At 62.8% G+C, this 91,121-nt stretch carries 81 protein-coding genes (1 of these 81 cut by a window edge); 28 read left to right on the top strand and 53 right to left on the bottom strand.

All coding sequences use genetic code 11. The features are described 5' to 3' along the window. Window positions 1–173: 173 nt before the first annotated feature. Window positions 174–656: a hypothetical protein gene (locus JL474_RS19285; RefSeq protein ID WP_203143425.1), complete on the top strand. Its 483-nt coding sequence runs from the start codon at window positions 174–176 to the stop codon at window positions 654–656. A gap of 48 nt (window positions 657–704) precedes the next feature. Here the strand turns inward: JL474_RS19285 and JL474_RS19280 are convergent, their stop codons facing one another. From JL474_RS19280 to JL474_RS19265, 4 genes are all read right to left on the bottom strand, one after another. Beyond that, the gene (locus JL474_RS19280; RefSeq protein ID WP_203143423.1) at window positions 705–1,514 is read right to left on the bottom strand and encodes a hypothetical protein; all 810 of its coding nucleotides are present in this window, start codon (window positions 1,512–1,514) and stop codon (window positions 705–707) included. 243 nt (window positions 1,515–1,757) lie between these two features. Next, entirely contained in the window at window positions 1,758–2,093 is a 336-nt protein-coding gene (locus JL474_RS19275) for a hypothetical protein (protein ID WP_203143421.1), read from the bottom strand. An 18-nt stretch (window positions 2,094–2,111) separates the two neighbouring features. Beyond that, a complete protein-coding gene (locus tag JL474_RS19270; protein WP_203143420.1) occupies window positions 2,112–2,900 on the bottom strand; it encodes a hypothetical protein in 789 nt (262 codons plus the stop codon). A 260-nt stretch (window positions 2,901–3,160) separates the two neighbouring features. Further along, entirely contained in the window at window positions 3,161–4,543 is a 1,383-nt protein-coding gene (locus JL474_RS19265) for a ribonuclease J (protein ID WP_203143418.1), read from the bottom strand. A gap of 318 nt (window positions 4,544–4,861) precedes the next feature. On the opposite strand from JL474_RS19265, the gene JL474_RS19260 reads away from it, so the two are divergent. After that, window positions 4,862–6,052 carry a CynX/NimT family MFS transporter gene (locus JL474_RS19260; RefSeq protein WP_203143416.1) on the top strand — a complete coding sequence of 397 codons (1,191 nt, stop codon included), beginning with the start codon at window positions 4,862–4,864 and terminating at the stop codon, window positions 6,050–6,052. 78 nt (window positions 6,053–6,130) lie between these two features. On the opposite strand, the gene JL474_RS19255 is transcribed toward JL474_RS19260, so the two are convergent. From JL474_RS19255 to JL474_RS19230, 6 genes are all read right to left on the bottom strand, one after another. After that, entirely contained in the window at window positions 6,131–7,066 is a 936-nt protein-coding gene (locus JL474_RS19255) for a substrate-binding domain-containing protein (RefSeq protein WP_203143414.1), read from the bottom strand. 57 nt (window positions 7,067–7,123) lie between these two features. Then, complete coding sequence (locus JL474_RS19250; protein ID WP_203143413.1) at window positions 7,124–7,903, bottom strand: ATP-binding cassette domain-containing protein; 780 nt, start codon at window positions 7,901–7,903, stop codon at window positions 7,124–7,126. Further along, on the bottom strand, window positions 7,900–8,985 hold the full coding sequence (locus JL474_RS19245) for an ABC transporter permease (RefSeq protein ID WP_203143411.1): 1,086 nt from the start codon (window positions 8,983–8,985) through the stop codon (window positions 7,900–7,902). Before JL474_RS19245 ends, JL474_RS19250 begins: the two co-directional genes overlap by 4 nt. A gap of 131 nt (window positions 8,986–9,116) precedes the next feature. Next, window positions 9,117–10,136 (bottom strand): sugar ABC transporter substrate-binding protein, encoded by a 1,020-nt coding sequence (locus JL474_RS19240; protein ID WP_203143408.1) that lies wholly within the window; start codon window positions 10,134–10,136, stop codon window positions 9,117–9,119. A 200-nt stretch (window positions 10,137–10,336) separates the two neighbouring features. Beyond that, entirely contained in the window at window positions 10,337–12,844 is a 2,508-nt protein-coding gene (locus tag JL474_RS19235; protein WP_203143406.1) for a PAS-domain containing protein, read from the bottom strand. 5 nt (window positions 12,845–12,849) lie between these two features. Next, the gene (locus JL474_RS19230; RefSeq protein ID WP_203143404.1) at window positions 12,850–13,584 is read right to left on the bottom strand and encodes a winged helix-turn-helix domain-containing protein; all 735 of its coding nucleotides are present in this window, start codon (window positions 13,582–13,584) and stop codon (window positions 12,850–12,852) included. A 223-nt stretch (window positions 13,585–13,807) separates the two neighbouring features. Between JL474_RS19230 and JL474_RS19225 the strand changes: the two genes are divergently transcribed. Next, window positions 13,808–14,782, top strand: a complete 975-nt coding sequence (locus JL474_RS19225; protein ID WP_203143401.1) for a ribonuclease Z — start codon at window positions 13,808–13,810, stop codon at window positions 14,780–14,782. Window positions 14,783–14,873: 91 nt separating this feature from the next. After that, the gene (locus JL474_RS19220; protein ID WP_203143399.1) at window positions 14,874–15,215 is read left to right on the top strand and encodes a DUF805 domain-containing protein; all 342 of its coding nucleotides are present in this window, start codon (window positions 14,874–14,876) and stop codon (window positions 15,213–15,215) included. 3 nt (window positions 15,216–15,218) lie between these two features. Here the strand turns inward: JL474_RS19220 and JL474_RS19215 are convergent, their stop codons facing one another. Beyond that, on the bottom strand, window positions 15,219–15,614 hold the full coding sequence (locus JL474_RS19215; RefSeq protein ID WP_203143397.1) for a gamma-glutamylcyclotransferase family protein: 396 nt from the start codon (window positions 15,612–15,614) through the stop codon (window positions 15,219–15,221). A gap of 68 nt (window positions 15,615–15,682) precedes the next feature. Further along, window positions 15,683–17,278, bottom strand: a complete 1,596-nt coding sequence (locus tag JL474_RS19210) for a BCCT family transporter (RefSeq protein ID WP_203143395.1) — start codon at window positions 17,276–17,278, stop codon at window positions 15,683–15,685. Between the two features lie 152 nt (window positions 17,279–17,430). Between JL474_RS19210 and JL474_RS19205 the strand changes: the two genes are divergently transcribed. The 6 genes from JL474_RS19205 to JL474_RS19180 all read left to right on the top strand — a co-directional run bounded on the left by JL474_RS19205 (window position 17,431) and on the right by JL474_RS19180 (window position 26,017). Then, the gene (locus tag JL474_RS19205; protein ID WP_203143393.1) at window positions 17,431–19,104 is read left to right on the top strand and encodes a VRR-NUC domain-containing protein; all 1,674 of its coding nucleotides are present in this window, start codon (window positions 17,431–17,433) and stop codon (window positions 19,102–19,104) included. Next, window positions 19,104–21,374, top strand: a complete 2,271-nt coding sequence (locus tag JL474_RS19200; protein ID WP_203143391.1) for an ATP-dependent DNA helicase — start codon at window positions 19,104–19,106, stop codon at window positions 21,372–21,374. Before JL474_RS19205 ends, JL474_RS19200 begins: the two co-directional genes overlap by 1 nt. Before the next feature lie 272 nt (window positions 21,375–21,646). Further along, complete coding sequence (locus tag JL474_RS19195; RefSeq protein ID WP_123635940.1) at window positions 21,647–22,627, top strand: glycosyltransferase family 2 protein; 981 nt, start codon at window positions 21,647–21,649, stop codon at window positions 22,625–22,627. Next, window positions 22,624–23,535, top strand: coding sequence for a polysaccharide pyruvyl transferase family protein (locus tag JL474_RS19190; protein ID WP_203143389.1), 912 nt, complete (start codon window positions 22,624–22,626; stop codon window positions 23,533–23,535). Before JL474_RS19195 ends, JL474_RS19190 begins: the two co-directional genes overlap by 4 nt. Next, window positions 23,532–24,818, top strand: a complete 1,287-nt coding sequence (locus JL474_RS19185; protein ID WP_123635942.1) for a lipopolysaccharide biosynthesis protein — start codon at window positions 23,532–23,534, stop codon at window positions 24,816–24,818. Before JL474_RS19190 ends, JL474_RS19185 begins: the two co-directional genes overlap by 4 nt. Then, window positions 24,815–26,017 (top strand): glycosyltransferase family 4 protein, encoded by a 1,203-nt coding sequence (locus JL474_RS19180; protein WP_203143387.1) that lies wholly within the window; start codon window positions 24,815–24,817, stop codon window positions 26,015–26,017. Before JL474_RS19185 ends, JL474_RS19180 begins: the two co-directional genes overlap by 4 nt. A 34-nt stretch (window positions 26,018–26,051) precedes the next feature. On the opposite strand, the gene JL474_RS19175 is transcribed toward JL474_RS19180, so the two are convergent. Genes JL474_RS19175 through JL474_RS19130 form a run of 10 tightly spaced genes read right to left on the bottom strand, consistent with a single transcriptional unit; the run spans window position 26,052 to window position 37,197 of the window. Further along, window positions 26,052–27,110 (bottom strand): acyltransferase family protein, encoded by a 1,059-nt coding sequence (locus tag JL474_RS19175; protein WP_203143385.1) that lies wholly within the window; start codon window positions 27,108–27,110, stop codon window positions 26,052–26,054. 22 nt (window positions 27,111–27,132) lie between these two features. Continuing rightward, window positions 27,133–28,362 (bottom strand): glycosyltransferase family 4 protein, encoded by a 1,230-nt coding sequence (locus JL474_RS19170; RefSeq protein ID WP_203143383.1) that lies wholly within the window; start codon window positions 28,360–28,362, stop codon window positions 27,133–27,135. Next, window positions 28,359–28,853 (bottom strand): glycosyltransferase, encoded by a 495-nt coding sequence (locus tag JL474_RS19165; protein WP_203143381.1) that lies wholly within the window; start codon window positions 28,851–28,853, stop codon window positions 28,359–28,361. The genes JL474_RS19170 and JL474_RS19165 overlap by 4 nt, the downstream gene beginning before the upstream one ends. Window positions 28,854–28,881: 28 nt before the next feature. Then, a complete protein-coding gene (locus JL474_RS19160; protein WP_123635947.1) occupies window positions 28,882–29,385 on the bottom strand; it encodes a glycosyltransferase family protein in 504 nt (167 codons plus the stop codon). A gap of 9 nt (window positions 29,386–29,394) precedes the next feature. Continuing rightward, the gene (locus JL474_RS19155) at window positions 29,395–30,489 is read right to left on the bottom strand and encodes a glycosyltransferase family 4 protein (protein WP_203143379.1); all 1,095 of its coding nucleotides are present in this window, start codon (window positions 30,487–30,489) and stop codon (window positions 29,395–29,397) included. Continuing rightward, window positions 30,467–31,822, bottom strand: a complete 1,356-nt coding sequence (locus JL474_RS19150; RefSeq protein WP_203143377.1) for an O-antigen ligase family protein — start codon at window positions 31,820–31,822, stop codon at window positions 30,467–30,469. The genes JL474_RS19155 and JL474_RS19150 overlap by 23 nt, the downstream gene beginning before the upstream one ends. 8 nt (window positions 31,823–31,830) lie before the next feature. Then, complete coding sequence (locus JL474_RS19145; RefSeq protein WP_203143375.1) at window positions 31,831–34,092, bottom strand: polysaccharide biosynthesis tyrosine autokinase; 2,262 nt, start codon at window positions 34,090–34,092, stop codon at window positions 31,831–31,833. 12 nt (window positions 34,093–34,104) lie between these two features. Next, complete coding sequence (locus tag JL474_RS19140; RefSeq protein WP_203143373.1) at window positions 34,105–35,241, bottom strand: polysaccharide export protein; 1,137 nt, start codon at window positions 35,239–35,241, stop codon at window positions 34,105–34,107. A 47-nt stretch (window positions 35,242–35,288) separates the two neighbouring features. Continuing rightward, complete coding sequence (locus tag JL474_RS19135; RefSeq protein ID WP_203143371.1) at window positions 35,289–35,765, bottom strand: low molecular weight protein-tyrosine-phosphatase; 477 nt, start codon at window positions 35,763–35,765, stop codon at window positions 35,289–35,291. Between the two features lie 19 nt (window positions 35,766–35,784). Then, complete coding sequence (locus JL474_RS19130) at window positions 35,785–37,197, bottom strand: undecaprenyl-phosphate glucose phosphotransferase (RefSeq protein ID WP_203143369.1); 1,413 nt, start codon at window positions 37,195–37,197, stop codon at window positions 35,785–35,787. 916 nt (window positions 37,198–38,113) lie between these two features. On the opposite strand from JL474_RS19130, the gene JL474_RS19125 reads away from it, so the two are divergent. Beyond that, a complete protein-coding gene (locus JL474_RS19125; RefSeq protein ID WP_203143367.1) occupies window positions 38,114–39,058 on the top strand; it encodes a ketopantoate reductase family protein in 945 nt (314 codons plus the stop codon). On the opposite strand, the gene JL474_RS19120 is transcribed toward JL474_RS19125, so the two are convergent. Together JL474_RS19120 and JL474_RS19115 are read right to left on the bottom strand one after the other, a co-directional pair. Next, window positions 39,050–39,613, bottom strand: coding sequence for a nucleoside 2-deoxyribosyltransferase (locus tag JL474_RS19120; protein WP_203143365.1), 564 nt, complete (start codon window positions 39,611–39,613; stop codon window positions 39,050–39,052). The genes JL474_RS19125 and JL474_RS19120 overlap by 9 nt on opposite strands. 14 nt (window positions 39,614–39,627) lie before the next feature. Then, entirely contained in the window at window positions 39,628–40,422 is a 795-nt protein-coding gene (locus JL474_RS19115; protein ID WP_203143363.1) for an SDR family oxidoreductase, read from the bottom strand. 227 nt (window positions 40,423–40,649) lie between these two features. Here JL474_RS19115 and JL474_RS19110 point away from each other — a divergent pair, with 227 nt between their 5' ends. Further along, the gene (locus JL474_RS19110) at window positions 40,650–41,195 is read left to right on the top strand and encodes a YaeQ family protein (protein ID WP_123635990.1); all 546 of its coding nucleotides are present in this window, start codon (window positions 40,650–40,652) and stop codon (window positions 41,193–41,195) included. A 16-nt stretch (window positions 41,196–41,211) separates the two neighbouring features. On the opposite strand, the gene JL474_RS19105 is transcribed toward JL474_RS19110, so the two are convergent. From JL474_RS19105 to JL474_RS19080, 6 genes are all read right to left on the bottom strand, one after another. Then, window positions 41,212–41,766 (bottom strand): META domain-containing protein, encoded by a 555-nt coding sequence (locus JL474_RS19105; RefSeq protein WP_203143361.1) that lies wholly within the window; start codon window positions 41,764–41,766, stop codon window positions 41,212–41,214. 6 nt (window positions 41,767–41,772) lie between these two features. After that, entirely contained in the window at window positions 41,773–42,054 is a 282-nt protein-coding gene (locus tag JL474_RS19100; RefSeq protein ID WP_203143359.1) for a YebG family protein, read from the bottom strand. Between the two features lie 97 nt (window positions 42,055–42,151). Further along, window positions 42,152–43,504 (bottom strand): sigma-54-dependent transcriptional regulator, encoded by a 1,353-nt coding sequence (locus JL474_RS19095; RefSeq protein WP_123635957.1) that lies wholly within the window; start codon window positions 43,502–43,504, stop codon window positions 42,152–42,154. Continuing rightward, a complete protein-coding gene (locus JL474_RS19090; RefSeq protein WP_203143357.1) occupies window positions 43,501–45,306 on the bottom strand; it encodes a sensor histidine kinase in 1,806 nt (601 codons plus the stop codon). Before JL474_RS19090 ends, JL474_RS19095 begins: the two co-directional genes overlap by 4 nt. A gap of 112 nt (window positions 45,307–45,418) precedes the next feature. Next, the gene (locus JL474_RS19085) at window positions 45,419–47,611 is read right to left on the bottom strand and encodes a TRAP transporter permease (RefSeq protein WP_203143355.1); all 2,193 of its coding nucleotides are present in this window, start codon (window positions 47,609–47,611) and stop codon (window positions 45,419–45,421) included. A 105-nt stretch (window positions 47,612–47,716) separates the two neighbouring features. Further along, window positions 47,717–48,694: a TAXI family TRAP transporter solute-binding subunit gene (locus JL474_RS19080; protein WP_203143353.1), complete on the bottom strand. Its 978-nt coding sequence runs from the start codon at window positions 48,692–48,694 to the stop codon at window positions 47,717–47,719. 914 nt (window positions 48,695–49,608) lie between these two features. Here JL474_RS19080 and JL474_RS19075 point away from each other — a divergent pair. After that, window positions 49,609–51,858, top strand: a complete 2,250-nt coding sequence (locus JL474_RS19075) for an NADP-dependent isocitrate dehydrogenase (RefSeq protein WP_203143351.1) — start codon at window positions 49,609–49,611, stop codon at window positions 51,856–51,858. Between the two features lie 77 nt (window positions 51,859–51,935). On the opposite strand, the gene JL474_RS19070 is transcribed toward JL474_RS19075, so the two are convergent. Continuing rightward, window positions 51,936–52,601, bottom strand: a complete 666-nt coding sequence (locus tag JL474_RS19070; protein WP_203143349.1) for an SDR family oxidoreductase — start codon at window positions 52,599–52,601, stop codon at window positions 51,936–51,938. 96 nt (window positions 52,602–52,697) lie between these two features. Then, window positions 52,698–53,642 (bottom strand): LysR family transcriptional regulator, encoded by a 945-nt coding sequence (locus JL474_RS19065; RefSeq protein WP_203143347.1) that lies wholly within the window; start codon window positions 53,640–53,642, stop codon window positions 52,698–52,700. Window positions 53,643–53,892: 250 nt separating this feature from the next. Here JL474_RS19065 and JL474_RS19060 point away from each other — a divergent pair, with 250 nt between their 5' ends. Together JL474_RS19060 and JL474_RS19055 are read left to right on the top strand one after the other, a co-directional pair. After that, window positions 53,893–54,114, top strand: a complete 222-nt coding sequence (locus JL474_RS19060; protein WP_203143345.1) for a DUF1127 domain-containing protein — start codon at window positions 53,893–53,895, stop codon at window positions 54,112–54,114. A 165-nt stretch (window positions 54,115–54,279) separates the two neighbouring features. After that, a complete protein-coding gene (locus tag JL474_RS19055; RefSeq protein ID WP_203143342.1) occupies window positions 54,280–55,686 on the top strand; it encodes a CHAD domain-containing protein in 1,407 nt (468 codons plus the stop codon). Here JL474_RS19055 and glcF read toward each other — a convergent pair whose 3' ends face one another. The 7 genes from glcF to dctP form a co-directional block, all read right to left on the bottom strand. Further along, complete coding sequence (gene glcF / locus JL474_RS19050; RefSeq protein ID WP_203143340.1) at window positions 55,687–56,895, bottom strand: glycolate oxidase subunit GlcF; 1,209 nt, start codon at window positions 56,893–56,895, stop codon at window positions 55,687–55,689. Window positions 56,896–56,900: 5 nt separating this feature from the next. Then, window positions 56,901–57,965, bottom strand: a complete 1,065-nt coding sequence (glcE, locus tag JL474_RS19045) for a glycolate oxidase subunit GlcE (RefSeq protein WP_203143338.1) — start codon at window positions 57,963–57,965, stop codon at window positions 56,901–56,903. Then, window positions 57,965–59,416, bottom strand: coding sequence for an FAD-linked oxidase C-terminal domain-containing protein (locus tag JL474_RS19040; protein ID WP_123635968.1), 1,452 nt, complete (start codon window positions 59,414–59,416; stop codon window positions 57,965–57,967). Before JL474_RS19040 ends, glcE begins: the two co-directional genes overlap by 1 nt. Window positions 59,417–59,487: 71 nt before the next feature. Beyond that, the gene (locus JL474_RS19035) at window positions 59,488–59,913 is read right to left on the bottom strand and encodes a GlcG/HbpS family heme-binding protein (RefSeq protein ID WP_123635969.1); all 426 of its coding nucleotides are present in this window, start codon (window positions 59,911–59,913) and stop codon (window positions 59,488–59,490) included. 86 nt (window positions 59,914–59,999) lie between these two features. After that, window positions 60,000–61,550: a TRAP transporter large permease gene (locus tag JL474_RS19030; RefSeq protein WP_203143336.1), complete on the bottom strand. Its 1,551-nt coding sequence runs from the start codon at window positions 61,548–61,550 to the stop codon at window positions 60,000–60,002. After that, on the bottom strand, window positions 61,547–62,260 hold the full coding sequence (locus JL474_RS19025) for a TRAP transporter small permease subunit (protein ID WP_123635971.1): 714 nt from the start codon (window positions 62,258–62,260) through the stop codon (window positions 61,547–61,549). Before JL474_RS19025 ends, JL474_RS19030 begins: the two co-directional genes overlap by 4 nt. Before the next feature lie 95 nt (window positions 62,261–62,355). Beyond that, the gene (gene dctP, locus JL474_RS19020; RefSeq protein WP_203143334.1) at window positions 62,356–63,474 is read right to left on the bottom strand and encodes a TRAP transporter substrate-binding protein DctP; all 1,119 of its coding nucleotides are present in this window, start codon (window positions 63,472–63,474) and stop codon (window positions 62,356–62,358) included. A 448-nt stretch (window positions 63,475–63,922) separates the two neighbouring features. Between dctP and JL474_RS19015 the strand changes: the two genes are divergently transcribed. Beyond that, complete coding sequence (locus tag JL474_RS19015) at window positions 63,923–64,885, top strand: HAD-IIA family hydrolase (RefSeq protein WP_203143332.1); 963 nt, start codon at window positions 63,923–63,925, stop codon at window positions 64,883–64,885. On the opposite strand, the gene mltF is transcribed toward JL474_RS19015, so the two are convergent. The 3 genes from mltF to JL474_RS19000 form a co-directional block, all read right to left on the bottom strand. Continuing rightward, on the bottom strand, window positions 64,882–66,282 hold the full coding sequence (gene mltF, locus JL474_RS19010; RefSeq protein ID WP_203143330.1) for a membrane-bound lytic murein transglycosylase MltF: 1,401 nt from the start codon (window positions 66,280–66,282) through the stop codon (window positions 64,882–64,884). The genes JL474_RS19015 and mltF overlap by 4 nt on opposite strands. Before the next feature lie 106 nt (window positions 66,283–66,388). Then, the gene (locus tag JL474_RS19005; RefSeq protein ID WP_236012375.1) at window positions 66,389–68,629 is read right to left on the bottom strand and encodes a tetratricopeptide repeat protein; all 2,241 of its coding nucleotides are present in this window, start codon (window positions 68,627–68,629) and stop codon (window positions 66,389–66,391) included. A gap of 199 nt (window positions 68,630–68,828) precedes the next feature. Then, complete coding sequence (locus tag JL474_RS19000; protein WP_203143328.1) at window positions 68,829–69,680, bottom strand: formate/nitrite transporter family protein; 852 nt, start codon at window positions 69,678–69,680, stop codon at window positions 68,829–68,831. A 147-nt stretch (window positions 69,681–69,827) separates the two neighbouring features. On the opposite strand from JL474_RS19000, the gene JL474_RS18995 reads away from it, so the two are divergent. Continuing rightward, complete coding sequence (locus JL474_RS18995; RefSeq protein WP_203143326.1) at window positions 69,828–70,895, top strand: transporter substrate-binding domain-containing protein; 1,068 nt, start codon at window positions 69,828–69,830, stop codon at window positions 70,893–70,895. 44 nt (window positions 70,896–70,939) lie between these two features. Further along, window positions 70,940–71,722 carry a spermidine synthase gene (locus JL474_RS18990; RefSeq protein WP_203143324.1) on the top strand — a complete coding sequence of 261 codons (783 nt, stop codon included), beginning with the start codon at window positions 70,940–70,942 and terminating at the stop codon, window positions 71,720–71,722. Here JL474_RS18990 and JL474_RS18985 read toward each other — a convergent pair. Both JL474_RS18985 and JL474_RS18980 read right to left on the bottom strand, forming a co-directional pair. Beyond that, complete coding sequence (locus tag JL474_RS18985) at window positions 71,719–72,213, bottom strand: GNAT family N-acetyltransferase (RefSeq protein ID WP_203143322.1); 495 nt, start codon at window positions 72,211–72,213, stop codon at window positions 71,719–71,721. The two genes, JL474_RS18990 and JL474_RS18985, sit on opposite strands and share 4 nt — an antisense overlap. A 30-nt stretch (window positions 72,214–72,243) precedes the next feature. Beyond that, window positions 72,244–72,738: an arsinothricin resistance N-acetyltransferase ArsN1 family B gene (locus tag JL474_RS18980; protein ID WP_203143320.1), complete on the bottom strand. Its 495-nt coding sequence runs from the start codon at window positions 72,736–72,738 to the stop codon at window positions 72,244–72,246. A 128-nt stretch (window positions 72,739–72,866) separates the two neighbouring features. Here JL474_RS18980 and JL474_RS18975 point away from each other — a divergent pair, with 128 nt between their 5' ends. Genes JL474_RS18975 through JL474_RS18960 form a run of 4 tightly spaced genes read left to right on the top strand, consistent with a single transcriptional unit; the run spans window position 72,867 to window position 75,672 of the window. Next, entirely contained in the window at window positions 72,867–73,226 is a 360-nt protein-coding gene (locus JL474_RS18975) for an ArsR/SmtB family transcription factor (RefSeq protein ID WP_203143318.1), read from the top strand. Next, window positions 73,220–73,636 carry an arsenate reductase (glutaredoxin) gene (gene arsC / locus JL474_RS18970; RefSeq protein ID WP_203143452.1) on the top strand — a complete coding sequence of 139 codons (417 nt, stop codon included), beginning with the start codon at window positions 73,220–73,222 and terminating at the stop codon, window positions 73,634–73,636. The genes JL474_RS18975 and arsC overlap by 7 nt, the downstream gene beginning before the upstream one ends. Next, window positions 73,633–74,349 carry an arsenical resistance protein ArsH gene (gene arsH / locus JL474_RS18965; protein WP_203143316.1) on the top strand — a complete coding sequence of 239 codons (717 nt, stop codon included), beginning with the start codon at window positions 73,633–73,635 and terminating at the stop codon, window positions 74,347–74,349. Before arsC ends, arsH begins: the two co-directional genes overlap by 4 nt. Before the next feature lie 12 nt (window positions 74,350–74,361). After that, window positions 74,362–75,672, top strand: coding sequence for an arsenic transporter (locus JL474_RS18960; protein WP_203143315.1), 1,311 nt, complete (start codon window positions 74,362–74,364; stop codon window positions 75,670–75,672). Here JL474_RS18960 and JL474_RS18955 read toward each other — a convergent pair. Next, window positions 75,659–76,171, bottom strand: a complete 513-nt coding sequence (locus tag JL474_RS18955) for a GNAT family N-acetyltransferase (protein ID WP_203143314.1) — start codon at window positions 76,169–76,171, stop codon at window positions 75,659–75,661. The genes JL474_RS18960 and JL474_RS18955 overlap by 14 nt on opposite strands. 143 nt (window positions 76,172–76,314) lie before the next feature. On the opposite strand from JL474_RS18955, the gene JL474_RS18950 reads away from it, so the two are divergent. The 3 genes from JL474_RS18950 to JL474_RS18940 all read left to right on the top strand — a co-directional run bounded on the left by JL474_RS18950 (window position 76,315) and on the right by JL474_RS18940 (window position 80,253). Continuing rightward, on the top strand, window positions 76,315–77,121 hold the full coding sequence (locus JL474_RS18950; RefSeq protein WP_203143313.1) for a DUF3750 domain-containing protein: 807 nt from the start codon (window positions 76,315–76,317) through the stop codon (window positions 77,119–77,121). 286 nt (window positions 77,122–77,407) lie between these two features. Further along, a complete protein-coding gene (locus JL474_RS18945; RefSeq protein ID WP_203143312.1) occupies window positions 77,408–79,444 on the top strand; it encodes a putative bifunctional diguanylate cyclase/phosphodiesterase in 2,037 nt (678 codons plus the stop codon). Window positions 79,445–79,509: 65 nt separating this feature from the next. Continuing rightward, window positions 79,510–80,253: a sulfite exporter TauE/SafE family protein gene (locus JL474_RS18940; protein WP_203143311.1), complete on the top strand. Its 744-nt coding sequence runs from the start codon at window positions 79,510–79,512 to the stop codon at window positions 80,251–80,253. A 5-nt stretch (window positions 80,254–80,258) separates the two neighbouring features. Here the strand turns inward: JL474_RS18940 and JL474_RS18935 are convergent, their stop codons facing one another. Next, entirely contained in the window at window positions 80,259–80,429 is a 171-nt protein-coding gene (locus JL474_RS18935) for a hypothetical protein (RefSeq protein ID WP_203143310.1), read from the bottom strand. Window positions 80,430–80,680: 251 nt separating this feature from the next. Between JL474_RS18935 and lhpI the strand changes: the two genes are divergently transcribed. Continuing rightward, entirely contained in the window at window positions 80,681–81,652 is a 972-nt protein-coding gene (gene lhpI, locus JL474_RS18930; RefSeq protein ID WP_203143309.1) for a bifunctional Delta(1)-pyrroline-2-carboxylate/Delta(1)-piperideine-2-carboxylate reductase, read from the top strand. A gap of 69 nt (window positions 81,653–81,721) precedes the next feature. Here the strand turns inward: lhpI and JL474_RS18925 are convergent, their stop codons facing one another. The 7 genes from JL474_RS18925 to rpiB all read right to left on the bottom strand — a co-directional run bounded on the left by JL474_RS18925 (window position 81,722) and on the right by rpiB (window position 89,244). Next, window positions 81,722–82,678: a D-ribose ABC transporter substrate-binding protein gene (locus tag JL474_RS18925; RefSeq protein WP_203143308.1), complete on the bottom strand. Its 957-nt coding sequence runs from the start codon at window positions 82,676–82,678 to the stop codon at window positions 81,722–81,724. A 57-nt stretch (window positions 82,679–82,735) separates the two neighbouring features. Next, window positions 82,736–83,902 carry an ABC transporter permease gene (locus tag JL474_RS18920; RefSeq protein ID WP_203143307.1) on the bottom strand — a complete coding sequence of 389 codons (1,167 nt, stop codon included), beginning with the start codon at window positions 83,900–83,902 and terminating at the stop codon, window positions 82,736–82,738. Window positions 83,903–84,021: 119 nt separating this feature from the next. Continuing rightward, window positions 84,022–85,569 (bottom strand): sugar ABC transporter ATP-binding protein, encoded by a 1,548-nt coding sequence (locus JL474_RS18915; protein ID WP_203143306.1) that lies wholly within the window; start codon window positions 85,567–85,569, stop codon window positions 84,022–84,024. Next, window positions 85,566–86,222, bottom strand: coding sequence for a DUF2291 family protein (locus JL474_RS18910; protein WP_203143305.1), 657 nt, complete (start codon window positions 86,220–86,222; stop codon window positions 85,566–85,568). The genes JL474_RS18915 and JL474_RS18910 overlap by 4 nt, the downstream gene beginning before the upstream one ends. Before the next feature lie 64 nt (window positions 86,223–86,286). Continuing rightward, window positions 86,287–87,399: an MDR/zinc-dependent alcohol dehydrogenase-like family protein gene (locus JL474_RS18905; protein WP_203143304.1), complete on the bottom strand. Its 1,113-nt coding sequence runs from the start codon at window positions 87,397–87,399 to the stop codon at window positions 86,287–86,289. Between the two features lie 283 nt (window positions 87,400–87,682). Next, window positions 87,683–88,663: a sugar-binding transcriptional regulator gene (locus JL474_RS18900; protein WP_203143303.1), complete on the bottom strand. Its 981-nt coding sequence runs from the start codon at window positions 88,661–88,663 to the stop codon at window positions 87,683–87,685. A gap of 95 nt (window positions 88,664–88,758) precedes the next feature. After that, window positions 88,759–89,244 (bottom strand): ribose 5-phosphate isomerase B, encoded by a 486-nt coding sequence (rpiB, locus tag JL474_RS18895; RefSeq protein ID WP_203143302.1) that lies wholly within the window; start codon window positions 89,242–89,244, stop codon window positions 88,759–88,761. 434 nt (window positions 89,245–89,678) lie between these two features. Here rpiB and JL474_RS18890 point away from each other — a divergent pair, with 434 nt between their 5' ends. Both JL474_RS18890 and dhaL read left to right on the top strand, forming a co-directional pair. Beyond that, on the top strand, window positions 89,679–90,674 hold the full coding sequence (locus tag JL474_RS18890) for a dihydroxyacetone kinase subunit DhaK (protein WP_123636239.1): 996 nt from the start codon (window positions 89,679–89,681) through the stop codon (window positions 90,672–90,674). Window positions 90,675–90,700: 26 nt separating this feature from the next. Next, window positions 90,701–91,121, top strand: the 5' portion of a protein-coding gene (gene dhaL, locus JL474_RS18885) for a dihydroxyacetone kinase subunit DhaL (protein ID WP_203143301.1). The gene runs 233 nt beyond the window's last position; 421 of the gene's 654 nt are visible here — the first part of the coding sequence; its start codon is at window positions 90,701–90,703; its stop codon lies off the right edge, out of view.

Raw genomic sequence — 91,121 nt, 5'->3', positions numbered from 1 at the left:
CGGCATTTCAGAGTCGAGCGATGCCACGGAGGAACGCGGACCCCATGAGCCACACCTCCGCCACCGGTACTAGTCTAGAACAGAACGCATCCACTGATCTGCTAAATTCAAAGGTAGACCCTGACCATGCTGCGGTTCATAAAAAGCCCCACCCACTCTGAGCAGGATCTTCCATGTCTGAACTATACGGAACCATCGTTTTTGAGGCCAAAAAGCCAGCCATCGCCGATTGCCTCACTGAATTCAGCGAAGAGACACCTGCCGAAACCGTGCAAGCTCTGCTGAATGCAGCAGGCGTATCCGTCTCAGACGAAGCCATCCCACGACTACTCGAATTGAATGACGGGGTGCTTTTCTCTGAGGACATCGACTTCGACGGGGACTATGTCGTACTAGCGCCGTTCGGCGAAGAGTGGATTGAAGTTTTGCAGCTCCTCTCGCAATCCACTTCATTGGCATTGGCGTTCTGGGGAAAGCTTCATCATGAGCATGGCGTCGACTACTACGTTGCGGTTTCCGACAGTCGGAAGATGATTACCGCCATCGATGAGGAAGATGGCGAGCTTGACGATGACGAGATTAAGGAAATCGAAAAGAAGTGGCGTGCGGCGATACCTGACAATGTACGCCGCTACCTTCCTGACGATTTCGAGTAGCGGAATCGTCGGCCAACTTTTCATTATAACTCGCCGCCGAAAGCCCTGTTAAAACTCGGAAAACTCATCAGGGTCTGACTTTTTGACGTCATCCCATAACGTCATCAAGTCAGGCGGTCCCTCAAGGGCGTCCATGCGATCTCGAATATTTTGCATGTACTGCCTGCGCTCAGCGCCTTCGTCGGCACCGTTAGTAATGTCAATCTCGTGCGCACAAATACCCAAAAACCTACGAGCCTTATTTTGAGTAATTTTCCGATTGACGTTTGGTGGGCGGTGACTAGTATCCCCTGGCCTAAATAGAATGGGGTCGACGTAATTTAGAAGGGAAAACCAGTAATCTGTCAGGTAGTACCACATGCCCCTTGGTCGGTCTTCATACTTTAACCACCTTATAGGACCAAGTCCGCAGGCGAACTGATAATTTGGATCAAGCTCTGACTGGCGATGCGTGGATTCATCTTTGATTAGAAAAGGAAGATGCCAATCGGGGCTATAGCTGTCGCCAAAAACATAACGGAAAATTCTGACCGCCTCTTCAGTTTTTACTCCGGGCACATCGTCTATCCCTCCAGAGAAAAACAACTTTAGGCTGGATACATCTTTTTCCGTCGCACCTTCAGGCATATTGTGTGTCAACACGTACTCAATCGCTTCAACATTCATATCAGGAAAAAAATTTAGACGGGCTCCTACTGGTTTCGGCTCACCTTTCGTCAATCTTCCCGTCATAAAATAAGCGTGAAGATCGCGTACCTGTTTTCTCGAAAGCTCTTCAGCCCAGCCACGCGAGTCTAGACATTGTTCCCAAAGCGCTTCACGTTTGGCGATCCATATCGGGTCGTCGGTAAAGCTCATATCCATTCTTTATTGCTCCAGATTCGAGTAGTTCAACTCCAATATTTAAAGCACGTAGCGAAATCCAATGATCGTGAAGTGCCAGGGCACGCCGGGTCAGGTCTTGCCTACTGAGCGCCAAGGGAAAGATCTGCCCCTTAGTTATAAACGATCACAGCCCCCCTATTTCCCTAACTACGATTTACTCTCTGTAAATAAACTCAAAGAAATCCAAAGTCTTCAAAAGAGAAGGACTGGAAAAGTTCAGTCACCACTCAGATCAATTACGCCACAACTGAGACTCGTTACGTTGCACGCTTTGAGAAAAGAAGACATTTCAAGGGCAAATTCCAAAGCATTCGGACCACCGACGAACTCAAGCCAGAATTTCGTTTTGCTCCGTTCAAACCCGATAACCAAAAAATATTCGGCTGGCCAACGTTCGAGCATGTCTTCCAATTTTTGCGCAGCCGACTCACCAAATGCGTCCACACGATCTTGAAACAGAGCGCCGGTTTCGCCACGCGCTAAACCTCGAGCAATCGTTTCCCACCTATCGATATCGGGCGACCGAAAGGAAACCTCTACGGAAAGGCTCACCTGCTTCCTCCCAGTTAATTAATTTCTCGCCGCATTCGCTATCGCCCGCTCGTAAAACAACTTCAAATCCGCAAGCTCACTCGCATGATCCATCATAATTTCAGTCACTCGCCGTGCAGCCGAAAAACGAACATCATCAATGCCATATCCGTTCTCCATTACTCCAAATTTTAAAATTGTTTTTATACCTGCTCGAAGAATCTTTGGTCTTACGCTCCCGTCTATGGTCTCGTCTGGCAATTCTTCTTTATCTGAAAACGGAGTTTTTTCGACAACGGAAAGAAGCGTTTCAAAATACTTGTAGTTAAATCTTAACACACCCTGCTCTACCTTCTCCTTTCCCTTCAACCATCTGGAAAATCTGTTTACTAAAATAAAAAATATTGCATTTTCTGTTAAAACAATCTTTCTAAAAGATGACTCATTATTGATGCGCAGCGGGAATTTTCTTTCGCTATCGTAAACATCTCCAAACGTCGCTTGAAAATAGTAATTTTGATCTTCTATGGAAAAAAAGTAGTCCGCCAATTGCCCGCATAAATATTGATTTAGAGTTTTAAAATCGGCATCAGAAATTGGGCCACCCACTCCTTCATCAAGAAGCTGTTGCCAACCGTCGAAACTGGGATCCGGATAGAACACAAACTTATCCACAAGACTAAAATTGCCACCCAAGTCAATTCCATCAAAGAAATACTTATGACATGAACTTATGTTTTTTCGAGTTGCACCATGGTCCTTCATCAACGCCTCTATGGCCTGCCACTGCTGCTCTCTATTGGTTTTCATGATGTATTTCTGCATCATCAATCTCCTCCCTCAACAACCACTTCCTCCAACGCGTCCTTTGCCAAATCATACCCAAGTTGAGGTAGCACTTCCCGGAGCGTTGATAATACACCCGAATCAACAACATGATGATTCATGTCAACCAAAGTGAATAGGTCAGTTTTCCACTTGCTAGTAGCCCCGTATTCAATCACCATTTCGGTATCACTCCACCCTTCTTTTAGGACACTTGAGCGCCAAGTATTGCATTCTCCTTTCTTTCAAGAATTAGGCTGGACTCAAACCACCCTCACCAACGCCCCTTTCTCCCAACCCAGCCGTCCAATCTCCGCCACCTGCCGCCGCATCCCCGGCACCGGGCGGATCATAAACAGATCCCCATTGCGCCCCAGCAGGGATTTGGGCACGCCGCAGTCCCGCGCCAGGCTGGCGTGGACGTCCATGTGTTCGGCTTCGCCGTGGACGGGGATGGCGACTTCCGGTTGCACCCACTGGTACATGGCGCGCAGTTCGTCCTGGGCCGGGTGGCCGGAGGCGTGGATGGGGAGGTCCGCGGCTTCGGCGGTGATGACGTCGACGCCCTGCTCTTTCAGGCTGGCGATCAGGGCGTCGATGGCCTCTTCGTTGCCGGGGATGGCGCGGGCGCTGAAGATGACGCGGTCGCCGGGTTCCAGCTCCACGTCGGGGTGGGTGCCCATGGCCATGCGGCGCAGGGCGGTGCGGGGTTCGCCCTGGCTGCCGGTGGCGACGGCCAGCACTTCTTCCCGGGGCAGGTAGCCCAGGTGGGCGGGGTTGATGAGGTGGTCGTCGGCGTTCCAGACGCCCGCGGCCTTGGCGGCGCCGCTCATGTTGATCAGCGACCGGCCCAGCAGGCCCATGTAACGGCCGGTGGCGCGGGCGACGTTGGCGAGGGTGTGCAGGCGGGCGATGTTGCTGCCGAAGCAGGCGACGATGACGCGGCCCGGGGCGTCCTGGGTGGCGGCCAGCAGGCCTTTTTCCAGTACGGATTCGGAGGTGGAGTGGCCGGCGACGGTGGCGTTGGTGGAGTCGCAGACCATGGCGGCCACGCCCTCGTCCGCCAGCGCTTTGAACGTGCCCGGCGTGTAGCCGTGGCCCACCAGCGGCTCGTCGTCCAGCTTCCAGTCGCCGCTGTGGAAGATGTTGCCCGCCGGGGTGCGGATCATCAGGGCGTTGGGATCGGGGATGGAATGGGTCAGGGCCAGCCATTCCACCTGGAACGGGCCGATGGTGCGGCGTTCTTCCACGTCCACCACGTGGATGGGCACCCGGTGCAGCAGGTCGAACTCTGCGAGCTTGCGGCGCAGGATTTCAGCCGTAAAGCGGCTGGTGTAGACGGGGCACTGCAACAGCGGCCACAGGTACGGCACCGCGCCCACGTGGTCCTCATGGGCGTGGGTGATGATCAGACCCGCGAGCTGGTCCCGGCGGTCGGCGATGAAGGCGGGATCGGCCATCTGCACCGGCGGTTCGCCGCGCTGGTGCACCGTGCCGTCCGCCACCACCCGCCCGGGCCGGGGAAAGGTCACCCCGCAATCCACCATCAGCCACTGACCGTCGTGGCCGTAGAGATTGAGGTTCATGCCGATTTCGCCGGTGCCGCCGAGCGGCAGGAACCAGAGGTCGTTGTGGTCGGGGGTCATGGCATCCTTGTGGTGGTTGTGGGTGAGCGGACGGTGCAAGCCTGCAGTGTAACGCAGATTCCGGGTGGTACCGCGGCCTCGACTGGCCGGTCAGTGCGGGGTGCGTTACCATCACCGTTTTGGTGCAGAGCCATTTATGGCCTCGCAAATAGCTGACTTTGTTAAGTTTATCAGCCGGTGTCCGCGCGTTTTGCGACAGCCGTTCCGATCTGCACGACGGCTGCGCCCGTATCACGGAGACGAATCCTGACCGGTCTCCACGTGCCGTGATCCCGGTGATCGCCGATCACCCGAACCCATCTGAAGCAGAAGCCTCCTATGACCGAAGCCGCTGTAAAATCCCGGGCGCCGTCCGCCGTGCTGACGCTGACCGGCATCCTGTTTGTAGCGCTCAACCTGCGCCCGGCCCTGACCAGCGTGTCGCCGGTACTGAAGCGCATCGGTGAAACGCTGGCGCTGGGCTCGTTCGGTCAGGGGATTCTCACCACGCTGCCGGTCCTGTTCCTGGGGCTGTCCGCGCCGCTGGCGCCGCGGCTGGCCCAGCGTATCGGGGTGGATCGGGCCGTGCTGGTGGCCACGGCGGTGCTGGGGGCGGTGCTGGTGCTCCGGCCCTACAGCGGCACTGTGGGTCTGTTTGCCGGTACGTTGATCGCCGGCGGCTGCATCGGGGTGATGGGCGTTCTGCTGCCGGGCGTGGTGAAGCGGGACTTTCCGTCGTCCGCCAGCATCCTGACCGGGTTCTACACGGCGGTGCTCTGCCTGGGCGCTTCGGCGGCTGCGGGGACGACGGAACCCATGCGCCTGGCCTTCGGCGACGACTGGCAGGCGGCACTGGCGATCTGGACGATCCCGGCCTGGGTGGCGGTGGTGCTCTGGTGGCTGCAGCTCGACGGCAAGCACATTCCCAAACGCCCGACCAAACCGGCCCGCTCGTTGTTCCGGGATCCGCTGGCCTGGCAGGTGACGCTCTATATGGGCCTGCAATCGTCGCTGGCCTATTCGGTGTTTGGCTGGCTGCCGACGATCCTGCAGGATCGCGGGATGTCGGCGGTGAACGCCGGGATCGGCCTGTCGCTCTCGATCATGATCCAGATCGGCTCGGCCATCGCCGCGCCCTGGATCAGCAGCCGCATGCGGGACCAGCGGGCGATGATCGCGCTGGCCGTGCTGTTCACCGGCGCCGGGCTGATGGGCTGCATCTACGCGCCGATCGGCGGCATCTGGTTCTGGGCGGTGATCCTCGGCGTCGGCCAGGGCGGGACGTTCAGCATGGCGCTGACCCTGCTGGCCGTGCGCGCCCGGGATCACGAGACCGCCGCGCGCCTGTCCGGCATGGCCCAGGGCGTCGGCTACACCATGGCGGCGGTCGGCCCGCTGGTGCTGGGATTGCTGCACGGGGCTTTTGACGACTGGCAGGTGGCCGGTGTGTTCCTGGCGGTGATTGCCCTCGCGGCACTCGGGTTCGGTCTGGCGGCGGGTCGACCGCTTTACGTGGGCGAAGCACGCTGAACACCGGTGACGGTGACTGCCGACCGACATAGGCGAGGCACCCGACCGGATCGGCTGGCCGGCGCTTCCGGCAAACGCTCAGTAACGCTGGTCGACTTCCCTGTTCGAGGCCGCCAGGGTATCCGGGTCGATCAGATGGGTGGGAATTCGGATGGTCTGTGGCGGCTCGCCGGGATGGGCCATTCGCGCCAGGCTTCGGGCCACGGCCAGTTTGGCCATTCGGGCCGGAGACTGGGCAGCCGTGGCGGCAAGGTTGGGCTGGTGCTCCCGCATCGCGCGTATGAACGCGGGCGACCCGTCGACGGAAACGATCTGGATGTCGTCACGGCCACTCAGTTCGGCCGCCTGGGCCGCCCCCAGGGCGGACGGGTCGTTGATCGCGAAGATCCCCTGCACAGCGGGCTGCTGGCTGAGCAGGAAGGTGCCCGCTTCCAGACCGCCGCCAAAGGTCCCGCCACCGTTGTATTGATCGCCCAACAGGTGGATGTCCGGGTAGTTGTTCAACACGGACCGGCAGCCGGCCACCCGTTCGGTGACGGACGACACCTGGGCGCCGTTGACGACGGCCACCTCGCCCCGGTGATTCAACCTGTCAACCAGGTACTGGCAAGCGATCTCGCCGGCCTGGACGTTGTCCGTGGTCACGGTGATGTCCGCGCCCCGGGCATCGATGTCGATGGCGGCCACCACGATGCCGGCCTTTTGGGCCAGCCGGATGTCCGGCTCGATGGCCTCGCTGTCGGCCGCGGTCAGCAGGATGATGGCCACCCGGTCATCGATGAACTGTCGGATCTGCCGGCGCTGGCGCTTCAGGTCATAGGCACTGGACACCACGGTCATCGCCACGGGCCGGCCGGACTGGGCCTCAGCCTCTGCCTGAATGGCCTCGGCCAGGCTGTAGAAGAAGGCATTGCCCAGGTCCGCCACGCTGACACCGATGCGCAGCCGGTCGTCGGCCGAGGCGGTCAGCGTGATCATCAGGCCCAGCATGCCGATGGCCAGCAGTCGTTTCATGGCGATCCCGTCATCGTCAGTGATCCGACCTCCACGTCGGAATCCTTGGGGCGGAGTTCAGGCCGCCGCGTCGCCGTCCACGGCGCCGGTCATGATCGCCACCGCATCCGACATGGAATGCGTATCCGGCCGGATCACGGCGGCGCGTCTGCCCAGCCGGTGCACATGGATGCGGTCGGCCACCTCGAACACATGAGGCATGTTATGGCTGATCAGCACCACGGGCAATCCGCGATTGCGCACATCCTTGATCAGATTGAGCACACGCCGGGATTCCTTGACGCCAAGGGCCGCGGTCGGCTCATCCAGAATCACCACTTTACTGCCGAAGGCGGCCGAGCGCGCCACGGCCACGCCCTGGCGCTGACCGCCGGACAGGGTTTCCACGGCCTGGGTGATGTTCTGGATGGTGAGCAGCCCCAGGTCACTGAGCTGCTGGGTCGCGCGGCGGCGCATCTCGGCCTTGTCGAGCATGCGGAACACCGAGCCCAGGATGCCGGGCTTGCGCAGCTCGCGCCCCAGGAAGAGGTTGTCGGCGATGCCCAGCGACGGCGCTACGGCCAGCGTCTGGTAGACGGTTTCGATGCCTGCCTCGCGCGCCTCCATGGGATTGCGGAAGCTGATGGGCCGGCCGTTCATGCGGATCTCGCCGGCATCCGGCACCACGGCGCCGGACAGCGCCTTGATCAGCGAGGATTTACCGGCGCCGTTGTCGCCGATCACGGCCAGGACCTCGCCCGGGTACAGGTCAAAATCGGCCGAGTCCAGGGCGGTGACCCGGCCATAACGCTTGATCAGGCCCCTTGCGGACAGTACAGGTGTTGTCTCGTCGGTCATGCGGAAACCCTCCGGATCCACTGGTCAATGGCGACGGCTACGATGATCAGCAGGCCGACGGTGAATTGCTGCCAGAGCACATCCACACCGGCCAGGGCCAGCCCGTTGCGGAAGATGCCGACGATGAGCGCCCCGATCAGGGTGCCGAAAATGGACCCCCGGCCGCCAAACAGCGACGTCCCGCCGATCACCACGGCGGTGATGCTGTCCAGGTTCGACATGAAGCCCACCTGCGGACTGACCGAGCCGATACGGCCGATCATCAGCCAGGCGGCGAGACCACAGATCAGGCCCGCCAGCACGTAGATCGATTGCAGCACGCGCCGGGTACGGATGCCGGCCAGTTCGGCGGCGTCCTTGTCGTCGCCGGTGGCGTAGACATGGCGGCCCCAGGCGGTCCAGTTCAGGGCGAACCAGACCAGGCCGAACAGCCCCAGCATCAACAGGGAGCCGTAGGTCAGGCGCGCGCCGAAGACATCGATGGCATGGCCGGTCCACTGCAGCAGCGGCGCGGCGCTCTCGATATCCTGGGAGCGGATGGTCTCGCTCTTGGAATACCAGAGATTCAGCGCGAAGAAGATGTTCCAGGTGCCCAGCGTCACGATAAACGGTGGCAGCTTGACCCGGGTCACCAGGGACCCGTTGATGGCGCCGCACAGGGCCCCGGCGCCGAGGCCCAGCAGCAGGGCGCCGAACGGCGGCAGGCCGAAGTCGACCGCCATGCGGCCCATGACGACGGTGCACAGCACCATGATGGCGCCAACGCTGAGGTCGATGCCCATGGTCAGGATGATCAGGGTCTGGGCGACCCCCAGGGTGCCGATGATGGTGACCTGTTGCAGCACCAGCGAGAGGTTGAACGGGCTCAGGAAACGACCGCCCACGATCAGCGTGAAGGCGGCGATGGCGGCCAGCAGCACGATTGCCGGTGCCGCCGTTGGATTGGCGTGGAAGAAACGATGCAGCCGTTGCCAGCCGGACAGCGGCTCGACGGCATTCCGCGCGGCCAGTGTGCCGCTGACGGATTCCGTGAGGCGCTCATGGTCGGCGGCCACGGCGGGAGTGGGTCTGGATGCGGTCATAACGCGGCTCCGGGAAATAGCCTGGTCAGGTTTCGAGGGAAGCCGGGATGGCGATGTCGTCGGACCACGGGGCGGACGTCCATCGGGCATGTCGGGCCCGTCCGCCCCGGGTCAGCTCCCGGCCGGGAGCCTCAGCCCCAGCACTCGCCGAGACCGGCGTGGGCGCTGATGCTCTTGATGCCATCCACCGGGTGGTCCGTGACCAGGGTCACGCCGGTGTCGTGGAAGTCCTTGCCGGGCGAGGGCTGTGGCTTCTTGCCGGTGCGGGCGTACTCGGCGATGGCTTCAACCCCCAGGGAGGCCATCTTCAGCGGAAACTGCATGGAGGTGGCGCCGATGACGCCGCTTTCGACGTTCTGGACCCCCGGGCATCCGCCGTCGACGGAGACGATGGTCACCTGGTCCTCCAGGCCCACGGCCTTCAATGCCTGGTAGGCACCGGCCGCCGCCGGTTCATTGATGGTGTAGACGAGGTTGATGCCCGGGTCTTTCTGCAGCAGGTTTTCCATGGCGCGGCGACCGCCTTCCTCGGAACCCTCGGTCACGTCGTTACCGACGATGCGAGGATCGGTTTCATCGCCGATGTCTTTGGGGTCGTTCAGGTCGATACCGAAGCCCTTCAAGAAGCCCTGGTCCCGGGCCACGTCGACGGTGATCTCGCTCGGGTTCAGATCCAGCAGGGCGATCTTGGCGTCCTTGGCGTCGGCTCCCATCCGGGCTTTGGCCCATTCACCGATCATGACACCGGCCTTGAAGTTGTCGGTGGCAAACGTCGCGTCGGCGGCCGAGGCCGGGCTCAGGGGCGTGTCCAGGGCAATGACGAGCAGGCCGGCGTCACGGGCGCGCTCGATGGTCGGCACGATGGCGGCGGGATCGTTCGGGGTGATCAGGATGCCGGCGGCACCGGCCGCAATCAGGTTCTCGATGGCCTGGACCTGGGAGTCGTTATCGCCGTCGTAGCGCCCGGCGGCGGTGCGCAGCTCGATACCCATGTCCTTGGCCTTGGCGGTCGCGCCCTCCTTCATCTTGACGAAGAAAGGATTGGTGTTGGTCTTGGTGATCAGGCCCACCAGAACGTCATCGGCCAGCGCGCCGGTTGCAACAACGCTCAGGCCCACGGCCATGGCCAGGGATTTCAGGGGTGCTTTCATGATCAGTCCTGCCTCTTTGTTGTTGTGGTCGATCAATACCGGCTAGTCGAGCCGTCGGGACCACTTTACGCAGGCGTGCTAACCGGGAATTTCAACGACACGTCGGTTTTGAAACAATTGAAATACAGGCAGGCGTGAACGCGGAGCCGGTCAGCGTGGTGTTCGGGGCGACCGGCACGCCCGGATGGCGCCGGCCGGGGTCAGGCAGGCCCCAGACCGGGGAACAGTTCCCGGAACATGGCGGCGGTCAGCGGCTTCTGCACCAGCGGCCAATGGATGTCGAGCCCCAACTCCCGCTCCAGCATGGCCCGGGGCAGGCCGGATATCAGTAGACAGGTGGTTTCCGGCCAGCAGCTGTGGGCCATGGTCACCACATCCAGCCCGGTCAGGTGGCCACCGAGGTTGACGTCGGACACCAGCAGACCGACGGCGGCATCGCAGTGTCGGGCCCAGTCGATGAAGTGTTCGCCGTGTTCGAAACCAACCACGTCCAGCCCCCGCGCTTCGAACAGGTCCACCAGGGCGTCACGCACACTGCGATCGTCCTCGACGATGGCGACGCCCCGGGTGGTATCGAAGGGCAACGGATCCAGCGCCGCCGCCGGATGGTCCGTTCCGGCGCCCTGGGCCAGTGGCCAGCTCAGGGTGATGGTGGTGCCCTGGCGGGGGGCGGATTCCAGTTGGAAGTCACCGCCGCTTTGCTGCACGAAGCCATAGACGGTGCTCAGCCCCAGTCCGCTACCCTGCCCGGCCGGCTTGGTGGTAAAGAAGGGTTCCAGCACCCGCTTCTGCATCGACGGCGGAATGCCGGTGCCGGTATCGGTGACCCGGATGACCAGCCGATCCGAGGCGGCCGGTCGCGTCTGGATGCGAATGTGGCCGCTGGACGGAATCGCGGCGGCGCTGTTCAGCGCCAGGTTGAGGATGGCGTTTTCCAACTGCGAGGGATCGATGTCGATCGTTGCATCCGGCGCCCCCAGATCCAGGTCCAGTTGAATCCGGCCGGACACGCTGTATTCCAGCAGCTCGGCCATACCGGCCAGCACGTCGTCGACCACCACCACTTCCGGCCGCAGGCGCTGCTTGCGACTGAACGCCAGCAACCGTTGCACCAATTGGGCTCCGCGCTCACTGACATTCAGCGCCCGTTCCAGGTACTTCCGACCGCGCTCGGACAGGTCGGGCAGTTGATCGAGCAGTTGCAGGTTGCCCAGCAGGGCCGCCAGCAGGTTGTTGAAATCGTGCGCCACGCCCCCGGTCAGTTGCCCCAGCACCTCCATCTTCTGCGACTGCTGCAGCTGCTGTTCGGCCACCCGCCGCTCGGTCAGGTCGCTGTACAGGGTCACGAAGCCGCCGTTCGGCATCGGCTGGCTGCGGAACTCGACGATCTGGCCGTCATCGTAGTGGCGCTCGAAACTCTGGACACTGCGGTGACGCGCCTCGTTCAGCGACTGGATGTCGATCGACTCCTGCTGGAGGTTCAGGTTGCGGAACCGCTTTCGGCTCATCAGGCGCTGTACCTCGTCCAGCCTCAGGCCCGGCCGCAACTGGTCCGGTTCGAAATCAAAGATTTCCAGGTAGCGGCGGTTCCAGGTCACCAGTTCGCCTTCGGCCGAGAAGACACTGAGGCCATCCTGGATCTGGTTGAAGGTGGTTTCCAGCAGGGTCTTCTGGGCGTCCAGTTCCTGGCTGGTGCGCTCCGCCGCCCGGGCGTGGTCGCGGAAGATGTCGTAGGCGGCCGCCAGGTCACCGATCTCGTCCCTGCGCTTGATGGCGATGTGCGCAGGCGCGGCCTCGCCCCGTGACAGGTAGCCCATATCCTCGATCACGACCGCCAGGTCCCGGGTCAGCCGTCGATTGTTGGCGTAGTGCACGCCGATGGCGGCCATCAGCACCAGCGCCAGCCCCACGGTCAGCACCAGGGCCCGGGTGACCTGGGCGGACACGGTTTGCTGCTGGCCCAGCACGACGTTCTGGATGTCGGTGGCGAAGTTGTTGGTCTGCTGGGTCAGCTGCTCCGAATGGGCGCGCAGGCGGGCGAGCAGGAAGGCCTTTCCCTGTTCGATGCGCTGCAACTGGCGGTGATCGTCCGCGGCCAGCGTCAGCCAGTCCCGATAGTCGTCCCGCCCGGGCAGGGTTGAGGCCAGGTTTCCCAATTCCTGGAGGCTCCGGTCGACGTACTGGTCCGGATGGGTGATGGAGAGGTAGAAGCGCTGCAACGACGGCCAGGGATCCAGCGTGGCCCGGTCGACTCCGGAGCGGGCCCGCGCCCGCTGGTCCACCTCGAACTGTGCGGCGAAAAGATCCTCGCGCAGGAACAGTTCGTCATTGACCAGATCGGCCAGCCGGTTCAGGTCGGCGCGGATATCGGCCAGGCTGGCCTGCAACTGCTCGCGCACCTCCGGGTTCTGCAACTGTTCGGACAGCGAGTAGGCCAGCTCATACCGGTGCGACAGTCGCTGGCGCTCGGTCTGCAATTGCATCGGCCGGCCGGCGGACGCCAGGTAGGGCGCCATCGCCACGATCTGGGCCGCTTCCTCCGACAGGGTCAGGGCATTGCGGATCTCCGGGATCAGCAACCCCTCGAACTCGTTAACCGCCGACCGGGTCTGGTTCAGGCTGTGCCAGGTCACCAGGATCAGCCCCGCCACCAGACAGATCCCGATGCCAAACGCCAGCAGCGCCTGGTTCCGGAGTGTCCAGCGCATAGCCCTCATAGCTGGGACACGCTGGCCTCAAACCGGTACCCCATGCCGCGTTCGGTCTTGATGTAACGCGGCACCTTGGGATTCTCTTCCAGCTTTCGCCGCAGCCGCAAGACCAGGACGTCAATCGTGCGGTCGAAGGACTCGGTCTCCCTGCCGTGAGTCCGCTCAAGCAGCACGTCACGGCTGAGCACCCGGTTAGGCGACTGCACCATGACTGCCAGCAGGTTGAACTCGCCACTGGTCAGTTCAACGGCTTCGCCCTTGGGGTTGAACAGTTGGCGCCGGCTCAGGTTCAACTGCCAGCCGTCGAACACCAGCCCGCCTTGCGGTTCCGCAGACAGGGTGCGGGGTGTCACGCTCAACTCGGTGCTGCGGCGCAGGAGGGCCCGCACCCGGGCGATGACTTCACGCAGGTTGAAGGGTTTCATCAGGAAATCGTCGGCCGCCATCTCGAGGCCGAGGATGCGGTCGGTCTCATCCCCCTTGCCGGTCAGCATCATGATGGGAATGGGCGAGCGCTCGCGGACCTGTTGTGCGACCCGCAGGCCGTTCTCCTGCTCCAGGCGCAGGTCCAGGACGATCAGGTCGACCGTATCGCGCTCCAGGAGGTTGAGCAGGTCACGGCCCCGACGCAACGGCGTAACTCGGTACCCCTCCAGGGTCAGGGCGTCCTCCAGGACGTCCAGAATATCGACTTCATCGTCGACGATCACCAGATGGCGTGGGTGTTCAACCTCCATCGTCCACTTCAACCTCTTATTGTTATGCTGGCCGCTTCTACGCGCGTGCTTTAACGGATCATTTCACTATCATTGGCGGGTCGCCGCAACACACGATTGCGTTTGATCGCCCGCTTTACGTGGGCGAGGAACGCTGATGCAATGCGTCTGACGCCGTTGACCGACCTAAGAAGCCCTGGGCACCAGGTCGCCCTGGAAAATCGAGAGACGAACCGGAGCAGCGATGGAACTGACTTTTCTCGGCACCTCCGCCGGCACGCCCACCCGCCACCGCAACGTAACCGGGCTGGCATTGCAGCACGGCGGCCCGAAAGGCTGGTACCTGATCGATTGCGGCGAAGGCACTCAGCATCAGTTGCGTAAGACGCATCATACGCTGAGCCAACTGCGGGCGATTTTCATCACCCACGTACACGGCGATCACACCTTTGGTTTGCCGGGGCTGCTGGCCAGTGCGTCCATGGCCGGGCGGACCGAGCCGTTGCCGCTGATCGCGCCGCCTTCGATCCGCACCTTCGTGGAAACCACGCTGGGCGCGACCGACTCCAACCTGGGTTACGAGATCGAGTTTATTGAGGTGCATGCGGACGGGTTCCACTGGCAGGACGAGCACATCGACGTGACAACCGCCGCCCTGTCCCACCGCGTGCCAACGGTGGCGTATCAGGTGACCGAGCGACACCTGGAGCGGCATCTGCTGACGGAGAAACTTCAGGAGGACGGCATACCCGCCGGGCCCGCCTGGGGCGAGCTGCAACGGGGTCAGGACGTGACGCTGGACGACGGCCGGGTGCTGCGCAGCACAGACTACGTGACGGTCAACCGGTCGCCCCGCCGGATTGTGGTGGGCGGCGACAACGACACGCCCGAGCTGCTGACGGACGCCTGCCGCGGGGCGCAGGTTCTGGTCCACGAATCCACCTACACCCAGGAAGTCTCCGACCGGGTCGGCCCCTGGCCGCAGCACAGCTCGGCGGAACAGGTGGCCCGCTTTGCCGAAGCGGTCGGCCTGCCGAATCTGGTGCTGACGCATTTCAGTTCCCGTTACCAGTTCAACCACCCGTCCGCACCGCTGATCGACGAAATCGAGCAGGAGGCCCGTCGATTCTACTCGGGCAACCTCAACCTGGCGCGGGATCTGGCGACCTACATGCTGGACCGGGACGGCCGGCTGGCGCCGGTCCCGTCCGGTGAATGACCCAGGTTGGCTGGCCTCGCAGACATGCCATCAGGCCCGTGTTAGGGTCGACAATCGATCCGCATGAACACCACGACTGCCGGGGTTAACGATGGAAGAATTTATTGACGGCTTCCGCCGCTATGGCGACTTTACCGGTCGCGCCACACGCCGACAGTACTGGATGTTCTTCCTCTACTATTTCCTCTTCTCGATTGCCGCCAACCTGATCGATCTGGCGATGGGTTCCTTCGTAGTGTCGCTGCTGTTCAGCGTGGTGACGATCATCCCCACCCTCAGCCTGGGCACACGCCGGCTGCACGACATCGGCCGCTCCGGCTGGTGGCAGTTGCTGATGTTCCTGATCCTGATCGGCTGGATTATTCTGGCGGTGATGTTTGCGCGGGAAGGTGAAGGGGATAACGCATTCGGGCCCGAACCTGCACGCCCCTGAGCGTTAGCGCCAGCCACCCTGCACAATCCGCCGACGGCCTTTGACCCCGGGGTTATAGAGGTACACCCAGGCGGGTCCAAGCGGCGTGGCCAGCCAGCGCCGGTCGTAGGTGCCGCTGGCCGGATCTTGCGGGTTGTATTCCTCCAGCCAGTCGACCCGGCGCAGGCCGGCGTCCGTGACCGCAAAGAGTTCCACCTCTACGCCCCGCGAGGGCTCCAGTTTGGCGCCCGGATAGGCACCCAAATCGTACAGCGCAATGGTGTTTAATCGAGTCCGACCCAGGAAACGGGCACCCCGCAGGAACCGGTGATTGCTGCCGCCCCGCTTGAGCGTGCCGTAGACCGCCACGCAGTGCGGGTGCAGTCGGGTGGTTCTTGCGCGGGTGGGTTCGTCGGGCATCGATGTCTCCGGGTCGGTTCAAGGGTCCGGGGGGAGATTCCCCGGACCATTGAAACATCACTTGCGGACTAAGAGCGACTCGCCGCCGGCTCCGGCGCACCGATGAGGCCCTGCTGCCGGGCCATCGCCGCAGCCGCCTGGGGACCGGTCCACAGGGACGGCAGGATCACCAGCGACACCGGGATCGCCGTCAGCACGATGAACTGCTGCAACACGCCGATCTGGCCGGCGCCCATGTACAGCAGCAGCGCCGCCATCACCGACATGGCACCGCCCCAGAACACCCGCGAGCCCGGGCTTGGCTCATCGTGCCCGGCGCCGACCATGGCAATGGCGTAGCTCATGGAGTCGCCGGTGGTGGCCACAAAGATCGTCGTCAGCACCAGGATCGCCGCCGCCATGAATGATCCGCCGGGCAAGGCCTGCGCCACGGTCAGGGTCGCGACATCGAACTGGAAGTTGTTGAGCGCTTCGGTCAGGTCGAAGGTGCCCGCCAGCTGGTGGTAGATGCCGGTGCCGCCCAGCAGAGTGAACCAGATCGTGGTCGCGATGGGCGCCAGCACCGACACTGCCAGCACCATTTCACGCACCGTCCGGCCGCGGGAGATCCGCGCCACGAAGATCGCCATCAGCGGCGTGTAACCGATGAACCAGGCGAAGAAGAACACGGTCCACCACTTCATCCACCAGGCCGGCGCGGTCTGGGCCGTCTGGGTCGCCATGGTAAAGAACGAGGTGACGTATTCGCCCATGGACTGCAGGTAGGTGTCGACCAGGAACAGCGTCGGGCCGAACACGACAATCACGGCGGCGATGGCCAGTGCCAGTACCACGTTGAAGCGGCTCAGCAGCTGGATGCCCTTGTGCAGGCCGGTCAGCGCGGAGGTCATGTAGACCGCGGCCAGGATCGCCAGGATCACCAGTTGGGTGCCAAAGCCATCGGGCAGGCCGAACAGTTCGTGCAGGCCGAAGCTCATCTGGGTGGCCAGGAAGCCGATGGGGCCGACCGTGCCGGCGACGACCGCGATGACACAGACGGCGTCCACCACGCTGCCCAGCCAGCCGCTGACCACTTTTTCACCCAGTACCGGGTACAGCAGAGTGCGGGGCTGGAGCGGTTTGCCCAGGGAATAGTGGGCGTAGGCCAGGACCAGCGCCGTCAACGAGCCCAGCACCGCCCAGGCCAGGAAGCCCCAGTGCATGAAGGCCTGCGCCAGGGCGGGCGCGACCGCTTCCGGCGTAGCCGCAGCGGCATCGAACGCCGGCGGCGAGACGACAAAGTGATAGACCGGCTCACCGGCGGCAAAGAACACGCCGCCGCCGGCCAGCAGAGTACAGAGAATCATCGACAGCCAGCGGAAGGTGCTGATTTCCGGCTTGTCCAGGTTGCCGATACGGGCTTCGCCGCTGCGGGTGAACGCAACGCCCAGGGCAATGAAGAACGTCAACAGGAGCAGCAGCTGGAAAAAGCTGCCCATGGTGCGGGCGGTCCAGGCGAACCCGTCGCCGATCCAGTTGGTCATGGCGTCCGCATCGAACAAGGACAAGGCCACAAAAAGGACAATGAACGTCATGGTCAGGGCCGCCACAAGCGGGTCGCCCAATCGGGTGGAACGGGGGGAAGAAGCCTCGCTTACAGCTTCTTGGGACAATTCAGGAGGCATAGGATCCACATCGTTAAGGACTTTAAAGGGCCGCGCACCCTACAGGACTGTCGCCGTTGTGGCCATCCGTTCTACCCGAGTCGCGGGAAAGCTTTGGGCTGGTGTCCCATTCGCTTTAGACTGACCGCCTGAAACCCATCTGCCGGAGCCTCATGAACGGTCGCATCACCACCGCATCACTGGATGATCCGCTGTACTACCTGGCCAACTTCGAGACCGTCGTCCACTGGGTCGCCACCCACCACGGTGACCTGCTGACCTACGACGAGCGGACCCGACTGGATCGGCTGCAGTCACTGTCGCAGGCCGCCCGTGCGCTACTGGTCCGGCTGGTGATGCGCAGCGGCGAGCTGTTTCGCCTGAGCAAGCTCAATTACCCGGAGCTGGGCGCTCCGGAGAGCGACGCGCTGGACGAACTGGCCGCCGACGGCTGGACTGAAGACGATCCGGAACTGGCGATCGACGACCTGTTCTGCCTGCTGACGGTGGCCGAATGTCGCCACGCCCTCGCGCCGATCCTCGCCGACAGCGGCCTGCCCCGCGCCGCCAGCAAAAAGGCCATGCTCACCTATTGTCTGGAGCTGGCCCCGGCGCCACGCCGGTTCACCGATTGGTGGCCCGACACCGACGACCGCCTGGTCGCCCTCCACGACATGGCCCTGTTCGACTGCATCCGCCTGATGTTCTTCGGCAACCTGCGCCAGAGCTGGTCGGACTTTGTGCTGGTGGAGCTGGGCCATCACCAGTACGAGACCGTGCCGTTCACGCCGGACTCCCGGGCCTTCCAGCAGCGGGAGGCGGTGGACCGGTATCTGTTGATGCAAGCCTGCCGGGATCGGCTGGAAGACGGCGAATCACCCGCGGACATCTGGCCGGACATCCCCGTCCGGGACGACAGCAACCCCTGGCTGGAAAGCCGTCGCGGCCGGCTTTTGATGGAGTTGGGGCGTCAGGCGGACCGGCAGGGGGACGCCGAGTTGGCTCTGGCCGCCTGGTCCGATAGCGGCCACCGGGAAGCGCGGCTGCGCCACTTACGCCTGCTGGAACGACAGGGACGACACCAGGAGGCCTGGGACATTGCCCTGTCGGCGCAGGCAGAACCCCGCGGCGACGGCGAGGCCCAGGGCCTGGAACGGCTGATGCGTCGCCTCGCCCGCAAGGTGGACCAGGCGCCTCCGGAACGTCCGAAACGGCCGTCGATCCCGGAAATGCATCTGACACTGCCCCAGCCCGCAGCCGCGTCGGTGGAGTGGGCGGTGTTGCAGGATCTCGACAGCGAGCGGACACCCGTCTGCTACGTGGAGAACACCCTGATCAACGGGCTGTTCGGCCTGCTCTGCTGGCCGGCCCTGTTTGCGCCGCTGCCGGGGGCCTTCTTTCACCCGTTCCACATCGCGCCGGCGGACCTGCACCGGGAGGATTTCGTCAGCCGCCGGCAAGCGCTGTTCGACGAGTGTCTGGCCGCCCTCGACAGCGACGAGTACAAGGACCGGATCCGCCAGACCTGGCGCGAAAAGCACGGCATCACCTCCGCCTTCGTCGCCTGGCCGGCGCTGAGTGAGCCGGTGCTGGAACTGGCCCTGCACTGCATCCCTGCCGGGGATCTTAAGCTGATCTTCCATCGGCTGCTGCGGGACCTGCGGGATCATCGCAGCGGCCTGCCGGACCTGATCCGCTTCCATCCCGAACAGGCCCGCTACGACCTGATCGAGGTGAAGGGTCCGGGCGACCGGTTGCAGGACCACCAGATCCGCTGGCTGGAATTCTGCCGGGTCCACGACATCGCCGTGTCCGTCTGTTACGTGCGCTGGCAGGAGGCCGACTGATGCGGGTGGCGGTGCGGACCCTGTGCGAGTTCGCCGCCCGGCGCGGCGATCTGGACCATCGCTACACGCCGGCGCCCACGGCGGAAGACGGCATTGCCGGCCATGCCAAAGTGCAATCCCGCCGGGGCCCGCAGTATCAACCCGAGCGGTCGCTGAAAGGCGAGTGCGCCGGCCTGACGCTCAGCGGCCGGGCCGACGGCTACGATCCGCTGGCCAACCGCATCGAGGAGATCAAGACCCACCGGGGCGACCTGTCGCGCCTGTCGTCCGACCAGCGGGCGCTGCACCGGGCGCAACTGCGGGCCTACGGCGCCCTCCACTGCCGCGAGACCGGGCGCGACAGCGTGGAGCTGGCGCTGGTCTACTACGACATCGGCCGGGACCGGGAAACCGTGGAGCGGGAGAGTGCCAGCGCCGAGGCCCTGTGGGACGAACTGACGGCCCTGTGCGACGCCTATCGCCAGTGGGCGCAACAAGAGGCGGCTCATCGCCAGCAACGGGACAACGCCCTGCAGACACTGCAATTTCCGTTCAGCGACTTCCGCAAAGGCCAGCGGGCTCTGGCCGAAACCGTCTACCGCAACAGTTGCCGCCAGCAAAGCCTGATGCTGCAGGCGCCCACCGGCCTCGGCAAAACCCTCGGCACCCTGTATCCGGCGCTGATGGCCCTGCCCCGCACCGGGCAGGATCGGCTGTTCTACCTCACCACCCGCAACCCGGGTAAACAGCTGGCGCTGGATGGTCTACAAGCCCTGAGCGACCACCAAAGTACCGCGTTACCGCTGCGGGTGCTGGAACTGAGCGCCAAGGATCACGCCTGCGAACATCCGGACAAGGCCTGCCACGGCGAAGCCTGTCCATTGGCCGCTGGCTTCTTCGACCGTTTGCCGGCCGCCCGGCAGGCCGCCGTCGACCAGGACGGCCCGCTGACCCGCGAAGCGCTGCGCCAGATCGCCGCCGCCCACGGCATCTGCCCCTATTTCCTGGCCCAGGAAATGGCGCGCTGGAGCGATGTGGTGGTGGCGGACGTCAATCGCCTGTTCGATCAGCACGCCCTGCTCTACGGCCTGACCCAACAGAACGACTGGCGCGTCAGCCTGCTGGTGGATGAGGCCCACAACCTGGTGGACCGGGCCCGGGGCATGTATTCCGCCACGCTCAACCAGGCGCGGCTGCTGAAGGTCAAAAAACAGGCGCCCGCCCCGCTGAAACCGTCACTGAACCGGGTGGCCAAACAATGGCAGGCGCTAGCCCGTGAGGTGGATCCGGACGGCGACCGGCCCGCCTTCCTGGAAGCCATTCCCAAGGCGCTGCTGCCCAGTCTGAACGGTCTGGTGTCGTCCATCACCGAGTACCTGACCGACAACCCGCCGGATCTGGCGTTGCAGGAGCTGATGTTCGACTGCCTGGCGTTCACCCGCCTGGCGGACGCCTTTGGCGACCACTCGCTGTGCGAATACCAGAATCACGGGCGGGGCAAGGCGCAACTGGCGATCCAGAACCTGATCCCGGCGGACTTCCTGGCGCCGCGTTTCGAAACCGTCGACAGCACGCTGCTGTTCTCAGCCACCCTGTCGCCGGGGGTCTATCACCGCGACCTGCTGGGCCTGCCGGACGACACCTTCTGGCAGAAGGTGGAGAGTCCGTTCCGGGCCGAGCAGGTGCAGGTGCGTTTTGCCGACCGGATCAGCACCCGGCGGCCGGATCGCGAGGCCTCACGAACGCCCATCGCCACCCTGATCGCCGAGCAGTTTCGCGAGCAACCCGGCAACTACCTGGCCTACTTCAGCAGCTTCGCCTACCTGCGGGCGGTGCTGGAGACCCTGATCGAGCAGGCACCGGACATTCCCGTCTGGCACCAGCACGGCGGCATGACCACGGACGAACGGCAGGCCTTTATCGATCGTTTCACCGGCGATGGCGAAGGCGTAGGCTTTGCGGTTTTGGGCGGGGCGTTCGGCGAGGGCATCGACCTGCCCGGCCGGCGACTGATCGGTGCCTTTGTCGCCACCCTCGGACTGCCGCCGTTCGACCCCTGGCACGAGATCCTGCGCCAGCGACTGGATGCCAGGTTTGGCCAGGGCTACGAATACACCTACCTCTACCCCGGCCTGCAAAAGGTCACCCAGGCGGCCGGCCGGGTCATCCGCACCCCGGAAGATCAGGGCACCATCTGGCTGATCGACGACCGGCTTGCCCGCCCGGACACCCGTAAGTTATTGCCCGATTGGTGGTTCCCGGAACATGACCATCTCCTTGCCCCGATGTAACTCAAACGCCACCAACAATGTTTTAGACTGAGCCCCGTCCGGTCGAACTGAACCGGCATGCACAACGGCTTCTGCGCCCCGATTTGGCGCAACCGTGCGCTTCTTTATGGCCGCTACCTGCCAGGTTGTCCGTCAGGGTGACAGCTTGAGCCCATGTCGTCAGGTAGTCATATCGCGGCCTGACAATTGCATCGAACAATCCAGAACGTCTTCCTGTCCGGCTACTCGGTCGGGTCGTCCGTTCACGAAAGCTTCCGAGCAAGGATGTGATTATGGACCTGAGTATCGTTGTCGCAGCCTACAATATTTCCGACTACGTCGAGGACTGTGTCCTGTCGATCCTGAATCAGGACACGCAGGCCCGCTTCGAACTGATTGCGGTGGATGACGGTTCCACCGATGACACCGGCGCCCAACTCGACGGGCTTGCGGCCAGATATCCAGAGCAGTTGGTGGTCATCCACCAGAACAACGGCGGTCTCTCGGCCGCCCGCAATACCGGTTTCGAACACGCCACCGGCAACTTCATCTGGTTCGTGGACGGTGATGACCTGCTGGCGCCCGGCGCCATCGAAGCGGTCGTCAGCGCCCTCAAGCATCAGGCGCTGGACTGCGTCCACGTCGGCTTCCGGGAAATCGATGAGCAGGGCCAGCCCCTGCCCGGCGAGCACCAGCCCCTGGATACCGGCCTGACTACCGGCACGGCGTTTTTCCACGAAGGTGTGAAAACCTTCCACATCGCCACCACCGCGTGGACGTTTATCTATCGCCGCGCCTTGCTGGAGCAGTCCGGCCTGCGCTTCGAGCCCAACCTGCTGCACGAAGACATGCTGCACACCCCGTTGCTGCTGCAGGAGGCCACCCGGTTTACGACGCTGGAACTGCAGCCGTACCTGTACCGGCAGCGGACCGGCTCAATCACCCAGGGCATCAATCCGAAGAAGGCCAAGGCCCGCATCGACAGCCTGATCCGGATTTACCTGGACCTGCACCTGGTGCGCCGGGACAACCCGGACGCCCGGTTCCGCGAAGCACTCGGCTGGTACGCCTACCACGTCTACCGCAAGGCGGTGAAGGAAGCCCAGGCCGCGGACCTCAAGCAAAGCCAGCAACAGCTCGCCAAACTGAACCGCACCACCCGCGCCTGGCGCCTGTTCCCGGACCACGATCTGGTCGGCGGCCTAAAGAAAGCGGCGTTGAGCGCGGTATATGGCCCGACCCAATATTTTCAGCGGAGTCAGTCTCAGGGATGAAACTCAGTCAGCACGATTTTGAAGCCATCATGCAGCAGGCGTGCGGTTCCTCTCCGCTCACCCTCGCCAGCTTTCCGGGCAATGCCGGCGACCACCTGATCACCATGAGTTCGCTGACGGCCCTGGAGAAACTGGGCCTCAAGGTGCGACTGGCCCTGCCCGGTGCCCGGCTCGATGACACGGCGAAAGACGGCACCCTGCTGGTGGCGGGGGGCGGCAACCTGGTCCCGCTCTACAACGATGTCGCCGAATTGATCCAACGGATGAAAGGTGCCTGCCAGCGACTGATCGTGCTGCCCCATACCATTGCCGGTCATGAGCCGCTGCTGCGGGAGTTGCCGGACAACACGCTGATCTTCTGCCGTGAACAGACGTCCTTCAACTACGTCAGCCAGCAGGTGGAAGCCCAAACGTACCTGTGTGACGACATGGTGTTCTACGGCGATATGTCGGTGTTCCGGGAGTCCAACCTGCCGCTGACCTGGCTGCGGGAACTGCTCGCAGCGCCCGGCGCCAAAGGGCTGAACCGTCGCAAATACCTGCAGGCCAAAGGCCGGCTACTGGCCAGCTGGTTCAGCCGTAAACTGGGTAAAGGCCGCATTCGTGACGGTCATTTCTTCCGCACGGATCGGGAAAGCGCTGGCAAACCCATCCCCAGCGACAACTGCGATGCGTCGGTGGTCTTCGACTACGGCCAGGCCTCCCTGGAACGGGTGCGCGAATCAGCCCGGGATTTCGTCAACTACATCGACCAGTTCGACATCGTCCGCACGGACCGTCTGCACGTCTGCATCGCCGCCGCCCGCCTCGGCAAGACGGTGTACTTCAGCGGCGGCAGTTACCACAAGTGCCGGTCGGTGTATGAAAACTCCATCGCCAACCAATTCCACAACGTGATCTGGACATGACAGACGAGTCGCGCGCGGCCGCCACACCCCGCTCCGGGGTCAGCAGCCGGTCGCTGATTCCCCTGATGCTGCGCAGCAGTACGATCAATATCCTGATCGTACTGGTCTCTACGCTGAATGCCGCCCTGGTGGCGCGCATCCTCGGCGTGGAAGGCCGTGGCCACCTCTTCCTGTTGTTCCTGCCGCTGTACTTCGCGCCGCTGGTCTGCAACCTCGGCATCCAGCGTCTGGCGGTGTACCTGGCCAAGCGCGAGCACACCCAGGCGCTGCGCCCCCATTTGCTGGTGGTTGCCGGGACTGGCGTGCTCTTCGCGCTCATCTGGTGCGGCATCTACCCGTTCTATATCGCGGACAAGTACACCACGCTGGATCTGGCGATTGTCGGCGTCACCCTGGCCGGCAGCGTGTCGTTTGCCTGCGCCACCTATTTGCAGACCCTTGCGGCCGTCGACAGCCGATTCCTGATTCCCGACATCGCCAAGGTGATCCTGCCGCTGCTCAACGGTCTGCTTCTCGGCGTCGCTTTTTTTATGCATGTGGGCAGCCCTGAGCTGCTGCTGGGCTTCCAGATCGTCTGTCGGGTCGCGGAAATCGTGTTTATTTCCTGGGCCCTGCGCCGGCTGTTCCATCGCCAGTCCTTCGAGCGTCGGTCCCGGGTGCCCAAACCCGATCGTCAGTACGCCCTGCGCTTCTGGCAGTCCGATCTGATGATGCTGCTGCAGCAGCACCTGGACAAGATCCTGGTGTCGTTGATTGCCACCACCAGCGAGATGGGGATCTACGCGGTGTCCGTGACGCTCGCCATGTCCGCGCGGCAAGTGGTGGGCAACGTCACCAACGTCATCATCGCCCGGGTGAACGCCCGGGACGATCACGAGATGAAACGCACCTTCGGCCGCTGGACGCTGATCTACTTCCTGCTGGCGCTGGTGCTGTGGCCGCTGTGCCTGGTGCTGCTGGAGTATCCGGTGGCCTGGTTCTTCGGCAAGGATTTCACGGGCGTGGCCCACATCACCTCCCTGCTGCTGCTCAACGTGATTCTCGGATCGCTGGGCTGGCTGGCGATCCAGCCGATGCTGCTCAGCGGCAATAACCGACTGCTGGTGCGGGCCCAACTGGCCGGCACCGTTATCTTCGTGGCCGGCTCGATCTGGGCCGTGAAGATTTCCAGCCTGGAGTTTTTCCTCTATTCGATGATTGTCGGCGGGCTGGTGAAATGTCTGATGTGCCTGGGATCGATGTACTTCTCCGATCCCGGAAAACGGGAAGGAGACCCGACATGACCCTGCTCCATGCCGTGCCGGCGTATTCGCGGATCAACGAGGAATACATCTACCTGCACCTGAAAGCGCTGATGGCGCGCGGTTACGACTGCCGGCTGATCACCTCGCGCCTGCTCAATACACCGGGCCGGACTTTGCCGGGACTGGAGGTGCATATTGTGCCGGGTCGGGAATCCGGCGGCTGGTCCCGCCAGCTGACGCGCATCGAATCCAAACTGCTGCGCCAGTACCGGGAATTCGAAATGGGCACACTGGCCCTGGCGCGTCCCATGCGGGGCGTGGATGCCATCCAGGCCCAGTTCGGCATGTCGGCCACCAACTTCCTGCGGGCACCGGTGCCCGTGATCACGTCCATGCACGGCTATGACGGCAACGTGGCCCTGCACAGCCACCGGGAATTCCGCAGCGCCATGCAGCGCCTGAGCGCCGGTGACGAGCGCATCTTCACCTTCCCCAGTCAGCACTTCGCCGACAAGGTCGCCAACACCCTGTCGCTGGCGCAGAGCCAGGTGCGGGTGGTACGCAACTACGTGAACCAGGACTTCTTCCCGTGGCGCGCCCGGGAATTCACTGGCGGCCCACTGCGGCTGTGCTGCATTGGCCGGTTCGAAGGCTTCAAGGATCAGATCACGCTGCTGGAGGCGGTGCGTCAGCTCCGGGACCAGGGCGTGGATGTGCGGCTCGACCTGGTGGGCTTCGGTCCAACCCAGGACCGGCTGACGTCGTTCGTCGGCATCCACAGCCTGGCCGACCGCGTGACCCTGCATGCCAACCTCAGCCGGGAAGGCATCCGCGACCTGCTCTACCAGAGTCACCTTTACGTGCAGCCCTCCCACGTCGACCCCCAGTCAGGGGCCGAGGAAAGCTTCTGTATTGCGATCATGGAAGCGCTGGCCACGGGCCTGCCTGTGATTGCCTCGGATTACGGGGCGCTGGAGGAGATCTATCGTCCCATGGCAGATGCGCCGGACGGGGCCTTCCGCTTCTTCGAGGCCGGCAATCCCGAGGCGCTGGCCCATGCCATTGATGACAGCCTGGACGATTACCACAGCCCGGCCGAGAGCCGCGTGCAGCAGTTTATTGGCGGGTTTTCCGAGCAATCGGTCGGTGAAGCCTGGTACGACATCCTGACCGGACTCGGTGTGATGCCAGAGGGGGCAGGTGCGGCTGCCCCCTCCGTCACCGACGCCGCGGTCTGAGTACCGCGCCGCCCGGCTCAGGGCGGCGACGCCCCTACCGCTTTTTGCCCAGCAGTATCCGGCGACTCCAGTAATAGCGCGAAGCCAGCTTGTCGACGATGATCGGACCGATCACGCCCACCAGAATCCCCACCACCATCAGCAGGAACGTATCCGACACGCCCAGCTTCTGCAGGATGATGCGGGAACCAGACGTGCCGAACACGTGGAAAATATAGATGCTGTAGGCGTAGGCGCCGATAAACACCAGCCAGCGCTGCTTGAACTGGGACACCATCAGCATGAGTGACACCCCGCAACCGACGATCAGCGCCGGCAGCGACTGCGGCATGAACCGGTAGTCGATGACATCCACCAGCGTCAGCCCCACCAGCACCGAGCAGACCGCCGTCACCAACCCGACCGGCCACAACACCGCCGGCTGGAAAATGGCCTCACGGTAGCGGTAACAGGCCACGCCGAACAGGAACGACGGCAGCAGGAAGATCACGCCGGCAAAGCTGAAGTAGATCGGCGGATCCTGCCAGGCCAGATGGATGGCACAGGCGACGACCGCGACGATGGCGAAGTGACGGCCGCTGGCGATCAGTTTCGAACCGTCCAGTAGCATCATCAGCAGGAAGATCCAGAACAGCGACTCCACGAACCAGAAGTGCTGGACCGGGATGATGTGCAGGGTCAGGAAATCGCTGGCCGACAGCGGCGTGTTGGTCCCCGGCGCCATAGCCTTGACGATGGCAAAAACGGTACCCACCACCAGCATCGGTACCAGCAGGCGTTGGGCCTTGCTCTTGACGAAGGCGCCCGCGCCGCCGCTGAACGGCCGGATCGCATAGACGTAGCCGGCCAGGAACGAGAACAGGGGCATCTGCAGGTAATCGAAAATATCCGTGACCAGGTGGTAGAGCGACCCCGGCTCCTGGATCTGCAGCCCCTCATAGGGCTTGGGGCCAATGACGTGGAAAATGACCACCATCAGGATGGCCATGCCCCGCAGGGTCTCCACGTTGAGATCGAGTTGGCGCGTGGCCTGGACCCGCTCGAACGCATCGTTGCGTTCGCGGGCCGGCACGCTGCTGACAGCCTCGGACATCGGGCTTCCTCCTTGAAAACGGTTAATCGAGACCGACGACCAAGCCGTCCGGTGAATCGGTACCGGCCCGGGCTTCCAGCAGCTCTTCGAACAGCGCCAGATAGCGGTCGATGACCACGTCGGACAGCATTTCATTGGACCGGGTACGGGCGTTGAGGGTCATGTCCGCCAGACGTTCCGGCGTGAGGTCGGCCAACGCCGCGTGGATGTTGTCGACGGTGGGGGTGAACACCAGGCCGTCCACCTCGTGACGCACCATCTCCGGCTGCCCGCCCAGGTTGCAGGCCAGCACCGGCAGGCCGTTGAGATAGCTCTCGCTGACCACGCGGGACAGCGGCTCTTCCCAGGTGGACGGCACGACCGTCACGTCCACACTCGGATAGAACACGTCGGGCGTGGTGCGGCCCAGATAGGTGATGCGCGGATCGCCGTCGATCAGGGTTTCGAGGCGGGCCACGTCCTCATCGTTGCCGGTGCCGGCAATGGCGAGGGTCATGTCCTGGCGATCGAGCCTGCGGAAGGCTTCAACCAACCGGAACGTGCCTTTGTTCTCCGCTACCCGGCCGATAAAGCCGACCCGGATCGGATCGTCGTGCGCCCGCGGCTGACGGTCGAAGCGAAGATGGTCACCGGGGCGGTTGTGGATCGCGGCGGTGCGCTGGGCGTTGGGGAAAAAGCCGGCCTGCAGGTGGTGCTGGAGCATGTAATCGCTCACCCCCACGGCCGCGTCAACACACTCGCTGTGACGGCGACGGGTGACTTCCGCCGGACGGCAGGCGGCGCAGGTTTTCTCGCAGGTGTGGCCATTGCGATAGCGGTTAGAGCGCTGACAACGCAGGTAGAAATCGCGGATGTTGTGGACCAGCACGGCGCCTTCGCGACGCTCCCGCCGGATGGTTTTCCACAGCTGGGTGGAAAAGCCCAGCAGGTTGTTGGTGTGGATGATGTCGAACTCCGACAGGTCCACGTACTTGGCGGCGTCCCCGCCCTGGAAGATGTCGATCAGGTGCCAGCGGGTGCGCTCACTCAGCGAGCCCTGTTGGACCAGCGGAATGTGGTGATTGTAACTGGGCACGCGGATCACGGTCACGCCGTTGATCTCTTCCCGGTCGCCGACGCCGTCCCGGGCCAGGGTCATCACGCCCACCGTGTGGCCGCGCCGGGCAAAGCCCTCGGCCAGCTGTTGCACCGACAGTTCGGCGCCGCCGACCTGGGTGGGCGCGTAGAAGGTGTTCACCATCAGTATCTTCATGACAGCTCCCCCGCCGTTCCGAGGAACCGGTTGACGGTCCGGTTCAGGTTGCGAGCGAGACGGTCCCGCTCCTTGTGATAGGCCTCCGGTTTCTGCTCACCGGACAGCACCTCTTCCAGCACAGCCCCCAATTGCGATTCGTCGTAAACCACGCGGGCCAGGCCCCGGGACTCCACCTGGCGGGCCGTGGCAATCTGGTGATCGTTGCGGTGCTCGCCAAGGTCGAAACGCCGGGGCACCACCACCACCGGAATGCCCTGGTCGTTGCAGGACAGGATGGTACCGATGCCGCAGTGCCCCACCACCACCTGGGCGGCCTGCAGGTACTTCTGGTAGGCCTCCGGATCCAGGTAGCGGTCGTAGCTGATGTGCTCGGGCAGGTATTCCCCCCGGCCGATCTGGGCAAACGCCGGGTAGCGCTGCTCCGGGCCGACCCACGCGTCCAGGCTGCGCACCAGGCGATCGAAGGCCAGCTGGGTTCCTACAGTCATAAAAATCAAAACAGACTCCTTGCCGGCCTTACAGGACGCTGCCCAGGTAGACCGGGCCGCGCGCGTTGTCGTTGTCCGCCAGGTGCTCCCACTGGGTGCAGCACAGGTCGACGAACTTCGCCGCCATGCGACCGGAGGTGGACAGGCATTCGGCGTTGGCCACGCTGTCCACCCAGATCACTCGGGTGCCGGTGAGTTTGGCGGCCACCGCCAGCAACAGGCCCGGCAGCGCACCGGTGGTGATCAACAGATCCGGACGCAGGCGAAGCATCAGCCCCAGCCCGCTGCTGAGGCAGCGCAGGGCGTTAAAGCGTTCGCCGGCGTTGCAGTCGGGAATGCGGTAGTAATCCGCACCGATGGCTTCCGGCGGGGTTTCCCGGGAAGTCGAGACAAAACTCAGACGCCGGTCGCCCTGATCCAGCAGGTCTTCCAGCACCATCAGCTGCTTCCAGTGACCACCGAACGAGGCGGCGAGCATCAGGTGCTGGGCTTTTTGCCGCGTCGTCGGACGGGCGGTTTCCGCAGTCGTCATGCTGTCCTCCTAAGATGCCAGGCCGGCGCGACTTTGCTGGTACTGGGCCAGCATGGCGTTCACTTTTTCATCCCAGGAATAGCCGCGCACGCTGCGCTGCAGGGATTCACCCAGGGTGTCGAGCTCCGGTGACCGACGGGCGGCGTCCAGGACCGGGGTGAGGCTCCCGGGCGCGTTGAAATCGATCAGGTAGCCGCCGTGGCCTTCCACCAGCTCGCGGAACGGTGGGATGTCGTTGAGGATCGGGATCAGGCCGGCACCCATGGCTTCCACCGCGGACAAGCCAAATCCTTCGAAGGACGACGCGCTGACGAAGTAGCGGCAGCGGGCCACCAGGTCGGCGATGGCGTCCGTGTCAATGGCGCCGTGGATAACGATGCTCTCTGGCAGGTTACGGGCCTGCAGCCGCTCCAGGGTGCCGTCGAAGTCCCGCCCCACCAAGTGCAGTCGGGCACCGGTGTCCGCTTCCAGGAAGCGGTCCACCAGGGCATCCACGTTCTTGTGGCTGGCCATGCGGCCGATGTAGACCAGGTCTTCGGTACGTTCGGCGGGCGCGGCCGGCAGGAACTTGTCCAGCGCCACGCCGTTTTCCACCAGCATCAGCCGCTCGGGATCGGGAATGATCTTGCCAATCAACTCGTAGTCGTTGCGGCTGCAGGCGAACACCTTGTCCACCTTCGCCAGCGCCCGGGGCGTGATGAAGCGGTAGAACAGCTGCTTGATGCGGGCGAACTTCTCGGTGTGGAAATACAGCCCGTGGGTGGTCAGGAACACCGATCCGCGGATGCGGTGCCGCAGGTAGATCATCTTGTCCAGCATCGAGTCCACGCAGTGGATGTGGAACACGTCGAAGCGATTGACGGTGTCCAGATCGAGCGTCAGCAGTGGGTATTGGCGAATGCCCCGAAACGGCACGCGGGTGATCGGGATGCCGTCCACCTCGTCCGTAGCCGGCAGCTTTTCGTTGTCGGCAAAGATACGGTCCAGGGTCATGACTTCCACGTGATGCCCAGCCGCCTTCTGGCGCCGTGCGATCTGGAGAACCACGTCCTGGATGCCACCGACGGACGGGTGGAACTGCCTAACGTAATGCAGGATGCGCATGGGCCCCTCCCCGGAAATATTCCAGCAATTGCCGGTGATACAGGAACAGCATCACGAAATGCAGCCACACCAGCGGATAACGAATGAAGTTGTTGGACATGCAGTTGAGGATGAAATAGAGCAGTCCCAGCACCAGGAACAAGGCCACGTCCCGTTGCACGTCCAGCTTGGCGTCACGGGCCGTCCGATAGCTGCGCAACCCGGTTCGGAACAACACGAACACCAGCACGATCACCACCAGGAGCCCCAGGATGCCGGAGTCGAACAGGCTGGTCAGGAACAGGTTGGTGCCGCCCCGCCCGGCGTTCATGATGCCCCCGTGGGCGTATTTCTCCCGAAGGTCCATGCGGTCCACCAGAGCCTGGATGCTGCCGGCGCCATTGCCCCAGAACGGTTCCTGCTTGACGAAGTACCAAGTCATTTCCAGCGCAAACAGCCGGGAGTCCAGGGCACCGGCATCCTCACTGCTGTCTTCCAGCGTCTCCATGATGTTGAAGCGCTCAATCAGTGAGTCCGGCACGAACGGCGCCTTGAGCTGGATCGACAGGCCCATCATGAACACCAACACGACGCCCACGGCGATGATGCCAAACCGCCGGCGGACCAGCAGGAACAGCCCCAGGCAACCGAGATAGGCAAACGTAGCGGTACGCCCGAACGACAGGATCAGGGACATCACGCAACCGACCAGGGCGATCTGGAAATGCAGCGGCTGGCGAATCAGGTGCTTGCCGCAGATCGTGAGCAGCAGGGCCACGTAGCCCATGAACATGGCGTGCCAGTCGGTTTCGGTGAAAATCGACTCTGCGCGCGGGAAACCGACGGTTTCCGCGTGGGACACCCCCAGGTCGATGCCCACGAAATAGCCCGCAATCTGGGCGAAAGACAGGGCCGCACAGAACACGCCGATAACGATCAGCGCATTGAGGGCCTTGATGACGCCATTCTCCCGGTCGTAGAGGTAGGTGTAGGTCAGCGTCAGATAGCCCAGCAGCAGGAGCTGCCCCATGATGATCACCAGATAGTGATGCATCGAGATGATGGTGCCGCCAATGGCGGGTATAAACAGACTGAGCCACCAGGCCACGAAGACATTGAACTCCGGCCGCCAGCGGAAGCGCCGCACCATGATGCCGTAGTGGAAAGCAAGCATCAGGATGACGATGATGAACGGCTTCAGATTCGCCATCCGGCCGATATCGATCTTGACGCTTTCCAGGATCGTCATGAAGACGAAGAACAGCACCATGCCGTCCCGCGCCCGCTGGATCAGCAGGCGCGAGCGGTAGTTCGGAGCCGCATAGCGGTAGGGCGTGGCAATGTTCGCCGGCATGGTCGGGCCTAGTACTTGTACTGGTAAACGTAGTTGCCACGCTGCTGGTTCTGGCGATGCAACTGGACGTCGTTAAAGACAATCCCGCTGACCGACACGCCGGCCTGCTGCAACTGCTTGGCGGACTGTTCCAGCTCCCGCATGGGGTGGTTCCGGTCCTTGACCACCATCAGCGAGGTGCCGGCAAGGCGCCCGATGATCGCGGCGTCCGTGACCGCCAGGATCGGCGGCGCATCCAGCAGCACGTAGTCGAAGTGTTCCGACAGCTCCAGCACCTTGCGGCCGAAGGATTCGTGCAGCAGCAGCTCCGCCGGGTTCGGCGGCAGCTGGCCGCCGCTCAACAGGTGCAGCCCCGGGATGGTGGTCTTGCGCACGTAGTCCATGGGCTGACCGTCGCGGGTGATCATTTCGGTCACGCCCTGGTCGCGGCGCATGCCCAGCATCTGGTGCAGGCGGCCCTTGCGGATGTCCGCGTCGATCAGCAGGATCCGCTTGCCGGACTGGGCCAGCACGGCGCCCAGGTTGAGAGTCACGAAACTCTTACCGATCTGCGGGCTGGGACCGGTCATCATGATCAGGTTGTTCTTGGCGCCCAGCAGCGAGAAGTGCAGCGTCGTGCGCAGACTGCGCAGACTTTCCACCGCCTTGTCGTCCGGCGCCACGTCGGCCAGGATGCGCGGCTGACGCGAGGTCTTGCGGTTCATCTTGGTCTGGCGATCGCTGTGGATCACGGTCGCGTAGACCGGCAGGCCAAGGTTGCGCTCGATCTCGTCCGGATCCTCAACGCCGCCGCGCAGGGCCCGCAGGATCAGCACCAGAACCACGCCCAGGAAAGCACCGGTGACACACGCCAGCATGACAATCAGCTTGCGGTTGGGTGCAACGGCGCTGTGCATGGGTACGGCGTTGTCGATGATGCGCACGTTACCCACGGTGCCGGCCTTGGCCACCCGCAACTCCTGAGCCACGGAGAGCAGTTTGGTGTAGAGTGACTTGTTCACTTCCACATCCTGGCTCAGGCGCAACAGTTTTTGCTGGGCCTTTGGCAGGGTCTCGGATTTCTTATCGAGATCCGACTGCTTGCTCTGGAGGCGGGCGATCTTCTGGTCGATCGCGATCATGGTCGGATGATCCGGCTTGAAGCGCTGACGCAGTTCGCTCCGTTTCTGTTGCAGTTCCAACAGTTCCTGGTCGACCTTGACCGCCGAGTCCAGCATCACCTTGGTTTCTTCGTCCAGGTTCACCGAGCCATACTCAACCCGGAAGTCGTTGTAGGCTTCTTCGGCGGCGGTCAGCTTCTTCTTGAGTTCCGGCAGCTGGTGTTCGAGGAACTCCAGCGACTGCTGGGCCTCGGCGGAATTACGGGCGATGTTCTGCTTGACGTAGACCTCGGAGATCTCGTTGAGGATCTCGCTGGCCTGCTCCGGGTCGCTGCCGGTCAGTGACAGGCCAAGGATGCCGGAGTTCTTGCTGCGCTCGTAGACCGAGAAGTTGCCCTCAACGTGCTTGATGGCGTCCAGCGGCGTCACCCGTTCCATGGTGAAGTGCGTACCGGGGCGAGCCACCAGCCTGGAGATCTCGACTTTCAGGCTCTGCTGGTTGCCGTAGTCGGTTTCGGATACCTGGCCGACCTGACCGGTCATCAGCAGTTTGCCTTCCGGGTCTTCAACCTTGTACTGGCCGTTCTGGCCCGCCACCACGGTCAGCGGCGTGCCGACCAGGCTATCCGGCACTTCCAGGTTGTCCAGGGTGATGGATTCGCCACCCCAGGCATACTCGCCCATGCCGAACATGGGGTCGGCCAGCCCTTCGTTATGCTTCTCGAAATAGCGCGCGTAGGTCGACCCGACCACGGGCATATACTGCGGCCAGGCGCTGTATTCCAGCCCCAGGTTCTTGACCGCGGTCCCCAGCACCATCCGTGATTTGAGGATTTCCACATCGGCAACGATGGGCGGCTCCTGTGACATCAGGGACGAGGGGTCGCTCCCCAGCTGGCGCAGACCGATGGGCTTCTGCTGCTCGATCTGCAGCAGGGCGTCGGTCTGGTAAACCGGCGGTGCCGTCACCGCGTAGCCGATCCCCACCAGCGTCGCCAGCAGCGTCACCAGCAGGATCAGCCCCTTGCGCTCCATCAGGATGGCGAAGTAATCCCCCAGCCTGATGTTCTCATCACCCAGCGTGTCCTGATGCAAGACCGGCACGGGCGCGGCGTGCGCCTGCCCTGCCGCCCCCGGGCGCTCCGAGGTAAAGTTATCCGAGTTCTGCATCGTCATCCCTGCCTATTGCCGGTTATTGAAAATCGGGTATTTGGTGTTACTGGCCGATTCAAGCGTGCTGACGGTGTTCATCAGGTTGCTGATGACGCGGTTCCAGCGCACGATGCCAGCGGTTTCCACATAGACCAGGTCACGCTTCTCCAGCTGGAAGCGGTCCGCCAGCAGCATGGCGTCCACGGAACTGGCGTCCAGGTGGAAGATCTTCGGATCCGGTCCCGGGCGCAGCACGAAGATCTGTCCCGGATCGGAGGTCGCCGGGTTCACACCGCCGGCGTCACCCAGGGCTTCGGCCAGGGTCTTGCGGCTGTTCTCGATCTGGTAGCCACCGGGATAGACCACTTCGCCCATCACGAAGACCTTGTCGTTCTTGATGTCCGGCACGCTGATCACGTCGCCGTTCTTGAGCATGAAGTCCGGCGGCGTTTCGGCGTCTTCATACAGCGCCTGCAGATCCACCCGATAGGTCTTGCCATCGCGACTGAGGGTGACCTCGCGCTTGTCGGCCAGCTCGGAAAAACCGCCGGCGCGGTTGACCATTTCCAGCAGGGTCGGCGGCACGTCATCGATGGTCTGGACACCGGGCGCTTCCACTTCACCCACGACGTACACCCGCTGACTGCGGTATGACACCACGCGCACATCCAGCTGGATGTTCTCGATGTAGGGATTCAGCGCCACGGTGAGCGCTTCCCGGATTTCCTGGATGGTCTTGCCCTTGACGTAGAGGCGGCCGGCGTAGGGGAAGAAGATGTAACCGTCGCTGTCCACCAGGTTGCCGGCCTGTTCGGCCGAGCGGAAGGAGCCCGCCGGGATGGTCAGCTCGGGGTGTTCCCAAACGGTGATCGACAGGACATCACCGGGTCCCACCTCATACTGGTAGTCCGTCTTGGCGACGTTGCCGTCCGGCTGAACCATGGGCACGTCCCGAGGCTGGTTCATCATGGAGGCGATCAGGTTGGCGGTGATCGGATGCACATCCACCTTGACCGGAGACTGGTCCTCATCGGTCCGTAGCGTCACCGAATCCGGTACGCCGGTGCCCGCCATTTCCATACCGGGTGCCACGGCACAGCCCTGCAGCACAAGCGCTACGGCGACTACCGCCCAAAATCGTCGATCAAACATCACGTCGCGCAACATACGTTCCTTCCCTACTCAAACATTGAAAACGGTCTTGCCGGCGCCCCTCAGGCATCGGCCAGCGCCACCGACAGCCGCTGCACCCAGTCTGCGGAGCACTGGTTGAGCAACTGATAGGACGCTTCAAACAGCGAGTAATTGCCCCGGTAGGGATCCGGCACCTGCGCCCGGCGCCAGTGGCCGATCAGGAACACCTTGCCCCGGGCTTCGGGGAACTCGCTCTCGATGTACTGCTTCTGGAAATCTTCCATCACCAGGATCAGTTCGGCCCAGGCGATCATTTTCCAGCCCACGCGCTGACTCCGGTGCTGGCTTCCGTCCAGACCATTGTTCTGCAGCACACGCTGGGCATTGGGATCGGCGGGCCGACCGTCGATCGTGGAAATTCCGGCCGAGCGCACCTGCACCTTGGCCATACCCTGCTTCTGGAAACCGTCCCGGAGCATGACCTCCGCCATCGGGCTTCGGCAGATGTTGCCGACGCACAGCACCAGGACTCGGGAAATCGTCAACGCCGAACTCACGTCTTGCACCCTGACCTAATCAGTAGGCCTGTTGACCGGTGAAGCCACGGAAGATGGTCCACCAGATGATTTTCAGGTCGAGCCACAGGGACCAGGAGCGGATGTACTCCAGGTCGTAGTCGATCCGGCCGCTCATCAGATCCATGGTGTCGGTTTCACCGCGGAACCCGTTGATCTGGGCCAGTCCGGTAATGCCCGGTTTGACCTTGTGGCGCAGCATGTAGCCCTGGATCTGGCCGCGGTAGTACTCGTTGTGCGCTACCGCGTGAGGGCGCGGGCCGACGATGGACATGGTGCCGGCGAGCACATTGAAGAACTGGGGCAGCTCATCCAGGGAAGTGCGGCGCAGGAACGCGCCGAACGGGGTGATCCTCGGGTCGGACTTACGCGCCTGGGGCACGTCCGGACCGTCCTCGCACACGCTCATGGAGCGGAATTTCCAGACCTTGATCTTCTCCCCCCGCATGCCGTAGCGGGTCTGCTTGAAGAACACCGGCCCTGGCGACGACAGCTTTACGCCGATGGCGATCAGCAGCATGGGAATGGCAATGAGGGCCAGGATGCCCAGCGACAGCACCACGTCTTCGAGGCGCTTGCTCCAACCGTGATCCACCAGGGGTGTGTCGTAGATACTCAGGGCCGGAATGCCCTGGATGCCGGTCATCCGCGAGTGCAGCAGGTTGAAGCTGAAGACATCCGGAATCAGGTAGACCGACACCGTGGTGTCGGCGAGCCGATCGATCAGCGCATGAATACGTTCTTCGGCGCGCATCGGCAGGGTGACGTAGACAATATCGATCTGGCCATCGCGAGCATCACGATAGAGCTGCTCCAGCCCGCCCTTGACGTTGACCTCATCGCCCTCGAGGCGGCGATCCGGATCGCCCGTCGGCTCCCGGTCGTCGTAGTAACCGGCCACCCGATAGCCCATCCAGGGCACCCCCTGCATGGACTGCACCAGACGGCTGCCCAGTCGGTTGGCACCGACCACGGCCACCCGGCGAGGCTGGGTACGCTGGGCGCGGTACAGGGACAGGAATTCACGCCGAGCCCAGTGCAGGAACACCATCACCAGCGGGGTCAGTGCAATCCAGGTCAGCACGGCACTTTGGTCCACGACCTGCACCAGGCCGAGCAGCAGGGCCACGGTGAAGGTGACCAGCGCCGTGGCCGCCCAGGCCCCCAACAGGCGGTAGGCCAGCTTGGGCGTGGACAGGCCACGCCACATGTAATACACCTCGTTGCTTTCGGCGAAAAAGCCAAAGCTGATCACCGCCAGCATGCCGAGGAATGTGTAGGTATTGCCCCAGGCCGCACCGGTCAGGTTCAGTACGCCCCAGAGCATGAAGAGCACAAGAACACAGTCAAATGCCCGGAAAAAGGCCAGAATCCGGGAATGGTGCAGCCTGATCACAGGTGGCTGCCGATCCATAACCACGGACTGCGGCGTAACGTCTTTTAAGTGGTGCCCACCCATAACGCGCTCCATGTGTTTTAGGAGCCTGTCATCAGCTCCTTTAGGTCTGCACTCCAGGAACTTCCGGAGCTTGCTTCTGTCCATACGCTTTGCAGCAACATGCGTCGATACTGATCGAGCGTGTCGCTCTACGCGTCAGACAGGAAACTCACAGACATTCCTGGAATTGCGGCTGCATAATCCAGACCAGTCACGCCAGCACCATTTTGTTTTCAGGCAATATGTCGCTGGACCACTGATCTCCCGGGCCTTGTCGGCTGAGGCCATTTACGGTGCGTGAGCAGGCACTAACCGGTCAATGTAGGCAGCGTAGGCATATCGCCTTTGTTAAACGGTGCAAAACAGCGCAAAGCCCCGTCTCATGCGCCCCAAAAGCATGCGCCAGAAGCCATGAAGATCAGACTACAATGCGATGAAATTCGCGTAAGGTAGATGTAACGCGTTAAAAGCTGCGGGAAGGGCTGAAAAAGCGTAATCTATGCGGCAGTCTGGGCGCTCCTTGACCTCTTTCCCGTGCCCTCCTGACAGCATTTCGATCTGCGATATCTTTCCACGCCCCTACGACGCTCTCCGCCGCCTGATCCGAGACGGATACCCTGTCGAACCGACGCCCGACATTCGGAGGATTGACGCCGCCCGGGGTTCGGGCGAGGATAGCCGGCAGGGAAATAACAGGGCAGGCTGCGCCGCAGACCTCCCATAACCACAAAAGCCCCATCGGTTTTATCCCGTCCGGCTGTATTCCCGCCCTCCTCGCACAGGCAAGAAAAGCCCTCCATCGTTGAATGGGGACGGCTCGCGCCTGCCTGATTACCGGGCCGGTTCAGGAGTTCATCAGAAGCTCCCTAACGACTGTAAGGAGTCACGCACCATGTCAGATAAACCCAGCATCCTGATCGTCGGCGCCGGCGCCATCGGCAGTTTCTACGGCGCCATCCTCAAGCGCGCCGGTTGCCCGGTCAGCGTCGTGATGCGCTCGGAATACGACGCCGTGAAGGCCAACGGCATCCAGATTGAAAGCGAACTCGGCGACCTCTCCTACCGGCCGGACCATGTCTACCGCGACGGCGATTCTCCGGAAACCGCACCCGATTACCTGATCCTCTGCGTCAAGGTGCTGCCGGGCGTTGACCGGACCGCGTTGATTCGTCCCTGGCTGGGCGACAACACCCGCATCGTGCTGATCGAGAACGGCCTGGATATCGAGCGCGAGATCGCCGACGCCTTCCCGCAAAATCCGGTGATCAGCTGTCTGGCCTTTATCGGCGTCAGCCGTGTGGGGCCGGGCCAGATTCACCACAATTCCTACGGCCGGCTGGTAATGGGGCAGTTCCCGAAAGGCATCAGCGAGGACTGCCAGACCCTGTCCGACCTGTTCAATGCCGGGGGCATCAACGTCAAGCTGACGGAGGAAGTGGTGGGCGAACGCTGGCGCAAGTGCCTGTGGAACACGCCGTTCAACCCGCTGTCGGTACTGGCCGAAGGGGCAGACACCGACACCATCCTGGACAGCGACGGAGGCGAAGACCTGATCCGTGCGCTGACCGAGGAAGTGATCCAGGTGGCCGAGGCGGACGGCTATCCCATGGACCGTTCGATCATCGACAAGCAGATCGCCGGTACCCGCAAGATGACCGCCTACAAGAACAGCATGGCGCTGGATTACCTCAACGACCGGCCCATCGAGCTGGATGCGGTGCTGGGCAACGTTGTGGCCATCGCCAAGCAACACGGCGTGGCGGTGCCGCACCTGAACACCATGCTGGTGGCCCTGCGCATGCGCGAGCACCTGAAGGCCAGGGAAGCCTCAGCCTGACAACTGCGTTCTGAGATGCGCCACCGCCTGCCGGAACAGCGCCTCGTCGAAGTAATCGGCAGGCGCAAAACCGGTAGGCGGATACGCCCGCTTCCCCTGCAGCATCACACCGCCGGCCCGGGCGAGGCCGCAATCCAGCATCAGATTGTCTGCCAGCCCGAAAGGCTCAATGGCCGCGCCGTTCGGGTCGAAGCCTTCGCCCTCGACACGCGCGCAGTAGGGCGTATGGCACACCGTAAAACCAACCGCCGGCTTCCCCTGCCCCAACATGTACCCCAGCTCGTACACGGTACCGGCGTCCGCACTGGGACCCCGGAACGGCGTCAGGTTGGCAATCAGGCCGTCCGCCTGTTCCATCAGGGTAAGATTGGCGTCGTAGATGGCCCGGGCAGGATCGGCGTCATGCTCGATGTCGATCGCGTTATCCGACGGCGACAGGCCGACCAGTCCGGCCTCCGACAACAGCGCCTTCTTGCGCTGGTCGATCTCGTCACGGACGGCCGCCGGAAAAAAGACCTCTGGTCCGGCCAGGTACACGCTCGGTTGTGGTGCCATGCAAACCTCCGATGTCAGTGGCGGCCCTTGGTCAGACGGAACAGCATTTCCGGTGCGATGCGCTTGACCCACAGCGCCGCCATTTCCTTACCCTTGCCGACCGGGATTTCCCGCTTCTTCGCGTTGAGCCCGTTCACCACGACTTCGGCGCATTCGTCCACGTCCATGCCACCGGCGATGTCGTCGTCCACCCGGCCAAACGCGGAACCGTCGGCGGCCAGGGCGTTCTCCGCGATGGACGTTCGAATGAAGCCGGGCACGATGGTCGAGACGTGAATACCGGCGTCTTCCACTTCCGCCCGCAGGGCATCGAAGAAGCCCATCACCGCATGCTTGGCGGCGCAGTAGCCGGTGCGTTGAGGCACGCCTACCTTGCCGGCCACGCTGGCGGTGACGGCGATGTGCCCGGCCCCGCGTTCGAGCATGTGCGGCAGGACGGCCTTGGTGAGGGCAATCTGGCCCATGACGTCGACGTCCATCAGTTTCTGGTAGACGCTCATGTCCGTGTCCTTGCACAGCGACCGCTGGGACAGGCCGGCGTTATTGATCAGCAGGTCGATGGCGCCGAATCGGTCCCGCACCGTCTGCACGGCCTTGGGCAGGGCGTCCCAATCCGTAACGTCCAGCGGCAGGACCAGCACCTGTTGTTCGCCGAGCCCGGCTTCGAGACAGCGAGTGGCCACGCGCTGGAGTTCGGGCTCGCGCCGGGCCGACAGCACCAGGTTGGCGCCGTCCCGCGCAAAGCGCACGGCCAGGGCTTCGCCGATGCCGGACGACGCGCCGGTAATCCAAACGGTTCGGGTGGTCATGAAAGCTCCTTGTTATGCTTTTATTGAGGCGTCCAATGTAACTGAAGCGCCCGGATCAACACAGGGCCACACGTCACCGTCCCGCCTGCGGGCTGGGGTATCAACACCTGTCACACCGCTTTGAATGGGCACTCCGGCACGCCAGTACGAATGTGCTTTACCCCATGCACCGCTTGCCCGAGAATACCGGCTGGCTGTCACCACCCATTGATTCAGAGAACCTCGCCATGGCCCTGAAATCCACGGTCTTCAAGGCTCATATCAACATTGCGGATATGGACCGGGATCACTACGCCGACCACGCCCTGACCCTGGCCCGGCATCCGTCGGAGACCGACGAGCGGCTGATGCTGCGCCTGCTGGCGTTCGCGCTTTACGCCGACGAGTCGCTGCAGTTCACCAAGGGGCTGAGCACCGACGATGAACCGGATCTGTGGCAGAAGAGCCTGAGTGACGAGATCGAGCTGTGGATCGAGCTGGGACTGCCGGACGAGAGCCGTATCCGCAAAGCCTGCGGCCGTTCGGAAAAGGTGGTGATCCTGGCTTACGGCGGGCGCGCCGTGCCGATCTGGTGGGACAAGCTGCAGGGCAAGGTCTCGCGCTTCGACAACCTGGTGATCCTGCAGATCGATGCGGAAGACAGTCAGGCACTTGCGGCCCTGGCGGAGCGCTCGATGCACTTCCAGTGCACCATCCAGGATGGGCAGGCGAGCTTTGGCGACGGTGAGCAGATCGTCACTATTGATCCGGTGCGCCTCTACCCGGAAGCCTGAACAGCCCTCACTGAAGCTACTTGAGCCGCTTTACCTGTGCCTTGAGCACGGCCAGTGGCTGACCGGACTTGTTGAGCAGGAGCAGTTCGTCGTTGTCCTGTTTCACGCCAACGGTCTGGCGCATCGCCTTCATGTAGGGCCCTTCCACCGGATCGTTTGGACACACGTCACGGGTCGCCGCCATCTCGGTGAAACGGAACTCCCCGTTTACCACCGCGTAGGTGCCCTTGAAGTGATTACAGCCGGCAAAACCACCCACGCGGCCATCGTCGAGGAAGATGATAAACGGGGCCTGACCGTCCGGCTCGGGAGGTGCCACCTTGTTGCCGCCCACATGCACCAGGCGCCAGATGGTGTTGGTAAAGCTGACTTTCGGTGCCGTGGATTCATCCTCCACCGGCACCGTGGTGCAGGCACTCAGCAGGCCGGCGGCCAGCACGATGGCAAGCCATCCGTTGCCCCGGCCTGGCCGTCCCGATCTCCCCTGCCACAATCCATGAGAGGCCGATGCCCGGTCTTGCAGGCCGCGCATCATCCACAGTCCGAGCTGTGCCAGAGGGTTTCGGGTCATCGCTGTCTACTCACTGTCTTCCCTGGATGCGTTCAGTAATGAGGGCTTCTTGAGGGCTTTCTGGAACAGGTCCTTTTTCTGGGCAATGCTCAGGGCACACTGCTCGGCCAGGTCGTCCGACAAACCCTCAACCCGGGACTGAAGAAATACCATAATTTCCTCGGACAACTCCAGCATCCGGTCACGGGCATCGGCATCCGCCTTGTTGGTGAAGAGCATCTTGTCGGGGTTCTTCAATGCCATCTCTTGCCCGTCCCTCTCCGAGAAATACAACGCTTGAACAGCCATACTGCGTTTCTCCTGTTATCGCTACGTGAGCAGCGTTCAACGAAAAAGTAGAGGCAAGAATAGCACCCAAATACTGTATATAAAAACAGTATTCCGATTATTCCCGGAACTCGGCCTTGTCGAGCCCGTGCTTCTTCATCTTGTCGTACAGCGTTTTTCGGGCAATGCCCAGCTGCACCATGGTGTCCTTGAGGCTGCCCTGGCAGGCGTTCAGGGCGCTGACGATGGCCGACCGTTCGAAGGCGTCCATCATCTCGCTCAGGGTGCGCCGGCCGGGGACGTTGTCGGAAACCGCCACACCGGTTTCATCCAGCGCCGGCGCGCCCAGCAGCACGTAGCGTTCCGCCAGGTTGCGCAACTCCCGCACGTTGCCCGGCCAGGTGTGCTGCATCAGTCGGGCGGCCTGCTCGGCGTCCAGCGGCACGCTCTCCCGGTCGTAACGCGCGGCGGCAATCAGTACGAAGTGGTGGAACAGCACCGGGATGTCTTCCTTGCGCTCCCGCAGGGGCGGGATGTCCACCTTCACCACGTTGAGGCGGTAGTAGAGATCGGCGCGGAATTCGCCTTCGTCGCTGAGCTGCTTCAGATCGGACTTGGTGGCCGCGATCACCCGCACGTCCACATCCAGCGGCGTGTTGCTGCCCAGGCGCTCCACCTTGCGCTCCTCCAGCACCCGCAGCAATTTCACCTGCAGGGCCATCGGCATGCTCTCGACTTCATCCAGGAACAGGGTGCCCTTGTCGGCGTGTTCGATCTTGCCGATGCGGCGCTTGTCGGCCCCGGTGAACGCCCCCGCCTCGTGCCCGAACAGCTCGCTCTCGATCAGGTTTTCCGGCACTGCGCCGCAGTTGATGGCAACAAAGTTGTGGGTGCTGCGCGGGCTGTTCTCATGAATGAAACGGGCCAGCGCGTCCTTGCCCGAGCCGGTCTCACCGAACACCAGGATGTTGGCGGAGATGTCCAGCAGGGGTTCTACCGTGGCGATCACCTTCTGCATGGCCGGAGAGTCGCCGAGAATCCGCGGCCCCGGCCGGGCCAGTTGGCGCAGTTGGGCCTTGAGCCGGCGGTTCTCCAGTGCCAGGTGGCGCTTCTCCAGGGCGTGGCGCAGCAGTTCGATCAGCTCGTCGTGGTCGAACGGCTTCTCGATGAAATCGTAGGCACCGCGCTGCATGGCGGACACCGCGGTGCTGATGTCCCCCTGGCCGGTGAGGATGATGACGGGAATGGCCGCATCCATCGCCTGGACCTGGTCCAGCAGTTCCAGCCCGTCCATGCCCGGCATGTTGTAGTCGCACAGGATCACCCCGGTGTAGTCCGGATCGATCTGGCGCAGGGCCGAAGGCGCATCGGCGTAGCAGGCCACCCCCAGGTCTTCCAGCGATAGGGTCTGGGCCATGGCGTGGCGAATGGAATCCTCATCGTCGATAAAGATCACGTCGGTCTGGGTCATTCCACGGTCTCCCGTCGGGTCAGAGTGAGGATGAATTCAGCACCGTCGCCGTCGTTGCGATTGTGCCCAGTCAGGCGACCGCCCTGCGCGTCCACGATCTGGCGCGAGATGGACAGACCGAGGCCCAGCCCCTGCTTCATGGATTTGGTGGTAAAGAACGGTTCGAAGACCTGCTCGGTGTTGGCCGGCAGGCCCGACCCGTTATCCCGGATCCGGCACTGCCAGCCGTCGTCGTCCGAGCGGATATCGATGGTGATGCGCGGGTCGTCCACGCCCTCCACCGCCTGCACGGCATTGGCGATCAGGTTCACCATCACCTGCTCGATGCGGATCAGGTCGCCGTGGATCATGACGGGCTCGTCCGGGCGCTGCCAGTCGATGGTGACACCCTCGCTGTTCTCCTGGGCGGTGATGATCTTCAACGCCGCGTCGATGGGCTGGCGCAGGTCAATGGACGACGGCGGGCCTTCGGACTTGCGGGCGAAGACTTTGAACTGCCGGGTCAGCTCCGCCATCTTCAGGCACAGACTGGCGATTTCCTGCAGGTTGGCGTCCACCATCGCCGTCTCGCCCCGCTCCAGGAAGCGTCGACTGTTGCGGGCGTAGGTCTGGATGGCGGTGAGTGGCTGGTTCATCTCGTGATTCAAACCCGCGGACATTTGCCCCAATACCGCCAGTTTGGCCGCTTGGATCAGCTCCTGCTGGGTTTCCTTGAGTTCGTCCTGGGCCTCTTCCCGCTGGCGGATCTCTTCCAGCAGCTGCTGGTTGGTGTTCTCCAGGTCAGCGGTGCGCTCGGCCACCCGTTTCTCCAGCTGTTCGCCGCGCTGGGCGAGCTCCGCCTCCCGGCGATAGCGCTCCCGCAAATACAGCCAGGTCAGGAAAATCCCGAGGAACAGCATGAAGCCGCCAATCAGGAACTGGATGCGGATCCACAGGATTGGCTGGGTGCTGACCATGACCTGCAGGGTCCAGTCCATCCGCGGCAGCGGGGTACGCAATTGCAGGTAGTCCTGGTCGACACCCGGTTCGCTGACGTGGATGCGGGCCACCTTGGCCGACACGCCCCAGGGCTGACCCAGCGGCGTGATCGCCATGGGCGCCAGGTCCCGGTTGGGGTAACGCAGGCTCGGCGCGGGATTGGGCGACTGGCGATCGAAATCCCGGTACAGCCAGTCCTTCCGGCTCGACAGGAAGCTGATGCCGTCATCGTCCAGCACCACCATTTCCGCATCGTGCAGGGAGGCCGGCCGCTGCCATTGGGATTCCAGTTCGTTCACCTGCACCTTCACAGCGATAACGCCGAGAATGTCGCCCCGTCCGTTTTTCACCGGGTGGGAAAAATACAGGCCCCGGATATCGGACGTGGTGCCCAGCGCAAAATACACCGCCGAGTCGCCCGTGCGCATGGCGTCCTGGAAATAGGGGCGGAAATCGAATACCCGGCCGATAAAGCTGTCCCGGCGCTGGTAATTGTTGGCGGCGATGGTGAAGCCGGTGCGGTCCATCAGGTACACGTCGGAACTGCCGACGATGTTGGCCATACGCTTCATTTCCTCGTTGGCCTCGAGGATCAGGCGCTGGTTGTCCGGATTCAGCAGGACGTTTTCCATCAGCGGATGTTCGGCCATGAGTTCGGGAATCGGCCGATAGCGCTTGAGCTCGTTGGCCACGAGCTGGGTGTAGCGGAAGGATTCCTCGTGGGCTTCCTGTTCCAGCATCCGATAGCCGGCCCAGCCGCCGAGCAGCCAGGAAAAGCCGATCGTCACGAGGAAAAGGAGTACTGCCCAGAGTCGGTAGGTCATGGATGCCTGCTTATGAATGTCCGAGGCAAGCCTACCCCTGAGGCGGGCAAGGAACAACCGGCCGGGTGCGGCCGACCGGTTGTTGCCCGTGTGGTGACGGGTCACCGGAGGATCACGAGGCTCCCACGGTCTTGCCATGATCCGGACGCCGCTGCTTCTGCATGAAGTAGGTGACCACCGCCAGGGCGATGCCCGCCAGGTCGGAGATCCAGCCACCGGCGATCATCATCAGGGCCGCCGCCAGCAACAGCAGACGGGTCAGGCGGGGTGCACCGGCCTGGAAGATCCAGCCTTGCACCGCACCCGACAGCAGGTACACCCCGAAGGTGGCGGTGATCAGCGCGCGGGCGATGGCCAGGACGCTGGCGTCCATCAGCAGGGCGCCGTTGTAGAAGAACATGAACGGCACGATGAACGCAGCCAGGCCAATCCGGAACGACGCCACCGATGTCTCCATCGCATTGGCGCCGGATATCCCGGCGGCGGCGTAGGACGCGAGCGCCACTGGCGGCGTGATCGCCGACACCACCGCGAAGTAGAACACGAAGAAGTGCGCGGTCAGCGGCTCGATACCCAGCTGCACCAGACCCGGTGCGACCACCGAGGCGGCGACGGCGTAGGCGGCCGTGGTCGGCATGCCCATCCCCAGCATGATGGAAATCAGCATGGCGAAGACCAGCGCCAGCAGCTGGCTGTGTTCAGCCACGCTCAGCAGCAGCGCCGAAAAACGGGCACCGACGCCGGTCAGCGAGATGACGCCGACGATCACACCGGCGCAGGCACACACCGCGATGATCTGGATCGACATGATGCCGGCCAGTTCCAACGCGTGCAGGATCGAGCGAATACCCATCTTGTGAGGCGACAGCCAGCTCACCACCACGGCCGAGACCATCGCCAGGGTACCGGCGCGGATCACCGAGTAGCCCATGAACAGGGCCACCACCAGGATCAGGATGGGCGCGAACAGGTAGATCTGCTTGGCCAGCGTCTTGAACCGCGGCAGTTCGTCGGAGCGCATACCGCGCATGCCCAGCTTGGCGGCTTCAAAGTCCACCATGAAGAACACGGAGGCGAAGTAGAGGATCGCCGGGATGATCGCCGCGATGGCAATGTCGGTGTAGGGGATACCGGTGATTTCCGCCATGATGAAGGCGCCGGCGCCCATGATCGGCGGCATGATCTGCCCACCGGTGGAGGCTGCGGCTTCGACCGCACCGGCGGTCTGTTTACGGTAACCCACTCGCTTCATCAGCGGGATGGTCAGCGAACCGGTGGAGACCACGTTACCGGCACTGGTGCCGTTGATCATGCCCATCAGACCGGACGCGAAAATCGCCACCTTGGCGGGGCCGCCGCGGGAGCGGCCGGCGCAGGCAAAGGCGAAGTTGACGAAATAATCACCCACCTTGGACGCCTGCAGGAAGGCGGCAAAGATGATGAACAGGATAATGTAGGTCGACGACACGGCGGTGGTCGGCCCGAGCACACCCGCATCGGTGTAGACCTGGCTGAAGAAGCGCTGGATCGACAGACCCGGATAGCTCAGGAAGCCCGGCAGATAGGGGCCGAGGAACACATAGGCCAGGAAGATCAGGGCAATGACCACCAGCGCCAGACCGGCGACCCGGCGGGTCATTTCCATGATCAGCGCGGTGCCGGCAATGGCTGCGAAGGAGATGCCAATGGGCGCAAAGGAGGTACCGGTGCTCATGCGCATGGCGGTGTTATAGACCTCCAGGAAGTATGCCGCCGTGGCGATGGAGCACAGGATCAGCACCAGGTCCGGCAGGCTGAAGGCGGCCCGGTCACGCTGGTGGAACCAGCTCAGGACGATCGCACCGGCGGTGGCGACGAGCAGCGGCCAGCCGAAATGCCAGGTTTCCAGGTCCGGCGGCAGCCGCATGGTGCCGGCGGCAATCATCTGGTGAAAATTGAAGGTCTGGTACAGGGTATACAGCGCCGGCAACATCAGGACCGCAGCGATCCAGGTGGTCCAGCGATGACGGGCCTCGCCCTCTTGCCCGGACACGAACTGGGCGCCAGTGTAGAGGAGGAAGCCGAGAATCAGGGCGCCACAGACGTGCACGATCCGGAAGGACCAGGTCTCCATCGGCGCGATGTTCAGGGAATACAGGTGGAAAGCCGAGTAGGCAATCGACAGGACGATAACGGCCTGCAACATCCAGCCGGTGTAAAGGCGGCGGTTGGACTCAACCGGTTCTTCATCCACACCATGGGCCAGCATGTGATCGTCTTCCGGTGCGGCCGGAGACGGATTCTTGTCGTGGGTATCAGTAGTCATGATGCAACCTGATCGGAAAGAAAAATGGCCGGAAGGCGGCCAGAAGCCAGGAAGCGGACCGGCCGGCTGGCCGGTCCTGCGACTGTCGCGGGCGCGACAGGGGGCTTACTTGATCTGGCTGTCGTCGATCTTGTAGCCGTGCTCGTTGAACCAGCGAGCGGCACCCGGATGCCACGGCAGAACGGTGTTCTTGCTGTAGTTCTCCGGAATGGACGACTTGGCGGCCTTGTGGATGCCCACCATCTTGTCGTTGTTTTCCATGGTCAGCTTGGTCATCTCGTACACGAAGTCTTCCGGTACGTCACAGTTGGCGATGGCGAAGTTCCACATGGAAACGACGTTGGACGGCTTGTCCAGCGACTGGTAGGTGCTGGCCGGGATTTCGAACTTGGACACCGGGAAGTTGTTCAGGATTTTCTGCTGCTCTTCGTCCGTCATGCCGATGATGTTCACATCGGTCTGCACTTCCAGCTGGCTAACCGCCGGAATCGGGATACCCGCCGCGAACGCGACCACGTCGATCAGGCCGTCCTGCAGCTGACCACCCAGGTCCGACCAACTGCCGTTACGACGCTCGTACTTCACGCCCAGGGCATCCATCATCTTCGGGAAGTAGGTGTCGGAGGTGGAACCGGCCGGACCGAAACCAATCTTGGCGCCGTCGGGAATGTCGGAAATGGACTTGATGCCGGAGCTGGCCAGTGCGGTGACCGAGAACGGCGTCTGGTACATCGGGAACATGGCACAGACGTTGTCCATCTTCATGCCCGGAGCCAGCGGGCTGTTGCCATCGATGGATTCCTGGGCGGGGCCCAGCGTGGTCAGGCCGAACTTCAGGTCGCCGGTATGGACCAGCGCCATGTTCTGCATCGGGCCACCGGTGATTTCAGCACCGCCGGAGACGCCCAGGTTTTCGGAAATGAAGTGAGCCCAGCCAGAACCATAGGCGAAGTAAGTACCGCCCTGACTGGCTGTACCGACGGTGAACTTTTCGGGCCAGTCGGAACGGTCCTGCGCGGACGCGGAAGCGGATACGATCAGTGCCGAGGCGAACGAAGCCGCCAGCAGGGACTGTAATTTCATTGTTTTTGCTCCTGAATGTCATTGTCATTATTCGAGAGCGTCTGAAGTCGAAGTCGTCGAGTGCTTCAGAGGCTCCCCAGTCATGCGCAGTCCACTCACAGCAAACTACAGGCCAGATCCGTAGAATTCGCGACTTTCCTGGCCCCAGCGGAAACCGTCACAATAGAACATAGTCAGCAATGGGTCATTTTTCACCCACCCCTGACAGGGCAATGTGTGGGAACCCACCCATTGCTGCTCGGAGAGAATGATCCGGGCAAACGGCCGACGATGCGATCGCCCAACAGGCCCCCCAAGACGCGCCGTTTTCGGCTACAATGTGTACCGGTTTCCGCAAGTGTCTTTCGGGGCAAAGCGAACCTTTTCCCCTGCGGTCTGTCCCCAAACACGCCCCTCTTGGGCTTTGCAGCGGACAGACTGAAAAGGGCGCTGTGAAAACGGCGGTACCCGGCGGAAGGCTGTGTTGCTCCATCCCGGCCTGACCGGCACTCGCCACGTGTCACAACACCCTTGCAACATCCGCGTCATCCGAAGGCGCAATCCTGACCGGGCAACGTCGCCCTGTACTGGCATCGCCGCCGGCATTAGTGTAGCTACTGCAGACATATACGTTTGGCTACTGGACGGCGCGGAATGTGAACAAAACGACGGCAGTTATGGTACGAATGGGGATGGCCCAAAGGAGGGACTCTCTGAAAACGCCCTGACGTTTCCCGCGTCGGGCAGGACGTTTTCAGCGGTTTCCTGGTCTGGGGAACGCCTGAATACCCACTGAACCACCTCTGGCTCGCCAAGCGGTTCAGGTGTTGTTCGACGTCTCCCCTGTTCATCCCGAGTAGGACCAGTGGATGCAGCTCACAAGGCCGCATCTGAACCATCCGTCCTGATCCACAACGACGACCTGAAGACGAAACATGACTGACTCCAAATCCAAGATTATCTATACCCTGACCGACGAAGCCCCTGCGCTGGCCACCCGCTCTCTCCTGCCGATCCTGGAGACCTTTGCGGCCCCCGCGGGCATCGAATTCGAAACCAGTGATATTTCTCTGGCCGCCCGTATCCTTGCGGCCTTCCCGGACCGTCTCAGCGAAGACCAGAAGGTTCCGGATCACCTGGCCGAACTGGGCGAATACACCAAGAACCCGCACGCCAACATCATCAAGCTGCCGAACATCAGTGCCTCAATCCCGCAGCTGCGTGCGGCCATCAAAGAGCTGAAAGAACAGGGCTACGACCTTCCTGAATACAAGGAGCATCCGGAGACCGACGAGGAGAAGGAAGCTCAGGCGCGTTACGCCAAGGTCCTCGGCAGTGCCGTGAACCCGGTCCTGCGTGAAGGCAACTCCGACCGTCGCGCTCCGGCCGCGGTCAAGGCCTTCGCCCGCAAATACCCGCACTCCATGGGTGAATGGAGCCCGGCCTCCCGCACGCACGTTGCCCACATGCGCGGCGGCGATTTCTACTCCAGCGAGCAGTCCCTGACCCTGGACAAGGCCACCACCGCCCGCATCGTTTTCGAGAACACCAAGGGCGAACAGACCGTCCTGAAACCGGAGCTGCCGCTGCAGGAAGGCGAAGTCCTGGACGGCATGTTCATGAGCTGCAAGGCCCTGCGCAAGTTCTTCTCCGATGCCATTGAAGATTGCCAGAACACCGGCGTCATGTTCTCCCTGCACGTCAAGGCGACCATGATGAAGATCTCCCACCCGATCGTGTTCGGTCACGCGGTGAAGATCTTCTATAAGGAGCTGTTCGACAAGTACGGCGACCTGTTCGACGAGATCGGCGTGAATCCGAACAACGGCCTGTCTTCCGTCGTCGAGAAGATCAAGCAGCTGCCGGAATCCAAGCAGGAAGAAATCCAGGAAGACCTGCACGCCTGCTACGAGCACCGTCCGGAAATCGCCATGGTCGATTCTGTCAAAGGCATCACCAACCTGCACGTGCCCAGTGACGTCATCGTCGACGCCTCCATGCCGGCCATGATCCGTAACTCCGGCAAGATGTGGGCCCGTGACGGCAAGCTGAAGGACACCAAGGCGGTCATGCCGGAGTCCACCTACGCCACCATCTACCAGGAAGTGATCAACTTCTGTAAGACCCACGGCGCCTTTGACCCGACCAAGATGGGTACCGTGCCGAACGTGGGCCTGATGGCGCAGAAAGCTGAAGAGTACGGCTCCCACGACAAAACCTTCGAAATCCCGGAAGACGGCGTTGTCCGTGTGATCGACGGCGACGGCAAGGTGCTGACCGAGCACAAGGTCGAGAAAGGCGACATCTGGCGCGCCTGCCAGACCAAGGACCTGCCGATCCGCGACTGGGTCAAGCTGGCCGTCAACCGTGCCCGCGCCACCGGCATGCCGGCGGTCTTCTGGCTGGACGATGAGCGTGCCCACGACGCACAGCTGATCAAGAAAGTCGAAAAATACCTGCAGGAACACGACACCGACGGCCTGGACATCCGCATCATGTCGCCGGTTCGCGCCATCCGCTGGACCATGGAGCGCCTGCTCCGCGGCCTGGACACCATCTCCGTCACCGGTAACGTCCTGCGGGATTACCTGACTGACCTGTTCCCGATCCTGGAACTGGGCACCAGTGCCAAGATGCTGTCCATCGTTCCGCTGCTCAACGGCGGCGGCCTGTACGAAACCGGTGCCGGCGGTTCCGCACCGAAGCACGTGCAGCAGCTGCTGGAAGAGAACCACCTGCGCTGGGATTCCCTCGGCGAGTTCCTCGCCATCGCCGTCTCACTTGAGGAACTGGGCGATAAGGAGCACAACGAGCGTGCGCGCATCCTTGGCCTGAGCCTCGACAAGGCGACCGAGCGTCTGCTGGAAAACAACCAGTCCCCGTCCCGCGTGACCGGCGAGCTGGACAACCGCGGCAGCCACTTCCACCTGGCCCGCTACTGGGCTGAGGAACTGGCCAACCAGGACGACGATCCCAAGCTGAAGGAATTCTTCGCCAAGCTGAGCAAGCAACTCGAAGACAACAAGGACACCATCCTGGAAGAAATGAGCGTGATCCAGGGCCATCCGGCCGACATCGGGGGCTACTACCACCCGCCGGCGGACAAGGTCTGCAAGATCATGCAGCCGAGCGAGACGCTGAACGGCATCCTCGCCAAGGCCCGCGAAGACGCCCAGTCGGCGTAATCGCAGCGGTCTGAAAAAGCCCGGTCAGGGAAACCTGACCGGGCTTTTTTGTGGGCGGTGACCGGTCGGCACGCCGGTTACCAGGGCAACTCCTCGCCATTGCTGTGCCAGAAGGAACCGGTGTTCTCCAGGTTCAGTGCCTCGATGCGGGTCGCCAGGCCCAGCGCGGATTCTTCCGGCGTGATCAGGCCACCGAAGTTCACCATGCGGGTCTTCACATAGCCCGGATGCAGTTGGGCCACGGCGATACCGCGCGGCTTCAGGTCCATCGCCAGGGAGCGGCCGAGGGCGTTCAACGCCGCCTTGGAAGCGCGATAACCGTAACGTCCACCGGAGTCGTTGTCGGCCATCGAGCCCATACGGCTGGTGATGTTGGCGATCTTCGCACCCTCGCGCAGATACGGCAGTAAGGCTTCAGTCACCCGCAGGGGCGCATAGGCGTTCACTTCCATCTGGAAACGCAGGGAGTCGTAGTCGATATGGCCCAGCTCTTCGTCCTGTAACACCCCGGCATTGTTGATCAGCAGGTCGATCCCGTCGGTCTGCTTTACGGCCTCGACGATGCGAGCCACGCCAGAGTCGGTCGTCACATCGACGCCTTCAACCACCTGTTCGGCCACGTCCGCCAGCTCGTCGGACGCGCTCCGGCATACGCCGATGACCGACCAGTCATGACGGGCGTAATAGCGCGCCAGTTCAAGCCCCACACCGCGGTTAGCGCCGGTAATCAGCACTCGCAACATATGTGTCCCTCTCCCGATAAAACGTTGTTATTGGCGAGGACCATATAACAGGGTGTCGTCCGAGGCCAAGCAAAGGCGTAATATATGAACTGTTGTTCAGGATGGGTTAAGCATACCGGCGGTGGTTTCCCGCAGGGTACCGGGCGCCACCTGGGCCCCGCTCCACTGATCCTGCACCAGATGCACGAACACCGCCAGCTCCGGAAGCTGATGACGCCGGTCCCGCCGCACCACGAGGTAAAGCGGCACGCGCCCGCCGGTGTCCGGATACACCCGAACCTCATTCCGGCATTCCGCCATGTCCGCCAGGTGAGCCTCCACCAGTGCCAACCCGAGCCCCGCCTTGACCATGGTGATGGTGGAATATTCATCGTCCGAGGTGGCCACGATATTGGCCTCGTCGTAATGCGATCCGAGGATCTGGCGCATCAGATCGCTGTAGGGACACTCCATGCTCGGCGAGATCCAGGCACGACCGGCCAGCTCTCCGGCGGTGGCCGGCAACGGCCCGCTTTTACCGGCCGGCGGTCCCACGGTAACAATGTTCACGTGGCCCAGTTCGGTCCGCTCCAGATCCGGGTGATCCCGGCCACCGAAGACAAACCCCGCATCCAGATCCCCCGTCAGCACCGCCCGCTGGTTGTCGCCCGAATTCCCCGAACGCACCACCAGCGAAACGTCCGGGAGTTCCCGGGCGGCCGCTTCCAGCACCTGTTCGAAACGCAGCAGTTCGGGCAGGGCATTGAGGCCGAACAGCAGTTGGGTGCGGGCACGGCCGGCTATGGCGTGGGCGGTCGTCTCGAATTCGGCCAGGTTTCCCAGAATGCGATTGGCCATGGGCAACAGGCGCCGGCCAGCCTCAGTCAGCAGCATGCCTTTGCTGGTGCGCTCGAACAGCGTCAGGTTGAGGGCGTCTTCCAGCTGCTTGAGCTGGGCACTGACCGCGGCAGGCGTGGAGAACCGGCGCTCCGCCGCGCGGGTCAGGTTTTTCTCTTCAGCGATCAACACAAACGAACGCAGCTTCTCGATCTGGATATTCATCAGGACTCTCCATGGCAATACCCTGCGATGACGCCATCCATTGCGACCGGCCACAGCCCGGCGCCGGTCATACATCACGAAAGCATAACAGGGGCACTTTCCCCAAGTCTGCTACAAAGCGGCTTCTCGCGCGTTCAGGTTTTCTTAACGCCGCGTGAAAAATTTATAGATTCCGCACCTTTCGGGACTTTTCTAGCATCAGGGTTCGAGTCGGTGATCACCGACGCCATCACACCGGGAGGACACAGCCATGCAACACACCCTGACGCTCAAGCCCCGCAAAATCCAATGGCCGACCCTGCCGGCACTGGCCCGGCTGCGCCGTTGGCGCAAACGTCTGGCCAACCGCCGCTCCCTGCGGCGTGAGTTCGGTGGTGCCAGCCCGGCCTGGCTGGCGCATATGGAGCGGGATATCGGCCTGGAGCCGGGCGACCTGCAGCGGGAGATGAACAAGCCGTTCTGGGCTGAGTAGTCCCTACCCGACGACGCGGATCCTGCGATTGGGGATGGTTTTCAAGCCATCCCCTTTTTTGTGGCCGTGGCCGGCCGTGCGTTGACCGGCGTCATTGCGCTCGCGCAACACGGGTGTCACATTCAGCGTGCTATCCTGCTCTGGCCTATGATGGATTCAGCATGCATGAAACACCTTTTCCTGATTCGACACGGCAAATCCAGCTGGTCCGACGCCTCGCTGGAGGATTGGGAGCGCCCGCTGAACAAGCGTGGCCTACGGCAGATCGCCGACATGGCCCCGGTTCTTCAACGGATCGGTGCGTTTGACGGCGCGGTGTATTCGAGCAATGCCCTGCGCGCGCGCAAGACCATCGAGGGGATGCTGGCCAGCCTGGAAGACAGGACCCTGGCCGAACGGATCGCCTTCAAATCCCGCCTCTATACCTTCAGTGGCGATGTCCTCTGGAAATGGCTGCACAAGCAACAGGACGATGGCGCGATCACCCTGGTCGGTCACAACCCGGCCCTGCTGGAGCTGGCCAATCGACTCCTGCGCCACCCTATCGATGCCCTGCCTACCGCCGGGTGCGTGCATATCCTGTTACCGATCCAGCGCTGGAAGGAGATTGAGCCGGACACCGGCGCACTGGCCCTGTATCTGAAACCAGCCTGGGTCAGCTACGCCGAATTCCAGCGTAAGCAGTCCGGTGACCCGGGCAAGAAAGAAGAAGGGCATTCTCTGCGCGGTCTGGCGCTGTCCCTGCCCCACTTGATGGACCGGTTGACCGAATTGGAGCCGCCGGCGGCTCTGGGTTTCGATCCCGAATTCCTGCACCAGTACCGGATCACCATCCGCAAGGTTCGCGCCGTGATGGAGACGCTCTACGCGCTCTCCGGCGACAAGGCACTGAAGGCCCCCATCAAGCGCTTGCGCCGTCACGCTCAGGCCACCAGCGCCTTGCGCGATCTGGACGTGTTCAATGAGACCCTGTTGGCGTGGCTGAACGACCCGGAATTTCAGGATGCCCTAAAGACCACGGGGGTTCCGCAGGCCTTTCGGGCCAGGCAGCGGGAGGCCCAGCTGGCCTTTGCCCAACACATCGACGCGCGGGACTACCTCGATGACCGGGAAAACCTGCAGTCCTTCGTCCGCTCCAACCGCTTGAAGGCGATTCTCGACAGCCTGGACAAGCACCGCACCCGCGAAGCCCTGGATGCCCGCATTGCCGACCACAACGCCCGGCTGGTCGCACTGTCGGACCTGTCTCCGGACGAGGATTTCCACCGCCTGCGCAAATGCCTCAAACGCATCCGCTATCTGGCGGATCTGGATCGGGCGCTGCCCAAAGCCTTTCGCAAGGACCTGAAGCAGCGCCAGACGATTCTGGGAGACTTCCAGGACCGGCATATTCAACTGGTCTTCATGCAGACCTATCAGGCGGAAGCGGATCCAGAGGGACGGTTGACGCCGTTGATTGAACGGCTGTCGGGCCAGAAACAGGCGGATCGCCAGCGCATACTGACCCTCGACGTGATCGACGCGCCAGAGCCACTCACCCGCACCGGAAGACCGCGGACCCAGGAAGCCTGATCAGCGGTCCAGCAGTTCGATCCAGTGCTGCACCGGCCGATCCGCCTTACTGCCGATGTGCAGCTGGCAGCCGATGTTGGCGGTGACGATGCGGTCCGGATTGTCGATGGTCAGCGCCTTGAGCTTGTTGCCCAGCAGACGCTGGCTCATTTCCGGCTGGAGAATGGAATAGGTGCCGGCGGAGCCACAGCACAGGTGCTTGTCGCGGGTTTCCGCCAGACCGATGCCCACCTTGCGCAACACCTGCTCCATCACGCCGTTCTGCTTCATCGCGTGTTGCAGGGTGCACGGGCAATGCACCGCCACCTTGCCGGATGACTCCGCCGGGCGCAGGGTGGACAGGTCCTCCTGCAGCAGGAATTCACCCAGATCCCGGGTCATGGCGCTGATGCGGGCGGCCTTGTGGGCGTAGTCCGGATCGTCCCGCAACAGGTGGCCGTAGTCCTGCACCATCGCGCCGCAGCCGGAGGCGGTCATGACGATGGCTTCCGCCCCGCCCTCGATCATCGGCCACCAGGCGTCGATGTTGCGGCGCATGTCGTCCAGACCGTCGTCGTGGGCGGACAGGTGGTAATTGATAGCCCCGCAGCAGCCGGCTTCCGACGCTTCAATCAGCGAAATGCCCAGACGATCCAACACCCGGGCCGCGGCGGCGTTGGTGTTGGGCGTCGCGGCCGACTGCACGCAGCCGGCGAGGGCGATCACCACCCGCTCGTGCCGGGCGGCGGGCCAGGGCCGGGTGGCCTGCCGGGGCGGCACCTTCGAGCGCAGCGCTTCCGGCAACAGCGGCCGGAACATCTGCCCCAGGGCCAACAGCGGCGTGAACAATGCGCGCTTGGGCACGATGGTCCGCAGCGCCCAGCGAATCATCCGCTCACGGCGCGGGCGCTCCAGTTTTTCATCCACCAGGCCCCGGGTGATGTCCACCAGACGACCGTACTGCACCCCCGACGGGCAGGTGGTCTCGCAGCTTCGGCAGGTCAGGCAGCGGTCCAGGTGCGTGCGGGTTTTTTCCGTCACCTCGTTGCCTTCCAGGAACTGTTTCATCAGGTAGATCCGGCCGCGCGGGCCGTCCCGCTCGTCGTTCAGCTCCTGGTAGGTGGGACAGGTGGCGGTACAGAAACCGCAGTGCACGCAGGCGCGCAGGATGGCTTCAGCCTCCTGGCCTTCGGTGGTGTTGGCGAATTCCTTGACAAGATTGGTCTGCATACGGGTTACAACCAGCTGTAGAGTCGACCGGGATTAAAGACGCCGTCGGGATCGAAGGCCTGCTTCAGGCGTTGTTGGATCTGCTGCAACGGCTGGGCCTGACGATGCATCACCTCGCCGCGGCGATCGCCGCCACGGAACAGGCTCACCTGGCCGCCGGCGGCCTCTGCCAGCGGTTCCATGTCGCCCATCGTGGCTTCGCCCCGATACCAGCGCTGGGCGCCGCCCCAATCCACCAGCCAGTCGCCGTCCATCGGCGGGTTGGCGGCGGTGCTGTTCACCGAAAAACGCCATAGCGGCGCGTCGCCGGCGAAGAAATCAAGCTTCTGGTCCCGCAGTGCGGCCCAGAAATCGCCGGCGTCTTCGAGTACATCGCCGTCCCAGTGATGCGCCGTGGCTTCCACCGCGGACTGGGCGCCGGCGAGGCGCAGGTACAGCTTGCCGTCGACCCAGCAGGCGCCGGTCAGCGGCTTGGGTTCACCGGCGCGTTGGTTCATGTACGGTATGGCGTCTTCCAGGTCCATGACCTGCACCAGCGTCAGGCTCGACGCCGGCCGCGGCATCACCTTGAGGCTGACTTCAGTGATCACGCCCAGGCAGCCCAGGGCGCCGGCCTGCAGACGCGAAACGTCGTAGCCGGCCACGTTTTTCATCACCTGGCCGCCAAAATGCAGGTGTTCGGCCTTGCCGTTGATCAACCTTAGGCCCAGCACCTGATCCCGCACGGAATAGGTCCAGGGCCGGCCGGGGCCGGACTGGTTGCAGGCCAGGGTGCCGCCGATGGTGCTGCGGGCCGAGAAGTGCGGCGGCTCGAACGACAGGCACTGATTGTGCTCCGCCAGGGCCGCGTCAATCTCTTTCAACGGCGTGCCGGCACGGACGGTCAGCACCAGTTCCACCGGCTGGTAATCCACGATGCCGGTATGCTCGGACAGGTTCAGTGGCGTGGTTTCCACATCGGTCTGGCGGCCCATGAAGGCTTTGCTGCCACCACCGACAATCGAGAGTTTGCGTTCTTCCGCCAGCGCCGCGTACACCTGCTGCTGCAGTGTTTGAGTCTTGTCCGCCATCAGGCCTCCGCCGCATGGGCTTTGTGTTCCAGGGACCGGTACTCCTGGCAATGACGCAGGGCGGGCACGCCCTTGCCCGGGTTCAGCAGGCCGTCCGGATCGAAAGCGGCCTTGAGGGCGTGGAACTGGGCCAGTTCCAGGTCGTCGAACTGGATCGCCATCTGACGAATTTTCTCCACGCCCACGCCGTGCTCCCCGGTAATGCAGCCGCCGACGTTGACGCACATGGACAGGATGGCGCCGCCGAATTCCTCGGTGCGCTCAAATTCGCCCGGCACGTTGGCATCGAACAGGATCAGCGGGTGCATGTTGCCGTCGCCGGCGTGGAATACGTTGGCAACCCGCAGTCCGTAATGCTCGGACATCTTCTGCATTTCCGTGAGCACGTAGGCCAGGTGGCGCCGGGGAATGGTGCCGTCCATGCAGTAATAGTCCGGCGAGATCCGGCCCACCGCCGGGAACGCCGACTTGCGACCTTTCCAGAGCAACGCCCGCTCCTCCTCGCTCTGGGACACACGAATGGACGTTGCCCCGAAGGAGCGGAACAGGTTGCTCGCCTGCTCGATGTGTTCCTGCACTTCCTCAGCGGTCCCGTCCACTTCGCACAGCAGCAGGGCCGCCGCGTCGCGGGGATAGCCGGCCTGGGCAAAGTCTTCGGCGGCAACAATGGCAAAGCCGTCCATCATTTCCAGCCCGCCCGGAATGATGCCGTGGGCGATGACACCGCCGACCGCATCGCCGGCGTTCTGCACCGAATCGAACCCGGCCATGACCACCTGGGCCTGTTCCGGTTTGGGCAGCAGCCTGACCTTCACTTCGGTGACGATCCCCAGCAAGCCCTCGGAGCCGGTCATCAGCGCCAGCATGTCCATGCCGCAGCCGTCCAGCGCATCGCTGCCCACCACCAGCTTCTCGCCTTCGACGGTCACCATCTCGACACTGAGGATGTTGTGGACGGTCAGTCCGTATTTGAGGCAGTGCACACCACCGGAGTTCTCGGCGACGTTGCCGCCAATGGTGCAGGCAATCTGGGAAGAGGGATCGGGGCCGTAGTAGAGGCCGTATTGCGCCGCTTCCTCGCTGATGGCCAGGTTGCGGACGCCGGGCTGCAGGCGCGCGGTGCGGGCCAGCGGATCGATCTGAAGGATGCGGTTGAACTTGGCCAGCGACAGCACGACGCCTTCGGCATGGGGCATGGCCCCGGCACTCAGGCCGGTTCCGGCGCCGCGGGCGACCACCGGCACCTTGTGCTCGTGACACAGGCGCATGGCCTGCTGTACCTGCTCAACGGTCTCCGGCAACACCACCAGCCACGGCATCTCGCAGTACATGGACAGGCCGTCGCACTCGTAGGGGCGGATGGTTTCGTCATCCTCGATGACGAACGCCGGATCGATAAACGTGCGGAACTGGCGCGCCAGCTCGGCACGATCGATCGTGGGTGTGGACATGATCTCTCTCCCGGTCCGATCGGACCGACTTCTTATACTTGTTCTAACTTATGCCCGGCACTGACCGCGGATCAACCCCGTTTTGCGAGGAAATAATCCAGCCCGGCCTGGGCGCACTCCATATCCTGTTGCGGGGTGCCGGAACTCAGGCCGATACCACCGACCACTTCCCCGTCGACCGTCACCGGCAGGCCACCGCCTACGGAACTGATACGACCGCCCACCTCGGTATGGATGCCGAAGGCCAGCTGGCCGGGTACGTTGGCGGCGTTGTACTCGTGGGTCGCCTTGCGCGCGGCGGCGGCGGTGTAGGCCTTGTCCTGGGCGATGATGACGCTGGAGGTCTTGCCGCCGTCCATGCGTTCGAACGCCACCAGATTGCCGGACTCGTCGGTGATCGCAATGCACATCGGCACGCCGATTTCGCGGGCCTTCTCGGCGGCACCTTCGATCAGCAGTCGGGCGTCGGCACTATCCAGGCGTTTCAGGGTAAGCATGAGGGATCTCCTTTAACCGGTTGGGAACTCCCCCGGTTATAACCGGGGGCGCCCCGCGTCGGCCATGCGACTTTCATCGGGTAGGGTTAACCGTAGACCTTATCCGGCAGCCAGGTGATGATCGCCGGGAACAGGATGCACAGCACCAGTCCCAGGCACTGCAGCCCGAGGAACACCAGGGACGAGCGGAAGATCGTCGCCATGGAAATCTCCGGCGGGCACACGCCGCGGATGTAGAACAGTGCATAACCGAACGGCGGGCTGAGGAAGGACATCTGCATGTTCACCAGATACAGCACGCCGAACCAGAGCACCACGTCTTCCCCCGGCACCGCCGGCAGGCCGAACAGGCCGTCGAAGGTCAACGACTTCACGATCGGAATGAAGATCGGCACTGCCAGCAGCAGGATGCCGACCCAGTCCAGGAACATGCCCAGGATCACCAGCAAGGCCATCAGCAGGAACAGGATGCCGTAGGACGACAGGCCCGTCCCGAGGATGGCGTTGGTGATGAACTCCTGACCGCCCTGGAGGATATAGAAGCCCACGAACACCGAGGCGCCGAACATGATCCACAGCACCATGGCCGAGGCCTTGGCGGTGGTAATGGAGGCTTCCTTGAGGGTCTTGATGGAAAACGACTTGTGCATCGCGGCCACCACCATGGCGCCGAACGAGCCGATGCCGGCCGCCTCCACCGGCGTGGCAATGCCGCCGAACAGCAGCCCCAGAACCAGCGCCACCAGGATGAAAGGCGCGATCAGGTCCTTCAGCAACAGCAGCTTGTCCTTGAAAGAGATGCGTTCCTCTTTCGAGATCGGTGGCCCCAGCTTGGGATTGATGGCCGTGCGGATCAGTACGTAGGCGATGTACATCCCGGACAGCATCAGCCCCGGCACCACGGAACCCAGATAGAGTTCGCCCACCGACTGCTGCGCCACCACGGCGTAGAGGATCGCCAGGATCGAGGGCGGGATCAGGATGCCCAGTGTGCCACCGGCCATGATCGAACCGAGCGCAATCTGGTGATCATACCCGCGCCGCAGCATGGCCGGCAGCGCGATAATGCCCATGGTGACCACCGCGGCCCCGATCACGCCCACCATAGCGGCGAGGATGGTCGACGCCAGGATGGTGGCCGACGCCAGACCGCCGCTCAGGCCGCCCATCCACTTGTAGACCACGTTGAACATTTCCTCGATCAACCCGGCCCGCTCCAGCATCGACGCCATGAAAATGAACAGCGGGATGGCGGCCAGGTCCGAGTTGGTCATCATCGGGAAGATGCGGCTGGGGACGATGTTGAGCATCAGCGCATCGCCCACCAGGTAGATGAACGCGACGCCCAGACCGCCGGTGACGAACGCCAGGGGCAGCCCCATCATCAGCGCAACCAGCAGCGAGCCGAACATCAGGTAGGTGAGCGGTCCGATACCAATGCCGTACAGGCTGCCGGCCAGTCGGAACAGGAAGTATTCGTCGCTGTAGGGGTCGTAGAACAGGATGTTGATGGTCTCGACCACAATGATGAAGCCCAGCGCCACCGTGGCGATGATCATCAGCCAGGTGCCAAGCTGACCGAACAGTGCTTTCACCGCACTGTCGGCGGTATCGGGTTTGGCGGTGTTGACGCTCATGCGTTGCCCTCCTTACCCAGGCGGATAAACAGGGCAATGTCCTTGATCAGCTTGGACAGGCCTGCCAACAGAATCAGGATGGCGCCCAGCAGCATCATGAACTTCACCGGGTAATACTGGATGCCCCAGGTTTCCACGGTGGTTTCGTGCATGGAGTAGCTGTTCTGGAAGAAGGTCCAGGAGGTGATCGCCAGCACCAGCGCAAACATGAAGAAGAACATGGACGTGAAGATGTCCATGCCGATCTGGCCCCGTTCGGGCAAGAGGTTGTAGAGCACATCGACCCGCACGTGGGCCCCGTGCAGCATGGCGAAGGCACCCGCCAGCAGGTACTGCATGCCCAGTAGCAGGAAGCTCGCCTCATGCACCCAGATGGTGGGCATGTTGAAGATGTAGCGCATAACCACTTCGAAGAAGTAGAAGCACACGGCGTTGACCGTCCAGAAAGCCACGAAGACGCCCGAGTGCTCACTGATCCAGTCGATCGCTTTGGTAAACCCGTTCACCCCCGCATCCGGATGTCGGGTGTACACGGTTTCCTCAGCATCCTGCCCTTCGCCGGGTGTATAGGCGGTTTCCTCCGTTGCCGCGCCCTGACGCTTCCGCTGCCAGCGATCCAGCGCCATCATCAACAGCGGCATCACCGCCAGCCAGCCCCAGTACAGCCAGTGGGGCAACACAAAACCAAACCCTTCCAGTTCGTCGGACATACTTCACCCCGCAACACGCCAAAAACCCCCGGAGCTCACCCCGGGGGCCAAAGGGGAAGGCGACGCCCTCCCCGATTCAACGCCCCTGACGGGGTCTATTCCATCCCCTTGAGGTCGTCCGGGCTCAGATAGCCCATGATCTCGTTCTCCATGTACTTGACCTGAAGATCGAACACCTTGCGGGCATCGTCATCCTTGTTGGCCCAGCGATACCAGATGGGAATGGCGGCCTTCCGGAATCGTTGCAGATCCTCCTGGCTCAGGCGGGATACCACGTTGCCATCCGCCTTGAACTTCTCCATCGCCTCGATGTTGCGCTTCTGTATGGTCAGGTAGTGCTTCTGGGAATAGATCCGCAACTCGTCCTCAACCAGTTGCTGGAGCTCCGGCGAGAGGCTGTTCCAGGCGCGCAGGTTGACGGTCAGGTCCATCAGGTCCACCGGCTGGTAGATGGACATGACACCCGGAGGTCCGAACAGGATGTACTTGGTCACCTGGGAGAAACCCAGCTCGTAGTTCACCGCCGGCCCCACATAGTCCGCCGCGTCGATGGTGCCCTTCTCGAGGGCCGGGAAGATGTCCGAGCCCGGCAGGCTCACCGTGGACACCCCGAACTGCTGGAATACCTCGGCGACCATACCGCCGGGCACCCGGATCTTCATGCCCTTGAGGTCGTCCAGGCTGCTGACCGGCTTCTTGGAGTGGATGATGTTGGCGTCATGCTGGATCGGGCCGACGTAGAACAGGCCGTACTTCTTGTAGATATCCCGGGTCATGTCCAGCATGCCCAGCGAATAGAACATGGTGTCCCACTGGTGCGGCTGATCCGGACCGCCGGGATAGGACGACAGGAACACCGACGCCGGGATCTTGCCCGACCAGTACAGCGTAAACGGGTTCATCCCCTGCAAGACGCCGTTGCGCACCGCCTCGAACAGGGCGTTGTTGTCTGCCGCCACGGCCTTGGCCGGGAAGCACTTGAAGATCAGCTCACCGCCGCTCTTCTTCTCCATGCTGTTGCACCACTCCTCGAACAGGGAGTAGCCCACCGTGCCCGCGTCCCAGACGGACTGGATTTTCCAGGTGGTGGCCGCTGCAACGGTGGTTGTCAGGAAAGATGCCCCCACGAACGTGGTGGCTATGGCGAGGGTTTTCAGAAAACCACGTCGATTACCCGCGGCCTTTCGGTCGATACCGCTGTCACGTGTGTTCATGATTCAGTCCCCAGCATTCATTGTTTTTGTCGGGCTCATCGCCCTTTTAAGAGGCACATCGGGACCGGAACGAGGGGCGTGCCCGTGGCCTACAAACTGTGAATGCCACTTCATCCCGGTCAGATTTGAATATCGTCACAGATTTCGAATTCGTCCAGATTTTGATCAATAAACCAAAGCTATTGCAGTTATTATCTTTTTGCTTCCTCATAATTTATTGATCGATAAAGCAATTCCAGGGTCCGGGGCCGCCTTATCCAATAGTCTAAGAAGGCGCTTCATGGTGACCTCTTCAAGCGGAGGGATCCGAACGTTCAGCACCCGGTTCCTGGCAAGACAGCGCGGTCGATACCGGCTAAAGTAAATGCCATTGATTGCGGCAACGGACCGGTATGAAGACCGGTAACGGATTGACCGATCGCCCGCTCAGACAGGCTGTTCTGCTTCCATGACGTCATCAGACACCACCAGCGCCATCCACGATCTCTTGCCCCCGACGCCCCGCTGGGCGTTCTCGGAATACGAGCGTGTTCGCCACCGCCTGCCCCGGGGACCCTCCCGGCCGGACGCCGCGGTGCCGGAGGCCCAGCCATCCCTGGGGCCGCTGGCGGATCGTTTCGACGCCTTCGTCTTTGACGCGTTCGGGGTGCTCAACACGGGCGATCGGGCGCTGACCCATGCCGTCACCCGGTTTGCCGAGCTGCAGCAGGCGGGCAAGCCGTGCCTGATCCTGTCCAACGCCGCTACAGCGTCAACGGCGCGCTTGCTGGAGAAGTACCGGCGGATGGGGTTTGGTGTCGGGGAAAGCCAGCTGATATCCAGTCGCTGGCTGCTGGAACAGGCCCTGGCCGACAATCCCCGGCAGGGTTTGTGGGGCGTCATCGCACCACTGGAAGCCAACCCGCAGACGCTCGGCGTGAACTACCTCAGTATCCAGGGCGAACCCAACGCGAACCTGCGTGAGCGGATGGACCGCTGCGACGGTTTCATCTTCCTGAGTACCCGCGACTGGACCCGGAGTCACCAGGCCCTGCTGGAAGCCAGCCTGGCGTCCTATCCGCGACCGCTGGAAGTGGCCAACCCGGATCTGGTGGCCCCCCGTGACGACCGGCTGACCCTGGAGCCGGGCTTCTTCTCCCATCAACTGGCGGATCGCACGGGCATTACGCCGGTGTTCTATGGCAAGCCGTATTCACCGGCGTTTCAGGCCGCCCTGGACCGGCTGGGCAACCCGGCGCCGGAACGGGTACTGATGGTGGGCGACACCCTGCACACCGATATCCTCGGCGGCCAGAGTGCCGGCATGGGGACACTACTGGTGACCGATTACGGCTCCCTCAACGGGCTGGATATCGGCGCCTGCATCACCCGCTCCGGCATTACGCCGGATGTCGTGGCGCCGCATATCTAACGAAACGCCGTATCAATGACGTCCCGGTAGTTCCGTATCCTTGAAACGTAGTTCACCGGCTCATAACCCCGAGCATAGCCATAGCGAAGCTGGGTGTAATACGCCTTGTCCGCCAGCAACGGCAGCACTTCGCGCATGTCGGCCCAGGAATCCGGGTTCTTGCCGAGTTTGCGGGCCAGGGTGCGCGCATCCAGCAGGTGGCCACGACCGACGTTGTAACTGGCCAGGGCCAGGAAGGTGCGGTCCGGTTCCGGGATGGTTTCCGGCAGGCGGCGGTGACGATCGGCCAGGTAGCGGGCGCCGCCATCGACGCTCTGTTCGGGATCAAGCCGGTCTTCCACGCCCCAGGCTTTGGCGGTGTTCAGGGTCAGCATCATCAGTCCCCGCACGCCGGTCGGGCTCTTGGCGAGCGGATCCCAGTGAGACTCCTGATACGCCTGCGCGGCCAGCAGGTCAGCAGGCAGGCCGGTTTGCGCTTCGGCGTCGACAAACAGGTCCTGGTATTTCGGCAGGCGATCGTCAATGCGCCGCGTGAGCGCCCGCGAATCCACATAGTCGAAATCGCCGATGTAGGCGTAGTAGCGATAGTCGATCCCCGCCACCGCCAGCCGACCGTCGTCGCCGCTGAGCCACTGGCTGGCCTCCTTGGCCAGTTGTTTCTCGTCTTTCGGCAGATACCAGCCGAGGCCGTGCGTGTCCGTTAAATCCATGGCCACATCCAGGTGCGGCATAAACCGGCGATTCACCTGAACGATGTTGGAATCCGCCACCGTGCAATCCAGCTCGCCCTGCTCCACCTGCGTCAGCAGGCGCTCCGTGCTGCGCTCGGGATCTTCCTTGAACTGGATGTTGGGATTGTCGGCCGCCAGGCTCTGGAGCGTTTCCACATAGCTCGAATGAGCCGTCACCCGGATGGTCAGATCACCAATGTCCGCCGGTTTCTTTGGCAGCGGACGCTGATTGCGGTTGCAGACCAGCTGTTCGGTAATTTGCGTATGGGTGCCGCCCCGCAGGAAATCGGCATCGCGCGAGGCCAGATGCGTGAGCCCCGCAGCGGCCAGATGCACATCGCCGGCCCGGAGCCGGTCCAGCACGGCGGCGGTGGACGGCAGGACCACCCAGTCCACGGTCCAGCCGTGCGACTTGGCAAAGGCCTCCGCCAGATCGTATTCAGGCCCGGTGGGCGTTTCCTGGCGATCCAGGTAATAGGTCGTGGAGCCGCTGCGGATCGCTACCCGTAAAACACCGCTCTCCTGCGGTGGTTTCAGCGCGTCCGATTCAGCCGGTGCCGGGCTGGCGTCCGCCGCTTTGGCGTCGCTTTCCGCGGCGGGCTCGCTGCAAGCCGAAAGAAGTCCTGACAAACACAGCGCGATCACGCAGGGAAACGTCGATCTCATGGTGGGATCTCCCCTTTTTCTGTTTTTCCTTTGCTTTATTCATAGACCGATACGGCACCGGCAGCCAGACAGATTCGATGCGCCGTGCGTCGTTCCCCGGAAGCCGTCAACGCAACTGGTTCTCGTACCAGTCCGCCTTGGCGTCGTTCCCCAGTTCCCGGTTGAAGCTGACCAGGGCTGAGAGGAATTGTCGGTTCCCCGGGAAACGGTGGTAGGCCGCTTCCAGCACATCCACCGCCTGCTGCGTCTCGCCCGTCGATTGCAGCGCCACGGCGTAAACGTAGATGTAACGGCTGGTGGCTGTGGGGGCCATGGCGGCCTTGCGCAGATGCTCCAGGGCCGCATCGTGGCGTTGCTGGCGGACCATCAGCAGACCCAGCGAGTGTTCGATGGGGGCCGGGTCGACTACCTGATCCAACGCCTGCTCCAGGACTTGCTGGCCGTCGCCGTCGCGTCCCTGGCGTCTCAGGAAATCCGCAAAGTTCACATACGCCGGCGTATAGTCCGGCGCCAGCTCAATCGCCGTGCGGTAGTACTGCGCGGCCTCATCAAACTGTCCGGCTTGACCGCTGACATCACCGAGATTGACCAGCGACTCGGGCCGGTCGCCGTTGAAGCGCTGTGACGCCATGTACTCGTCCCGGGCCTGCTCATAGCGAACCTGGACTTCGACCGGGTTGGCGGGAATGGTCGAGGGTGCCATGTTGCTGGCCGCCAGCGCGCGAATCACCCGGTGGGCGTCATACAGCTCCGGCAACCCGAAGGCGGGGCGGTATTGCTCGGGAATGCCATTCAACGCCTGTGACGTTCCCAGGGCAATCAACGGATCCTCGGAGCGACTGGCCTGCTGCAGCACCGGCGCCGACTGGTTCGACAGGTAACCCGGCAGCAGGGTCAATGCGGTGGCCCGGGCGATTGCCGGCTGGGCCGAATCCAGGATCAGTTCAGACAACAGCTGTTCCGCCTGCGGCCCGCCATAGCGCCCAGCGTGGATGGCCCGTGCGAAGTGCCCGGCCGGCGGCTTGCCGTGCCGTTTTTCCAATTCGTTCGCGGCCCATTCGGCATCCCGGTCGGTGTGGCACCGGGTGCAGGCGTTGGGTACGCCGAGACTGACCGACAGGTCGGGGCGCGGTATGCGGAAGCTGTGATCCCGCCGATCGTCGACGCCCATGTAGGTCTTCTCGGGCATGTGGCAATTCACACACTGCGCACCCTCGCTGCCGGCCGGATGCCCATGATGGGCGTCGGTGTCGTACTTGGTGGGCAGATGGCACTGGGCACACAGGGTGTTGCCCCGGGCTTTCAGCTTGAGGCTGTGGGGATTGTGACAATCCGAGCAGGTCACCCCGGACTGGTACATCTTGCTCTGCAGGAAGGAGCCGTAGACGTAGACTTCGCCGTCGATCTGGCCATCGGCGTGATACAGCCCCTCATCCAACAGCGCCGGCATGAAGTGATTGAACAGGCCATCCTCGGGCCGGGCACCGTGGAACTGGTTGGCGCGGCGGGAATGGCACTGGGCGCACACCTCCAGCTCCGGTTGCGCCTCCGGACCGGCCGTCCAGGGATAGGGATTCCCCGTTTCCGGATTGGTCGTCCAGACTTTGGACTCCGCCCTCGCCAGAGACAGCTTGAAGCCGTTGTGGGGCAGGCTCCAGTTCTCGGCCTGCATCGCCTCAAGGTGATCTTTCCCGGGGCCGTGGCAGGCCTCGCAGCCCACATCGATCTCGCTCCAGGTGGTGGCGTAGGTGCGCGAATCCAGATCGTAGTTTTTCTGCAGGTTGGTCGAGTGGCAGTCCGCGCACATGAAGTTCCAGTTCTGGTCCCGCCCCGTCCAGTGCAGCCGGTCGCCCGCCCGAACGGGCTCGTCGGGATACAGGTGATACCAGCGCTGGCCGCCAGCACTCTTCTTTCGGGTATCCCAGACGATCCCCAGGGCCTGCAGACGGCCACCGGGCAACTCGATCAGGTACTGCTGCAGGGGATAGACGCCGAAGGTGTAGGCGATGGCAAAATCCGCCAGCTTGCCGTCCGGGCCGTCGGTGCGCACATAGAAGGTGTCGTCCTTGCGGAAGAACGTGGAGGTGGTGCCAAAGTAATCGAAGGTGGCGTCTTTGAAGTTGCCGAGGACGGTCGTCGGCGTCGCCGGCTGCATGGCGAGATCGTGATCGGAGCCGTACCAGTCCGCCTGTTCGGTGGCATGGCACCCGGCGCAAGCGGCCGCGCCAACGTAGCCCTGCCCTGCGTCCCGAGTCGGAGCGGTGCCGGCTTTGGATGAGGACGTATCAGCCCACGCATGCCCTGCCAGGAAAAGCACACCACACAAAAGAGACCAGAATACGCGCAAGCCACACCGTCCCAGTTGAAGCTAAGATCACGCAGAGTCCTGCGCAGTGGCTGGCCTCCCTGCCTGTCATTCCCGGACCCGACTGCGCCACACGGGACCATGCGCCCCGACGCCATCAGGCATCCTGCCAGTCGTTTCTTCGAAGGCTCGGCGCTTCTCTAGCATAGCCCAGCCTGCCGCCAGGGCACAGGCAGCCCGGTCAATCGTCCGAAGCTGCGGCGTCACCGTGAGTACTGTAGGCCACCTGCGCGTAGTTCACCGCCGCCACCATCATGATGCCGCCCACCATGTTGCCCAGCAGCGTCGGCGCGAAGAAGTTGGCGAAAAACACCACGATGCCCTCCGAACCGGTAAACACCGCATACAGGGCTGCCACCGACCCGGCAATGATGTGGGGGAAATGCGCCAGACCGATCACGTAAGTCACCAGGATGATCACCCCGACCCGGGCGGATTCGGCAAATGGCATCAGCCACAGCATCAGGGCCACCAGCCAGCCGGCAAAGATCGCCCGGACAAACATGGTGCCGAACGGATGCCCGTATTCCCGGCCCGCCAGGGTTTTCAGCGCCGCATCGATTTTCGGATCGAGCACATCAAAGCCGGCCAGCGCCATGGCAAAGATGGCTACCCCGACCATGTTGGCCAATAACACCACACCCCAGAGCGCGAGCGTTCCTCGCACCACCGGCCAGCGGCGTACCCGCAGCACTTCCAGCACCGGCGTCAGCGTGTTCTCGGTAAACAGCTGTTGACGACCGAGAATCACGAACAGAAAACCGATCGAGTAGCCGAAGCTGCTGATGATCGGCGTCCAGCTCGCCTCCGGCGAGTAGCTGTGGAGCAACGCCTGGGCCAGCAGCGAGAACCCCATGGACAAACCCGCCGCCAAGCCGGACCAGCCCAGCCCCGCGAGCGGCCTTTCCAGCTCGCTTTCCGCCTCGGCGCGGATGGCTTCATAAACCACCGCCGCACTGGGCGCCTCGCGGCGACGGGCGTCCCGTTTCTCGTTGGAGTCGAGCTGGTTATTGCCTTGATCAGACTGAGCCATGCCGTTGCGTCCTCTGCATCCTTCGACGAGGGTTCCCTACGAATCCCAACCTGCGTGGCTCTCCGGGCAATCCGGAGTCGGCCAGGACCGTATAGACTGTTGAGCGATACCCTAACGGACTATAAGCCAACAACAAGCGAGTCGCGCATGAGCATTTGGAAACCCCTGGCCGTACTGGCTGCCCTGCTGCTTTTCAGCATCCACACGCACGCTCAGGACAAGCCCCTGAAAATCGGCATCACCGAAGTCCCGCCTTTCGTCATCAAGACGGACAAGGGCGAATGGCAGGGCATCAGCATCGACCTCTGGCGGCAGGTTGCCGAAGACCTGGGCCGGGACTACGAATTCGAACCCATGCCCTTCAAGCAGTTGCTGCCGGCGGTGGAAAACGGTGACATCGACGTAGCTGTCGGCGCTCTGACCATGACCGCCGACCGGGAAACCCGCTTCGACTTCAGTCATCCCTTCTTCCAGACCGGCCTGTCCATCGCGATTCCACCCGTGCCCCAGCCCAGCCTGTTCAGCACCCTGAAGGCCCTGATGAGCTGGAAATTCCTCAGCGTCATCCTCGGGCTCGCCGGCCTGTTGCTGGCGGTCGGGTTTGCCCTCTGGCTGGTGGAGCGCAAGCGCAATCCCGAACAGTTCGGCGGCAGCGCCAGCCAGGGCATCGGCTCCAGCTTCTGGTGGGCGGCAGTGACCATGACCACGGTCGGCTACGGCGACAAGGCGCCGGTCTCGCTCGCGGGCCGTCTGATTGCGCTCGTTTGGATGTTCGCTGGTTTGATCATGGTAGCCAGTTTCACGGCGGCGATTACCTCGTCGCTGACGGTCAGCAACCTGCAGAACCAGATCCAGGGACCCAAGGATCTGCCGGGCAACAACATCGCCACCATCGCCAATACCGCCAGCGAGGAATACCTGCAGGATCACCGCATTCGCCACGAGCTGTATCCCAACCTGACCGCTGCGCTGCAATCCACCGTGACCGGCGAAACCGACGCCATCGTTTACGACCGCGCCCTGCTGCAGTATCGCAACCAGCAGGAAGGCCGGCCCCTGACGGTCCTGCCCGGTGTCTTCCAGCAGCAGCTCTATGCGTTGGCATTACCGGAAGGCAGTCCGCTGCGCGGTCCGGTGTCGGAGAAGATCCTGGAAGTGACGGAGTCCCCCGGCTGGCAGACCATCGTCGACAACTATCTGGGCGCGCCCGACTGAGACCGGTAGGATGAGGGCTGGCCTTCGTTATAAAGAGTCCGGACATGAAGTTCAGTCTGAACGGCAGTGTGACCCATGAGACCTTCGACGCCCTCGGCGCGGTCCGCGTACTGGACTACCGCAAGCACCGGGTGCTGACGTTCGACTCGGTCTTCGAGCAGAGCAAGATCGCCCGCAAGAAACCGTGGCTGCCGGTGCATGAATACAACCGCGCCATGCTGCTGCCGCTGGCGTTCCACGAGCCCGCCCACGCCACCGTACTGGGTGTGGGCGGCGGCGTGATGATCAGCGCGCTGCACCACATGCTGCCGGCCTGCCGGATTCATGGCGTGGAACTGCGCCGTGCTGTAGCCGAGGTAGCCCACGAGTTCTTTGCCATGCCGGACGACGAGCGCGTGCGGATCACCATCTCCGACGCCCGCCCGGCCCTGCAGAAAATGGCGCCGGGCAGCACCGACCTGATCCTGGCGGATCTCTACAACGCCGACCGTATGAGTCCGGCCCAGGCGCATCGCCGTTTCGTCGACCAGTGCCACCAGGCCCTCAGCGACGAAGGCTGGCTGGCCCTGAACTTCCACCTTGCGCCAGCCCGGGACGGTACGCTGATCCGACATCTGGGCAGGCTGTTTGCCGAGGTATTCCTGTATCGCACCAAGAGCAACAACTACGTGATCTATGCGGGGAAACAGCCGGTCACGATTCCGCCGTCGAACGATCCTGCGCTCGAGGCGCTGGAGAAACGGCTGCCGATCGACTGGTCGGGATTGGTGGAAAAACTCATGCCCCAGTTGCGGCGATCGGCAGACAAGCAACAAGCGACGGCTTAAGCGTCACTCGAGTTTTCGGCCAGATCCAGCAGCGCCTGTCCGGTCAGCCGGTAACCGATCCATTCGCTTTGCGGTTTGGCGCCCAGGGATTCGTAGAAGCGGATGGCCGGTTCGTTCCAGTCCAGCACGTTCCATTCGAAACGGCCGCAGTTCTTTGCCACGGCCACCTGCGCGAGGTGTTTGAGCAGGGCCTTGCCGGCGCCGCTGCCCCGGGCCGCCGGGGTGACGTAGAGGTCTTCCAGGAACAGGCCGTTCTTCGCCAGCCAGGTGGAGTAGTTGTAGAAGTACACGGCGAAACCAATCGCCTCGCCGCCCCGTTCGCAGATCAGGGCGTGGACGGTGGAGTCCGGACCGAAGATGGAGGACTCGACAGTTGCTTCGGTGGCCACCACCTCATGCTCGGCCTTCTCGTAGATCGCCAGTTCGCGGACGAAACGGAGAATCTGGGGGACGTCGGCCGGCGTGGCGGTGCGGATATTAAGTGCGGACATGCTTCTTCCTGATTCCTCGTTGTTGATTCGTTACGGGGCTTGCAGCGTGCCCTGCCAGTAGCCCACGTCCAGCCAGCGGCCAAACTTGAAGCCGACTTCGCGCAGGTGGGCGACCTTGTCCATGCCCATCTTCTCGTGCAGGGCAATGCTGGCGTCGTTGGGCAGTGCAATCAGGCCAATGACGGTGTGGATACCCCGTTCTCGCAGGTCCGCAAACAGCGCCTCGTAGAGCCGGGAACCTTGCCCCCGGCGAACCTGGGCGTGATCCAGGTACACGGTCACTTCCACGGCATAGCGATACGCCGGCCGCGCGATCCATTGACCGGCGTAGGCGAAACCGGCGACCTGTCCCACCGCTTCCAGGACCAGCCAGGGCAGGCCGTGATCCTGGCAGGCCTGAATACGGGCGGCCATGGTGTCAGCCGTTACCGGCTCTTCCTCGAACGTGATGACCGTCTGTTCGATGTAATGGTTGTAAATGTCGGCGATGCGTCCGGCATCCTCTACCGTGGCGTTCCTGATCATAAGCCTCTCCATTCCCTGGACGACCCGGCACCGGGCTACTGCGTTAAACGGCCAATCTATCAGCATCCAACGCGCAAATCACCGACAGTGGATTGTGCCGCCGACAACATGTCGATAAACTTCGACATATGGACACAAATAACGCCATCGACATTTTCGCCGCCCTGGCCCAGGCCACCCGACAGGAGGCCTTCCGCCTGCTGGTTGCGCATGAACCGGAAGGCTTACCGGCCGGCGAGATTGCCCGGTTACTGGCAGTGCCCCACAACACCATGTCGTCCCATCTGGCCGTGCTGGCTCGGGCGGGGCTGGTGCGTTCGGAGCGCCAGAGCCGGTCGATCATCTACCGGGCCGACCTGGAGGCCATCCGCGAAACGGTGCAGTTCCTGGTGCAGGACTGTTGCGGCGGGCGCCCTGACGTCTGTCAGCCCCTGCTCGATAGTCTGCAACCATGCTGCACACCGCCTGCCACTGGAGAACCATCATGACCGTGACCCTCTACCACAATCCGGACTGCGGCACGTCCCGCAATACCCTGGCCATGATCCGCGCATCCGGCGAGGAGCCGCAGGTGATCGAGTACCTGAAAAGCCCGCCAACCCGGGAAACGCTGCTCAAGCTGCTGCAGGCGATGGCGATGCCGCCCCGGGAACTGCTGCGGCGAAAAGGCACCCCCTACAACGAGCTGGGGCTGGACGACCCGGCGCTGAGCGACGAGCAGTTGATCGACGCCATGATGGCTCACCCCATCCTGATCAACCGCCCGATTGTCGTGACCGACAAGGGCACGAAGCTGTGCCGGCCCTCCGAAGCCGTGCTCCCCCTGCTCGACACCCCGGTGTCGACGTTCACCAAGGAAGACGGCGACGTGGTTCACTTTGACGGGAGCACGTCATGAGTCTGGCGGACCTGCCCAATATCGATCCGGAGCAGCTGCATCCCATCGACGACGCCAGTCTGGCCGGCCCGGACGCGCCCCGCCATGCGCCGCGCATCCTTGTCCTCTACGGCTCCCTGCGGGAGCGCTCCTACTCGCGCCTGTTGGCGGAGGAAGCGGCACGCCTGCTGCGCTGGTTTGGCTGCGACGTCCGCACCTTCAACCCACAGGGCCTGCCACTGCCGGATGGCGCCGACGCCGAGCATCCCAAAGTCGCTGAATTGCGGGAGCTGGCCAGCTGGTCCGAGGGCATGGTCTGGGTGAGCCCGGAGCGCCACGGCGCCATGACGGCAGTGATGAAAGCCCAGATCGACTGGATTCCGCTGGCCCTCGGCGGTGTCCGCCCCACCCAGGGCAAAACCCTCGCGGTGATGCAGGTCTGTGGCGGCAGCCAGAGTTTCAACGCGGTCAACCAGTTGCGGGTGCTGGGCCGATGGATGCGGATGCTGACCATCCCCAACCAGTCGTCGGTGCCCAAGGCCTTTGCCGAATTCGACGACGCCGGCCGCATGAAACCGTCCCCTTACTACAGGCGCGTGGTCGACGTGTGCGAGGAGTTGGTGAAGTTCACCTGGCTGACCCGGGGCCACGGCGCCTACCTGACCGACCGCTACTCGGAGCGGGTGGAAAGCGCCGAGCAAGTGTCCCAACGCGTCAACCAGCGTTCGCTCTAAGGATCAAACACGATGCTGGCTCTGCTGATCTTTGTAGCAACGTTGATTCTGGTGATCTGGCAGCCCCGCGGCCTGGGGATCGGCTGGAGTGCCCTCGGTGGGGCGGCCGTGGCCCTGGCGACCGGCGTGGTCCACTGGCCCGATGTGGCCGTGGTCTGGGACATCGTGTGGGACGCCACCTTCACTTTTGTGGCGCTGATCATCATCTCGCTGATCCTCGACGAAGCCGGCTTCTTTTCCTGGGCGGCGCTGCATGTGGCCCGCTGGGGCGGTGGGCGCGGACATGTACTGTTCCCGCTGATCATCCTGCTGGGCGCGTTCATTGCCGCTTTCTTTGCCAACGATGGCGCGGCGCTGCTGCTGACGCCGATCGTGATGGGCATCCTGCTGCGACTGGAATTCAGCGCGACCGCGGCCCTGGCCTTTATCATCGCCACCGGTTTCGTAGCCGATACGACGAGCCTGCCCCTGATCATTTCCAACCTGGTCAATATCGTGACCGCCAACTACTTCGATGTGTCGTTCGAGCGCTACGCGCTGGTGATGGTGCCGGTGAACCTGGCGTCGCTGGCAGCCACGCTGGCCGTGCTCTGGCTCTATTTCGGGCGGCGCATCCCGGCTCGCTACGACACCGACACCCTTGCCGAGCCGGCTTCGGCCATCCGTGACCGGCAGGTGTTCCACGCGGCATTTCCTTTGCTAATCCTGCTGATGCTCGCCTACTTCGTGACCGCTCCGCTGGGCGTGCCTATTGCACTGGTCACGGGTCTGGCGGCCCTGGCCCTGATGGCCATCGCGGGGCGCTGGTATGTGGCCAAGCGGGGGCGGGTGATTTCCCTGAAGCGGGTGCTGCGTCACGCACCCTGGCAGATCGTACTGTTCTCGGTGGGAATGTATCTGGTGGTCTACGGCCTGGGCAATGCCGGGCTGACACACCAAGCCGCGCAGGCCATCACCTGGCTGGGAGAACAGGGCCCTGTGATCGCCACCGTGGGCACCGGATTCCTGACGGCGGCGCTGGCGTCGGTCATGAACAACCTGCCGTCGACGCTGGTCGGCGCCCTGGCCATCGAGCAGGCCCACGTAACACCGCTTATCCGGGAATTGATGGTCTACGCCAACGTGATCGGCAACGACCTGGGCCCGAAGTTCACGCCGATCGGCAGCCTCGCCACCCTCCTGTGGCTGCACGTTCTGGCCCGCACCGGCCACCGCATCAGCTGGGGGCAATATATGAAAGTGGGGCTGATCATCACGCCGCCGGTGCTGCTGGTGACGCTGCTGGCGCTGGCGTTCTGGCTGCCGGTGGTCAGCGGGCACTGAGTGCCAGGCGATAGCCGAGGCAGTCGATACGCCGGTCGCCAACCCGCGCCATTCCGGGATGGCGATCCGTTACATCGAAGCCCTGCTTTTCGAGAACCCGCTGAGACGCCGGATTCTCCAGCGAGGCAAATGCCTCAAGTGCGCTCAGTCGCCATTCCTCCCGCGCCCGCCGGATCATGGCCGCCACTCCGAAGCTGGCCACACCCCGACCTGCTGCGGCCTGCGCCACACGATACCCTAACCGGGCCTGGCGGGAGGACCAATCCACCTGCCGCAGATTCACGCGAGCGAGGATAGCACCCTGGTCGATGATGACCGTCGGATACGTTTGCTGACGGGCATATTCGGACAGGCACGCATCGATGTGTTCCCGGATCGAATCCGGGGCATAGAAGGCATCGCCCCGTGCTTCAATAAACCGCTCGAACCAGTGGCGGTTGCTCACTTCAAACCGCATCAAGGCCTCCGCATCGTCGGCCTGTAACACTCTGAATTGCATCGGCACCGCCCGATATCCGGAAAACCGAACCCGGGGCAGGCTAATGTCCCGGGGAGTCCATACTGGTCGAACTGTGCCATGGACGCGTAAATTGGAACAGTTCTCGCTTGATCTGAGTCTTCCATGTGCCAACGGATCACCCCATGCATCAGACCGTAAAACACAGTGCCCGCTGGAGCCTCCGCCTCATCGTCATGCTGACGGCCCTGCTCGCTGGCCCGTTATTCATGGCCGCCTGCAGCGGGCTGAATGCCTCGCAGGACTGGCACACGGCGGACCGCTCCAGCAGTGGGCAAGCGCCCGCCCCGGAACAGGCGCCCGAAGCCATCGTGCAGGTCTATGCGGCGCGGGCGTTCAGTTGGCGCGGCTACTTTGCGGTGCATACCTGGATTGCCACCAAGGCCGCCCACGCCGACACCTACGAGGTGCACGAGGTCACCGGCTGGCGCCAGGACAAGGTGCGCTCCGGCCCGGGCCTGCCCGACCGGGCCTGGTACGGTAACGAGCCGACCCTGTTGGCCGACATCCGGGGCCCACAGGCCGGCAAGCTGATTCCAGCCATCAAGAAAGCCGTCGCCAGCTACCCCTACCGCTACGAGTACGACGCCTGGCCCGGCCCCAACAGCAACACGTTTACCGCCTGGGTGATTCGTCATGTACCCGGCCTGGACGTGGCCCTACCCAACATCGCCATCGGCAAGGACTACCTGGAAGCGCCGTTTGTCGCCCAGACACCGTCGGATTCCGGATTCCAGGTCTCGGCGTTCGGCTACGCCGGTCTGCTGGCCAGCGTTCATGAGGGCCTGGAAATCAATCTGCTGGGGTTGTCTTTCGGGATTGACCCGCTGGCGTTGGGCATCAAGCTGCCCGGTATCGGCCAGATCGGCCTGCTGGATCCCTGGCAACCGCCCCAAGAGTCAGACGACGAAGCTGCCAGCATGGCGCAATGAGTCATATAACCATTCAATTGGGCCGATTATCGTGCCCATCCCTGCGCAATGTTGCGGGAGGGTCTAAAATAGGGAGGTGAACCTCCGAGTCCGTTCATAGAGCCATTCAACGCTCTGGTTCGGCTCGTAAAATTGATGAAGGCATTTAACTGATCGAGAGCTGATCGGCCATTGCTGGATGCGATGTGGTGCGCGGCGCCAGATCATCCAACTCATGGGTGACCTGTGCGGCGCCAGGGAATGACATGATCCCGATTGCGGATCCTGTGAGAGGCATGATGGCACCATGAGACTGTCTGAACTCGGAGACCTCTATTCCACCCTGCTCGAAGCCGCCGTCGACGGTATCATTACCATTGACGAGGCGGGCATTATTACCAGCTTCAACAGCGCGGCGGAGCGCCTGTTCGGCTACCGTCGGGACGAAGTGATCGGCCAGAACGTGAAGTGTCTGATGCCCGAGTACGTGGCCCGGCACCACGACGGCTACCTCCAGAATTACCTGCAGGGTTGCCCGGCCCGGATCATCGGCGTCGGCCGCGAGGTCGAAGGCCGGCACAAGGACGGCTCGACCTTCCCGCTGCATCTGTCCGTGGGCGAAGCCCTCCACGAAGGTCACCGCAATTTCATCGGGATCTGCCACGACCTGACCAGCTACAACGCGGTCTTGCGCCAACTGGGCGAGGCGGAAGAGCGCTATCGGGACATCGTCGAGAGCCAGAAGCAGTTGATCTGCCGGCTGGACAGCAAGCTGCGCATCACCTTCGCCAATGCCTCCTTTTCCCAGGTGGTGGGTGTCCAGCACGACGCGTTGATGGGTATTCCGTTGACGTCGATCGCCGACGATGCGGAGCACCAGTTGCCGTATCTGCTGGCGCAAATGTTCCGCTCCAGTGACGACCTGGGTGAGGTCAACATCAAGGTCACGATGAAGGCGCAGGACAGCGGCGCCCTGGTCGATTGGTCGTTCAAACGTGTGGAATCCGGCAACAGCGAGCCGCCGGAACTCCAGGGCTTTGGCATCGACATTTCCCAGCAGGAGGCTGCTGTCGAGCAGGCCCTGTACCTGCAAAGTCACGATCCGGTGACCGGCTTCCTGAACAAGCAGGCTTACAGCGACGCCCTTGCCGCCTGGATTCAGCCGGGGCGGCGCTACGCGTTGCTGCACATTGACTGCAGCCAGTTTGAACGCATTACCCAGCAGTACGGGTTCGAGTCCGGCGACCTGATCATGGCCGAGGCCGCCCGTCGTCTCCGGTTGGGACTGGACCGGGCCAACCTGTGTGGCCGCGTGACCAGCGACGATTTCGTGGTGATGGCACCGGTGATCGACCAGGATGAGGCCCAATCGCTCGCCAACCAGGTGGTTCTGACGCTGGAAGCGGCGTACACCATCCATGGCGAGCAGATTCGGCTGGACACCACCTGCGGTATCGCCCTCTATCCACACGATACCCGGGCCCTGGACACCCTGTTGCTGATGGCGTCGTCAGCGGCGAAGGATGCCCGGGACCATGGCCTGGCCTACAGCTACTTCAACCCCGAATACCACGAAGACCTGCGCCGCCAGATGGATATCGAGCAGGGACTCAAGGAGGCCATCGACACCCGCGCCATTGACGTCCACTTGCAGCCCAAGTTCGATCTGGCCACCGGCCGGATCCACGGTTACGAAGCATTGGTGCGCTGGACGCACCCGCGGCAGGGAGCGATCTCGCCGGCCCTGTTCGTCCCGATTGCCGAGCGATCGGCGCTGGGTCAGAAACTGGACCGCTACGTGCTGACCCGGGTGGCGGAGCTGATTGCCGAATCCATTCGTCAGGGCAAACCGGAGCCGGTGATTGCCGTCAACATCACCGCCAAGCACTTTTCCGACACAGCGCTGTCCGATTTTATCCGGGACCTGCTCCAGACCTACCAGATTCCGGCCCGGTCGTTGCAGCTGGAAATCACCGAAGGCATCGTCATGGAAATGCGCCGGACCACCACCGCCATCATGGACGACCTGCGCCAGATGGGCATTGAGGTCAGCATTGACGATTTCGGGACCGGCTACTCCTCGCTGAGCTACCTGCAGCACCTGATGGTGGACGAACTCAAGATCGACAAGATCTTCATCGATGACCTGGAGAGCGAGCGGGGCGCCACGCTGGTGCGCGCGGTGATTGCCATTGCCAAGGCTCACGATCTGCGGGTCACCGCCGAAGGTATCGAGACGGGCGAGCAGGCCCGGATTCTCGCCGCCATGAAATGCGATTTGGGCCAGGGCTACTTCTTCGCCCGCCCGGCGCCCAGCGACGAGGTGCTGGGTCTAAATCACTGAAATTGGACAAGCACTGGCCGCTGTCGCAGGATAACGGGCTTGCGTTCACAGCCCGAGACTCCTGCATGGCACCGCCCTTCGACACGCCGCTATTCTGGATCCTCGCCGTCATCGGCGTCATTCTGACCGGGATTTCCAAATCCGGCTTTGCCGGCGGCGCCGGCGTGTTGGCCGTGCCACTGATGGCCCTCGCCATTCCTTTGCCCGCGGCCACCGTGATCATGTTGCCGGTGCTGCTGTTCATGGATGTGCGCGCCATTCACCTGTACTGGCGGCATGCGTCAAAGGCCGACCTGATCCGGCTGGCGCCGGCGGTGATCGTGGGCATCGCAATCGGCGGCGTGGTGATGGGCGAGTTATCCACCGACCGGCTGGAGCTGATCACCGGGGCGGTGTCTATCCTCTTCGCCAGCTGGCAGAACCTGGCCGGCTGGCTGCGGCGGTTCCAGAGCGCTGGCTGGTTCTGGGGGGCGATCTCGGGCCTGACCAGCACGCTGATCCACGCCGGCGGCCCGCCGATCAGCGTCTACTTCCTGGGACGCCAGCTCGACAAGATGCCGTGGCTGGGGACGGCCGCGGTCCTGTTCGGCATGATGAACCTGACCAAGGTCGTCCCCTACCAGCTCAACGGTTTCTGGGAAGAACGGCTGCTCTGGGTGTCTTTGTGCCTGCTGCCCGCCGCGCTGATCGGCATCCAGCTCGGCTACGTGATCCAGAAGCGCTTCGACGGCGCCACCTTCATCCGCATCTGCCGGGGGTTACTGCTCGTGTCCGGCTGCCTGCTGGTGGGCAAGGGCCTGATGGGCTGAACGCCTCATTCCATCCAGAACGGCTTGTGCGCTTCCCGGTTGAGACTGCCCGGCGCCATGCCCAGATCCCGCTCGATCACCGAGATGTCGCTCCAGAGCATGTGTTGACGCATGGCACGCCGAGACGCCGCCCGGCGCTGCCAGAGTTTGAGCGTGTGTGCGATTTGAGTTGCCATGATCATTGCCCCCTCGGGTTGAACGTGATTCCAGGCCACACCCGCGGTCCTCATGGGCGGGTGTGTGCCGACGGGTTCATGATCGGAAATTGAGCAATTTTTCGGCAGATACAGGTGAGGGAATAGAAAGCGGAACAGTTGCCCCTGAAACGGGAACTGTGACCGGTACAGTTGACATTAACCTGACGTCGGCCGGACGGGCGACTATCTTTGCTGTTGGTTTCACTCACTTTTCCGGCGGAGCCCGGCTCATGGACATACTCACCAAAGACGACGTCGCCCGGGCCCTGCCCTGGACCGAACTGGTGGATCGGCTCGACCGGGCCTTCACCGGGGGCATCGAAACGCCGCCTCGCCATCACCACGCGGTCCATCGCGCAGACGGCGAGGCCACCATGCTGCTGATGCCCGCCTGGGAGGATGCCGACCAGTCACCGGGCTATCTCGGGGTGAAGATGGTGAACGTCTTTCCCCAGAACGCCGACAAGGACCTGCCCGCTATCAGCGGCGTATACCTGTTGAGTGACGGCGCTACCGGCCAGCCGTTGGCTTGCATCGACGGCAGCGAGCTGACCCGGCGCCGCACCGCAGCGGCCTCAGCCCTCGCCGCGCGCTACCTCGCCCGGAAAAACGCTGAAACACTGGTTGTGGTCGGCACCGGCAAGCTGGCGCCCATGCTGATCGAGGCCCATGCGGCCGTCCGGCCCATCCGCAACGTGGTGGTCTATGGCCGAAATCTGGACAAGGCCCGCGCCTTGGCGGCGGACTATGTCGGCTACTCCGGTGGGCAGGTGCCGTTAGCGTCGGTCAAAGCCACGGAAGATCTCGCCAGCGCGGTAGCCGGTGCGGATATCGTCAGTGCGGCGACCCTGTCCACACAGCCGATCATCCGGGGCGAATGGTTACGGCCGGGCACCCATGTGGACCTGGTGGGCGCATTCCGCCCCGACATGCGGGAGACAGATAGCGCCTGCGTCGAGAAAGCCGAGGTGTTTGTGGATTCCCACGCCGGTGCCAGAGGCGAAGCCGGCGACCTGCATCATGCGGTCAACGAAGGGCGTTTCGATATGGGCGCCATCAAAGCCGAGTTGTCTGAACTGGCGAATGGCGCGCATCCCGGCCGCACCCGGGATGACGCCATTTCGCTGTTCAAGTCCGTCGGTGTGTCGCTGGAGGACCTGGCGGCGGCGATCCTGGTGTGGGAGAACCACGCCGCCCGCTGAGTTTTTCCGGCGGGATTAAAAAAGCCCGGGCGTCAGCCGACGTCCGGGCTTTTTCCATGGCTCAGCGTTTTACTGCTTCAGCACGAAGGCGGAGGTGTAGTCATCCACATTGTCCGGCGTGACCAGGGCGCAGTCGAACAGCTGCTTTTCATGATCCACACCGGTCTTGCCGGTCTTGATGAAGTGGTCCGCCTGATGCACCGCTTCGGCGGAGAAGATGGCGACCGGCTGCAGGACGGTGTAGGCCAGTTCGCCCGCTTTGACCGCATCCACCGCATCCGGTGAGCCGTCGAAGCCGCCAACGACGACGTCGTCCAGCTTGCCGGCTTCCTTCAGGGCTGCGATGGCGCCCAGCGCCATTTCGTCGTTGCCACTGATCACGCCGTCGATGTTCGGATGGGCCTGCAGCATACTCTGCATCTTGTTGTAGCCCTGGGTGCGGTCCCAGTTGGCGACATCGCCGCCCACTTTTTCCAGGCTCGGATACTGGCTCAGGACCGTCTTGTAGCCGTTGGAACGGGTGGCCGCGTTGTTGTCGGACGGCGCGCCTTTCAGTTCCACGTATTTGGCTTCGTCACCCACGCTCTGCACCCATTGCTGGGCACCGAGAGCCGCGCCCTGAGCGTTGTTGGACACGAGCTGGGCCTTGGCCAGGCCCTGCTTGTTGATTTCGGCGTTGACGATAAACACCGGGATGCCCGCATCCACCGCCTTGCGCACGGCGCCGACGGAACCGTTGGCGTTGGCCGGATCGAGAATGATGGCCTTGGCCTGGTTGGTGATGGCGGTATCGATCTGGTTGCTTTCGGTGTTGGTGTCGCCCTTGTGGGAGCTGACGTTGGCCGTGTAACCCAGATCTTCCGCGGTGGCCTTGGCGACCTTGCCCTCGGTGAACCAGTAGGGGTTGGACGTGTCGTTCACAATGATGGAAATGAGTCCCTGATCCTGGGCCGATGCGACGGACGCGAACAGTGCGGACGTCGCAAACGCGGCGGCGATCAGCAGGCGCTTTGCTGTAATCAACATAATGGGATCACCTTTCTCTTATGATTGTTATGCCGGCGGACCGGCGACGGATTCCGCTCAGTGCCCGACTGCCTGTTCCCGGGCACTCTCTTGCGAAGACGATACAGCTTGCGAAGACGGTGTAGAGCTGTTGGACGTTGACGATGACGGCGTTTCCTTCGCCGCGGGCGGCTGCTTCTTGCGGGCCTTGCCCTTGTACTGGATGCTGTTGAGCAGCACGGCGAGAACGATGACGGCGCCGGTAAACACGGTCTGCCAGTAGGACGAAACGCCGATGATGACCAGCCCGTCGGACAGGAAGCCGATCACGAAGGCACCCAACAGCGTGCCGCGCACGTTGCCCCGACCGCCGGCCAGCGCCGCACCACCGATCACCACGCCGGCGATGGCGGTCAGCTCATAGGTGGTCCCGGCCGTCGGCCCGGCGGAGGTCAGCTGGGAGGACAGCACCAGCCCGGCAATCGCCGCGCAGATCCCCGACAGCACGTAGACCGATACCTGCACCCGCTTGACCGGCACCCCGGACAGCTCCGCGGCCCGCGCGTTGCCGCCGGTGGAATAGACCCAGCGCCCGAACGGCGTGCGGTTGAGCATCACAATCACCAGGATGGCGACCGCCGCCAGCACCAGGACGCCGATGGGCACGCCCAGCAGGCGGTTGAAGCCGAGCCAGTCAAAGCCGGTATTGCCCAGCTCCGGAGAGCCGCCCAGGTTGTTGAAGGTCAGGCCGTTGGTCATCAGCAGGGCCGCACCGCGGGCCACGTAGAGCAGACCGAGGGTGGCCACGAAGGCCGGCACCTTGAAGTAGGCGATCAGCACGCCGTTGATGGCGCCGACAAACGCCCCCAGCGCACAGGTCAGGATCACCACGACCCACACCGGCGGATAGAGCACCACGCCAAAGGCATCCAGGTGGACGCCCTGCATCAGGTAGCCCGCCACGACACCCGCCAGCCCCAGCGTGGAGCCCACCGACAGGTCGATACCGCCGGTCAGGATCACCAGCAGCATGCCGATCGACAGCAAACCGAAGATCGCCACGTGGGACGACATGGTCAGGAAGTTGTTGGTCGAGAAATACACCGGCGACAGGGCCGAGAAAATCAGGATGATGGCGATCAGGGCGAAGAACGCCCGGCCTTCCAGGAGCATGCGCCCCAGATCGAATTGCCCCCCGGAGAACAGACCTCCCGGGCGGCTGGCGGCTTGGCTGGTTTCGGACATGGTTCTGGACTCCGCTTTTGTTATAAAGAACCGCTCAAGGCTGTTGTTATTTAAAACCGCTCAGGGCTGTGCTTTTGAAACGCTCAAGGCCGTGCCGTTGAACCCGGCACCGGTCAGGCTCACGCCACGACGGCCTCACCGGAGGCGGCCATGATCTCGGCCTTGGTGGCGTCGGCCCCGAATTCCGCGGCGATGCGGCCACGGCTCATGACGATGATGCGATGGGCGATACTGAGGCACTCCCCCACCTCCGACGTTGAATAGACGACGGCCAGCCCCTGCTCGGCGCCTTCGGCGAGCAGGCGGAACACCTCCGCCTTGGCGCCGATGTCGATGCCGCGGCTGGGCTCGTCCAGCAGCACCACGCGCGGGTGGGTGGCCAGCATCTTGCCGATCACCACCTTCTGCTGGTTGCCCCCGGACAGGGACCCGATGCCCGCCTGGGCGCCGTCGGTCTTGATGTGCACGTTGCGGATGGACTCGTCGACCACCGACTGCTCCAGTTGCGACGACGTCAGCCCGCCCCGGGTGAACGCGCCGATGCTGGCCAGCGACAGGTTCTCGCCCACCGACATGGTCTGCACCAGGCCATCCCGCTGGCGATCCTCGGGCACCAGCACCAGGCCGCGCTCGATGCGCTCGGCGATGCTCAGTCCGGACACGTCCTGCCCTTCCAGCATCACCTGACCACCCACCATGGGCACCCGTCCGGCCACGCTCTCGAACAGTTCCGTCCGCCCGGCGCCCATCAGGCCGTAGATGCAGACGATCTCGCCGGCGCGCACATCGAGGGACAGCTGGTCCACCACATGGCGTTCCGGCACGGCGGTGTCCGCCACGGAAATCCGGTCCAGGGACAGGGCCACTTCGCCAAAGGCGTGACCAGTGGGCGGCTCGCCCAGGTTGAAGTTGTCCCCCACCATGTTGCGGACGATCCACTCCAGGTCGATGTCCTCGCGCCGGGCGTAGGCGGTCATGGTGCCGTCCCGCAGGACCACCGCGTGATCGGTGATCTGCAGCGCTTCTTCCAGGTGGTGGGAGATATAGACAATGGACACGCCCCGGCTCTTGAGATCTCGGATCACCCGGAACAGCACCTCCACTTCCGACGCGCTGAGCGCCGAGGTGGGCTCGTCCATGATCAGGATGCGCGAGTTCACGGACAGGGCGCGGGCGATCTCGACGATCTGCTGCTGCCCCAGGCGCAGGTCTTCCACCGGGGTGCGCGGGTCGATGGGTTCGTCCAGTTCCTCCATCAGCAGGCGGGTCTGGCGTTCCTCCTCGGCGTAGTCGATACCGCCGCGGCGGACCAGTTCGCGACCCATGAAAATGTTGTCGCGCACGCTCAGGTTGGGCGCCAGGCTCAGCTCCTGGTGAATAATGGAAATACCGTGGCGCTGGGCTTCGGTGGTGGAGGCGAAACTCACCGGCTCGCCTTCCAGCAGGATCTCGCCGGAGGTGGGCTGGATCACGCCGGACAGGATCTTCATCAGCGTCGACTTGCCGGCCCCGTTCTCACCGAACAGGGTGGTCACCTGGCCGCGATGCACGTCGAAGTTGACGGTTTTCAGCGCCTGGACGCTGCCGAAGGACTTCGCCACGTGCCGGGCGGACAGGACCACATCGTCGGCCGCGTCGGGTAGCGGTGTTACGGGTTCGGCACTCATTGCACACTCAGCCTTACCGGCGTCACCAGCCAGTTCTTCGGGTTGATCAGCTTGAACACGCCGGTGACCTCGATGGTCTTGCCGGTGAGGTTGTCAGTATCGATGTCCGCCAGTACGTCCGCCTTCATGGCGTTGTTGATGCCCGCGCCGGCGTTCTGGTACTCGATCTGGTTGGTGAACTGGCCGAATGAAATCTCGCCGGTGGCGTCGCGCAGGGCCGTGCCGTTGATGGCCGGGCCGGTCTGGACGCGCACCGCCACCCCATCGGGCAGGCCGGGAACGGCTACAGAATAGATACCCGCTTTTTCCTCGCCGGCCACGCCGGTGAAGCTGACCGGCATGATCGGGCCGATACCGGCCGGGGTGCCGTATTCCTTGCCGGCGGCGCTCTTGTCCTGGGCAATGGCCGCGGCCAGCACATCGGCGGTGACGGCTTTATCCTCGACGAAGGTGCGGATATCCGGGAAGTGCGCCTCACCGTATTGCTGGGGCGAGAACACGTCGTCCTGGACGTCCTCGTCGGAGCCCATGACCACCACCTTGGTGTCCAGGCCCATCAGGATCAGGAGAATAACCGCAGCGATGATCGCCGCGGCAACGCGGGGCCGCTTCAGGGGACCGCTAACGGCGGCAATGCTGGCCGGTGCATTCATGGCAGGTCGACCTCTGGCTGTTATTGTTGGTCACAGTTGTCGTTTGCGTTGTCGGTGTCCGGCCTTACAGGTCCGGAACCAGCATGATCTTCAGGGCGCTGGTGTCGTTCTTCATCAGGTCGATGCCCTTGTGGAACTCTTCCAGCGGCAGCTTGTGGGTCACCACGCCGTCGGTCGGGAAGTCACCGCTCTCGATGCCCTCAATGACGTGCGGATAGCAGTAGGGCCCCAGGTGGGCGCCGAGCACATCCAGCTCCTTGCGGTCGCTGATGATGCTCCAGTCCACGGTCACGGGATCCTTGAACACGCTGAACTCCACGAAGCGGCCCAACTTGCGCAGCATCGCCAGCCCCTGCTCCACGGATTTCGGGGCCCCGGTGGCCTCGATGTAGATGTCGCAGCCGTAGCCGTCGGTCATGTCCTTGACGATCTGGACCACGTCTTCCTCGCGCGGGTTGAGCACCACGTCCGCCCCGAACTTCTTGGCCAGCTCCAGGCGTTCACCGTGCAGGTCGAGCACCACCAGCTTGGCCGGGCCGGATTTCTTGGCCGGGCCGATCATGCCCAGGCCCAGGGTGCCGGCGCCGGACAGGACGACGATGTCCCCCAGCTGGATCTGCGCTCGTTCCACGGCATGCATGGAGCAGGAGAACGGCTCGGTCAGCACGATGTTCTCGATCGGCACGTTTTCCGGCAGCTTGTGGTTGATGGCTTCCTTGGGAAACTTCATGTACTCGGCCATGCCGCCGTTGACGTTGTTCTGGAAGCCGTACACGTCGTGCTTTTCGCACATCCAGTACTGGCCCCGGTTGCAGAAGCGGCAGTCCCAGCAGGGCACGATCTGTTCGGAGATCACGCGGTCGCCAATCTCGAAACCTTTGGCGCCCGGCCCCATTTTGACCACACGACCGACGAATTCGTGGCCGGGAATCATCGGCGCCTTGATGTAGGCCGGTTGCTCCTCGTCACCCCAGAAGCTGGGGGCGCCTTCATAGGCTTTCAGGTCACCGGCGCAGATACCGCAGGCCTCGACCTTGACCAGGATTTCCTTCTCGCCAATCTCGGGCACATCGACTTCCTCGAGCCGATAGTCGCCAGGGGCATAGGCCACAATCGCGCGCATGGTTTTGGGGATGGTGATTTCCGAAGATTCGGTTTGGGCGAGCGTTTCGTTCATGAGGGCCTCCTCTGGCTGACAAAGCCTTTTCATTTGATCTTGTTGTGTACATTTGCATTAAGAACGCTCAGGGCGCTCACGTCAACAACGCGTCTGAAATTATTTATTCGACTTTAGTCTAATATTATATATAACTGATTTTTAACGATTTAATTTTATTCACAAAAACACATTCGGGAATTTGAATAAAAATCGGGCGAAAACAAGGCGCGCGCATAAACGGCATGCGTTCAAATGTTCAGCGCGGCGGGAGAAGGGCTTGAGAGGGACGAGCGAATACCCATCACCCTTTGGTGTCGGGCGTAGCCTCGTCCAGGCGCAGGATGGTATGGGCATTGGTCACACTGGTCGCCAGCGTATCGATCACGCCGGTCCGCAGGGCACCCAGGATGCCGACAGCCTTGGTGTTTTCACTGGCGATGGCAATCACATCGGGGATGCGCGCGAGGTCGCTGATACTCAGACCGATCACCCGCCCCTGCATGGGCGTCACTGACGGATTCCCGTACAGGTCGATAAAGTCGTACCCCATCATGTCGCCAACCGTCCCGGACAACCGGGCCTCGGCAATTTCTTCCGGCGAGAACCAGCCCATTCGTACCATGTTGCTGTTCTCGCTGACATCCCCGACCCCGATCAGGGCAATGTCTGCACGCCGTGCGCGATCCATGGTCTGGCGCACGGTCGGGTTCTCGTACATGGCATCCCGCAATTCGGGATTCTGGACCAGGGCCGGCGCATACAGGGTTTCACTGTCGCCACCGAACTTCATCGCCAGCCGGCGACAGATATGATCCGGATTCATATATTCGCCGGCCCGCAGCGATCCACCGATGGCACAGACGAAGGAGCACTTGCGCTCTCCCTGATCAAAGGTGTTCTCGGCCACCGCACCGACGTTGCGCCCCATGCCCACGGCGACAATCGAGCCGTCGCGCAGGGTCCGCGACAGATGATCCGCCACCAGACTGGCCACGCCGGCCCGCTGGGTATCCTCATCCGCGTGATCGAGAGCGATCAGGGCTCGCTTGATGTTGAAGCGGCGCAACAATTCCTTCTCCAGCTCCGCGCTCGCAGAAGGATGCTGACGCACCCGCACATCCACCACACCCTCGGCATGCGCCCGCTTGAGCAGACGCCCCACCTTCACCCGGGACACATTGAGGCGCTTTGAAATCACCTCCTGAGTCTCGCCTTCCACGTAATACAGGGTGGCGATCTCGGTCATCAGGCTGATGTCGGCGCTCTCAATCTTTTCTTCCATGGCAGGGTCTCGCAACGGCTGTAATATTGGACCGCCACACCATAGCACAATGAACAGGCGAACGATTACCGATCAGTTGTATCGGAAATCACCGCTCAGTCCCGAAAGAACTCCCGCTCGTAATCCTGGATACGCGACACCTTGTCGACCGACGCACCACCGCCGAACTCCGTTTCCAGAAAGGCCGTCACGATATTCTTGGCCAGCTCCGGGCCGACGACGCGAGCCCCGAGCGTGACGACCTGGGCATCGTTACTGGACCGTGCCTTGGCCGCCGAATAGGTATCGTGCGCCTGGGCCGCCCGGATACCGCGCACTTTGTTGGCCGAGATCGCGACGCCGATACCGGTGCCGCACACCAGCACAGCCCGATCCGCCTCACCGGCGCTGATCGCCTGCGCCACACGCACCGCCACATCCGGATAGAGCACCGGCTCGGCATTATAGGTGCCGAAATCCACCACCTCGAACCCCAGAGCGCGGGCATGCGCCATCAGAATTTCCTTGAGCTCGAATGCGGCCTCGTCGCCACCGAAAGCAACCCGCAACGCCCCTTTTCCGACGCCATTTGCATCAGACATGGACAGACCTCCCACTCGACTGGCCGCCGACCCCATGCCGGCAGGCACACATACAAATTATCAACGCAAGAACATTTGTAAAGCCTAAGCGTGCAAAATTGCAATGATTGATCAAAATAATGCGAGCCGAGCAAAGCGAAGAGTCGGTCAAGCGACTCGATATAACCTCCTGTTTTTATGGACTATAGCGACAAAAACCGGGCAAATATTAGACAAAAGACGAACACGAGGTCGGACAAAGAACCTTGACAGCCTACGGACAAATACCTAAACATTTGATCGCATATAGAACATAAATCACTCGGGTGGACGATTGCGGCTTCTGGAGTACGCACCTCAACCCGCGTGCTGGGCGTCGGACCGGGAGCCTTCTAAGATGAACTCTCGGTCGATCATTGGATTCACAAAAACAACCCGTCCATGAGGAAGGTCCCATGCAACGCATCATCAACGATCCCGACAACGTGGTGGATGACGCCGTACGCGGCTATCTGCGCGCCTCCCCCACTCTCTACGCGGCCACCGACCATCCACGGGTCCTGAAATACGCCGGCAACGTCGACGCGGACAAAGTGGGCGTGGTCACCGGCGGCGGCTCCGGCCACGAACCTGCCTTCCTGGGCTACGTCGGCGAAGGGCTGTGTGACGCCGTCGCGATCGGCGAAATCTTTTCCTCCCCCACGGCCGACGCTTTCCACAAGGCCTTCGCGGCGGCCGATCGCGGCCGGGGCGTGGCCTGTCTCTACGGCAACTACGCCGGCGACAACATGAACGTGAAGCTCGCCCGTCAGATGGCCGAACTGGACGACATCGAGGTGCAGACCGTGGTCGCCCGGGATGATGTGGCCTCGGCCCCCGCCGATCAGCGCGACAAGCGGCGCGGCGTGGCCGGCGAGATCATGATGTGGAAGATCGGCGGCGCCGCCGCGGCCCGGGGCGACAACCTGAGCGAAGTCATCCGCCTGGCGCAGAAGGCGGTCGACGCCTGCTCCAGCATCGGCGTGGGCCTCTCAAGCTGCACCATTCCCGCCAACGGCAAACCGAATTTCTCCATCGAGCCGGGCAAGATGGAACTGGGCATCGGCCACCACGGCGAACCGGGCATTGAGGTTACCGATCTCACCTCGGCAAAAGAGATGGCCGCCACGATGTGCAAGCCGATTCTCGAAGACCGGCCGTTCAACCGGGGCGACGACGTGGCCGTGCTGGTCTCCGGCCTGGGTGCCACACCGGTGATGGAGCTGAACCTGCTCTACGCCGACGTGGCGGACATCCTGGAAGAGGCGGGCATAACGGTACATCGCACCTATATCGGCAACTACTTCACGTCGCTGGAGATGATGGGCGCCACTCTCACCCTGATGAAACTGGACGACGAACTGAAAACATTGCTCGATGCCCCGGCAACATCCCTGGCGCTCAGCCAGTAATCCCGCGGCCACCTGGGAGACCGATCATGTACTACCTGGATACCTCGAAAGGCCATGACATCCTGCAGGATCTCGTGGCCATCATTCTGGAAAACAAGAATTACCTCAGCGAAGTGGACGGCGCCATCGGCGACGGCGACCACGGCATCAATATGGCGAAAGGCTTTCGCCAGTGCGGTGAAGCCATCGACGGCCAGTCGCTGTCCCTGTCCAAGGGCCTGGGCAAACTGGCCAGCGTGCTGATGGGCTCCATCGGCGGCTCCATGGGACCGCTGTACGGCAGCCTGTTCCTGGGCATGGCCACGGCCGTCAAGGACAAGGACACGATCGACGAGGCTGCCTTCGGCGAGATGCTGGCCAACGGGTTGCGCTCGCTGCAGGACATCAGCGATGCGCAGGTGGGCGACAAGTGTCTGCTGGATACGCTGGTGCCGGCCGTCGAGGCTT

It is taken from the genome of Marinobacter mangrovi (assembly GCF_016798325.1).
GTDB classification, from domain to species: domain Bacteria; phylum Pseudomonadota; class Gammaproteobacteria; order Pseudomonadales; family Oleiphilaceae; genus Marinobacter_A; species Marinobacter_A mangrovi.
The sequence above is the reverse complement of the archived record's forward strand: the minus strand, read 5'-3'. Positions and strand labels throughout refer to the sequence as shown.

What these genes read in the sequence shown, in the direction of transcription:
- JL474_RS19285 (WP_203143425.1), top strand. Translation starts at nt 174, where the DNA reads ATGTCTGAACTATACGGAACCATCGTTTTTGAGGCCAAAAAGCCAGCC.
- JL474_RS19280 (WP_203143423.1), bottom strand. Translation starts at nt 1,514, where the DNA reads ATGAGCTTTACCGACGACCCGATATGGATCGCCAAACGTGAAGCGCTT.
- JL474_RS19270 (WP_203143420.1), bottom strand. Translation starts at nt 2,900, where the DNA reads ATGATGCAGAAATACATCATGAAAACCAATAGAGAGCAGCAGTGGCAG.
- JL474_RS19265 (WP_203143418.1), bottom strand. Translation starts at nt 4,543, where the DNA reads ATGACCCCCGACCACAACGACCTCTGGTTCCTGCCGCTCGGCGGCACC.
- JL474_RS19260 (WP_203143416.1), top strand. Translation starts at nt 4,862, where the DNA reads ATGACCGAAGCCGCTGTAAAATCCCGGGCGCCGTCCGCCGTGCTGACG.
- JL474_RS19255 (WP_203143414.1), bottom strand. Translation starts at nt 7,066, where the DNA reads ATGAAACGACTGCTGGCCATCGGCATGCTGGGCCTGATGATCACGCTG.
- JL474_RS19250 (WP_203143413.1), bottom strand. Translation starts at nt 7,903, where the DNA reads ATGACCGACGAGACAACACCTGTACTGTCCGCAAGGGGCCTGATCAAG.
- JL474_RS19245 (WP_203143411.1), bottom strand. Translation starts at nt 8,985, where the DNA reads ATGACCGCATCCAGACCCACTCCCGCCGTGGCCGCCGACCATGAGCGC.
- JL474_RS19240 (WP_203143408.1), bottom strand. Translation starts at nt 10,136, where the DNA reads ATGAAAGCACCCCTGAAATCCCTGGCCATGGCCGTGGGCCTGAGCGTT.
- JL474_RS19235 (WP_203143406.1), bottom strand. Translation starts at nt 12,844, where the DNA reads ATGCGCTGGACACTCCGGAACCAGGCGCTGCTGGCGTTTGGCATCGGG.
- JL474_RS19230 (WP_203143404.1), bottom strand. Translation starts at nt 13,584, where the DNA reads ATGGAGGTTGAACACCCACGCCATCTGGTGATCGTCGACGATGAAGTC.
- JL474_RS19225 (WP_203143401.1), top strand. Translation starts at nt 13,808, where the DNA reads ATGGAACTGACTTTTCTCGGCACCTCCGCCGGCACGCCCACCCGCCAC.
- JL474_RS19220 (WP_203143399.1), top strand. Translation starts at nt 14,874, where the DNA reads ATGGAAGAATTTATTGACGGCTTCCGCCGCTATGGCGACTTTACCGGT.
- JL474_RS19215 (WP_203143397.1), bottom strand. Translation starts at nt 15,614, where the DNA reads ATGCCCGACGAACCCACCCGCGCAAGAACCACCCGACTGCACCCGCAC.
- JL474_RS19210 (WP_203143395.1), bottom strand. Translation starts at nt 17,278, where the DNA reads ATGCCTCCTGAATTGTCCCAAGAAGCTGTAAGCGAGGCTTCTTCCCCC.
- JL474_RS19205 (WP_203143393.1), top strand. Translation starts at nt 17,431, where the DNA reads ATGAACGGTCGCATCACCACCGCATCACTGGATGATCCGCTGTACTAC.
- JL474_RS19200 (WP_203143391.1), top strand. Translation starts at nt 19,104, where the DNA reads ATGCGGGTGGCGGTGCGGACCCTGTGCGAGTTCGCCGCCCGGCGCGGC.
- JL474_RS19195 (WP_123635940.1), top strand. Translation starts at nt 21,647, where the DNA reads ATGGACCTGAGTATCGTTGTCGCAGCCTACAATATTTCCGACTACGTC.
- JL474_RS19190 (WP_203143389.1), top strand. Translation starts at nt 22,624, where the DNA reads ATGAAACTCAGTCAGCACGATTTTGAAGCCATCATGCAGCAGGCGTGC.
- JL474_RS19185 (WP_123635942.1), top strand. Translation starts at nt 23,532, where the DNA reads ATGACAGACGAGTCGCGCGCGGCCGCCACACCCCGCTCCGGGGTCAGC.
- JL474_RS19180 (WP_203143387.1), top strand. Translation starts at nt 24,815, where the DNA reads ATGACCCTGCTCCATGCCGTGCCGGCGTATTCGCGGATCAACGAGGAA.
- JL474_RS19175 (WP_203143385.1), bottom strand. Translation starts at nt 27,110, where the DNA reads ATGTCCGAGGCTGTCAGCAGCGTGCCGGCCCGCGAACGCAACGATGCG.
- JL474_RS19170 (WP_203143383.1), bottom strand. Translation starts at nt 28,362, where the DNA reads ATGAAGATACTGATGGTGAACACCTTCTACGCGCCCACCCAGGTCGGC.
- JL474_RS19165 (WP_203143381.1), bottom strand. Translation starts at nt 28,853, where the DNA reads ATGACTGTAGGAACCCAGCTGGCCTTCGATCGCCTGGTGCGCAGCCTG.
- JL474_RS19160 (WP_123635947.1), bottom strand. Translation starts at nt 29,385, where the DNA reads ATGACGACTGCGGAAACCGCCCGTCCGACGACGCGGCAAAAAGCCCAG.
- JL474_RS19155 (WP_203143379.1), bottom strand. Translation starts at nt 30,489, where the DNA reads ATGCGCATCCTGCATTACGTTAGGCAGTTCCACCCGTCCGTCGGTGGC.
- JL474_RS19150 (WP_203143377.1), bottom strand. Translation starts at nt 31,822, where the DNA reads ATGCCGGCGAACATTGCCACGCCCTACCGCTATGCGGCTCCGAACTAC.
- JL474_RS19145 (WP_203143375.1), bottom strand. Translation starts at nt 34,092, where the DNA reads ATGCAGAACTCGGATAACTTTACCTCGGAGCGCCCGGGGGCGGCAGGG.
- JL474_RS19140 (WP_203143373.1), bottom strand. Translation starts at nt 35,241, where the DNA reads ATGTTGCGCGACGTGATGTTTGATCGACGATTTTGGGCGGTAGTCGCC.
- JL474_RS19130 (WP_203143369.1), bottom strand. Translation starts at nt 37,197, where the DNA reads ATGGATCGGCAGCCACCTGTGATCAGGCTGCACCATTCCCGGATTCTG.
- JL474_RS19125 (WP_203143367.1), top strand. Translation starts at nt 38,114, where the DNA reads ATGTCAGATAAACCCAGCATCCTGATCGTCGGCGCCGGCGCCATCGGC.
- JL474_RS19120 (WP_203143365.1), bottom strand. Translation starts at nt 39,613, where the DNA reads ATGGCACCACAACCGAGCGTGTACCTGGCCGGACCAGAGGTCTTTTTT.
- JL474_RS19115 (WP_203143363.1), bottom strand. Translation starts at nt 40,422, where the DNA reads ATGACCACCCGAACCGTTTGGATTACCGGCGCGTCGTCCGGCATCGGC.
- JL474_RS19110 (WP_123635990.1), top strand. Translation starts at nt 40,650, where the DNA reads ATGGCCCTGAAATCCACGGTCTTCAAGGCTCATATCAACATTGCGGAT.
- JL474_RS19105 (WP_203143361.1), bottom strand. Translation starts at nt 41,766, where the DNA reads ATGACCCGAAACCCTCTGGCACAGCTCGGACTGTGGATGATGCGCGGC.
- JL474_RS19100 (WP_203143359.1), bottom strand. Translation starts at nt 42,054, where the DNA reads ATGGCTGTTCAAGCGTTGTATTTCTCGGAGAGGGACGGGCAAGAGATG.
- JL474_RS19095 (WP_123635957.1), bottom strand. Translation starts at nt 43,504, where the DNA reads ATGACCCAGACCGACGTGATCTTTATCGACGATGAGGATTCCATTCGC.
- JL474_RS19090 (WP_203143357.1), bottom strand. Translation starts at nt 45,306, where the DNA reads ATGACCTACCGACTCTGGGCAGTACTCCTTTTCCTCGTGACGATCGGC.
- JL474_RS19085 (WP_203143355.1), bottom strand. Translation starts at nt 47,611, where the DNA reads ATGACTACTGATACCCACGACAAGAATCCGTCTCCGGCCGCACCGGAA.
- JL474_RS19080 (WP_203143353.1), bottom strand. Translation starts at nt 48,694, where the DNA reads ATGAAATTACAGTCCCTGCTGGCGGCTTCGTTCGCCTCGGCACTGATC.
- JL474_RS19075 (WP_203143351.1), top strand. Translation starts at nt 49,609, where the DNA reads ATGACTGACTCCAAATCCAAGATTATCTATACCCTGACCGACGAAGCC.
- JL474_RS19070 (WP_203143349.1), bottom strand. Translation starts at nt 52,601, where the DNA reads ATGTTGCGAGTGCTGATTACCGGCGCTAACCGCGGTGTGGGGCTTGAA.
- JL474_RS19065 (WP_203143347.1), bottom strand. Translation starts at nt 53,642, where the DNA reads ATGAATATCCAGATCGAGAAGCTGCGTTCGTTTGTGTTGATCGCTGAA.
- JL474_RS19060 (WP_203143345.1), top strand. Translation starts at nt 53,893, where the DNA reads ATGCAACACACCCTGACGCTCAAGCCCCGCAAAATCCAATGGCCGACC.
- JL474_RS19055 (WP_203143342.1), top strand. Translation starts at nt 54,280, where the DNA reads ATGAAACACCTTTTCCTGATTCGACACGGCAAATCCAGCTGGTCCGAC.
- glcF (WP_203143340.1), bottom strand. Translation starts at nt 56,895, where the DNA reads ATGCAGACCAATCTTGTCAAGGAATTCGCCAACACCACCGAAGGCCAG.
- glcE (WP_203143338.1), bottom strand. Translation starts at nt 57,965, where the DNA reads ATGGCGGACAAGACTCAAACACTGCAGCAGCAGGTGTACGCGGCGCTG.
- JL474_RS19040 (WP_123635968.1), bottom strand. Translation starts at nt 59,416, where the DNA reads ATGTCCACACCCACGATCGATCGTGCCGAGCTGGCGCGCCAGTTCCGC.
- JL474_RS19035 (WP_123635969.1), bottom strand. Translation starts at nt 59,913, where the DNA reads ATGCTTACCCTGAAACGCCTGGATAGTGCCGACGCCCGACTGCTGATC.
- JL474_RS19030 (WP_203143336.1), bottom strand. Translation starts at nt 61,550, where the DNA reads ATGAGCGTCAACACCGCCAAACCCGATACCGCCGACAGTGCGGTGAAA.
- JL474_RS19025 (WP_123635971.1), bottom strand. Translation starts at nt 62,260, where the DNA reads ATGTCCGACGAACTGGAAGGGTTTGGTTTTGTGTTGCCCCACTGGCTG.
- dctP (WP_203143334.1), bottom strand. Translation starts at nt 63,474, where the DNA reads ATGAACACACGTGACAGCGGTATCGACCGAAAGGCCGCGGGTAATCGA.
- JL474_RS19015 (WP_203143332.1), top strand. Translation starts at nt 63,923, where the DNA reads ATGACGTCATCAGACACCACCAGCGCCATCCACGATCTCTTGCCCCCG.
- mltF (WP_203143330.1), bottom strand. Translation starts at nt 66,282, where the DNA reads ATGAGATCGACGTTTCCCTGCGTGATCGCGCTGTGTTTGTCAGGACTT.
- JL474_RS19000 (WP_203143328.1), bottom strand. Translation starts at nt 69,680, where the DNA reads ATGGCTCAGTCTGATCAAGGCAATAACCAGCTCGACTCCAACGAGAAA.
- JL474_RS18995 (WP_203143326.1), top strand. Translation starts at nt 69,828, where the DNA reads ATGAGCATTTGGAAACCCCTGGCCGTACTGGCTGCCCTGCTGCTTTTC.
- JL474_RS18990 (WP_203143324.1), top strand. Translation starts at nt 70,940, where the DNA reads ATGAAGTTCAGTCTGAACGGCAGTGTGACCCATGAGACCTTCGACGCC.
- JL474_RS18985 (WP_203143322.1), bottom strand. Translation starts at nt 72,213, where the DNA reads ATGTCCGCACTTAATATCCGCACCGCCACGCCGGCCGACGTCCCCCAG.
- JL474_RS18980 (WP_203143320.1), bottom strand. Translation starts at nt 72,738, where the DNA reads ATGATCAGGAACGCCACGGTAGAGGATGCCGGACGCATCGCCGACATT.
- JL474_RS18975 (WP_203143318.1), top strand. Translation starts at nt 72,867, where the DNA reads ATGGACACAAATAACGCCATCGACATTTTCGCCGCCCTGGCCCAGGCC.
- arsH (WP_203143316.1), top strand. Translation starts at nt 73,633, where the DNA reads ATGAGTCTGGCGGACCTGCCCAATATCGATCCGGAGCAGCTGCATCCC.
- JL474_RS18960 (WP_203143315.1), top strand. Translation starts at nt 74,362, where the DNA reads ATGCTGGCTCTGCTGATCTTTGTAGCAACGTTGATTCTGGTGATCTGG.
- JL474_RS18955 (WP_203143314.1), bottom strand. Translation starts at nt 76,171, where the DNA reads ATGCAATTCAGAGTGTTACAGGCCGACGATGCGGAGGCCTTGATGCGG.
- JL474_RS18950 (WP_203143313.1), top strand. Translation starts at nt 76,315, where the DNA reads ATGCATCAGACCGTAAAACACAGTGCCCGCTGGAGCCTCCGCCTCATC.
- JL474_RS18945 (WP_203143312.1), top strand. Translation starts at nt 77,408, where the DNA reads ATGAGACTGTCTGAACTCGGAGACCTCTATTCCACCCTGCTCGAAGCC.
- JL474_RS18940 (WP_203143311.1), top strand. Translation starts at nt 79,510, where the DNA reads ATGGCACCGCCCTTCGACACGCCGCTATTCTGGATCCTCGCCGTCATC.
- JL474_RS18935 (WP_203143310.1), bottom strand. Translation starts at nt 80,429, where the DNA reads ATGGCAACTCAAATCGCACACACGCTCAAACTCTGGCAGCGCCGGGCG.
- lhpI (WP_203143309.1), top strand. Translation starts at nt 80,681, where the DNA reads ATGGACATACTCACCAAAGACGACGTCGCCCGGGCCCTGCCCTGGACC.
- JL474_RS18925 (WP_203143308.1), bottom strand. Translation starts at nt 82,678, where the DNA reads ATGTTGATTACAGCAAAGCGCCTGCTGATCGCCGCCGCGTTTGCGACG.
- JL474_RS18920 (WP_203143307.1), bottom strand. Translation starts at nt 83,902, where the DNA reads ATGTCCGAAACCAGCCAAGCCGCCAGCCGCCCGGGAGGTCTGTTCTCC.
- JL474_RS18915 (WP_203143306.1), bottom strand. Translation starts at nt 85,569, where the DNA reads ATGAGTGCCGAACCCGTAACACCGCTACCCGACGCGGCCGACGATGTG.
- JL474_RS18910 (WP_203143305.1), bottom strand. Translation starts at nt 86,222, where the DNA reads ATGAATGCACCGGCCAGCATTGCCGCCGTTAGCGGTCCCCTGAAGCGG.
- JL474_RS18905 (WP_203143304.1), bottom strand. Translation starts at nt 87,399, where the DNA reads ATGAACGAAACGCTCGCCCAAACCGAATCTTCGGAAATCACCATCCCC.
- JL474_RS18900 (WP_203143303.1), bottom strand. Translation starts at nt 88,663, where the DNA reads ATGGAAGAAAAGATTGAGAGCGCCGACATCAGCCTGATGACCGAGATC.
- rpiB (WP_203143302.1), bottom strand. Translation starts at nt 89,244, where the DNA reads ATGTCTGATGCAAATGGCGTCGGAAAAGGGGCGTTGCGGGTTGCTTTC.
- JL474_RS18890 (WP_123636239.1), top strand. Translation starts at nt 89,679, where the DNA reads ATGCAACGCATCATCAACGATCCCGACAACGTGGTGGATGACGCCGTA.